105 protein-coding genes (2 of these 105 cut by a window edge) are annotated in these 115,343 nt (G+C 32.4%); 52 read left to right on the top strand and 53 right to left on the bottom strand.

The window, feature by feature from the left end; genetic code table 11:
- The 8 genes from hisG to hisIE all read left to right on the top strand — a co-directional run.
- Positions 1–711, top strand: partial view of an ATP phosphoribosyltransferase gene (hisG, locus tag KCTC32516_RS09880; RefSeq protein WP_301400251.1) — the 3' portion only. Its footprint begins 147 nt before the window's first position; the window shows 711 of its 858 coding nt (coding positions 148–858); its start codon lies beyond the left edge, outside the window; its stop codon occupies positions 709–711.
- Positions 712–802: 91 nt separating this feature from the next.
- Positions 803–2,086, top strand: a complete 1,284-nt coding sequence (gene hisD, locus KCTC32516_RS09885) for a histidinol dehydrogenase (RefSeq protein ID WP_301400252.1) — start codon at positions 803–805, stop codon at positions 2,084–2,086.
- Between the two features lie 127 nt (positions 2,087–2,213).
- Positions 2,214–3,263 carry a histidinol-phosphate transaminase gene (gene hisC, locus KCTC32516_RS09890; RefSeq protein ID WP_301400254.1) on the top strand — a complete coding sequence of 350 codons (1,050 nt, stop codon included), beginning with the start codon at positions 2,214–2,216 and terminating at the stop codon, positions 3,261–3,263.
- Between the two features lie 170 nt (positions 3,264–3,433).
- A complete protein-coding gene (gene hisB, locus KCTC32516_RS09895) occupies positions 3,434–4,543 on the top strand; it encodes a bifunctional histidinol-phosphatase/imidazoleglycerol-phosphate dehydratase HisB (protein ID WP_301400255.1) in 1,110 nt (369 codons plus the stop codon).
- A 74-nt stretch (positions 4,544–4,617) separates the two neighbouring features.
- The gene (gene hisH, locus KCTC32516_RS09900) at positions 4,618–5,199 is read left to right on the top strand and encodes an imidazole glycerol phosphate synthase subunit HisH (protein ID WP_301400256.1); all 582 of its coding nucleotides are present in this window, start codon (positions 4,618–4,620) and stop codon (positions 5,197–5,199) included.
- A 40-nt stretch (positions 5,200–5,239) separates the two neighbouring features.
- Positions 5,240–6,028, top strand: coding sequence for a 1-(5-phosphoribosyl)-5-[(5-phosphoribosylamino)methylideneamino]imidazole-4-carboxamide isomerase (hisA, locus tag KCTC32516_RS09905; protein ID WP_301400257.1), 789 nt, complete (start codon positions 5,240–5,242; stop codon positions 6,026–6,028).
- Positions 6,029–6,099: 71 nt separating this feature from the next.
- Complete coding sequence (gene hisF, locus KCTC32516_RS09910; protein WP_301400259.1) at positions 6,100–6,855, top strand: imidazole glycerol phosphate synthase subunit HisF; 756 nt, start codon at positions 6,100–6,102, stop codon at positions 6,853–6,855.
- 78 nt (positions 6,856–6,933) lie between these two features.
- Positions 6,934–7,533, top strand: a complete 600-nt coding sequence (gene hisIE / locus KCTC32516_RS09915) for a bifunctional phosphoribosyl-AMP cyclohydrolase/phosphoribosyl-ATP diphosphatase HisIE (protein WP_301400260.1) — start codon at positions 6,934–6,936, stop codon at positions 7,531–7,533.
- Positions 7,534–7,616: 83 nt separating this feature from the next.
- On the opposite strand, the gene KCTC32516_RS09920 is transcribed toward hisIE, so the two are convergent.
- The gene (locus KCTC32516_RS09920) at positions 7,617–8,435 is read right to left on the bottom strand and encodes a DUF1853 family protein (protein ID WP_301400261.1); all 819 of its coding nucleotides are present in this window, start codon (positions 8,433–8,435) and stop codon (positions 7,617–7,619) included.
- A 67-nt stretch (positions 8,436–8,502) separates the two neighbouring features.
- Here KCTC32516_RS09920 and KCTC32516_RS09925 point away from each other — a divergent pair, with 67 nt between their 5' ends.
- Positions 8,503–9,174 (top strand): DUF2461 domain-containing protein, encoded by a 672-nt coding sequence (locus KCTC32516_RS09925; RefSeq protein ID WP_301400262.1) that lies wholly within the window; start codon positions 8,503–8,505, stop codon positions 9,172–9,174.
- A gap of 19 nt (positions 9,175–9,193) precedes the next feature.
- On the opposite strand, the gene KCTC32516_RS09930 is transcribed toward KCTC32516_RS09925, so the two are convergent.
- The 10 genes from KCTC32516_RS09930 to KCTC32516_RS09975 all read right to left on the bottom strand — a co-directional run bounded on the left by KCTC32516_RS09930 (position 9,194) and on the right by KCTC32516_RS09975 (position 21,059).
- A complete protein-coding gene (locus tag KCTC32516_RS09930; protein ID WP_301400263.1) occupies positions 9,194–9,613 on the bottom strand; it encodes a type II toxin-antitoxin system VapC family toxin in 420 nt (139 codons plus the stop codon).
- Complete coding sequence (locus tag KCTC32516_RS09935) at positions 9,614–9,862, bottom strand: DUF6364 family protein (protein ID WP_301400264.1); 249 nt, start codon at positions 9,860–9,862, stop codon at positions 9,614–9,616.
- Between the two features lie 286 nt (positions 9,863–10,148).
- A complete protein-coding gene (locus KCTC32516_RS09940; RefSeq protein ID WP_301400265.1) occupies positions 10,149–11,120 on the bottom strand; it encodes a hypothetical protein in 972 nt (323 codons plus the stop codon).
- Positions 11,121–11,132: 12 nt separating this feature from the next.
- Positions 11,133–14,012 (bottom strand): hypothetical protein, encoded by a 2,880-nt coding sequence (locus tag KCTC32516_RS09945; RefSeq protein ID WP_301400266.1) that lies wholly within the window; start codon positions 14,010–14,012, stop codon positions 11,133–11,135.
- A gap of 639 nt (positions 14,013–14,651) precedes the next feature.
- Complete coding sequence (locus KCTC32516_RS09950; protein ID WP_301400267.1) at positions 14,652–16,187, bottom strand: M28 family peptidase; 1,536 nt, start codon at positions 16,185–16,187, stop codon at positions 14,652–14,654.
- A gap of 84 nt (positions 16,188–16,271) precedes the next feature.
- Entirely contained in the window at positions 16,272–18,137 is a 1,866-nt protein-coding gene (locus KCTC32516_RS09955) for an AAA family ATPase (protein WP_301400268.1), read from the bottom strand.
- 165 nt (positions 18,138–18,302) lie between these two features.
- The gene (locus KCTC32516_RS09960) at positions 18,303–18,539 is read right to left on the bottom strand and encodes a 7(1) septoil knot domain-containing protein (RefSeq protein ID WP_301400269.1); all 237 of its coding nucleotides are present in this window, start codon (positions 18,537–18,539) and stop codon (positions 18,303–18,305) included.
- Positions 18,540–18,832: 293 nt separating this feature from the next.
- Complete coding sequence (locus KCTC32516_RS09965; RefSeq protein ID WP_301400270.1) at positions 18,833–19,003, bottom strand: glycine zipper domain-containing protein; 171 nt, start codon at positions 19,001–19,003, stop codon at positions 18,833–18,835.
- Between the two features lie 15 nt (positions 19,004–19,018).
- A complete protein-coding gene (locus tag KCTC32516_RS09970) occupies positions 19,019–20,398 on the bottom strand; it encodes an MATE family efflux transporter (protein WP_301400272.1) in 1,380 nt (459 codons plus the stop codon).
- 58 nt (positions 20,399–20,456) lie between these two features.
- Complete coding sequence (locus tag KCTC32516_RS09975) at positions 20,457–21,059, bottom strand: YkgJ family cysteine cluster protein (protein ID WP_301400273.1); 603 nt, start codon at positions 21,057–21,059, stop codon at positions 20,457–20,459.
- Positions 21,060–21,170: 111 nt separating this feature from the next.
- Between KCTC32516_RS09975 and KCTC32516_RS09980 the strand changes: the two genes are divergently transcribed.
- From KCTC32516_RS09980 to KCTC32516_RS09995, 4 genes are read left to right on the top strand one after another with little or no spacing between them, the layout of a single operon-like run.
- The gene (locus tag KCTC32516_RS09980; protein WP_301400274.1) at positions 21,171–21,569 is read left to right on the top strand and encodes an acyl-CoA thioesterase; all 399 of its coding nucleotides are present in this window, start codon (positions 21,171–21,173) and stop codon (positions 21,567–21,569) included.
- 37 nt (positions 21,570–21,606) lie between these two features.
- Positions 21,607–22,725 carry a DEAD/DEAH box helicase gene (locus KCTC32516_RS09985; RefSeq protein ID WP_301400275.1) on the top strand — a complete coding sequence of 373 codons (1,119 nt, stop codon included), beginning with the start codon at positions 21,607–21,609 and terminating at the stop codon, positions 22,723–22,725.
- 1 nt (position 22,726) lies between these two features.
- Positions 22,727–23,353 carry a trimeric intracellular cation channel family protein gene (locus KCTC32516_RS09990; RefSeq protein WP_301400276.1) on the top strand — a complete coding sequence of 209 codons (627 nt, stop codon included), beginning with the start codon at positions 22,727–22,729 and terminating at the stop codon, positions 23,351–23,353.
- 5 nt (positions 23,354–23,358) lie between these two features.
- A complete protein-coding gene (locus KCTC32516_RS09995; protein WP_301400277.1) occupies positions 23,359–23,820 on the top strand; it encodes a MaoC family dehydratase in 462 nt (153 codons plus the stop codon).
- 50 nt (positions 23,821–23,870) lie between these two features.
- Here the strand turns inward: KCTC32516_RS09995 and KCTC32516_RS10000 are convergent, their stop codons facing one another.
- Positions 23,871–24,290, bottom strand: a complete 420-nt coding sequence (locus tag KCTC32516_RS10000; protein WP_301400278.1) for a hypothetical protein — start codon at positions 24,288–24,290, stop codon at positions 23,871–23,873.
- 171 nt (positions 24,291–24,461) lie between these two features.
- On the opposite strand from KCTC32516_RS10000, the gene KCTC32516_RS10005 reads away from it, so the two are divergent.
- The 4 genes from KCTC32516_RS10005 to KCTC32516_RS10020 are packed head-to-tail and all read left to right on the top strand — an operon-like array spanning position 24,462 to position 30,685.
- Positions 24,462–26,018 (top strand): DEAD/DEAH box helicase, encoded by a 1,557-nt coding sequence (locus KCTC32516_RS10005; RefSeq protein ID WP_301402758.1) that lies wholly within the window; start codon positions 24,462–24,464, stop codon positions 26,016–26,018.
- A gap of 13 nt (positions 26,019–26,031) precedes the next feature.
- A complete protein-coding gene (locus tag KCTC32516_RS10010) occupies positions 26,032–26,946 on the top strand; it encodes an EamA family transporter (protein ID WP_301400279.1) in 915 nt (304 codons plus the stop codon).
- Between the two features lie 39 nt (positions 26,947–26,985).
- The gene (locus KCTC32516_RS10015; RefSeq protein WP_301400280.1) at positions 26,986–27,873 is read left to right on the top strand and encodes a sterol desaturase family protein; all 888 of its coding nucleotides are present in this window, start codon (positions 26,986–26,988) and stop codon (positions 27,871–27,873) included.
- The gene (locus KCTC32516_RS10020; protein ID WP_301400281.1) at positions 27,839–30,685 is read left to right on the top strand and encodes an alpha/beta hydrolase family protein; all 2,847 of its coding nucleotides are present in this window, start codon (positions 27,839–27,841) and stop codon (positions 30,683–30,685) included. The genes KCTC32516_RS10015 and KCTC32516_RS10020 overlap by 35 nt, the downstream gene beginning before the upstream one ends.
- A gap of 69 nt (positions 30,686–30,754) precedes the next feature.
- Here the strand turns inward: KCTC32516_RS10020 and KCTC32516_RS10025 are convergent, their stop codons facing one another.
- On the bottom strand, positions 30,755–32,830 hold the full coding sequence (locus KCTC32516_RS10025; protein ID WP_301400282.1) for a S9 family peptidase: 2,076 nt from the start codon (positions 32,828–32,830) through the stop codon (positions 30,755–30,757).
- A 487-nt stretch (positions 32,831–33,317) separates the two neighbouring features.
- Between KCTC32516_RS10025 and KCTC32516_RS10030 the strand changes: the two genes are divergently transcribed.
- The 9 genes from KCTC32516_RS10030 (at position 33,318) to KCTC32516_RS10070 (ending at position 44,631) form a co-directional block, all read left to right on the top strand.
- A complete protein-coding gene (locus KCTC32516_RS10030) occupies positions 33,318–36,341 on the top strand; it encodes a WD40/YVTN/BNR-like repeat-containing protein (protein ID WP_301400283.1) in 3,024 nt (1,007 codons plus the stop codon).
- Positions 36,342–36,464: 123 nt separating this feature from the next.
- The gene (locus tag KCTC32516_RS10035) at positions 36,465–36,920 is read left to right on the top strand and encodes a cold-shock protein (RefSeq protein ID WP_301400284.1); all 456 of its coding nucleotides are present in this window, start codon (positions 36,465–36,467) and stop codon (positions 36,918–36,920) included.
- Positions 36,921–37,050: 130 nt separating this feature from the next.
- A complete protein-coding gene (locus KCTC32516_RS10040) occupies positions 37,051–39,060 on the top strand; it encodes a M13 family metallopeptidase (RefSeq protein WP_301400285.1) in 2,010 nt (669 codons plus the stop codon).
- 400 nt (positions 39,061–39,460) lie between these two features.
- Positions 39,461–39,895: a c-type cytochrome gene (locus tag KCTC32516_RS10045; RefSeq protein ID WP_301400287.1), complete on the top strand. Its 435-nt coding sequence runs from the start codon at positions 39,461–39,463 to the stop codon at positions 39,893–39,895.
- Positions 39,892–41,079 carry a putative porin gene (locus KCTC32516_RS10050; protein WP_301400288.1) on the top strand — a complete coding sequence of 396 codons (1,188 nt, stop codon included), beginning with the start codon at positions 39,892–39,894 and terminating at the stop codon, positions 41,077–41,079. The genes KCTC32516_RS10045 and KCTC32516_RS10050 overlap by 4 nt, the downstream gene beginning before the upstream one ends.
- A gap of 23 nt (positions 41,080–41,102) precedes the next feature.
- On the top strand, positions 41,103–41,408 hold the full coding sequence (locus KCTC32516_RS10055; protein ID WP_301400289.1) for a c-type cytochrome: 306 nt from the start codon (positions 41,103–41,105) through the stop codon (positions 41,406–41,408).
- A 228-nt stretch (positions 41,409–41,636) separates the two neighbouring features.
- Positions 41,637–41,828, top strand: coding sequence for a cold-shock protein (locus tag KCTC32516_RS10060; protein WP_301400290.1), 192 nt, complete (start codon positions 41,637–41,639; stop codon positions 41,826–41,828).
- 146 nt (positions 41,829–41,974) lie between these two features.
- Positions 41,975–43,315: a DEAD/DEAH box helicase gene (locus KCTC32516_RS10065; protein WP_301400291.1), complete on the top strand. Its 1,341-nt coding sequence runs from the start codon at positions 41,975–41,977 to the stop codon at positions 43,313–43,315.
- Positions 43,316–43,317: 2 nt separating this feature from the next.
- Positions 43,318–44,631, top strand: a complete 1,314-nt coding sequence (locus KCTC32516_RS10070) for a DEAD/DEAH box helicase (RefSeq protein WP_301400292.1) — start codon at positions 43,318–43,320, stop codon at positions 44,629–44,631.
- 103 nt (positions 44,632–44,734) lie between these two features.
- Here KCTC32516_RS10070 and KCTC32516_RS10075 read toward each other — a convergent pair whose 3' ends face one another.
- The 16 genes from KCTC32516_RS10075 to KCTC32516_RS10150 all read right to left on the bottom strand — a co-directional run bounded on the left by KCTC32516_RS10075 (position 44,735) and on the right by KCTC32516_RS10150 (position 61,481).
- Positions 44,735–47,758 (bottom strand): efflux RND transporter permease subunit, encoded by a 3,024-nt coding sequence (locus tag KCTC32516_RS10075; protein ID WP_301400293.1) that lies wholly within the window; start codon positions 47,756–47,758, stop codon positions 44,735–44,737.
- Between the two features lie 2 nt (positions 47,759–47,760).
- Entirely contained in the window at positions 47,761–48,663 is a 903-nt protein-coding gene (locus KCTC32516_RS10080) for an efflux RND transporter periplasmic adaptor subunit (protein WP_301400294.1), read from the bottom strand.
- 12 nt (positions 48,664–48,675) lie between these two features.
- Positions 48,676–49,953: a TolC family protein gene (locus tag KCTC32516_RS10085; RefSeq protein ID WP_301400295.1), complete on the bottom strand. Its 1,278-nt coding sequence runs from the start codon at positions 49,951–49,953 to the stop codon at positions 48,676–48,678.
- A 95-nt stretch (positions 49,954–50,048) separates the two neighbouring features.
- Positions 50,049–50,534 carry a PepSY-like domain-containing protein gene (locus KCTC32516_RS10090; RefSeq protein ID WP_301400296.1) on the bottom strand — a complete coding sequence of 162 codons (486 nt, stop codon included), beginning with the start codon at positions 50,532–50,534 and terminating at the stop codon, positions 50,049–50,051.
- Between the two features lie 75 nt (positions 50,535–50,609).
- The gene (locus KCTC32516_RS10095) at positions 50,610–51,320 is read right to left on the bottom strand and encodes a hypothetical protein (protein ID WP_301400297.1); all 711 of its coding nucleotides are present in this window, start codon (positions 51,318–51,320) and stop codon (positions 50,610–50,612) included.
- 65 nt (positions 51,321–51,385) lie between these two features.
- Entirely contained in the window at positions 51,386–52,126 is a 741-nt protein-coding gene (locus tag KCTC32516_RS10100) for a phosphatase PAP2 family protein (protein ID WP_301400298.1), read from the bottom strand.
- A gap of 8 nt (positions 52,127–52,134) precedes the next feature.
- Entirely contained in the window at positions 52,135–53,406 is a 1,272-nt protein-coding gene (locus KCTC32516_RS10105; RefSeq protein WP_301400299.1) for a sensor histidine kinase, read from the bottom strand.
- Positions 53,399–54,076: a response regulator transcription factor gene (locus KCTC32516_RS10110; RefSeq protein ID WP_301400300.1), complete on the bottom strand. Its 678-nt coding sequence runs from the start codon at positions 54,074–54,076 to the stop codon at positions 53,399–53,401. The genes KCTC32516_RS10105 and KCTC32516_RS10110 overlap by 8 nt, the downstream gene beginning before the upstream one ends.
- A 128-nt stretch (positions 54,077–54,204) precedes the next feature.
- Positions 54,205–55,326: an ABC transporter permease gene (locus KCTC32516_RS10115; RefSeq protein WP_301400301.1), complete on the bottom strand. Its 1,122-nt coding sequence runs from the start codon at positions 55,324–55,326 to the stop codon at positions 54,205–54,207.
- Between the two features lie 35 nt (positions 55,327–55,361).
- Positions 55,362–56,468: an ABC transporter permease gene (locus tag KCTC32516_RS10120; protein WP_301400302.1), complete on the bottom strand. Its 1,107-nt coding sequence runs from the start codon at positions 56,466–56,468 to the stop codon at positions 55,362–55,364.
- A gap of 133 nt (positions 56,469–56,601) precedes the next feature.
- A complete protein-coding gene (locus KCTC32516_RS10125) occupies positions 56,602–57,333 on the bottom strand; it encodes an ABC transporter ATP-binding protein (RefSeq protein ID WP_301400303.1) in 732 nt (243 codons plus the stop codon).
- A 2-nt stretch (positions 57,334–57,335) separates the two neighbouring features.
- The gene (locus tag KCTC32516_RS10130) at positions 57,336–58,238 is read right to left on the bottom strand and encodes an ABC transporter ATP-binding protein (protein ID WP_301400304.1); all 903 of its coding nucleotides are present in this window, start codon (positions 58,236–58,238) and stop codon (positions 57,336–57,338) included.
- 6 nt (positions 58,239–58,244) lie between these two features.
- Positions 58,245–58,703: an OsmC family protein gene (locus KCTC32516_RS10135; RefSeq protein WP_301400305.1), complete on the bottom strand. Its 459-nt coding sequence runs from the start codon at positions 58,701–58,703 to the stop codon at positions 58,245–58,247.
- A 19-nt stretch (positions 58,704–58,722) separates the two neighbouring features.
- Complete coding sequence (locus tag KCTC32516_RS10140) at positions 58,723–59,613, bottom strand: HlyD family secretion protein (RefSeq protein ID WP_301400306.1); 891 nt, start codon at positions 59,611–59,613, stop codon at positions 58,723–58,725.
- A gap of 10 nt (positions 59,614–59,623) precedes the next feature.
- On the bottom strand, positions 59,624–60,868 hold the full coding sequence (locus KCTC32516_RS10145; RefSeq protein WP_301400308.1) for a TolC family protein: 1,245 nt from the start codon (positions 60,866–60,868) through the stop codon (positions 59,624–59,626).
- A 1-nt stretch (position 60,869) separates the two neighbouring features.
- A complete protein-coding gene (locus KCTC32516_RS10150; protein WP_301400309.1) occupies positions 60,870–61,481 on the bottom strand; it encodes a TetR/AcrR family transcriptional regulator in 612 nt (203 codons plus the stop codon).
- Positions 61,482–61,734: 253 nt separating this feature from the next.
- Between KCTC32516_RS10150 and KCTC32516_RS10155 the strand changes: the two genes are divergently transcribed.
- The 7 genes from KCTC32516_RS10155 (at position 61,735) to merA (ending at position 69,270) form a co-directional block, all read left to right on the top strand.
- Positions 61,735–62,205 (top strand): nucleoside deaminase, encoded by a 471-nt coding sequence (locus KCTC32516_RS10155; RefSeq protein ID WP_301400310.1) that lies wholly within the window; start codon positions 61,735–61,737, stop codon positions 62,203–62,205.
- A 71-nt stretch (positions 62,206–62,276) separates the two neighbouring features.
- Complete coding sequence (locus KCTC32516_RS10160) at positions 62,277–63,686, top strand: FAD binding domain-containing protein (protein ID WP_301400311.1); 1,410 nt, start codon at positions 62,277–62,279, stop codon at positions 63,684–63,686.
- Positions 63,679–66,006, top strand: coding sequence for a xanthine dehydrogenase molybdopterin binding subunit (locus KCTC32516_RS10165; protein ID WP_301400312.1), 2,328 nt, complete (start codon positions 63,679–63,681; stop codon positions 66,004–66,006). The genes KCTC32516_RS10160 and KCTC32516_RS10165 overlap by 8 nt, the downstream gene beginning before the upstream one ends.
- A gap of 13 nt (positions 66,007–66,019) precedes the next feature.
- Entirely contained in the window at positions 66,020–66,502 is a 483-nt protein-coding gene (locus tag KCTC32516_RS10170) for a hypothetical protein (RefSeq protein ID WP_301400313.1), read from the top strand.
- Positions 66,503–66,605: 103 nt separating this feature from the next.
- Positions 66,606–66,977 (top strand): ArsR/SmtB family transcription factor, encoded by a 372-nt coding sequence (locus KCTC32516_RS10175; protein ID WP_301400314.1) that lies wholly within the window; start codon positions 66,606–66,608, stop codon positions 66,975–66,977.
- Positions 66,978–66,988: 11 nt separating this feature from the next.
- The gene (merTP, locus tag KCTC32516_RS10180; RefSeq protein WP_301400315.1) at positions 66,989–67,597 is read left to right on the top strand and encodes a mercuric transport protein MerTP; all 609 of its coding nucleotides are present in this window, start codon (positions 66,989–66,991) and stop codon (positions 67,595–67,597) included.
- Positions 67,594–69,270 carry a mercury(II) reductase gene (gene merA, locus KCTC32516_RS10185; RefSeq protein WP_301400316.1) on the top strand — a complete coding sequence of 559 codons (1,677 nt, stop codon included), beginning with the start codon at positions 67,594–67,596 and terminating at the stop codon, positions 69,268–69,270. The genes merTP and merA overlap by 4 nt, the downstream gene beginning before the upstream one ends.
- Before the next feature lie 68 nt (positions 69,271–69,338).
- On the opposite strand, the gene KCTC32516_RS10190 is transcribed toward merA, so the two are convergent.
- The 6 genes from KCTC32516_RS10190 to KCTC32516_RS10215 form a co-directional block, all read right to left on the bottom strand.
- A complete protein-coding gene (locus KCTC32516_RS10190; RefSeq protein WP_301400317.1) occupies positions 69,339–70,019 on the bottom strand; it encodes a type 1 glutamine amidotransferase domain-containing protein in 681 nt (226 codons plus the stop codon).
- A gap of 79 nt (positions 70,020–70,098) precedes the next feature.
- Positions 70,099–71,259, bottom strand: a complete 1,161-nt coding sequence (locus tag KCTC32516_RS10195; protein ID WP_301400318.1) for an iron-containing alcohol dehydrogenase — start codon at positions 71,257–71,259, stop codon at positions 70,099–70,101.
- Between the two features lie 26 nt (positions 71,260–71,285).
- A complete protein-coding gene (locus tag KCTC32516_RS10200; RefSeq protein WP_301402759.1) occupies positions 71,286–72,284 on the bottom strand; it encodes an NADP-dependent oxidoreductase in 999 nt (332 codons plus the stop codon).
- Positions 72,285–72,294: 10 nt separating this feature from the next.
- Positions 72,295–72,927, bottom strand: coding sequence for a nitroreductase family protein (locus KCTC32516_RS10205; protein ID WP_301400319.1), 633 nt, complete (start codon positions 72,925–72,927; stop codon positions 72,295–72,297).
- Positions 72,928–72,975: 48 nt separating this feature from the next.
- On the bottom strand, positions 72,976–73,560 hold the full coding sequence (locus tag KCTC32516_RS10210; RefSeq protein ID WP_301400320.1) for a TetR/AcrR family transcriptional regulator: 585 nt from the start codon (positions 73,558–73,560) through the stop codon (positions 72,976–72,978).
- Positions 73,561–73,670: 110 nt separating this feature from the next.
- Positions 73,671–74,309 (bottom strand): thiamine phosphate synthase, encoded by a 639-nt coding sequence (locus KCTC32516_RS10215; protein ID WP_301400321.1) that lies wholly within the window; start codon positions 74,307–74,309, stop codon positions 73,671–73,673.
- 209 nt (positions 74,310–74,518) lie between these two features.
- Here KCTC32516_RS10215 and KCTC32516_RS10220 point away from each other — a divergent pair, with 209 nt between their 5' ends.
- Positions 74,519–76,081: an SDR family NAD(P)-dependent oxidoreductase gene (locus tag KCTC32516_RS10220; RefSeq protein ID WP_301400322.1), complete on the top strand. Its 1,563-nt coding sequence runs from the start codon at positions 74,519–74,521 to the stop codon at positions 76,079–76,081.
- Between the two features lie 196 nt (positions 76,082–76,277).
- Positions 76,278–76,901, top strand: a complete 624-nt coding sequence (locus KCTC32516_RS10225; RefSeq protein WP_301400323.1) for a MarC family protein — start codon at positions 76,278–76,280, stop codon at positions 76,899–76,901.
- 281 nt (positions 76,902–77,182) lie between these two features.
- Here KCTC32516_RS10225 and KCTC32516_RS10230 read toward each other — a convergent pair whose 3' ends face one another.
- On the bottom strand, positions 77,183–77,818 hold the full coding sequence (locus tag KCTC32516_RS10230) for a class I SAM-dependent methyltransferase (RefSeq protein WP_301400324.1): 636 nt from the start codon (positions 77,816–77,818) through the stop codon (positions 77,183–77,185).
- Positions 77,819–77,869: 51 nt separating this feature from the next.
- Here KCTC32516_RS10230 and KCTC32516_RS10235 point away from each other — a divergent pair, with 51 nt between their 5' ends.
- On the top strand, positions 77,870–79,075 hold the full coding sequence (locus tag KCTC32516_RS10235; RefSeq protein WP_301400325.1) for a multidrug effflux MFS transporter: 1,206 nt from the start codon (positions 77,870–77,872) through the stop codon (positions 79,073–79,075).
- Between the two features lie 8 nt (positions 79,076–79,083).
- Here KCTC32516_RS10235 and KCTC32516_RS10240 read toward each other — a convergent pair whose 3' ends face one another.
- From KCTC32516_RS10240 to KCTC32516_RS10255, 4 genes are all read right to left on the bottom strand, one after another.
- On the bottom strand, positions 79,084–81,072 hold the full coding sequence (locus KCTC32516_RS10240) for an alpha-ketoacid dehydrogenase subunit alpha/beta (protein WP_301400327.1): 1,989 nt from the start codon (positions 81,070–81,072) through the stop codon (positions 79,084–79,086).
- Between the two features lie 75 nt (positions 81,073–81,147).
- Complete coding sequence (locus KCTC32516_RS10245) at positions 81,148–82,293, bottom strand: methionine aminotransferase (RefSeq protein WP_301400328.1); 1,146 nt, start codon at positions 82,291–82,293, stop codon at positions 81,148–81,150.
- An 80-nt stretch (positions 82,294–82,373) separates the two neighbouring features.
- Positions 82,374–82,853, bottom strand: coding sequence for an Lrp/AsnC family transcriptional regulator (locus KCTC32516_RS10250; RefSeq protein ID WP_301400329.1), 480 nt, complete (start codon positions 82,851–82,853; stop codon positions 82,374–82,376).
- Between the two features lie 86 nt (positions 82,854–82,939).
- Positions 82,940–84,028: a M14 family zinc carboxypeptidase gene (locus KCTC32516_RS10255; RefSeq protein ID WP_301400330.1), complete on the bottom strand. Its 1,089-nt coding sequence runs from the start codon at positions 84,026–84,028 to the stop codon at positions 82,940–82,942.
- A gap of 303 nt (positions 84,029–84,331) precedes the next feature.
- Here KCTC32516_RS10255 and KCTC32516_RS10260 point away from each other — a divergent pair, with 303 nt between their 5' ends.
- On the top strand, positions 84,332–84,703 hold the full coding sequence (locus KCTC32516_RS10260; RefSeq protein ID WP_301400331.1) for a helix-turn-helix domain-containing protein: 372 nt from the start codon (positions 84,332–84,334) through the stop codon (positions 84,701–84,703).
- A 50-nt stretch (positions 84,704–84,753) separates the two neighbouring features.
- Here the strand turns inward: KCTC32516_RS10260 and KCTC32516_RS10265 are convergent, their stop codons facing one another.
- The 5 genes from KCTC32516_RS10265 to KCTC32516_RS10285 all read right to left on the bottom strand — a co-directional run bounded on the left by KCTC32516_RS10265 (position 84,754) and on the right by KCTC32516_RS10285 (position 89,394).
- Entirely contained in the window at positions 84,754–87,207 is a 2,454-nt protein-coding gene (locus KCTC32516_RS10265; RefSeq protein ID WP_301400333.1) for a M1 family metallopeptidase, read from the bottom strand.
- 130 nt (positions 87,208–87,337) lie between these two features.
- Positions 87,338–87,868 carry a GFO_1091 family lipoprotein gene (locus tag KCTC32516_RS10270; RefSeq protein WP_301400335.1) on the bottom strand — a complete coding sequence of 177 codons (531 nt, stop codon included), beginning with the start codon at positions 87,866–87,868 and terminating at the stop codon, positions 87,338–87,340.
- A gap of 52 nt (positions 87,869–87,920) precedes the next feature.
- The gene (locus KCTC32516_RS10275) at positions 87,921–88,439 is read right to left on the bottom strand and encodes a GFO_1090 family protein (protein ID WP_301400336.1); all 519 of its coding nucleotides are present in this window, start codon (positions 88,437–88,439) and stop codon (positions 87,921–87,923) included.
- 39 nt (positions 88,440–88,478) lie between these two features.
- Complete coding sequence (locus tag KCTC32516_RS10280; protein ID WP_301400337.1) at positions 88,479–88,898, bottom strand: PG0215 family putative anti-sigma factor; 420 nt, start codon at positions 88,896–88,898, stop codon at positions 88,479–88,481.
- The gene (locus tag KCTC32516_RS10285; protein ID WP_301400338.1) at positions 88,885–89,394 is read right to left on the bottom strand and encodes a GFO_1088 family ECF-type sigma factor; all 510 of its coding nucleotides are present in this window, start codon (positions 89,392–89,394) and stop codon (positions 88,885–88,887) included. Before KCTC32516_RS10285 ends, KCTC32516_RS10280 begins: the two co-directional genes overlap by 14 nt.
- A gap of 155 nt (positions 89,395–89,549) precedes the next feature.
- Here KCTC32516_RS10285 and KCTC32516_RS10290 point away from each other — a divergent pair, with 155 nt between their 5' ends.
- Positions 89,550–91,004, top strand: a complete 1,455-nt coding sequence (locus KCTC32516_RS10290) for a S41 family peptidase (protein WP_301400339.1) — start codon at positions 89,550–89,552, stop codon at positions 91,002–91,004.
- Here the strand turns inward: KCTC32516_RS10290 and KCTC32516_RS10295 are convergent.
- Positions 91,001–91,930: a patatin-like phospholipase family protein gene (locus tag KCTC32516_RS10295; RefSeq protein WP_301400341.1), complete on the bottom strand. Its 930-nt coding sequence runs from the start codon at positions 91,928–91,930 to the stop codon at positions 91,001–91,003. The genes KCTC32516_RS10290 and KCTC32516_RS10295 overlap by 4 nt on opposite strands.
- 93 nt (positions 91,931–92,023) lie before the next feature.
- Between KCTC32516_RS10295 and KCTC32516_RS10300 the strand changes: the two genes are divergently transcribed.
- From KCTC32516_RS10300 to KCTC32516_RS10330, 7 genes are all read left to right on the top strand, one after another.
- Complete coding sequence (locus KCTC32516_RS10300; RefSeq protein ID WP_301400342.1) at positions 92,024–93,064, top strand: WD40/YVTN/BNR-like repeat-containing protein; 1,041 nt, start codon at positions 92,024–92,026, stop codon at positions 93,062–93,064.
- Between the two features lie 16 nt (positions 93,065–93,080).
- The gene (locus tag KCTC32516_RS10305; RefSeq protein ID WP_301400343.1) at positions 93,081–93,632 is read left to right on the top strand and encodes a hypothetical protein; all 552 of its coding nucleotides are present in this window, start codon (positions 93,081–93,083) and stop codon (positions 93,630–93,632) included.
- A 12-nt stretch (positions 93,633–93,644) separates the two neighbouring features.
- Entirely contained in the window at positions 93,645–94,883 is a 1,239-nt protein-coding gene (gene pepT / locus KCTC32516_RS10310) for a peptidase T (RefSeq protein WP_301400344.1), read from the top strand.
- 91 nt (positions 94,884–94,974) lie between these two features.
- Positions 94,975–96,183: a diaminopimelate decarboxylase gene (gene lysA / locus KCTC32516_RS10315; RefSeq protein ID WP_301400345.1), complete on the top strand. Its 1,209-nt coding sequence runs from the start codon at positions 94,975–94,977 to the stop codon at positions 96,181–96,183.
- A gap of 151 nt (positions 96,184–96,334) precedes the next feature.
- Positions 96,335–97,900 carry a M28 family peptidase gene (locus KCTC32516_RS10320; protein WP_301400346.1) on the top strand — a complete coding sequence of 522 codons (1,566 nt, stop codon included), beginning with the start codon at positions 96,335–96,337 and terminating at the stop codon, positions 97,898–97,900.
- Positions 97,901–97,981: 81 nt separating this feature from the next.
- A complete protein-coding gene (locus tag KCTC32516_RS10325) occupies positions 97,982–98,314 on the top strand; it encodes a hypothetical protein (protein WP_301400347.1) in 333 nt (110 codons plus the stop codon).
- Between the two features lie 172 nt (positions 98,315–98,486).
- Positions 98,487–100,823 carry a type IA DNA topoisomerase gene (locus tag KCTC32516_RS10330; RefSeq protein ID WP_301400348.1) on the top strand — a complete coding sequence of 779 codons (2,337 nt, stop codon included), beginning with the start codon at positions 98,487–98,489 and terminating at the stop codon, positions 100,821–100,823.
- 142 nt (positions 100,824–100,965) lie between these two features.
- Here KCTC32516_RS10330 and KCTC32516_RS10335 read toward each other — a convergent pair whose 3' ends face one another.
- Positions 100,966–101,184, bottom strand: a complete 219-nt coding sequence (locus KCTC32516_RS10335) for a VF530 family protein (RefSeq protein WP_301400349.1) — start codon at positions 101,182–101,184, stop codon at positions 100,966–100,968.
- A 1-nt stretch (position 101,185) separates the two neighbouring features.
- Complete coding sequence (locus tag KCTC32516_RS10340; protein WP_301400350.1) at positions 101,186–102,652, bottom strand: aminopeptidase P N-terminal domain-containing protein; 1,467 nt, start codon at positions 102,650–102,652, stop codon at positions 101,186–101,188.
- Positions 102,653–102,845: 193 nt separating this feature from the next.
- Between KCTC32516_RS10340 and gcvT the strand changes: the two genes are divergently transcribed.
- Positions 102,846–103,931, top strand: coding sequence for a glycine cleavage system aminomethyltransferase GcvT (gene gcvT / locus KCTC32516_RS10345; protein WP_301400352.1), 1,086 nt, complete (start codon positions 102,846–102,848; stop codon positions 103,929–103,931).
- Between the two features lie 50 nt (positions 103,932–103,981).
- Here gcvT and KCTC32516_RS10350 read toward each other — a convergent pair whose 3' ends face one another.
- On the bottom strand, positions 103,982–104,515 hold the full coding sequence (locus KCTC32516_RS10350) for a 1-acyl-sn-glycerol-3-phosphate acyltransferase (RefSeq protein WP_301400353.1): 534 nt from the start codon (positions 104,513–104,515) through the stop codon (positions 103,982–103,984).
- 95 nt (positions 104,516–104,610) lie between these two features.
- On the opposite strand from KCTC32516_RS10350, the gene rmuC reads away from it, so the two are divergent.
- Positions 104,611–105,894, top strand: a complete 1,284-nt coding sequence (rmuC, locus tag KCTC32516_RS10355; RefSeq protein ID WP_301400354.1) for a DNA recombination protein RmuC — start codon at positions 104,611–104,613, stop codon at positions 105,892–105,894.
- On the opposite strand, the gene KCTC32516_RS10360 is transcribed toward rmuC, so the two are convergent.
- Complete coding sequence (locus KCTC32516_RS10360; RefSeq protein ID WP_301400355.1) at positions 105,895–107,133, bottom strand: cation:proton antiporter; 1,239 nt, start codon at positions 107,131–107,133, stop codon at positions 105,895–105,897.
- Positions 107,134–107,245: 112 nt separating this feature from the next.
- Positions 107,246–108,520: a serine hydroxymethyltransferase gene (glyA, locus tag KCTC32516_RS10365; protein WP_301400357.1), complete on the bottom strand. Its 1,275-nt coding sequence runs from the start codon at positions 108,518–108,520 to the stop codon at positions 107,246–107,248.
- Between the two features lie 122 nt (positions 108,521–108,642).
- Between glyA and fahA the strand changes: the two genes are divergently transcribed.
- Positions 108,643–109,932, top strand: coding sequence for a fumarylacetoacetase (gene fahA, locus KCTC32516_RS10370; protein WP_301400358.1), 1,290 nt, complete (start codon positions 108,643–108,645; stop codon positions 109,930–109,932).
- A 517-nt stretch (positions 109,933–110,449) separates the two neighbouring features.
- On the opposite strand, the gene ytxJ is transcribed toward fahA, so the two are convergent.
- Positions 110,450–110,833 carry a bacillithiol system redox-active protein YtxJ gene (gene ytxJ / locus KCTC32516_RS10375; RefSeq protein WP_301400359.1) on the bottom strand — a complete coding sequence of 128 codons (384 nt, stop codon included), beginning with the start codon at positions 110,831–110,833 and terminating at the stop codon, positions 110,450–110,452.
- Between the two features lie 161 nt (positions 110,834–110,994).
- Between ytxJ and clpB the strand changes: the two genes are divergently transcribed.
- From clpB to KCTC32516_RS10395, 4 genes are all read left to right on the top strand, one after another.
- A complete protein-coding gene (gene clpB / locus KCTC32516_RS10380) occupies positions 110,995–113,586 on the top strand; it encodes an ATP-dependent chaperone ClpB (RefSeq protein ID WP_301400360.1) in 2,592 nt (863 codons plus the stop codon).
- A gap of 142 nt (positions 113,587–113,728) precedes the next feature.
- Positions 113,729–114,157 (top strand): Hsp20/alpha crystallin family protein, encoded by a 429-nt coding sequence (locus KCTC32516_RS10385; protein ID WP_301400362.1) that lies wholly within the window; start codon positions 113,729–113,731, stop codon positions 114,155–114,157.
- Positions 114,158–114,222: 65 nt separating this feature from the next.
- Positions 114,223–114,678 (top strand): hypothetical protein, encoded by a 456-nt coding sequence (locus tag KCTC32516_RS10390; RefSeq protein WP_301400363.1) that lies wholly within the window; start codon positions 114,223–114,225, stop codon positions 114,676–114,678.
- A 74-nt stretch (positions 114,679–114,752) separates the two neighbouring features.
- Complete coding sequence (locus tag KCTC32516_RS10395) at positions 114,753–115,262, top strand: histidine phosphatase family protein (protein WP_301400364.1); 510 nt, start codon at positions 114,753–114,755, stop codon at positions 115,260–115,262.
- Here KCTC32516_RS10395 and KCTC32516_RS10400 read toward each other — a convergent pair.
- A protein-coding gene (locus KCTC32516_RS10400; RefSeq protein ID WP_301400365.1) for a DUF6503 family protein crosses the window boundary here: on the bottom strand, positions 115,259–115,343 show its 3' end. It continues 662 nt past the right edge of the window; the window shows 85 of its 747 coding nt (coding positions 663–747); its start codon lies off the right edge, out of view; the stop codon is at positions 115,259–115,261. The two genes, KCTC32516_RS10395 and KCTC32516_RS10400, sit on opposite strands and share 4 nt — an antisense overlap.

Below are 115,343 nucleotides of genomic sequence, written 5' to 3' on the forward strand. Positions count from 1 at the left end.
TTGAGAAACGGAGATATTCCACAATACCTAAGAGACGGCGTTGTAGACATTGCCATTATCGGAGAAAATGTGCTGATAGAAAAAGGTGAAGATATTAACATCGCAGAAAAATTAGGGTTTTCTAAATGCAAAGTTTCTTTAGCAATTCCTAAAGGTGAAATCTATAACGGAATCGAGTATTTCAACAACAAAAAAATTGCCACATCTTATCCGAATACAGTAAAAAAATTCTTGCTTGATAAAGGCGTTGATACACAATTACACATCATTAATGGTTCTGTAGAAATTGCTCCGAATATTGGATTGGCAGACGGAATTTGTGACATCGTATCAAGCGGAAGCACCCTTTTTAAAAATAATTTAAAGGAAGTAGAGGTGTTGTTAAAGTCGGAAGCAGTATTGGCAGTTTCTCCTTTAATCTCTGAAGAAAATCAACAAGTACTAAACAAATTACAGTTTCGGATTAAGGCTGTTTTAAAAGGACGAAATTCAAAATATGTCCTGTTAAACGCTCCCAACGAAAAACTGTCAGAAATCATTGCGGTTTTACCTGGAATGAAAAGTCCGACTGTTTTACCGTTGGCAACAAAAGGTTGGAGCTCTGTGCACTCTGTGATTGATAAAAATCAGTTTTGGGAAATTATTGATGTGTTGAAAGAAAAAGGAGCAGAGGGAATTTTAGTGTGTCCAATTGAAAAGATGGTACTTTAAGAGAAACTATAATGTCAGGTCGAGCCTTGCCTGCCGCAGGCAAGGCTCGAACAGACAAAATGTTAAGTGATGAAATAATAAGATTAAAAAAATGAAAGTAATCCAAAACCCGCAACCAAAAGATTGGAATACAATCTTAGAAAGACCTACAAAAACGGTAGACGCTATTGAGAGAACAGTCAATCAGATTTTTGATGCTGTAAAAAGAAATGGAGATAATGCTGTTGCAACCTATACCAAACAATTTGATAACGTCAGTTTAGAAAGCATATTTGTTTCTGATAAAGAAATAGAAAAAGGTATTTCGTTGGTTTCAGATGAATTGAAAAATGCTATTGAAGTTGCTAAAAACAATATTGAAAAATTTCACAGAGCGCAAAAAACGGAGAAAGTAGTGGTAGAAACTACTACCGGAGTTCAATGTTGGCAAGAAAAAAAGCCGATTACAAAAGTTGGTTTGTACATTCCTGGCGGAACAGCGCCTTTATTTTCTACCGTTTTAATGTTGGCAATTCCTGCTCAAATTGCAGGGTGTAAAGAAATTGTATTGTGTTCTCCTCCCGATAAAAACGGAAAAATAAATCCCGCTATTTTATATGCAGCAACTCTTTGTGGAGTAACAAGAATTTTTAAAGTGGGCGGAATTCAAGCCATTGCTGCCATGACATTTGGAACAGAAAGTGTTCCGAAAGTTTCTAAAATATTTGGACCAGGAAATCAGTTTGTAACGGTTGCAAAACAAATTGCCACCAAATATGGTGTTGCCATTGATATGCCAGCGGGACCAAGTGAATTGTTAGTGGTTGCTGATGTTTCTGCAAATGCTTCTTTTGTTGCTTCAGATTTATTGAGTCAAGCAGAACACGGAACCGACAGTCAAGTTGTATTGGTTTCTGATTCCATTGCATTGATTGAATCCGTTGAGAATGAAATCCAAAAACAACTCTTAGCCTTGCCTAGAAAAGAAATTGCAGCAAAAGCATTAGAAAATTCGAAAATGATTTTAATGGAAGATGAAAACGCAGCGTTAAATCTTATCAATGCATATGCTCCGGAACATTTAATTATTGCCACTAGAAACGATAATTATTTTGTAGATAATATTGAGAATGCTGGCTCTGTTTTTATTGGGAATTACACACCAGAAAGTGCGGGAGATTATGCTTCTGGAACCAATCATACCTTACCAACAAACGGATTTTCAAAAGCGTATTCTGGAGTTAATTTAGACAGCTTTTTAAAAAGCATTACCTATCAAAAAATATCAAAAGAAGGATTGCAAAACATTGGGAAATCGATTGAAATTATGGCAGCAGCAGAAGGGTTGCAAGCGCATAAAAATGCGGTTTCGATTCGGTTAAAAAATATAAAATAAATATAAATGTCAGTTCGAGTGATTTCGAGGAACGAGAAATTGTATCGAGAACAAATGATAATAGCATCTCGATACAAATTTATTCCTGACGTCATAAATTCACTCGATGTGACAACGTAAATATAAAATGAAAACAAATTTCAACATCAACAACCTCATTAGAGAAAATATTAAATCTCTAAAGCCCTATTCATCCGCAAGAGATGAATATACAAATGCACCTTCTAAAGAAATGACTTTCTTAGATGCCAATGAAAATCCGTTTGCAAATGGTGTAAATCGCTATCCAGATCCACAACAAAATTCGGTAAAAGAATTGTTGTCAAAAATTAAAAAAATTGATACTAAAAACATCCTTTTAGGAAATGGAAGTGACGAAGTGTTGGATTTGCTTTTTAGAGCTTTTTGTGAACCGAATAGAGACAACATTATTACGTTACCACCAACATACGGAATGTATGCTGTGTTGGCAAACATCAATGCAGTTGAAAACATAAAAGTTGTTTTAACTGAAGATTTTCAACCAAAAGTTGAGCAAATTTTAAGTAAAGTTGATGAAAATACGAAACTCTTGTTTTTGTGCTCACCAAATAATCCAACCGGAAATAGTTTTTCTGTTGCTGCAATTGAAGAATTGTTATTAAAGTTCAACGGTTTGGTAGTGATTGACGAAGCCTATATCGATTTTTCTGAACAAGCAAGTTGGTTAAATAAATTAGAGGAATTCCCGAATTTAGTCATCACACAAACCTTGTCGAAAGCGTATGGAATGGCAGGAATTCGGTTAGGAGTTTGTTATGCATCCAAAGAAATTATTAGCGTATTGAACTCCATAAAACCGCCTTATAACGTAAACGAATTATCACAACAAAAAGCAATCAATAGATTGTTAGATTTTGATGCCGTTCAAAATGAAATTATACAAATTAAAAACGAAAGAGTTCAACTTGAAAAAGAATTGAAATCCATTGATTTTATTGAAAAAGTGCATCAATCAGACTCAAATTTTCTATTGATAAAAGTAGATGATGCTACCAAAAGATACCATCAAATACTTTCAAACGGAATTGTAATTCGAAATAGGACAAAGGAACCTTTGTGTGAAAATTGTTTGCGAATTACTGTTGGGACTGCATCAGAAAATAAAGAATTGATAACCATATTTAAACAGTTATAAAACACCTACAAGGTTTTTGAAACCTTGTAGGAATCCATAAAAACAAGATATAAAAGAAAATAGATTCTCGTTTTAACGGGAATGACAAAACAAAAAGAAAAATAAAAAGTTGATGAGATTTCTCAATCGTTTTACAAACTCATTTCGAAATGACAACAAATAATAAAAAAATGAAAAAAGCACTATTTATAGACAGAGACGGAACCTTAGTTATTGAGCCGCCCATCGATTATCAATTAGACAGTTTAGAAAAATTAGAATTCTATCCAGGTGTTTTTAGATGGCTGAGTCGCATTGCAGAAGAATTGGATTTTGAATTGGTGATGGTCACCAACCAAGATGGTTTGGGAACAACTTCTTTTCCTTCAGCTACTTTTTGGCCTGCACAAAATAAAGTGATTCAGGCGTTTAAAAATGAAGGAATTGTTTTTAATGACATTCTAATCGACAACAGTTTTCCTGAAGAAAATTCGCAAAACAGAAAACCAAGAACAGGTTTGTTAACGAAGTATTTGAAAGGAAATTACGATTTAGAAAACTCATTTGTTATCGGAGATCGTTTAACGGATATTGAATTGGCAGAGAATTTAAACGCAAAAGGAATTCTAATCACTGCTGATGAAACATTGAATTACAAAAACGAAACTCAAGCTTTAAAAACATCGAATTGGAAAACGATTTACGAGTTTTTAAAAGTATCCCAAAGAACAGCTTCTATAGAAAGAAACACCAACGAAACGAAGATTAAAATCGACATCAATTTAGACGGAACTGGAAAAAGTACTATTGCTACCGGAATTGCTTTTTTTGATCATATGTTAGACCAAATTGCACGACACGGACAAATGGATTTAAACATTCAAGTACAAGGTGATTTAGAAGTTGACGAGCATCACACCATTGAAGACACCGCAATTGCTTTAGGAGAAGTATTCAACAAAGCGTTGGCTAACAAATTAGGAATTGAGCGTTACGGATTTTGTTTGCCTATGGACGATTGTTTGGCACAAGTTGCTATCGATTTTGGTGGAAGAAATTGGTTGGTTTGGGATGCGGATTTTAAAAGAGAAATGATTGGTAAAATGCCTACAGAAATGTTTTATCACTTTTTTAAATCGTTTACAGATGGCGCAAAATGCAATTTAAATATCAAAGCAGAAGGAAGGAACGAACACCATAAAATTGAAGCCATTTTTAAAGCTTTTGCAAAAGCAATCAAAGTAGCGGTAAAAAGAGATGTAGATAAAATGTTACTGCCATCTACAAAAGGAATGCTTTAAAAAAGTGTTGAATTGTGAGTTTTAAGTTTTGAGTGATTTAACTAAAAACTCAACATTAAAGATTAAAAGCTATTATGAAAATCATAATTATTGATTACGGAGCAGGAAATATTAAAAGCATTCAGTTTGCCTTTAAACGGTTAGGTGTTGATGCTGTTTTATCAAATAATATCGATGAAATAAGAACTGCTGATAAAGTGATATTTCCTGGAGTTGGAGAAGCAAGTTCAGCCATGAGAATGTTAAAAGAAAGCGGATTAGACGCAATAATTCCGACCTTGAAACAACCTGTTTTAGGAATCTGTTTAGGAATGCAATTGATGTGTATTGCAACAGAAGAAGGAAACACCAAAGGATTGGGAATTTTTAATACGACAGTAAAACGTTTTTCATCAAAAGTAAAAGTTCCGCAAATGGGTTGGAATACCATTTCTGATTTGAAATCGGATCTATTTACAGGAATAAAAGAAAACGAATTTATGTATTTGGTACATAGTTTTTATGCAGAAAATTGCGATGAAACCATTGCAACTACCAATTACGACATCGCATATGCTGCTGCTTTGCAAAAAGATAATTTTTACGGAGTGCAATTTCATCCAGAGAAAAGTGGTGTAATAGGAGAACAAATTTTAAAAAATTTTATAGAATTATAAAAAAGCTGTTAGCCATTTGCTAATAGCCAAAAGCTAAAACATGAGAATCATACCAGCAATAGACATCATCGACGGAAAATGCGTTCGATTGTCAAAAGGAGATTATAAGACCAAAAAAATATACAATGAAAATCCGTTAGAAGTTGCCAAAGAATTTGAGCAAGCAGGCATTGAGTATTTACATTTAGTGGATTTAGACGGCGCAAAAGCAAGCAAAATTATCAATTATAAAGTCTTAGAACTAATTGCATCAGAAACCAATTTAAATATCGATTTTGGTGGCGGTTTAAAATCTGATAAAGATGTAGAAATTGCGTTTAATTCGGGAGCAAACCAAATTACTGGCGGAAGTATTGCTGTAAAAAATCCTGAGTTATTTGAAAAATGGATTGTTCAATACGGAAGCAATACAATTATTTTAGGAGCCGATGCAAATAACGGAAAAATAGCGACTAATGGTTGGTTGGAAAAAAGTGAACAAGAGATCATTCCTTTTATTCAAAACTATCAAAAAAAGGGAATTGAATATGTAATTTCTACTGATATTGCAAAAGACGGAATGCTTTCTGGACCCTCGTTTGAATTGTACTCAGAGATTTTAAAAGAATGCAGAATGTCAGTTCGAGCGCAGTCGAGAACGAATGACCTCTCGACTGCGCTCGAGGAGACAAATAATTCATTAAAATTAATCGCCTCAGGAGGAATCTCAACCTTTGATGAATTGCCGAAGTTAGCAGCAATGGGCTGCGAAGGCGTTATTATTGGAAAAGCGATTTATGAAAATAGAATTTCTTTAAAACAATTGGAACAATTTATAATTAACAACTAAATGTCTGTTCGAGCGCAGTCGAGAACTATTCATAACCTCTCGACTGCGCTCGAGGTGACACTACGACAACTATGTTAACAAAAAGAATCATTCCGTGTTTAGACATCAAAGACGGAAGAACAGTAAAAGGTGTCAATTTTGTGAACTTGCGTGATGCTGGTGATCCCGTTGAATTGGCAAAAATATACGCAGAAAACGGTGCTGATGAATTGGTGTTTTTAGACATTTCTGCCACAGAAGAAAAACGAAAAACACTCATCGAATTGGTGTTAAAAGTAGCAGAACAAATAAACATTCCGTTTACTGTTGGTGGTGGAATATCTAGCGTAGACGATGTTTCTGTGCTATTAAATTCTGGCGCAGATAAAGTTTCTATCAATTCATCCGCAGTAAAAAATCCGAAATTAATCAATGAGTTGGCTAGTAAATTTGGCAGTCAATGTATTACTGTGGCAATTGATGCCAAACGAGTAAACGGAATTTGGCGAGTCCATTTAGTCGGTGGGAAAGTCCCGACAGAACTCAATTTATTCGACTGGGCAAAGGAAGTAGAAAAACGCGGCGCAGGAGAAATTTTATTTACGTCGATGGAAAACGATGGAACAAAAGACGGATTTGCAAACAAAGCTTTGGCGCAATTATCAAGTTTGGTAAACATTCCAATTATAGCTTCTGGTGGCGCAGGAACCATGCAACATTTTACAGATGCATTTATCAAAGGAAAAGCAGATGCAGCGTTGGCAGCAAGTGTTTTTCACTTTAAAGAAATAGAAATTTCAGCATTAAAGCAAGAGTTAAAAAATAATAATATTCCAGTAAGAATATAAATATAAATGTCAGTTCGAGCGCAGTCGAGAACTAATGACCTTTCGACTGCGCTCGAGGAGACAAATAAAATATAAATTATGAATATCAATTTCAATAAAAATAACGACGGATTAGTTCCGGCAATCATTCAAGATGCAACCACCAAAAATGTATTGATGCTGGGATATATGAACCAAGAAGCATTTGCTAAAACACAAGAAACAAAACGGGTAACTTTTTTTAGCAGAACTAAGAATCGCTTGTGGACAAAAGGAGAAGAAAGTGGAAACGTATTACATCTAGTAGACATTAAACTAGATTGTGATAAGGATACATTGCTCATATCAGTAAATCCAATTGGGCCAACGTGTCACAAAGGAACTGATACCTGTTGGAATGAACCCAATGAAGAAAATTTTGGATTTATTTCTAAACTAGAAACAAAAATTGAAAACAGAATTAAGAATGCTGACACGAACAATTCTTATGTTGCTTCGCTGTTTAGTGAAGGCATCAATAAAGTAGCGCAAAAGGTTGGAGAAGAAGCCGTAGAAGTAATTATTGAAGCAAAAGACAACAATGATGATTTGTTTTTAAATGAAAGTGCCGATTTGCTGTTTCACTATTTATTGTTGTTACAAGCAAAAGGGTTTCAATTAAAAGATGTTGTTGACGTTTTAAAGGGAAGAGAGAAATAAATTTTTACTTCTAAATGTCATTCCTTTGAAAAAGGGAATCCAAAGAAAGGCTATTGATAAAAATAAATCAATACTTAAACAAGCTATGCTTGCCACCAAATAAGAAAAAACTTAGAAATTTCTCCGTTTGGATGTTTCATCCAGCAAAGCGGAGAGCTTTCTTTGTCGAGTATTTCTGAAACTTCTTTTTCAAAAGAAATAAAAGGTTGCCAAGCAACTTGCGTATGTGGTTGGAGTAGCCAATTCTTTTTCGTCGGAATGTAAAACTTACACTCTTTAAAAGTTGCTAATTCTTTTTGGTTGATGTAAAACCCAACAATACAATCTTGGTTCAATGTCTTTAACTGAACATCTTGCCTTGCAAAGGGAACAAATAATTGTGCTTTAAAATAGACTTGTTGCTCTATTTCTGAAACGTTTAAATGGAGTTCTTTCAAATACGATTCGCATTCGTTAGAGTAGAGCAGTGGCAATTGTTTGTCTTTAAGCTTTGTTACTTTTTGGAGCAAAGAATCTTTTCTGTTCGGACCAATACAATGTGCTATTTCAGAATTCCCAACTGAAGGATCGTACAGATAAAACTTGTAAATAACTTCTAAATGAATGGGTTTTTGATCCTTTAAAAGCAAACAATCCAATTCGCCCAACGTAATTTTTTCGCGCTGAATTTGAATGTTTTCAGAAATGATTTCAATTCCATTTTCTTGTTGCAATTGAAAAGAAACAAAGCGTTCTATGTATTTTCCTAAACGAAGTTTTGTATCAATTTCTAAATCAAAAGCAATTGCTTTTTGCTCAATTTCAAACTGTTGCAAACCATACACAGCATCATTTTTCCATAAACAAGGTGTTTGCAGAAAACCGGTATACTGTTGCTGTATTTGTTTTGATGATAATTTCATTCAGCATCGAAAATACAAATCTATTTCCGATTTCTTTTGTACATTGAACTTTTAAAATTTCTACTTTATGCAATTCGACAAATCAGCTTTTCAATTTTTATCAGATTTAAAAGAAAACAACAACAGAGAATGGTTTTTCGAACGAAAAGAGGTGTTTAAAGAACATCAAAATCATGCAAAAGAATTCTACGGAACCATTAGAGAAAACCTAGAAAAACACGATGAAATAGATCAGTTTAAATTGTTTCGGATTTATAGAGATGTGCGTTTTTCGAAAGACAAAACACCGTACAAACCACATTTTGCGGGTTCGTTTTCTAGAACAGGAAAAAGTTTACGTGGCGGATATTATTTAAGAATACGACCCGGAGAAAGTTTTTTAGCGGGCGGATTTTGGGAACCCAACAAAGAAGATTTGCAACGCATCAGAAAAGAAATTGAATTGGATGCAACAGAGTTTAGAGACCTTTTGAACGATAAAAAGTATCAGAAATATTTTGGCGGAAAATTTGATGGCGATGAATTAAAATCTGCGCCACGCGGATTCGATAAAAACCATCCAGATATTGATTTATTGCGTAAAAAAGGATTTATCGCAGTGCGTAATTTTACAGATGCAGAAGTATTTACTCCTAACTTTTTAGAAGAAATCGATAACAGTTACAAAGCATTACGTCCGTTTTTTAATTTGTTTTCTGATGTGTTAACCACCAATTTAAACGGAGAAAATATTATTTAATGAAGCAGGCATTCGAATTTTATAAACCAATTACTTTTAAATAAGCTTCAGGTGTTAAAACAGCTAGTTTACTCTTTTTATAGTCTTTTATATTTCTTGTTAGAATAATTTTAATCTGTCCATTTTCTATTGCCGAAAAATTTTGTAGCGCATCTTCAAAATCTTTAAATTCAGAATTCAGTGCATTTATTACAGTGGTTTTATCCATTTTTATGACATCAATAAAAGTAAGAAGTTGTTTTATTTTTTCAACTACAAATGCATGTTTGGCTGTTTTTCTAAGCAAATAGTATATGTTTGAGATAATTACTGGAGTTGTAAATCCTTTTATTTCTTTTTCTGTACAAAGATTTAAAATTTGGGCCGAATATTCTGCAAATGGTTTTCTGTCAAAGAAGAAATCTAGAAGAACGTCTGTATCGATTAGAACTCTATCCATTTATAAATATTTTTTTTCCACTCTCTCCTTAAGCTCTTTTTTATAATCCATGTTTTTTGGCATTTTAAAAGAACCTTTTAATGATTCAACTGCTGGATTCAGTTTTTTGCTTTTAGGATGCTGATCTTTGGTAATCATTTTTAAATAGTTTTCTATAATATCTGACAAACTTCTATTTTGTTCTTTCGCATAGCTTTTTGCTCTTTCAATGATTTCTCCTTGTATCGTTAATGTTAATTTTGTGCTCATAATAATATGTATATAAGATGCCAAACACAAAATTACAAAATAATTTTATAACACGTGTGTTTTATTTTATTTTTACACGTGTAATAGGTTTTTAATTTGTTTTCTGATGTGTTGACGACCAATCTAAACGGAGAATCGTTGATTTAAGAACGGTCTAGTAGTATAAGAATAGAGCGGATTAAAATGCACTTACTTTTTGGTTAAACACAGACCTTTTTAATATTCACTTACTTTGGTTTAGCGATTAAACCGCTATTATTTTTATACATTGTTGTGCGGTCGTGCTTTATTTGATAAGGTTAAATTCAGTGTCATTTAAATAATCATTTTTATTTTTTACCATTTTTTTAATTTCAGAAAGTGTAGCATGATTAATTCTCCCATCCAACCATTGGAGTCTTTGACTAAAATTTTCTATTACTTCATTGTACAATTGAAAGCATTCTCTTTTTCCATTTTCAAAATTTCCGGTATTTATTATATTATCTTTAAATAGAGTAAATTCACTATTATAGTCATAATTTATTTTTTTTGTTTTTATATCTTCTATCGATAGGTTTAAATTTTTTGCTTCTTGAATTTTTGCTTTTTTCTTTATATCCCTGACTAGCTTTTTTTCACTATCTAGTGGGTTTGAAAAAAATCGTTCAAAAACTTCAAACATTTTAAAATAAGATTTTATCCAATTTTCTTTTTGCGTAGACTCGTCCATATTTAACAAACTAAACTCAAGTCTTGCTTTAAATTCAAGTTCAAACGCAGCTAAATGACATTTTGACCAAAAACCAGAACATTCATCTGTTATAACATTATACTTTGTTTTATTTCGTTTTTGGAATTTTAAATGTTTTGACTCATGAATTGAAATTATAGATAGTTTTTCTTCCTCTTTCCAATTAGCCATTCTGTCTTTTGTGTCAAACATTGTTATATCAATTTTAACACCTTGAGTAATGTTGTTCCAACCTCCCTTGTAATATGTTCTGCCATGATCTGTTGTTTTCTTTTGGCTTTCATTCAAATCGTATAGTTGTTCATTACTTAAACTAATTTCAAGCATTGGTTTGTTCTTCCTTTTGTAATTATCCTTACAGCATTTATTAAATTTATCAATTGTTTTTAAACCTATTGGTGTTTTTTTTAACACCATAAGTAGATTATTTGGTATTAAAGTACAAGGTGAATCAATTTCACCTTTAGGATTAACAATTTTATCGCTAAAATTAACTTTTGGAAATGCTTCTATTAAAAAACTCATAATTCTAAATTTTTATTCTTCACATTTAATTGGATAACATGGCAAGCAGCCTCCTTCTTCTCGCAGCCAAGTCAAAGAAGTAGGTACAGTATATTTCCAAGGTGCTCCTATAAATATTGCTCCTGTTGACCATGGCAATTCTCTTTCGTCATATATTTCATCGAACTCTTTTCCATTTCCACCACAGCAACAGTCTATTTCTAAGTCTCTATCCAAAGTGAATTTTACGACATCGTTAGTTGCATCTACTTCATCAATTGAAACAATACGATAGGTAACGCAATTAATATTAATTTCTCTATTTAGGTCAATTTTCGCCTTATCTGGGTCGAAAGAGTATGTGCCTAAAGAATTGCCTGTAATCGGGTCAAAATCTTCAGAGTAATAATCTAAGTTATCAAACAATTTAATTTCATCTTTCCTTAAAGAAGTGTCCCATTTAATATGCCCTTTTCTGTCGGCATTGTAATTGTTTTTACTTTCTTTAATTTCTTGGTGAATTGGTAGGAATCCTATACCTAAAATTGGAGCTTCTTCACCACACCAAAGCTGTTTGGTTTGTAAATAGCAGTTAACCATCTCCTCAAATCCTGGACGAACTGAAATTGTAATACGTGCGAAACCTGCCTGTAAAAATCTAGTAAATAAATAGTTGTCAGCTTCTTCTTTTAATTTATCTTCCCAAGAACATTTTCTTCCCCAAAAATATGGATAAAGCATGTAGTTCATAAATTGCCACTCAAATGCTTGTTCAAAGAAACGAACAAATTCTCCTTCTTTTTTAGTTTCAGGCAAATCCATTTGAGGAAACCCACAATCTTTTACCTTTCCTTTCAAGGCATCGTTATCATCAAAGAACTGGCAAGTAATATATGAAATTGCAGCCTGTTTCAGTTGCATTTTCATCATTTCAGAAAGAATGAAAGGGTTTTTATTAAAGTAATTTTCTTTCTGCTTCTTAAACTCTGCTAATGCTCTGTTATATTCATCAAGTTCTGTTTGGTACTTATCCATAAGTAGTTTATGAACTTCTAATTGCCATGAAAAATTATCTATTGAGTCTGGTTCAAACCATACTCTAACACTAACTTCAAATTTATTTAAGGCTAAACCAATCAAAGTCAATGTAGCCGAACCTCTAGCACTACAAGTATCAGAAGGGTCAAAATAATCATCTTGGTTTTTTATTCCTTCCGACTTTTGTATCATGCCACCAGCAAATGTTATTCTCAACCTATGGTGAGTCGCACCAAACCTTGGAGTGAGTTTTGGAGTGTCCATTTCAATTTTGGTGGCTGTATATCCCTCAGGGATTTGAATATTATCTGTTTCACTCCAATGTTTATCATTGGGGTCTTTTTTATATGTAGGTATATTATGCCAATATCCTTTTGGTTGCTCTTTCGGTTGTTCCAATTCCGAAAAGCCATAACATTGTACATAATCTAACCAATCATCTTTAGTTGTTCCTATTTCATCAATATTTATACAAGGTTTTTTAGGTTGCTTATGTTTGAATTGTTTTTCTACCAGTCTTTTTAAAAGTTCGGAAGGTTCAGGTATATAGAAGTCAAGCATACTTCGCATTCCATGGCTATATACCTGTGCTTTTCTTGTTTGATTTACAAAGTAGAACTGTCTAGAAACATCTTCAGTTGTACCTATTAAAGTTGAAGTATTTGTTATTTCCGTTTCCTTATGGAGGGTCAGTTGTGTGGTTGTTTTTACGTTTTGCTCAAGACGAGAAGTCATTCTTTCTATTATATCTTTTGACTTATCTTGAACAATTTTATTTGTTCGGTCTCGATTTCGCTTAAAATCAAAACTACCTTCAACAAAATACCCAGGACCATCTTTTTTACCACTTGCGTAATTTGCACCAGCATGGACTTTTGTTTCGTCCTTTATAATATCTTCAATCGTTTTACTAATACTTGATTTGTCAGTTACTTCTAAAAATTTTTCTTCAAACTTTTTTGTTTCATCTATAGTTTCTGTATAATTGATTTCTTTTTCTAGATTTCGGTGAACTCTTTCTTGAGTTTCGCCTTTAACAATATTCTTTATGTAAGAAATATCACCTAGCTCATATTTACAAACCTCATCTCTTACCACAAATAATTCTGCTATGTAGGGTTTAATTTTTACACAGCAAGGATTTTGTTCTACACATTCATCATTGCATTTACATTCACAATCCTCATTTTCTTCTTTCTCTTTACATCTGCATTCTTTTTCTTCCTTCTCTTGATTTGGGTTTTCTATTAGAATTGGTAATGGCTTCTTTGTTTGCCTAGAGCAAGGGTCTATTTCGAAAATGCAAGAGTCTATAATAAGCGGTTTATCGAAATGCTTATCAATATTTAAACGGATTTTATCTTTACCTACCAAATAAGTTGTTTCCAAAAGATTAAGAGTTTGAATCGCTCTTGGTAAGTTAAAATCTCTTCTTACTTTAACATCTACTTGCGTACTCGCTAAAAGCTGGTCATTAAGGTTTGTAATTAGATTGAAAAATGGAGATTTCTCATTGTAACATCCATCTTCTTTTATTTCTTTACCAAACTCGTTTGGCATTTTTCTTAAGTCAATTTGTTTGGTAAACTCTTTTATATCAAAACCAGTAAAACCGTTATATTCTGCATACTTGATTATTGGAGTAATGTCTTTTGGCATTTGGCTAAACTTCTTTATAGCTGTTTCGCTATTCAAAAAGTTTTCCATTTCTTTATTTAGTGCTTCGTATTCTTTACGTTCACATAAAGTAAGCCAGCCCCTATATCTTTCAGATAGCAAGTTTTCGGAATGAGTTTTAATTCCTGTTTTGTCAATTTCTTTAGGAGAAAGTTCATCAGGAGAGCGAAGTGCAGTAAAGCTAATTAGTTCAGGCATAATTTTATGTTTTTAATGTTTGGTAAAGTTCAGTTTTTATTATTTTATATTTTCAAGGTATTTAACCCTTTTCACTTAGTTATTTCCCCTTTTTTATTCAAATGTAGTATTCCAATACACACTAGAGAAGTGTCACTTGATTACTTGTAGAGTTCAATTGATTATCACTTCACAAATTGACTACAATTCTTATAACTACATTCTAATTTTAGCTAATTACCTAAAATAGAATCACATAGCGTTTCGGAAAACCGAAATTCTAATTGTAGTTTTCCGCAACAGTTACTTTAATAGATGAAAAATAGGTGTAAATCTCTTGTAAAAAAAGCTTGTTAATTCTGAGGAATAGAGATTTTATATGTAAAATAGGAGTAAAGCAACAAGTAGGAATTACTTGCTATAAAGAAATTTTTTTACCACCAATTTAAACGGAGAATCGTTGATTTAATCTAAGTTGTTAAATCTGTAGAAAATTGTCAGTTCGAGTGTCATGCTTTTGGGCGTGATGTATCGAGAACAAAATTTTCGTTTTAAAAACCTGTTCTCGATACAACTTTCTTTATTCTCGACTCCGCCTGCCTGCCGCAGGCAAGGCTCGAATTGACAGAAAATAACTCGAACTGACATTTAGGTATATTATTATTTTTCCTTTCTAGGAACTTTTTCTGCCATGTTATCCAACGCATAAATAGTCCATGCTAAAATTACCGCATTTTTCATAATATCATCTTCGTGTACATATTCTAAAAAGTCAAGGTTGGTGTGGTGCGTTACTTTGTCATAGGCCAATCCATCTTGTATAAATTGAAAAGACGGAATGTTATAATAATCAAAGGTTTCGTGATCTGTAGAAAGCGTGTTTTCTATAGTGATTGCTCCAGAAGTGATGTTGGCAATTGGTGCAAAAACCTTTTCAAAAACAGGTCTCGCAAATTCATTGTTCTGTAAAAAGATTCCTCTGATGGCTCCACCGCCATTGTCTAAATTCAAATAGGCAGATACTTTTTTAGAATTGGCATTTGGTTTTTCGTCTAAAGCGCCAAAGTGTTTTTTTGCAAACGCAGCAGAACCTAAAAAAGCTTGTTCTTCGCCACCCCAAAGTCCGATTTTAATAGTTCTTTTTGGTTGATATCCAATCTTCTTCAAAATGCGCATCGCTTCTACCAACACAACACAATTAACTCCGTTATCGGTTGCGCCAGTTGCAGCATGCCAAGAATCAAAATGTGCACCTAAAAGGATGCTTTCATGTTTTAATTTCGAATCGTTTCCTGGAATTTCTCCAATAATATTTACATTGTTTTGTGGTTCTTCGTAAAATTCAGTTTCTAAATTCAGACGAATGGTTGGTGTAGTATTTAATTTGAGCATTCTGTACAATCTACCAAAATGTTCTGGCATAATTGTAAAATTAGGCAACGTTTTAATATCGCTATTTCTAAAATAATACGTTCCGCCAGGATGCAAAACACCTAAATACATAGAACGTGTTGTTAACAGCGCCAAAGCGCCTTCTGCATCTAAAAATTTTAAGAAAGCTTCGTCGCTTTTGTCTGTGGTTTTCCAACCTTCAAACAATTCTGGTAACGGAGTCACTTTTACTTTAGCAGCTACTTTTTTGTCCATTTGCTTTAGTTGCTTCTCAGAATATCTTTCTTCTATCTTATCTGTAAGCGATTTTCTTTTCGGCTCTTTTCCTAACAGCACTATTTTTCCTTTTAGTTTTCCAGAAAATTGGCTGCGTACTTTGTTCATATCAGCAAAACTTTCAATGCTGATGATTTCGCCAGAAACGTTGCCGTTGGTACTTTTAGACATGGTTAACGGATAGGCAGAAATTTTCATATAGTTTGGCGCTACCATTTCTACATTAAAGGTGTTGACGTCCCAACCACGACATTCTAAACAATAATTTTCGAAACGTACATTTTGCAAGCCAATTTCTTTCATTTCGTTAGAAATCCATTTGGCTGCTTTGTAGTAATTTCTTGATCCTGTAAGGCGTTGCCCGTAAACATCTGTAAACTCACTTAGGCTTTGCATCACTTTAGAATTGTTAAAACCTTCATTTCTAATTTCTGACAAGATGCTTTCTGCAGTAGTTACTTGTGCGTAATTGTTGATAGTAATTCCAAGAAAAAGGAAAAGTGCAATACTGGTTTTTATGTTGTTCATGATTGGGATTGTTTTGTTTGTAATGTGTAAAATTAATGAAGAAAAGAGTTGCTTTTTAGCTCAGTTCTTTGTTATCTCTAGTTTTTAATCATTTGCCTTTTTTATATCTTTAACTAGTGCTATTATTTTTTTATTAAGTTCATCATTTTCCATTTCAAATCCAGTATTTACTATTTTTTCTGCAACTTTAATCTTATCTATAGTATTTATGGTTTGTTTTGTATTGTTAAGTGATTTTTCTATTTCCTTTCTAAGTTCAGGTGCCATAATTCCTTTTAGACTTCCATTTTTATTTTTTTGAATTTTACTAAATAACTCATTACTCAACTTAATTGACGGCTTGTAAGTTGGTTTAGAATTCAAGTCGATGTATTTGCACCTATCACCAAATTGTGAGCTATCCAATTGAATATTTTTCACCTTATGGATTGTTTTTACAGATTCTTTGAAAACTTCAATAGGAATATAGTTTTCAATTTCTCTTAATTTAGTTAACCAACAATAAGATTTATTCTTCTTAAATAGGTTGACTATTTCTTTCTTCTTTGGATTGTACCTTTCTCCAGATTTACTCCGATCACTATCCATTATCAATGCATAATTCTGATTTAGAGATTCAATGAAATCAAGATTTAAATCTCCCTTATTCATTAAAAAATGTTTGTAAGAACTACCACCATAAAACATTATGCTATAGTCTTCTCCTTCAATTAAAGTATTATCAACCTTTTGAATTAAATAGTTTAGATAAATTTTGTCACTTTGCCCTTCAACCCACAATAAAAAGTTAGTCTGATATAAGTCATTTGGCTTATAACCCAGTTCCTTAAGAATCTGTACTTTCTCAGTTTTAACATCTGAATAATGTAGATTTATTTTTTTATTCTTTTTAGAAACAATGAAAATGGAATTACTTGGTGAATTAATGAAAACTGAAGAATGTGTTGAAATAAAATAAGTATGATTTTCAATATTACACATAGCTCTGTACAAGAGCCTTTGCCATTTTGGATGAAGATGTGTTTCTGGTTCTTCAATAAAGACTAAATGACTTTTAGATCTATTAATAAATATTGGGAACAAGATTATTATTAAAGTTTGGAGACCATCTCCTAATTTATGTACAGGGAATTGAGTCTCATTACCAATTTTGATATGTAGAACATCATCATCGTATTTAGGAATTAAAGTAATTTTTTTCTTAAACAAATTAGATTCAAGAAAAATTTCAAATTCTTTAATTTCGTTTCTCTCGCTTTCATCACCTAATAAAAGTCTTTTGACTCGCTCATAAATTGACAACCCAGTAAAAATTAACCCATTAGGAATTTCAGCCTGAAAGTAGTCATGCTTTGTACGATTGAGATATATATCGTCAGTTGAAAAAGAATCTTCAGATTGGGCAATTGGACGTAAACCTCTTAGAATTGGAATATAGATTTTTTCAATTTTATTATTGTCTTTTCCTAGTTTATTTATGAGATTTCCCAGATTAGTCACATAAGATTTTGTTTGTGAAATTGTTCCTCGTAGATGATTTTCATATTGATTTTGTGTCAATTCAAATTCATGAACGTCTAAGGTGCTTAAATACCAATAAATATCCAATATATTGTTAAGCACATCAACTTCATTTTTTTCTATTGTTTCTGAGAGTGAATTTAATGAATTCCAATATTTATATTTAATCCCATAAGCCTTTAAACTATCAATTATTCTAATTATTTCTTTTGTTTGGTTTAGAATATTTAAAATAGTTTCCTCATCAATTTCATATATAAATTTAGTGCCTTTTGATTGCGAAAACAATGTTCTTAAGAAACGACTTTTACCAGAATTATTTACTCCTACAAAAGTATTTATTTTTCGTATATTACTTAGTATTCCGAAGTATCTACTTCCGCTAAACTCCTCCTCTAATGAACTATTTAGTTTTATACCTTGTAACATTTATGATTGTATTTTTTTTAATAGAGATAACGTGTTTGTGTATGATTTTGTTGCAGTTAAAAGTGCTATCCACTTTCCGCCGTAGCGGAAAGATAATTAATTTGCGTGAATTCCGATTAAGGAATTCACGCAAATTAATTATAAACAGTGTTTGAAATAGTTTACTTATCCAGGAAAATTCTCAACATACTTTATTTTGAAATCAGGGAAGTTTTCTACAATTTTAATTTTGAAGTCAGGAAAATTCTCAACTATTTTCCATTTCCCAGCCGAATTTGGGAAATTTTCAACTATTTTAACCTTTAAATCAGGGAAGTTATCAACTACTTTTACTTTAAAGTCGGGAAAATTTTCAACTATTTTAATTTTTCCATAAATCTTTTTAACATTAACTTTTTTCATATTATTTATATTTAATTTCCAGATGAAAGAACTTCTGCCTATATGTATGTTTATTTACCCCACCAATTTACTAAAAGAGAACCACAAAACAGTGCGGAAAACCACAACTGTTTATAAGTATTATGAAAAACACGTATAACTACCTAGTACAAAAATGGTGTTAACTCCCGGCAAAAGGAGAACCAAAAATACCAACTGCCAGTTCTAAATAGATAAGAAGTAGAAGAAGTAGGAGTACAGCAATAAGGAGGCGTTTTTTGTTTTTTAAAAGTTTCATGTGCTGCTACTTTTTGTTACTCTTCTTTTTTGTTATTTTCTTGTTGTTGCATTCTATTTCCAATTCCTGCTCCAATTGCTACACCTAGAGCAATCCAAAGGCCTAAATTATTTGTAGCAACACCAATGGCAACTCCAACTGCAATTCCGATTGCCATTCCTTGTCCTAATTTTTTTTTATTCTTCATGTTTTATCAATGTATTTAATTCCTATTCGTTTTTTCTGTGTTATTGCTAGTTTTTAATTGCTTGGTGGTTTTATCAATTTCTCGCTTTAAGAAATAGCCTGTTACAATGGTTGCTAATGTATCGGCAATCGGGAAAGAAATCCACACGCCCAATTCGCCATAATAGGTTGGCAAGATTAATATCAACGGAATAAAGAAAAACCCTTGTCGAGTTAAAGTCAATAACAAAGCGGGCGTTGCTTTTCCGATTGCTTGAAAATAAGCAGCTCCAATTAATTGAATCGCAATAATAGGCGTTGCAGCAAAAACCCAGCGCATATCTTGTGGCGTTTGCTGTAAAATATCGGCATCAGAAGTAAATAATTGTGTGATATTATCTGGAAAAATCATCAAGACAATAAAAATCAGCGTTGCCAATAAAGCGGCATATTTAATGGCTGTATAAATGGTTTCTTTGACTCTGTGATAGTTTTTTGCGCCGTAATTATATCCAGCAATGGGTAAAAATCCTTGCGTAATTCCGAATACAGGAAACAAGGCAAACATCAGCATTCTTCCTACAATTCCGTAAGAAGTTACCGAATTAACGCCGCCCAAATCGAATAAAATATTGTTCATCAATAAATACGTAACACTAACCGCTGCTTGTCTTGCCAAGGTTACAAAACCCAAAGAGCTAATTTCTGAAACAATACTTTTTGAGAGTTTTAAATGATGCAAGCCAATGTTTAATTCAGATCTTTTTGTGATAAAAAACCAAGCGATAAAAAAAAAGCACAACATATAAGAAGCTGTTGTTGCCCAAGCAGCACCTTGCATTCCGTAATCTAACACATTGATAAAAACATAATCTAAAATTAAGTTTCCCACAGAAGGAATTAACATCGCGTACATGGCAAACTTCGGTTTTCCTTCGGCTCTAATTACGGTGTTTCCCATCATACAAAGTGCTAAAAACGGCACTCCGTATAAAACAATGGTATAATAGATTTTTGCAGGTTCAAAGATGTCTCCTTTTCCGCCGAAAGTCGGAATTAAACTGTTGGCGTAAAACAATCCTAAAACAGTCATGGTAAGTGTTACCAATAAAGTCAATGTAATTTGATTGCCAAAAGCAAAAAGTGCTTTTTCTTTATTGTTAGCACCTAAAGCTCTAGAAATTATGGAAGAACCACCAATTCCAATGCTCATTCCTAAGGCAGAAATAAAAAACGAAATGGGCAATACTACATTAATCGCCGCAATGGCAATAGGTCCAATCCAGTTTCCAACAAAAATGGTGTCAATTAAAATATTTAAAGACATTACTAAAATACCTATAGATGCTGGTGTAGCTTGCTTAATAAGTAGTTTGCTAATGCTTTCGGTTCCTAAACTATTGGATACATTTTTCATAAAAGACACAAATATCTAAAATCTTTAGATGAACATTGATACGAATTTAAAAAAAGATTTAACCACAATTTTTTTCAACATCAGGCGATGGTCTATACGCATAATATTGCAACACTTCTTCTATCGCCATTTTAAGTGCTTTGTTGATGGGCAACATGTTGTTGCCTAAGAAAAAATCGATTTGATTTAATTGCATATAATATTCTGTAAATACGGGCACATGCAATCCTTTTGTAATGGCTTCGGCAGTAGAAGTATAGTTTTCAGCCTGACCTTCTTTGATGATTTTACAGGTTGCCAAACGTAATTTTCCGTATTTATCTGTGTTGGCAGCAAAACCAAAAAGACGACAAATTAATCCTCTGTATTTGTAATTGCTACAACTTCCTTTTCCGATTCCGGTTAAAGGCGTATAAATCATACAAGTTGATGAAGTATTTTTATTGAGTAATTGCAAGGTGTTTTCTGCTTCGTCATTTAAAAACAAATGAAAAGCCCAAGGTAAAAATTCTAAAGGCGAAGCTTCTACGGTTGGATAGGTACAACATCTTCCGCAACCCGCCACACAACCCAATCCTGACACTTCTTTAAACGAAGTAGTTTCTTGTTCTAATTGATGAAAAAGTTTTTCTACCAACTGCACTTTTCGTTCTATCGACATTGTTTTTTTTATAAGGTAGGCTTAATAAAACCAACGAAGCTTGTTTATTTTTTAATTCGATGATTTCTTTTTCAAAAGGGTTCTTGTACCTTTGTGTATAAACTAAAAACAATGTCGCAGTCATCAAATATATTTACCTATCATCATATTGTTACCGAAGATGAAATTGATACCCTAAATCACGTAAATAATGTGGTGTATGTACAATGGATTCAAGACATTTCTACCAAACATTGGAACGATTTAACCAAAAACAGTCCAGATTTGAAATTTGTTTGGGTGGTAACCAGACACGAAATCGATTATAAAGGACAGGCGTTGTTGGGTGATCACATCACTTTTAAAACCTGGGTTGGCGAAACCAAAGGAGTTACTTCTGTGCGTCATGTAGAAATTTTAAAAGGCAACAAATTATTGGTAAAAGCACAAACCGTTTGGTGCATGTTACATGCAGAAACACTAAAGCCAGCGAGAATTACAGAAAGTGTTTTAAAAGTATTACAAACATAGAAATATCCGTACATTTGCACTTTCAAAACAGCAGGTTATGTCCACATTTAAAGATTTAGGAGTTCGTAAAGATTTTATCGAATCGTTAAAGGAATTGAAGATTACAGTTCCTACAGATATTCAAGAAAAAACCATTCCAATTTTATTAAATTCTGAGGTGGATTTTGTTGGGTTGGCACAAACCGGAACAGGAAAAACGGCTGCTTTTGGATTGCCAATTTTACATAAAATTGATCCGAAAAATGATGCTGTACAAGCGTTGATTTTATCACCAACAAGAGAATTGGTGCAACAAATAAAAAAGCATCTTTTTAAATACACAAAATATTGCGACGATAAGATTTTTATTGAAGCGGTGTATGGTGGCGAAAAAATTGACAGACAAATAAACAACCTAAAAAGAACAACACACGTTATTGTTGCAACTCCAGGAAGATTGATCGATTTGATTGAGCGTGGAGATGTAAACCTTAAAAATGTAAAAAATGTTGTTTTAGATGAAGCCGATGAAATGCTAAGCATGGGTTTTAAACAAGATTTAAATAGAATTTTAAAATATACTAGCGGAACAGGAAATGTGTGGTTGTTTTCTGCAACGATGCCAGATGAAATTCAAAAAATCATCAAAAAATACATGAGTCCAGATGCGGTGCGTGTTTCTGTTAATCCAAATAGTTTGGTCAATGAAAACATTACGCATCAGTACATCAAAACAACCATCAAAGAAAAAACGGAATTGATTGTTGCTTTTTTAGAGAAAAGACCCAACGATAGAGGAATTATTTTTTGTAGAACAAAAGCAGGAACACAAAATTTAACTGCTCAGTTAAAAGAAGAAGGTTTTGCGGTGGAAGCACTAGAAGGAAACATGCAACAAAAAGAGCGTGATAGAGCAATGCGTATCTTTAAAAAAGGAGATTGTCAGTGTTTAATTTCTACGGATGTTTCAGCACGTGGAATTGATGTAAATAACCTAGCATTTGTGATTCATCATCAATTACCAGAACAATTAGAATATTATACACATAGAAGTGGAAGAACTGCTAGAGCTGGTAAAACCGGATTTTCTTTAGCTTTTATTTTACCCTACGAATTGGAAGAAATTCATAGAATTCAGAAAGATTTAGGGATCAAATTCACAGAGATTTCATTTTAAAATGGATTTAATTTACGTTTTAGATATCATCGGTACATTTGCCTTTGCAATTTCTGGAGCTCTGGTTGCTTCTGATAAAAAATTCGATTTATTTGGCGTGATTATCATTGCATTTGTAACTGCTGTTGGTGGCGGAATGACACGTGATGTATTAATCAATGCGCATCCAATTAACTGGATTGGCGATTTAAATTATATCTGGACAATTATGGCGGCAGTCGTTTTTACCTTTTTATTTAAAAGTAAAATTGCCCATTTAAGCAAAACGATGTTTTTGTTTGATACCATCGGAATTGGTGTTTTTACAATGTTGGGCGTTCAAAAAGGATTGTCTTTTGATTTACATCCTTTTATTGCGGTTGTTATGGGAATGGTTTCTGCTGTAATTGGTGGAGTTATTAGAGATGTCTTAACAAACGAAGTTCCGTTGATCTTTAAAAAAGAAATATATGCATCTGCTTGTTTGGTAGGTGGAACAGTTTTTTTGTTGACAAATCATTTTAACGCACCAGAAAGCATTCAGTTTTTTGCAACCATCTTAACGGTGATTCTCATTCGTTTATTAGCGGTAAAATTCAACTTACAATTGCCAAAAATAAAAGACGATTTGTTTGGTAAAACCTCATAAAAGACATGAAAAATTTCATTTTTAAAAACGTATCAGAATTTAAAAAGATGATTGGTAGAGAATTACCAACCTCTGACTGGATTACAGTTTCTCAAGAAATGATCAACGATTTTGCAAATGCTACTTTAGACAAACAATGGGTTCATGTTGATGTGGAGCGAGCTAAAAGAGAATCGCCTTTTAAAAGTACCATTGCGCACGGATTTATGTCCGTGGCTTTATTATCAAAATTCTTAGAAGATTTAATACACATTGATAGCATTAAGTTGGGGTTGAATTATGGATTGAATTCCGTTCGGTTTGCAAACGCTGTTCCTGTAAACAGTAAGCTGCGTTTAAAAAGTACGGTAAAAAACATCGAGGATCATAAAAATGGAATTAAAGTCACTTTTTCTTGTTTTGTAGAAATTGAAAATCAAGAAAAACCCGCTTGTGTCGCAGAGTTTTTAACCTTGTTATTTGAATAAAAAAACGCTTAATTTCTTAAGCGCTTTTTATAAAAATGTGTTGTAATTTTTTAGGATAGAATTCCTTTTTTAGTAGCATCTTTAGCATACCAAACTAAAAATAAACACACAACAATAATTAGAATTGGCATTGCTAAACTTGGCATTTCAACATTTCTAAATAAATAAATCTGCTGAACAATTGCAGCAAGTGCTGAAATTAAAAATAATTTTGCGGCAAATTTTTTCTTTAATAAAAGAAATAGTGCCCCTAAAGCTCCACCAAAAACGGCCAAAGCAAATGCAGCAGTAACCCAGGCAGGTTGTTCAGTTAAAAATTCTGCTTGCTGTTCTGGTGGTAAAGCAGCAATCATTTCTTCGGTAATAAATGCTCTCGTTAAATAAGCAAAAACACCCATTAAATTCCAAATGAATGCAACTACTGCAATAATCCAAAATGCTGTAGTTGGTTTGTTCGTTGAATCTGACATACGTTAAATTTTAATAATTATTAGTGTTACAAGATAGTTAATATCTTGGTAATTAGAAAATTATAAAATATTTAATAAAAATTAACAGATTTTTTTTTGTGAATTTATTCGTTAAAAACCTTAAAAACAACGTACTTTTGCAACTTTCACTAAACAATACAAATGTCAGAAATGTCAGAAATTATTGAAACTACAGAAATAGAAGAACGTAAAACTGGTAAAGATTTATATAGTTATCAAAAAGGCGCCATTAATAAAATTTTCAAACTTTTTGAAAATGCTCCAGACGATTATCACTTATTATATCAATTGCCAACTGGAGGAGGGAAGACGGTGATTTTTTCTGAAATGGTGAGACAATATTTAAAACATCATCAAAAGAAAGTGTTGGTAATGACGCATAGAATTGAGTTGTGTAAGCAAACATCTTCTATGTTAACAGAGTTTGGTGTAGATAATAAAGTAATTGATAGCACCGCAAAATTAGATGATCAATCTAATTATTCTTGTTTTGTTGCCATGGTAGAAACGCTAAACAATCGTTTAAATGATGACAAACTTGATATTTCTGATATCGGTTTGGTTATTATTGATGAAGCGCATTACAATTCGTTTACCAAATTGTTTAAGTTTTTTGATAAATCGTTTCTTCTTGGAGTTACAGCAACGCCTTTAAGTTCGAATATTAAATTGCCAATGAAAGACAATTACAATGAGTTAATTGTTGGCGAAACCATAGAATCTTTAATAGAAAACGAGTTTTTAGCTCAAGCAAAAACCTATTCTTATAATGTTGGATTAACTTCTTTAGTTGTTGGTTCTAATGGCGATTATACGGTGAAATCATCAGAAGATTTGTATTCTAACACAATGATGTTAGGCAAGTTATTGCAATCGTATGAAGAACGATCTAAAGGTAAAAAAACATTGATATTTAATAACGGAATTAACACTTCAATTCACGTTTACGAAACATTTAAAGCAGCTGGTTATCCGATTGCGCATTTAGACAATACAGCAACAAAAAAAGAAAGAGCCTTTATTTTAAGATGGTTTAAGAAAACGCCTAACGCCATTTTAACTTCTGTAAGTATTTTAACCACTGGTTTTGATGAGCCAACGGTAGAATCTATCATTTTAAACAGAGCAACAAAATCGTTGACCTTATACTATCAAATGATTGGTAGAGGATCTAGAATTTTGAAAAATAAATCGCATTTTAATATCATTGATTTAGGAAACAACTTTCACAGGTTTGGCCCTTGGGGAGCAGATTTAGATTGGCAGCAAATTTTTAGATCTCCTAATTTCTATCTAGAGAAATTATTGAATGATGAAGAATTAGAAGAGACGTTTGCTTATGATATGCCAGAAGCTTTAAGAGCTGAATTTGCAAACTCTAAAGACATCACATTTGATGTAAAACAAACCTATTTAGATTCTTTAAAAAACAGAGAATCTACAAAAGTTGTGTTAGAAAAATCGTTAGTACATCATGCAAAAATATGCATAGAAAATAGCGAAGATGTGTATGATGCCTTAGATTTAGCAAAGAAATTAGGCGATGATATCGATTTTAGATTGCAACGTTATACCAAATGCATTAGCAAAAGCACCAATAATTTTATGGATTGGCTTAAAAATGATTACAGAATAAAACTGAGATTGTTTTTAAGAGCTAATTTTGATGAAATGTTTGAAGAAATTCACGGAAGACCTGCTGAATAAGCAACATTGCTTTATGAAATTAACTAAAGAAACAATCTTAATACTTTTAGCGTTTTTTGCGATTTATGTTATTTGGGGATCTACGTATTTGCTAAATAAAATTGCAGTTCAAGAAATTCCTCCTTTATTTTTATCTTCTACAAGATTCACTTTTGCTGGATTCTTAATCTTACTCATTGCTAAAATTTTAAAACTTCCTTTAAAAATCACAAAAAAGCAATTGTTTAATAATACACTTGCTGGGTTTTTATTTTTAGTGTACGGAAACGGTGTTTTTGTGTGGGCTTTAAAATATGTTGATAGTAGTTTTGCTGCATTAGAAGCATCATCATTACCATTGGTTGTCATTATTTTAATGCGGATTTTATATGGAAAAAAAATTCATAAAATGTCTGTATTAGGCGTTTTCTTTGGAATTATTGGAATCTATTTATTGGTAAGTCAACAAGATATTACAAGCGGAGAACATAGTCTGTTGGGTGTTTTTATGATTGCTACTTGTATTTTTAGTTGGGCTTCGGCAAGTATTTTTGTTTCTAAAGCCGATTTGCATACAAACTATTTTGTAAATTCTGGGTATCAAATGTTTACTGCCGGAATTTTATTATCAGGGTTTAGTTTGTTGCTAGGAGAAGAATGGAAATCTCCTTTATTCTGGAATAATGCCACAATGAATTCAATGATATTACTCGTAATCTTTGGAAGCATAGTAGCTTTTACGTCATTTAATTTTTTATTAAAAAAAGTATCTCCAGAAAAAGTAGCAACTTCTTCGTACGTAAACCCTCTAATCGCTTTACTTTTAGGCTGGTATGTCTTAGATGAAAACATCACTATTCAATCAATTATTGCAGCAGTAATCTTATTATTGGGTGTTTATTTTATAAATTCTAGTAAGAATGTTAAGATTCATAAGAAAATTACATAGAGTTTAATATCTTTAAAGTCTATTTTATTTACTTTATTGATGGAAAAATATTTATCTGCGTTTAAAGACGCATTTTTTGGCTCTTTAGATTGGACGTGGAAATCTGTATTATTTGAAGTTCCTTGGTACACAAATTATTTTTGGGGATTAATTGTTATTTCTCTTGTTGTTTGGTCTTTAGAAATTGCATTTCCTTGGCGTAAAAATCAAGCGATTATTAGAAAAGATTTTTGGCTAGATGGATTTTATATGTTCTTTAATTTTTTCGTTTTTTCTATTGTTATTGCAGGGTTTTATACCGTTTTTGAATTGATATTTAACCAATTCGGAATCACATTAAAAAGTTTGGCTCTTCTTGATTTACAGCGTTTTCCTATATGGGCAGAATTGCTTATTTTCTTTGTTCTGTTAGATTTTGTACAATGGTTTACACATGTTTTATTACATAAGTTTGAATTTTTATGGCGATTTCACAAAGTGCATCATTCGGTAAAAGAAATGGGGTTTGCTGCGCATTTGCGTTATCATTGGATGGAAAATATTTTCTACAAACCCTTAAAAACAATTGGCGTAATGTTGCTTGGCGGTTTTGAGCCAGAACAAGCGTTTATTGTGCATTTCTTTGCCATTTCTATCGGACATTTCAATCATTCAAATATTAAAATCACGTGGGGATTTTTAAAATATATTTTTAACAATCCAGTAATGCATCTATACCATCATGTAAAAGTGTTGCCAGAAAATAAACCCAACGGAATTAATTTCGGAATTAGCTTAAGTATTTGGGATTACCTCTTTAAAACCAATTATGTTCCTGAAGATAGCGGAACCATAGAATTAGGCTTTCCTGGTGATGAAAACTTTCCAAAAGGATTTTTAAATCAACTATTTTATGGCTTTAAAAACGATAAAAAACAACAACTATAACTTAAACATCAACCAAATGAAAACGACATTTTACAGCATGCTTTTTTTACTTACAATTTCTGTAAGTGCACAGAAAAAAATTTTAGATCATCCAGATTTTGATATCTGGAATACCATAAAAAATCAATCTATTTCTAACAACGGAAAGTTTATAATGTATTCTTTAGAAAGAGGAGAAAAAGATCGTTTTTTAAAAATTAAAGACGAAAAAGCAAGAGCAATTTTTAGTTATGATAGAGTTGAAGGGGGGCAATTTACAAACGATTCTAAAAATGCACTTTTCACGATTACTGCTTGGAAAGACAGCATCACCGAAATGCAAAGAAGAAAAGTAAAAAAGGATAAAATGCCCAAAGATACGTTGGCAATTTACACTCTTAAAAGCAAAAAATTCACTAAAATCGCGAATGTAAAATCATATAAAGTTCCGCAAAAATGGACTGGTTTTGTTGCATATTTATTGGAAGACATTAAAAAACTTGCATCAAAAGACAACACTAAAAAAACGGAGAAAGCAGATAAAAAAGAGAAACCAAAAAAGGGAAAGAAAGTAAGTGCTGAAAATGGATATCATTTAGTGATTAGAAATTTAGCGACTCAAAAAGAAGACACCATTAAATATGTAACATCTTATATTTTTGCTAAAGAAGGTAAAAACTTGGCCTATGTAACTACTGGAGATTTAGATGCTGAAAAAGGTGGAGTTTTTGTTTTAAATTTAGAGAATAACCAAACAACAGAAGTATTTACTGCGAATAATAAATCCAAGTATTATCAATTAACATTGAATGATGCAGGGAATAAATTAGCATTTGTTGTAGATGTTGATACTACGAAAGTTTTGGTAAGACCAAATCAATTGTATGTTTGGAATGGCGCTGCAAAAGCAACTGAAATTACAGATCAGAATTCAACTTCTAAAGGATATCGAATTTCATCAAACGGAAAAATTAGCTTTTCTAAAGACAATTCTAAAATGTATTTTGGATTGGCAACGCAACCCATTGTAAAAGATACAACCTTAGTAAAAGACGAAATTGTAAATGTAGAAGTTTGGGCCTACGATTCACCTAGATTGTATACTGTTCAAGAAATGCAAGTAAATAACGATAGAAAGAAATCGTACACCGCAGCATTGCATTTAAATTCTAATAAAGTGGTGCAATTGGCAACAACAGAATATCCGAATGCAACGATTGGAAACGAAGGAAATTCTGAAAACGTGTTGATTTCAAATCCAACTCCATATTTATTAGAAAGTCAATGGACAGGAATGAGAGCAAGCGATTATTCCATTGTGAATTCTACTTCTGGGAAAACAACTACAATACTAACGGATATTTCTGGCGGAGTTCGTTTAAGTCCGCAAGGGAAATTTGCGTATGGTTACAATCCGGTTGATAGCAGCTGGTTTGCTTATGATATTGCAAAAAACACAAAGTTAGATTTAACCAAAGGAAAAGTATTTTACAACGAATTAAATGACACTCCAAATCATCCAAGATCATACGGTTTGGCTGGTTGGACCAAAGATGATGAAGCCATTTTGATTTATGACAGATACGATATTTTTAAATTCAACCCAACAACTGGTCAGCATACAAAATTAACAAATGGTAGAGCAACAAAAACCGTGTATCGTTATGCTAGATTAGACAGCGAAGAACGTTTTATGGATGCTTCTAAAAAATGGTTGTTAACCACTTTTAATGAGACAACTAAAAATAGCGGATATTACGAGTTCAACGCGAAAAGAAATCGCGGAAAGCAATTGGTAGACGGACCATATCGATATTCAAATCCTGTAAAAGCAACAGACAATAAAAGCGTGTTATTTACACGTCAATCTTTTATTGATTTTCCGAACTTACGGGTTTCAGATTTGAGCTTTAAAAAGCAAATTGTTATTAGTGATGCAAATCCGCAGCAAAAAGATTACAATTGGGGAACCATAGAATTGACTCATTGGACTTCTTTAGATGGAAAAAAATTAAGTGGTTTATTAATCAAACCAGAAAACTTTGATCCGAATAAAAAATACCCAATGTTGGTAAATTTCTATGAACGCAGTTCAGACGGATTACATAATCACAGAGCGCCATCACCAGGAAGATCAAGTATTAATTACAGTTTTTATACAAGTAGAGGATATGTAATTTTTAATCCAGATATTGTGTATAAAGATGGGTATCCAGGAGAATCTGCTTACAATGCGGTAATTCCAGGCGTTACTGCTTTAATTGATAAAGGTTTTATCAAAAAAGATAAAATTGGTGCACAAGGACATAGTTGGGGCGGATATCAATTAGCATATTTAGTAACAAGAACAGATATTTTTGCTGCAGTAGAATCTGGCGCACCAGTTGCAAATATGATTAGTGCTTATGGAGGAATACGATGGTGGACAGGTTTAAGCAGACAATTTCAATACGAGCATACACAAAGTAGAATAGGAGGAACGCCTTGGGAATATCCGATGCGTTATATAGAAAACTCACCAATTTTTGGAATTGATAAAATTAATACGCCGTTATTAATTATGCACAATGATGCTGATGGGCATGTGCCGTGGTATCAAGGAATTGAGTTTTTTACAGCGTTAAGACGTTTGGGAAAACCTTCTTGGTTGTTAAATTATAACGGAGAACCGCATTGGCCATTAAAAATGCAAAACAGAAAAGATTTTAACATTAGAATGGCACAGTTTTTTGATTATTATTTAAAAGACACCAACCAACCAACTTGGATGCATCGTGGGGTTCCTGCAATAGAAAAAGGAATCAAACAAGGCTATGAGTTGATGAAAAATTAAAAGAATAAAAAACAAGAAAAAAGCTCCAGAATTTTCTGGAGCTTTTATATTTTAATTAACTATTTTGGTTTAATCTAACACTAAATGCTGAATAAAGAATTCCATCATTCTGTCTCTACTAACAGCAGTATGGCCTCTATCTGGACCAACTTGTACTTCAAAACTTTTACCCGATTTTTGTAAAGCTTGTATCAATTGTAAAGAGTTTGCAGGATGCACATTGTTATCACTTGTCCCAAAGTAAATCATTAATTCACCTTTTAAATCTTTGGCATACGTCATGATACTAGAAGCGTCATATCCTTTTTTATTGTTGGTAATTAAGTTCATATAACGTTCTGTATACACATTATCATAATTTCTCCAATCTGTTACCGCAGAATTTGCAACTGCAGCATGATATACTTCTGGATGTCTTAATAAACTTGTTGCTGCTGTTGTTCCTCCGTAAGAAGTTCCGTAAACACCAACGTTATTTTTATCGATATAAGAACGATTGTACAACGATTTAACGCCTTCTGCAAAATCATCCATTTCTACAATTCCTAAATTCCCGTACAATTTATCTAACAAACGTTTTCCTCTACCACGAACATTTCTTCCATCAATATTTAAAACAATAAACCCATATTCTGTTAACAAACTAGGGTAGGTAAAAGATTCTCTAAAAGCGTTGGTTGCTGGTCCACCATAATTATCTAAAATTACAGGGTATTTTTTAGCAGGATCAAAATTAGAAGGAAAATGAATCATTCCGTGTAGTTTTGTTACTCCGTCAGCAGAAGTAAATGTAAACACTTCAACAGTTTTAAAGCCTAATTTATTAAATTCAGTCATATCACTTTTAGTAATTTCAGCTATTTTTCTCCCTTTTGTATTCATTAAATTTACAAAAGGAGGCGTGTTATGTGTTTGAGCAACATCTACAAAATACTTTCCGTTTGGAGCAATAATTGCACTGTGATTAAATTTTGGATCCGTTAAACGAACATCTTTTGTTCCGTTAATATTTACACGATGCAATTGCATTTTCATGTGATTTTCTCCACTGCGAGCATAATAATACACTTGTTTCTTTTTCTCATCAACTTTTACAATTCTTGCAACTTCAAAATTATGGTTGGTTAATGTATTTACAAAGGTTCCGTCATAATTATATACGTAATAGTTGTTAAATCCATTTCTTTCTGACGCCCAAATAAAATGCTTTCCATCTGCTAATTCATACATTTCTGGAGTGTTTTTTGTAAAACTCGGCAACCATTCTTCTCTAACAATGGTTCTGGTTTCTCCAGTAGTTGGATTCCCTGCACTCAATTCCATAATGTCTTGCTTACGGTTTGTAGAATGAAATAACAATTCTTTTTCGTCTGGCGACCATTTTATTCCGTATAAATACGTTCCTAGAGCTCCGTCATCATAAGGTTTTCCTTTTCTAACATCTAAGGTTACTGTTTTTTTAGTATCTAAATCATACACCAATAAATCTACAGGTAAATTTTTAGCTCCAACTTTAGGATAGGCTTCAATTTCTACAGAATCTTGTACTTTTATTTGATCGTACAACACATAATATTTCTTCGCATGTTTTTCTTCAAATCGATAAAAAGCTACTTTTTTAGAATCTGGAGACCACCACATTGCTGTTGTTTGCCCCAATTCCTCTCCATAAACCCAAGTTGCAATTCCGAATTTGATTTGATTTTCATCATTTCCTTTGGTAGTAATTGCATGTACATTAGAACCATCTGGATTGCTGATGTACATATTTCTATCTTTTGTAAATGCTTTTAATTTTTTATCAGGAGAAAGGGCAGAAGGATATTGTCTTCCACGAGCAGGTCTATTTCCTCTTCTAAAACGTTGTGGGATTTTTGCTTTTTCTGATGCAATAATTTTTTTCTTTCTTACGTCATAGGTAAGTTGCATTCCGTTTTCTACATACGTAAATGTTTTCCCCTCTTTTGCCCAAACAACAGAAGTTGGAGCTCTTTTTATTGAGCTATATAGTTTTGGTGCCATTTTTTGATACTGTGCATACCCTGGCATCTTTTTTAATTTGTCTTGAGCTGCACTATTTAGTGAAAAGACAAACAGTAGCAACAAAGAAAATAAGGTTGCTTTTTTAGAGTGATTGAAATTCATTTTGTGTTAGTTTTAATTTTATTCGAGTAAAGTTAAATGAAAAAATGGTCTAAGTAAAAAAAGATTGAAATTTTAACGAAAGCTTATACTATTTATTTTAAAATGAATAATATCCTTAACTTTTACGAACAAATTATAATTTAAAACACATGAATTTATCCTAAGAAAGTATACTTAAGTGGTGAAATTATAGCTTCAGAATCTGCTAAAACATCAATATCTGATAGCGTTTTTTTTTATTTGGTGATGGTGTTATGTATAAATTACAAGAAGAACGGCTACAAGAACCCATTCTTCTCTGAAAAATAGTTTACCAACAGTTATGATGTATGCCAGTCCGAAAAAAACTACAACAAGCTTATTTTAAGTTGAAATAAAATAGCTTTTTCTTAGCTATAAAATACTAGCTCAAAACGGGCATGCATTAATTTTAATAAAATTTATTTTAGAACCCTTATAATTTTCTCTAAATTTGAGAAACTAAACATTGAATTCCAAACTTATGAAACGCTTGTCATTATTAATACAATTCCTTTTATTCTTATCAATTTCAAGTTCATTACTTGCACAAGACTTTAGTGCTTTAAAATATAGAACTGTTGGGCCAGAAAGAGGAGGAAGAGTTACAACAGTAACTGGAACACCAATGTTACCTGGAACTTTTTATTTAGGAGCAACTGGTGGTGGAGTTTGGAAGTCTGATGATTATGGAGTTTCTTGGAATAATGTTTCTGACGGATATTTTGCAACGCCATCAATTGGAGCAATTGAAGTAGCTGTAAACGATCCTAATATTGTATATGTTGGTACTGGTTCTGATGGTTTACGTAGTAATGTTATTTCTGGGAAAGGGGTATATAAATCGATAAACGCCGGTAAAACTTGGGAACATATTGGCTTAAGGGAAACTGGTCAGGTAGGAGCTCTAGAAATTGACCCAACAAATCATAATATTGTTTGGGTTGCTGCAATAGGAAATGCTTTTAAATCGAATTCTGAACGTGGAATTTACAAAACAATTGATGGAGGAAAAAATTGGAAAAAAATATTCTTTATTTCTGATGAAGTAGGTTTTTCTGATTTAGAATTATTACCTAGTAATCCTAACATTGTATATGCAGCAGCCTGGAAAGCTAGAAGAAAACCTTGGACAATTATTTCTGGAGGAAATAAGAAAGAAGGTGGTATTTACAAATCTATCAATGGAGGAAAAGACTGGGTGAAATTAGAAAAAGGATTGCCAAAAAACGGAATTGGTAAAATTGATTTGGCAGTTTCTCCTGTAGATTCAAGTATTTTATATGCTGTTATTGAAGCACCAGGTAAAGAAGGAGGTTTGTATAAATCGATAGATCAAGGAGCTTCATTTATACAAGTTTCTAATAATAAAGGCTTGGTAAATAGACCTTTCTACTATACAAATATTGAGTTAGATCCCACAAATTCAGAGATTATTTATTCCAACGCAAATCCATTATTAAAATCAATTGATGGTGGTAAAAGCTGGAAAAGAATGTCTGTTCCTCATGGAGATAATCATGATATTTGGATCAATCCAAACAATCCAAATTTATTAATTCAAGCAAATGATGGTGGCGCAAATGTTACCCATAATGGAGGAAAAACATGGTCATCACAATTCAATCAACCCACGGCAGAATTATATCAAGTAGAAGTAGATGATCAATACCCATATTGGTTATACGCTGGCCAACAAGACAATTCTACCGTTGCAATACCGAGTTTACAACCGTTTGCAAGACCAATTTCTGGAAAAGGTTGGGGAATAAGTGTAGGTGGATGTGAAACAGGACCAGCTGTACCAAAACCAGGAAATCATAATATAGTATATTCAAATTGTAAAGGAAATTTTGGGGTTTATAATAAGTTAACCGGAATAGAAAAAAAATATACTGTTGGTGCTTCATTTATTTATGGATACAACCCTAAAGATTTGAAATATCGTTTTCAGCGTGTTGCACCCATTCATGTTTCTCCACACAATCCAAATGTAGTATATCATGGTTCGCAGTATATTCATAAAACAATGACAGATGGAAAAATTTGGGAAACAATTTCTCCCGATTTAACAGCTTTTGAAAAAGACAAACAGGTTGTTTCTGGAAGCCCAATTACGAGAGATATTACAGGAGAAGAATATTATAGTACATTGTATTCAATTAGAGAATCTAAATTAAAAGAGGGATTAATTTGGACAGGTTCTAATGATGGTGTTATTTCCGTAACCAAAAATGGAGGGAAATCTTGGAAAAATGTTACACCAAAAAAATTACCAAAAGGAGGTAGAGTAGAATCTGTAGAGCCATCACAATTTGATCCAGCAAAAGCTTATATTGCTGTTGATAGACATTTATTGGGAGATGATAAACCTTATTTTTATAAAACCACAAACTATGGAAGAACATGGGAATTAATTTCTACAAGTTCAAACGGAATTCCAAATGATTTTACAAGCAAAGTTTTACGAGAAGATCCAGTAAGAACAGGTTTATTATATGCTGGTACAGAATTCGGAATGTTTGTTTCTTTTGACGATGGGAAATCGTGGAAAAAATTTCAACAAAATCTACCAGTAACCCCAATTACGGATATTAAAATCTTTAGAGGAGATTTAATTTTAAGTACGATGGGAAGAGGTTTTTGGATTTTAGATAATATTACTACCTTAAGAGATGAAAAAATTAATAGTTTAAAATCTTCTCCATGGTTATTCAAACCAGACACAACAATTCGCTATCGTTCTCGAGGTTATAGAACTGATGGTATTGTCCAATATCCAGGAACAAATGTCATTATAGATTATTTTATCCCGAATAAAAATACCTCACCAATTCAATTAGAGATTTTAGATTCAAATAGAAAAACTGTTGCCTCAATTGTTAGTAATAATAGTTTGATTAATAAAACGACTGTTGTAGAAAACATGAATTTGAGTCAGGTTTTTAAATATGTAGATACAAGATTAGAAACAAAATCGGGCATCAATCGTTTTAACTGGAATTTACAGCAGAAAGGAGCTTGGTCATCAAACAAAAATAGAAGTTTTAAAAACGGCCCGATGGTTGCTCCAGGAGTTTATACTGCAAAATTAACAGTAAACGGAAAATCGTTTGAGCAATCGTTTGAAATTACAATGGATCCAAGAGTTAAAGACGAAGGAATTACAAAAGCTGATATTGTAAATCAAATTGCAATGCAACAAAGAGTAATGGATTTACTTTCTGAAGCTAGACAATTTCAAGATACATTAGAAAAAGAAGCAAAAACTTTAAAAGGAAAAAAATCAGCTAGACTAAATACAATTAACGCAATTTTAAAACAATTAAAAAACAATTCTGTTGTGTATCCACAACAAATGCTAGTTTCTCAAATCTCATTCTTACTAAACATGTTTAGTAGTGCAGATCAAATTCCGGGTCAAGATTCAAAAAATAGATTTAAAGAATTAACAAATCAGTTTCATACATTAAAAAATGAATTTAGGAATTAGTTTTATTTGAAAGAGAGATTAGTATAACAAATAAATTGCTTATTTAATTTTCCTATTATTAACTGTAAAATAGATATATTTGCAAAATAATTTTAAAATAGACTTTAATAATTTACAATACGAATGGCTAAATCGCAACAGACATACAATAAGAGTGAAAAAGAAAAAAAACGTTTAAAAAAGCGTGAAGACAAAAGAAAGAAGATGGAGGCTCGTAAAGCTGATGCAAAGGAAAATGGAACTTCTGGAATTGAATTTGCTTATGTAGATCATAATGGTAATTTAACCGATACTCCGCCAGATCCAACATTAAAGGTTGAAGTTGAGTTAGAAGATATCATTTTAGGAATTCCTAAAAAAGAAGAAGGTGAAGCAGAAGATCCGATTAGAAACGGAAAAGTTTCATTTTTTGATTCTTCTAAAGGATATGGTTTTATTTTAGATACTGATAATCAAGAAAAATACTTCACACACGTTAGTGGTTTGATTGATGAAATTGCAGAAAACGACAAAGTTACTTTTGAACTTGAAAGAGGTTTAAAAGGAATGAACGCTGTAAAAGTGAAACAAAAAAAATAATTTTAGTATATATACTTACTACTATTAAGGTAAAAGCAACTTTTTTAAAGTTGCTTTTTTTTTATGCCTTAAAACTTCTGTTTGAGTGATTATTTATTTTCATATATTTGTGTAAACTACACTCAACCTTATGAAAAAAGCACTTTATGTTTCGTTATTTTTATTGGTATTCGCTTCTTGTAATACCGAAAACAGAGCAATCAAAAATAAAATTGATTTTGATGGAATCACAGAATCCATCAAACCAGGAGACAATTTCTTTAAACGTGTAAATAAAAAATGGCTAGACACTGCTGTGATTGCAGAAGATCAAGTTGGAGTTGGATCGTATAGTTTCTTAAACATTCCGCAAAAAAAATTATTAGAAAACATTTTAACAGAAGTTGCATCAACAGATCAAAAGGAGGGAAGCATCGAACAAAAAGTAGGCGATTTTTATAGTTCTGGAATGGATACAGAAACCATTAATAAACTTGGTTTTCAGCCAATTCAACCTATTTTAAATAGCATTGATAATATTAAAAATGTTTCTTCATTAATGACTTTTGTTGCAGAAGAAATTACGTCTGGAAATTATTCTATTATTGGCATGAATGTTTCTCCAGATAATGAAAATAGTAAATTGAACATCTTGCATTTTGGTCAAGCCGGAATAGGATTGCCAGATCGTGATTATTATTTTAAAACAGATGCAGCTTCAGTTGTCATTCAGGATGCATATAAAAAATATTTGACTACACTATTTACCTTATCAGAAACAAAAAATGTGGAGAAAAAAGCAGAAACAGTTTACAATATTGAAAAGAAATTGGCAGCATCACACAAAACAAGAATTGAACGCAGAAATGTAAAGGCCAACTACAATAAAATGGCTGTTTCTAAAATCAATAAAAAACAACCAAATATTGGCTGGACAAAATTATTGAAAAAGCTAAATCTAAAAGCCGATGAAGTTGATATCAAACAGCCAGCATATTATGATGAGCTAAATAAGTTGTTAGTTTCTATTCCGATTTCAGAATGGAAAACCTATTTAAAAGCGGGTACTTTAGCTACTTATGCGGATGTTTTAAGCAAACCTTTTGAAGATGCAAATTTTGAGTATGCAAAGGTTTTGTACGGACAATCTACTCAGAAAACTCGTGCTCAATTAATGGTTCAGAAAGTAGACAGACAATTAGGTTTTGCACTTGGACAATTATATGTAAAGCGATATTTTAATGAAGAAGCTAAAAAACGTGTGTTAGATTTGGTAAACAATTTACAAAAAGCTTTTGAAAATAGAATCAATCAATTAGATTGGATGAGCAATGTTACAAAAGAACAAGCAAAGGAAAAATTATATGCAATTACTAAAAAAATTGGATATCCAGATGTGTGGAGAACATACGATGTGAAAATTGAAAAAGGAAAATATTTTGAAAATGTACTGGCTTTAAAAAAGAATCAATATCAATACCAGGCAAATCAATTAAACAAAGCACCAAACAGAGATCGTTGGGGAACAACGCCTTCTACAGTAACTGCGTATTACAATCCGCCTTTAAATGAAATTGTTTTTCCGGCAGGAATATTACAATTTCCGTATTTTGATGTCACTGCAGATGATGCTGTAAATTATGGCGGAATCGGAATGGTCATTGGGCACGAATTAACGCATGCTTTTGATGATCAAGGAGCGCAGTTTGATAAAGATGGAAATGTAAAAAATTGGTGGACTACAGAAGACTACACAAAATTTAAAGCAAAAACCCAACAAGTGATAGATCGTTATAGTTCTTTTACGGTTTTAGACAGTGTTCATATTAAAGGTGCATTAACAGTTGGAGAAAATACGGCGGATAATGGCGGAATTTCAATTGCCTATGATGCATTTAAACTTACCGAACAAGGAAAAGGAACAACTAAAGTTCAAGGTTTTACTCCAGATGAGCGCTTCTTTATGTCGATTGCTAGAATTTGGCGCGTAAAAACACGCCATGCTTATTTGCGTAATTACATCAAAACAAATCCACATTCTCCACCAATTTGGCGCGTAAATGGTCCATTAATGAATTTTACACCATTCTATAACACTTTTGATGTAAAACCTGGTGATAAAAATTATAAAGCTCCAGAAGAAAGGATTAAGATTTGGTAATCTTCTTTTTAATATACAACATTAGTCATAGTAGTTTCATTTTTTTAACTAAAATGGTTAATCAATGATAAATTAAAAATTAAAAAAATCAGAAATACATTTTTTTAATTAATAACAGGATAGTCTTTTATTTATAAGTGAATAATAGACTATTGAGTTTTCTCGTTTTCTACTTTTCTACCTTGTTTACTATTTCTATAAATATTTTTCTATAATATTAAAACCGTTTTTTATGAACTTCTTCATAAGAAAGTAAGACGTAGATGCAATTCATCTAATAGCTCTTTTTATACTTTCAATAATCTAATTATTTATAATGCATATAGGTTAAAACATGATAGATGTCATATTTTTTAGCACAAATGACTCGTAATTTTACATCTCATAAAATGAAAAGAATATGAAAACAAAAAAAATTATTTACAGTTTATCACTCACAGGTATCTTTTATGTTGTACTAGTGAGTTTTATTTCTACAAATGAAAATGTCAATTATATTGGCATTAAGCAAAAGAAATGGGTAGCTCCAGAAAGCGCAAACAAAATAGTAAATCCTTTAAAAGGAGATGAGAAATCATTATCCATAGGAAAAAAACTTTTTAAAATGCAGTGTTCTGTCTGTCATGGATTTAAAGGCAAAGGAGATGGTATGGCAGGAGCTGGACTAAACCCAAAACCAGCTAATCTAACTAGTGAAGCAGTTCAGTCTCAAACTGATGGGGCAATCTTTTGGAAGATTCAACGAGGTCGTGGACCAATGCCTAGCTATAAATCTTCACTTAAAGAAGAATATCGATGGTCAATCATTAACTATATAAGAATTTTAAAAAAATGAAAAAACTATTTATAACAATGTTTGTTATTGGTGTTGCACATATTTCTTATGGACAAACATACAATCGCTTTGAGGTTGATAGTATAATCTCTAAACAATACAAACCAAGTAAAACCCAATTTATGGTCAGAGGTTATGGTCATACAGGCTTTAACTCTATGGATACTCAAGGAAATAAAAAATCTTCATACGTTGGTTCTGCTTTTTCGCCTATTTTCTTATTCAAACATTCAGACAGGCTTATGTTTGAAGCTGAACTTGAGTTTGAGCTTGGAGGTAACAACCTAGAAGTCGGCCTAGAATATGCAGATGTAATGTATGTTTTGAATAAGAATATGACAGTTCGTGCAGGGAAATTTTTGCTTCCTTTTGGAACCTTTATGGAACGATTACATCCCGCTTGGGTTAATAGACTGCCAACAAAACCATTGGGATTTGGTCATGATGGTATTGCGCCTGCATCAGGTATAGGTGTAGAAGTTCGAGGAGCTTTTAATATTGGAAGTTCTACTTTAAACTATGCTATATACTCAACCAACGGAGCAAGATTAAAAGATGGCAGTGTAGAACCTAAAGAAGCAGGAAGGCTATTATTCAAAAACTATACAGACAATAATACCAGCAAAGCTTTTGGTGGTCGTATAGGGGTATTACCTTTTGCTGATTCTTCTACAGAAATAGGTTTTTCAACATATTCTACGAATGGACTTGGTTCTTCAGGCTCTATATATGAAAATGTTGGAGCCTTTTTATATGCAATCGACTTTGCTTTTGTAAAACAAATACCTGCTATTAGTGGGTTTGTTGATCTTAAAGGGCAATATAATAATTCTGATATTACTGACGCTACTTATACAGAACTTGATCAAAATAATGTTCCACAACCGTATACTTTCAATAATATAAGTAACTCCTTTTATACTCAATTAAGCTATCGTCCAACTATGGCTAGTAGTGATTTTCTTAAAAAAATAGAACTAGTTGGTAGGTATTCAGATATCAATACACCAGAAGGAGCAGAGTGGGAAGAACAATCTGTTCAATATGCTTTTGGTATAAATTATTGGTTAACCTGGAGGTCAGTTGTAAAAATCGCTTATCAAACTACCGATACTGTTGGTGGTCATGATGGAGGTAGTGGAACAACAAATGGCTTCTATGTGCATTGGGCTATTGGATTCTAAAAAATAAATTAAATATAAAGATTATGAAAACAATACATAAAATAGTTATAACAGCTTTGCTGCTTTTTATTACTGGAGGAATATTAGTTAGTTGTGCTTCTTCAAAGGAGGTGTATTCTAAAGTAACAAAAATTGAAGACGAATTTAAAATTGAAAAATCGGGAGCTCAATTATGGGGAGAAGCTTGTAATAGATGCCATTTGGCACCTTCACCTGCTGATTACAATGATATCGATTGGAGCACAATAAGCTTACACATGAGAATACGTGCTAATTTAACAGAAAAAGACATCACAAAAATAGCAGACTTCTTAAAATCCTCAAATTAATTAGGGATTTACAAAACCCAAATTATACTTGATAAGCTAAGAGTTTTTTTGGTTTTGAAATTTTTAGAATAATAGACATTTTGATAAATCGAAACAAGTGTTGAAGTAAACTCTTAACAATTAGAATTATAATAAATTGAAAATAAGTGAATTAATGTATTGTCAGTCTAAAAAATGTAACCACCTTTGCAACTTATTAATAAGTATTATAAATTTAATTACATTACAATGAGTAAAGGAACAGTAAAATTTTTCAATGAGTCTAAAGGATTTGGATTTATCACAGAAGAAGGAGTAGACAAAGATCATTTTGTACACATCTCAGGATTAATCGATGAAATTCGTGAAGGCGATAGCGTTGAATTTGATTTACAAGAAGGAAACAAAGGATTAAATGCAGTTAACGTAAAAGTTATCTAAAACATATACTTTAAGTTTTATAAAAGTCCATCAGCAATGATGGACTTTTTTTATGCTAAAATTCAACGCTAAAATAAGGGACATTAATATATTTATTTGTCTTATTCACGAGAACGGTATTGTTATCTTTGCAAAAAATATTATTTATGTCAAAACGTTTTTCCGATTTAGGAATTCATGATCAGTTAGTACAAGGCTTGGCTGATTTACAGATTTCTATTCCAACAGATATTCAAGAAAAAACAATTCCGGTTATTTTACATCAACAAGAAGATGTAGTAGCTTTGGCAAAAACAGGAACAGGAAAAACTGCGGCATTTGGTTTGCCTTTATTGCAATTGATAGATGTTGATAAAACTAATATTCAGGCAGTAATCTTAGCACCAACAAGAGAATTAGGGCAACAGATTTATACAAATTTAGTGTCTTTTTCTACACATTTACCAGCAATTTCTATTGCTACAATCTGTGGTGGAATTCCAATTAAACCTCAAATAGAACGTTTAAAAAGCACTACACATATTGTTGTGGCAACTCCAGGGCGTTTGGCAGATTTAATAGAACGTAAAGCAATCGACATTAAAAACATTTCTTATTTTATCTTAGATGAAGCAGATGAAATGGTAAGCGCCTTAAAAGTTGGATTGGATGCAATTATCAAAGAAATCCCGAAATCGAGAAGAACGTTATTGTTTACGGCAACAATGCTAGGAGCCATTAAACAATTGGTTCAGAATTACATGTCAAAACACGTTATTCAGATAGAAGCTGATATGACTACTGTTGGACATCAAGGAATTGACCATCAATATGTGGTCGTAGCACCGATAGAAAAGCTAGAAGTGCTGTTGCATTTCTTAAATTCTAAAGAAGGAAAGCGAGGCATCATTTTTTGTAAAACAAAAGCTGCCGTAAATAAATTAGCGAAAAACTTAGCCATCAATAAATTTTCATCTGGTGCCATTCATGGGAGTTTAAGTCAAGGAATTCGAGATCGAATTATGGGGCAATTTAGAGAAGGTTTTATCGATATTTTAGTGGCAACGGATTTGGCAGCAAGAGGAATTGATGTCAAAGATGTTTCTTATGTAATCAATTATCATTTACCAGACACCTATGATGCGTATGTGCATAGAAGTGGACGAACAGCGAGAGCAGGAGCAACCGGACTTTCTTTAACTATTTTACAGCAAGAAGAAGTTGCTGACATTGCTGATTTTGAAAAAGAATTAGGCATTGTTTTTAAAGAATTTAAAAAAGCAGATGCTAAAAGTATTGAAGAAAACAACGGATTGTTGTGGGCAAAGAAAATATTTAAGACCAAACCAAATCGCACTATTTCTGAAGAGTTTAGAAAAGAAGTGAGAACAATTTTTCATCATTTAACAAAAGAAGAATTGATAGAAAAAGTATTGGCAAATTATATAGCACAAACCAATTCAGGAGCTTCAAAATCAGAAGAGCCTAAAAAGAAAAAGAAGAAATAGACATGGCAAATAACATAAAAGAGCAACAAGATATTCTTGATAAATTAAAGATTTATAGTTTAAATCCGATGCAGGAAGAAGCGTTGGAAACAATCAATAACAATGCAAACACCATTTTGTTATCTCCAACAGGAACTGGAAAAACATTGGCTTTTTTATTGCCTTTATTAGCGCAGTTAGATCCAGAATGTGAAGAAGTACAAGCTTTAATTATTGTACCTTCTAGAGAATTGGCGATACAAATAGAGCACGTCATTCGAAATATGGGATCTGGCTACAAAGCAAATGCTATTTATGGTGGAAGAACGATTGCAAAAGATAAAATAGAACTAAAACATACACCAGCTATTTTAATTGGCACACCAGGAAGATTGTCAGATCATTTTGAACAAGCTCGTTTTACTACAGAAAACATCAAAACATTAATTATTGATGAGTTTGATATTTCTTTTGAAGTTGGCGCAGGTGGAGATATGAGAAACATCATCAGTCATTTACCAAATATTACAAAACGCATATTGACTTCTGCGACAAAAGGAACTTCTATCCCTAGTTATTTTAGAATGGATAGTCCTAAAACATTAGATTATCTAAAAGAAAAGGCGGCATCAAAACTGATGATTAAAACCATCCTTTCTCCTTCTAAAAACAAACACAACACGCTAGTCGATTTATTAAATCATTTAGGAAATGATCCTGGAATTGTGTTTTGTAATAAGAAAGATAGCATTGAAGATATTAGTGCTTTTTTGGATAAAAAGAAGATTGCACATACGTGTTTTCATGCTGGTATGGAACAAATAGACAGAGAACGTGCTTTGATAAAATTAAAAAATGGAAGTGTTTCTATTTTAGTGGCAAGTGATTTGGCTTCAAGAGGAATTGATATCCCTGAAATGAAATTCATCATTCATTATGAAACTCCAGATGCTTACGAAGAATACACACATAGAAATGGAAGAACTGCTAGAGTAGATGCAAAAGGAACAGCTTATTTGATAAAAGGAGATAGAGAAGTTTTTCCTGAGTTTATTGAAAATGCTAAAGTTGAAAAATTATCTACAACCGGTAAAAGAAAACCTCAATTTTGGGCAACCTTATTTATTTCTGGAGGAAGAAAAGATAAAATTTCTAAAGGAGATATTGCAGGACTTTTCTTTAAACAAGGCGAAATTAATAAAGACCAATTAGGAACTATTGACTTGAAACAAGATTGTGCTTTTGTAGCGGTGCCTTTAACCATTGCTGATGCTTTGGTAGAGAAACTAAACAATACTCGTTTAAAAAAGAAAAAAGTAAGAGTGAGCGTTATCTAAACTCTCTAGTTCATCAAAATCTTTATAAAAACCACAAATCATCAATCGAAAGATTGATGATTTGTGGTTTTATGCTTTATCGTTGAAGAGTTCTTTTTAAATTTTAGGCTTTTTCTTCTATCTTAAAACTTGCCAATTTATATACCAATGTTGGTAAAACAATTAATAAAAGAGGCAACGCAATAATAAATCCACCAACAACCGCAATTGCCAAAGGTTGATGCATTTGTGCGCCAGTTCCGATTCCTAAAGCTAAAGGCATTAATGCAACAATGGCACTAATGGCCGTCATTAATTTTGGTCGTAATCTTGCAGAAATGGAATAAATAATCGCTTCTTTTTGCCCTCTTTTTTTAATCTCGGCTAAAAATAAGTAGATGGTAAAAATGGAAGCTTCTCCTAAAATACCAATAATCATAATAATACCTGTGTAACTTCCTACATTTAACGGAGTATTTGTGAAATACAAAGCCAAAACACTTCCAGAAATTCCTAAAACACTTACAAAAATCACGATGAATGAAAGCATTAAATTGCGAAACATAAATAAGATTACCGTAAATACCAACAAACCACCAAATATTAAAATGAGTAACAATTCGTTAAATGATTTTTGCTGTTCAGCATAAGATCCTCCGTATACTATTTGGTAAGCTGGTGGTAATTGTAGTTGTGCCAGTTCTTTTTTAATATCGTGTATTACGCTTCCTAAATCTCTGTTATTAAGACGGGCTGTTACTACGCCCATAGATTGTAAATTTTCTCTTTCGATTTCAGAAACACCTTGTTTCATAGAAAAATCAGCAAAAATAGCTAGTGGTAAATAAGTACCTGAATTAGTGGCTATTTTGGCTTCTTTAAGTTGTTCAATGGGTATAGTAGCATTATCAGGATGCAATACTCTAATATTTGTTAACTGTTCTTTTTCTAAAATTGCCCCTGCAATGGTACCATTTAAATAGGTCTGAATTTGTAGTTGTAAATCACTTGACGACAAACCATATTGTTTTAAAATGCTTTCTTTAGGATGAATGCTTAACATTGGACCCGCAATTATAATTCCATTAAAAACATCTGCGGTACCCTTTACATTTTCTACTTTTTTCGCAACTATTTTCGATAATTCTTGTAGTTTTTTATGATCTGTACCAAAAATTTTAATTTCAATAGGTTGCACACTACTCATCAAATCTCCTAACATATCTGTAATTACTTGACCAAAATCAACCGTTAATGCTGGAATTGAGCCTTCTACTCGTTTACGAATAATGTCTGTAACTTCAAAAGTGGTTTTTTTTCTGTTTTTTTTCAATTCTATCAAGTAATCACCTCTGTTTGGCTCTGTAATAAAAAAGCCCATTTGTGTTCCTGTTCTACGTGAATACGCTTTTACTTCAGGAATCTGATCTAAAATAGCATCTACTTCAGAAAGCATTCTGTCGGTTTCATTTAGTGAAGTTCCTGATGGACTGTTGTAATCTAAAATGATAGAACCTTCATCCATTTCTGGCAAAAAGCCTGTTTTTAATTTAGGTAGTACAAAAACAATACTCAAAATTGTTACGAGAATAAAAGCATAAGAAAATAGTGGTCTTTCAATAAAATAACGCACCCATTTTCGCTCTTTCAAAGGATGTACTTTAATTTCCTTTGGATTTTTTTTAGAAAATAATAAATACACAACTGGCAGGCCAATCCAAGTAACAACAAAGGAAACGGCCAAAGTAATAATCATTGTTTCGGTTAAAATTTTAAAATATGCTCCTGCAACACCTGTCATTAGTGCAAAAGGAAAGAAAATTACTATGGTGCTTAAAGAAGAACTTACCATTGCTGGAAATAAAAATTGAATGGCTTTTCCAACCAAAGCTGTTGCTGGTTCTTTTGGGTTTTCTTCGTGAGTTCTATGGATTTGTTCAACAATAATTACTGCATCATCTATAATTAACCCAATAGCTGCAGCAATAGCTCCAATAGTCATAATATTTAAATCATAACCCAATGCTTTCATCACTAAAAATGTTAAGCCTAAGGTAATTGGAATGGTTACCAATAAAACACTACTTGCTTTAAAAGAACGTAAAAAAATCATCACCACAATAATGGCTAAAACTAAGCCTATCCAAAGAACATCAATAATACTTTTTAAACTAGTACTTACAAAATCTGCTTGGTTGTAATATTTCACCAATTGTACTCCTTTGGGAAGAATCTTATTTAACTCTTCAATACTTTTTGTTACTTTATCTGCAACATCAATTAAATTGCTATTGGGTTGCTTTAAAACAGCAATTAATGGTACGTTTTTACCATCTGCATTGATTTTTATGTATTCTGTTTTTTCAGAAATTTGAATCGTCGCAATATCTTTTAAGCTGATTTTACTTTTTGCATTGTCAAAAATTACTAAATTTTCTAATTGCTTTTTATTATTAATAGTTGCATCGGTAACCGTTAAATACAAACGCTTATAATCAACAGTGTACCCATTCGCTTGGATAAATCCTGTTTGCTGAATGGCATTAATAATCTCTTGAGGTTTTATTTTTAAAGTACTTAATTTTTTCTGATCTAAAATGACTTGAAATTCTTTGGTTTTTCCGCCAATTACTTCAATTGCAGCCACGCCTTCAATTCTTGATAAATACGGTTTTACAATGTACTCGCCAATCATTTTTAATTCTACTTGATTCTTTACATCAGATTGAAGCGAATATCCCATTATTGATAAAATGGAAGGATTCATTTTTTCTACAACAATTTGTGTATTTGGAGGTAAACTGTTTTTTATTTGGGCAATTCTAGATTCTAACCGCTGCTTATCAATATTGATATCTGAACCCCAATCCATAAAAGCAGAAATCTCACAAGATCCCATGCTGGTAATACTGCGAATCAATTTTAAATTTTCTACTCTTTTTATAGCATTTTCTAATGGTTTGGTAACGGTAACCATCATTTTATCAACAGGTTGTTGTCCGTTATCTGCAATGATTTTTATTTTAGGAAAAGTAACATTCGGAAATAGAGAAGTGCTTAAATTCTTATAAGAATACGCGCCGCCAATCAATATCAATAATAAAATTACGGTAATAGGACTTTTATATTTTACAAATATTTTATCCATAATTAATTGATTTTTACTTGTGTGCTATCAGACAATCCATAAGCTCCTTTCACAATAATTTTGTCTTTTAGGTATAGTTTAGGTGATAAAATTTCAACGTCTTTATTGTTTTCTAATCCTTTTTTGATGTTGATTTTTAATGCTACATTATTTTCAGTCACTTTCATTATCCAAAATTCATCTTGTGTTTCGTTTGATAAAACGGCTTCTTTGTTGATTAATATCGTCTGATTTCTTTCTAGAATTGGAATCTTAATCAATACATTCAAATTTTCTGGTAAAGGAGTAAACTTTTTCAGTTTAAAAAGAATTTGTTGTGTTTGCGAAACAGCATCAACAGTGGGAATTGTTTTATAGAAATAGGCTGTTTTTTGTTCTTTATTAGGCAATTCTATAGCAATGCTTTTTTGGGTTTGAATTAAAGCACTTAAAGAAAAAGGCGCATTTACTTGAATAGCTAAATCCGTGTTTTTTATAATCGTAATCATGTTATTTCCTTCGTTTACAAAAACACCAGAATCGGGAATGCTTTGCGCATTTACATATCCTGTTACTGAGGCATACACAGCAACAATTCCAAAGTTTGAATTTGGTGAAACTTTCGCTTTTTGCAACGCAATGCTTTCTTTAGTCTGAATTTTGTACAACAATTCTCCCTTGGTTATTTTATCACCAATTTTAGCATTTACCAAGGTTACATACCCTGTTATTGGAGAAGAAATAGTTGTTTTATTTAAAAAAATAATTTGCCCATTTATTTCTTCGAATTCTTTGATGTCTCCAAGCACAGGATGTGTTATGGTAACTTGTGGAAGTAGTACATTTTTAGTTTCTACGCTAGTTGTTTTTTGTTTACATGATTGTAAAACGAAGATGAAGATAAAAAGATAAATAAGTTGTTTCATTTTTAATAATTTCTAGTTACTCCAATAGTTATAAACATTAATTAATATTTGTTTTGCTAATTGGATCGTTGTTTTTTTTTGTTTTTTTAGAGCAATTTCTTTAATAATTATTTTTAAATCTAGTACAGAAACCAAGCTTTCTTTTATCTCTACTTGATACAAATGCAATAATTTTTGATATTCCTTTAATTGTTGATTTAAAAGAATGATTTGTTTGTCTACGCTTTGTATTTGTTTGATTAAATTATCTTTCCGAATGGTATTTTGATTGATAAAATACGCTTTGTCGAATTTTAAATTTTCTAATTTAATTTGATTTTGTTGATGCTTTAATTTTTGTTGATGCCCATCAAACAAGTTCCAAGTAACAGCCATTCCAACACTAAAACCTAATCGGTTAGGTTTTGGTAAATAAGTAGCATTTAAACCCGCATCACCAAAAGCTTTTACTTGTGGTATATATTTTAAATCTGTTATTTTTTGATCAGATTGTATCGCAAAACTATCAATTTGAAATTGTTTCGCGAAAATTGATTTTTCTGAAAAGCGATTAGATATTTGTAATTCGATGTCTTCTAAATCAGCAATAGTAGTTGTTTGTATTCCACAAAGTAAATTTAATGCATTTACGTTGTTTTGATAATTGGCGGTAAAACGTTCTTGGTCTATTTGACTATTTTTTAACGCTAATTCTATCCATTTTAAATCAATATATTTTAAAATTCCTGCAGCAACCAAAGGTTTCATTTCTTTGATTTGATTTTCAAGAATCTGACTGTTTTCTTTTGCATTTTCTATGCTTTTTTTAGACTGAATGCACAAGATGTATTGGTGAGTAACTGTTTGTTTTAATTCTAGCTTTGTTAAGGTAATTTGATTGGCATATTTTTGCTTTAAAATGGTTGCCTGATTTTTATACGCTTCTATATATCTCTTTGTAAATAGTGGTTGGTTTATTGAAACTAAAGTTTGGTATTGACCTCCATTACTGATTCCTAAATCATACCCATAATAATTAGTAGCGCCATTTGAAACAACTTCTAACTTCGTAGTTCCGTTATCATTAGAAATAATTGGTGCAAATAATACATTTGCATTCAAATTTACAGTAGGCGATTTATAGATTGCTTTAAATTGTTTTAAATCTAGGTCTATTATTTCATGTGTATTCTTTTCTTTTTGCAACAAAGGGCTATTTTCTAGTGCTTTATTCACATAAAAATGTACTGTTTTTTGAGAATATATTTTTAGAGAAAAAAGGGTTATTACAATTAAGAATAGTTGTTTCATATTAAATATAATAATTAAGTGAACAAATATAGGATATATATGCTAAAAAGACAGGCTTAAAAAGTCTGTCTTTATTAATGGAAAACAAAAATTAATTAATTTTCATTATCATTCTCGTTGTCTTTTTCACCGTCTTTATCTTCGTTGTCTTTTTTAACTTCTTTTTTAACAACAGTTCCGTTAGGTGCAATTGCAACTTCTAAATCAGTATCGTCTTTCTCTAAAGCAAACTCATATACTTTTCCTTTCGCAGTTATAGATACTTCAGCTTCTTCAATATCATATCCTTTAAATTGTGTGTCTAATGTTCTTTTTACGGCTGCAGGAATTTCTCTTTTCTTAATTGCATATTCAGTTTCTTTCCATGTTCCATTTGTTAAGAAATTAGCCGAATAGTCTTTTCCATTCATTTTAAATTCTACCTCCCATTCAGTGTCATTTTCTTTATCCCAACTTGCTTTTTTAGCTTTAGGGAATTTTTTAGCAAAAGCTGCTTTTACGTTAGAAGGAGCTGAAAATTGTGCACAAGCTTGTGTCAATGTCATTATTGCAACAAGCATTAATAAACTTAATTTTTTCATTTTTATTCTATTTTATGATTAATATTAAACAAATGTAAATCTCGATTTTGAAGAAATTTTGAATTTTGCTTTACTTTAAAATGTATTTTCTAATACATCAACTAAATCCAAGACCATGTTCGCAAAAATAGCTGCCATTTTTTTGTTTTTTTCTTTTACACTTAAATGTATTCCATCAAACAATAAATTAAAAGAAGCTTTTAAATTAGAGTCTTTTACTTCTGTACTTAAACTTTTCCATACTTGTTCTACATTTTTAGTTGTATGCTCAATGTTTTTCCAGTCTATCTTTTTTTGATCGATTAGTGCTAGTATTTTAAAACCTAAATAATCTAAGTGTTCAATTTTTATTTGGTTTTCAATTTTAGAAGCGTCTTTAAAATTACTTACATTATAATTAAATATTTCTGTAGAAGTAAGTGCTGTTTTTGCGTAATCTCTTTTCTTAAAATACTTTTTAAGTGCTGCTATTTTTTCATTTAAAACCATGATGCTTTCTGGTTTTAAATGATCTGTAAACACATTGTTTTTTGCAGTGTTATCTATTTTAGATAATGATTTTTGAATTCCTTTGTCATTTTTTGCAAGTGCAAATTCTGTTAAATCTTCAAAAGGAGAAAGAGCTTGATCTAAGTTTTCGAATATCACATCAGATTCGGTAATTTTAGCACTCTCCTTTTTTTCTGAAATAGTTTCTTTTACGATTTCCTTTTTAGATACTTTTTCTGTACAAGCTTGTGATAAAGCCATCACAAAGACAAGCATTACTATACTAACTTTTTTCATTTTATAATTAATTTATAATTTATTAGACAAAAGTAGCAGCCGATTTTGAATTAATTTAGAACTTTTTAAAAACTATAAGAAAAATACACCCCATAATTATCATCATTAATTTCAGGGATTAACGTTATATTTTTTGTCTTCTTAAAAGGGTTAAAGTTTTTAAATGGTTCAAAATGATATACTAATTTTGTTACTAAAATTCCGATACCAGCACCCACCAAAACATCCGAAAACCAATGTTTATTATTGATCATTCTAAACGCTCCTGTTGTAGTTGCAAAAGCATAACCGCTATAAGCTAATACAGGTGAAGTTTCTTTAAATTCTTGATACAATACGGTTGCGTTTGTAAAACCAAAAGTGGTGTGTCCTGAAGGGAATGATCGATATCCTCTTCCGTTTGGCCTCATCTTTCCTGTAAGTTTTTTTAAGAAAAAAGTAATTGTAGAAGATGCTATATTAGATATGAATAGATTTTTGGTTTGATCAAACCAATGATTTTTTGCTTTCACTCCTAAAATATCTGCTCCATATAATTCGAAAATAGGAGCAAACTGTAAATAATCATCTATTTTAAATTCATAATTATTTCCAACTTTATTTCGAATATCTGTTTGCAAGCTTTTCTCAAAACTACTTTTATTAACAATTATGCCAATACTAATAAGACTAAGAGGGACAATACTTTTTTTTAGTAAACTATTTTTCTTAATACTATCATTAATATTAAAAGGAGTTTGTGCATGCAATTTTCCTAAATGACTAAAACAAAAAATTAGAATAAGTAATTTAAAAATGTTTTTCATTATCGATTTTAATTTATAAAATGAATAGCAAAAATATGATTAGCACCCTGAAAATAATACGTAATTTTCCAGTTTTGAGAATCTATTATTTTTTTAACAATAGCAAGCCCTAATCCATTTCCGGATTGTGAATCTGAAGATTTAGAAAAACGGACAAAAAGTTTTTCGCTAAAGAGTTTTGTATTTGAGCTGGTATTAGAAATGATTAATTTGTCCTTTCTTAGTTCAATATGTACTTCACCATCTTGATGATTATGGCGTATCGCATTTAATAGTAAATTTCTTATCAGTACTTCTGTAAGTGTTAAATTAGCGGTTAAACTGCAATTATCAATAGCGCTAATAGCAATCTTAATATTTTTAGATTTGGCTTGCTCTCTAAAAAACGGAAGTTGTTTTTCTACGATTTCATTTATAGAAATCATTTCTTGTTTGTTTGGCTGATTGCCATCTATTTTAGACAGTAAAAGGAGGTTTTTATTGAGTTTATTGAGACGAGAAACAGTATCGCTGATGTCATTTAATAAGAGGTATTGTTTTTTGCTAATATCTTTATCTTGAATTAGCATGTCTAACTTCGCTTTAAAAATAGCAATTGGAGTTTGTAATTCGTGAGCAGCATTTTCTACAAATTCTCGTTGATTGTTGTAAATACTGATGTTTCTTTTTATCAAATTGTCAATAGACTCATTTAATCGATTAAACTCTTCAATAGTGCATGTATCTAAGGAGTATTTTTTTGGATGATCAAGTTCAAAGGCTTCTATTTCTTCTAAAGTTTTGTAAAAAGGTTTCCAAAGGTTTATAGAGATTTTTCTTGTTAAAAAAATCAAGCCAATCAATAAAATAACAAACAACACTAAAAATAATAAGAGAATGCTGGTAAGTAAATCACCAGATTCAAATAAGCTTATTTTGGTTGAAAAGATAAAGGGCTTTTTATTGATGTAAACAACCGAATTTAATTCTCTGTATGGTTCGTTTTCTAATTCTAATTTGCTAAAATATTCACTATAAAATAACGTGTCTTTTTTTAAAGGATAATACTCTTTTATTTTAGATGTTAGGTTAAAACGATTCCATGTTTTTATTGTTTCTTCGGATAAGTTTGGTGCTATTTTTTCTAAAAAATCTGCTTTATATCCTAATAAAGTTTCATCAATGTTTTTTAAATACATTTTTTCTGAGACTAAATAAAAAATAGGGGCAACGATGATAAAGGTTACAATAGCAAATATTAAATAAATGCGTTGTGTTTTATGTAATAACTTCTTACTCATCTTGCCATTTATATCCTAAACCATATACCGATTTAATGTAGTTTTTACTTTTTGCGTAGGTTAATTTCTTTTTTAAATTTTTGATATGTGCATACACAAAATCATGATTGTCTAACATGTCAGCCATATCTCCAGAAAGATGCTCTGCAATTGCGCCTTTAGACAAAACTTTGTTCTTGTTTCCAATTAAGTACAACAACAAATCTATTTCTTTTTTAGTGATATCAACTTTTTGATCATTAATTTTTACAACTTTAGAGAGTACGTCAATTTCTATCTCATTAAAGCTAATAGTATTACTTCCATTGAATTGTTTACGTCTAATTATTGCCTGAATTCTTACTAATAATTCTGATAAATGAAAAGGTTTGGTTAAATAATCATCTGCACCAAGATTGAACCCTTCAATTCTAGTTTCTATGGTTTCTTTTGCAGAAATAATAATAACACCATCTGTTTTATGTTGTTTTTTAAGCTCAATTAATATATCAAACCCATCACCATCAGGTAGTGTTAAATCCAATAAAATACAATCGTAATCAAATAGTGCTATTTTTTCTATAGCAGAAGAAAAATCATTTGCCCATTCGCATAAAAATCCACTAGCATTTAAGTACTCTTGAATACTTTTTGCCAATTTCACTTCATCTTCTATAAGTAATAATTTCATTTTACAATAGTACTATACAAATTTGAATTAATTTAGATTTTCACTCTAATATATCAAATTTGAATGAATAGAATTTTTAAACGCATTTTTTTTACTTACAAAACTAGCAGGTTTACGCAAGAAAAAGATTAGGAGGTTTTTTTATAACTCCAAACAGCCAATCCATTCATTATAAAAGCATATAAAAGTGTTTTTAATAATTGAGGTAGAATATCCCTAAACGTAGAACCTTTAAGCATTACCATTCGCATGACTTCTACAAAGTATTTTATAGGATTAAATTCTGCAATCGTTTGTGCCCATTTTGGCATACTTTCTATCGGCGTAAATAAACCACTCATTAAAATAAAAATGACCATAAAAAACCAAGAAATAAACATAGCTTGTTGCTGTGTTTCTGTAAAGTTTGAGATAAATAATCCAATTCCTAATACCACTAAAATATAAACAGAAGTATATAAATACATTGTTGATAAACTACCAACTATGGGGATATCAAAAATAAGTTTTGCTATAAATAAGCCAAAAGTTAATAATCCTAAACCCAATATCCAAAACGGAAAAAGTTTTCCAATAATAAATTGAATCTTCTTTATTGGTGTTACATTAATTTGTTCTAAAGTTCCAATTTCTTTTTCACGCACAATATTCATTCCAGATAAAAAGAGCGTGATCATTGTTACCAAAAGCACTAAAATCCCTGGTACCATAAAGGTTTTATAATTTAGTGTTTTGTTATACCAAAATAATGGGATGGTTTCAATGGCAACTGGCTGTGTTTGTTTGTCTGAAAGTTGTTGGAAATCTGATTTTATATGTTGATTAAAGCGTTGCAGAATTTGTGATATATAGACATTTTCAACTCCAGCCGCTGCACCATCAATAGCATTAATGGTAACTCCCATGTTTACCTGTTTGTCTTTTTGTAAATCACGTTCAAAATGAGTTGGAATTTCTAAAACAACATCAATCTTTCCTTTTAACATTGTTGAACTTGCCATTTCTTGAGAAGTAAAATCAGTTAATACATTAAAATAGGTAGAAGCATTAAATTTTTCGATCAAAGCTCTTGATGTAGAAGAACGATCATTATCGATATACCCAAATTTGATGTTTTTCACTTCAAAAGTAGCTGCATTAGATAAAATAACCAATTGAATGATTGGCATTATAAAAATGATAGGCAGCATTCCTTTATTTCTAAAGATTTGCTTAAACTCTTTCTGTATGATGTATAAAATTGTTTTCATCTTTTTTCTAACATCTATTTTCTATGGTCATTTTTTTATTCTAATCTAATTTTATATTTCTTTACACTTAAAGCGATAAAAGACACGGTCATTCCAAATAAAATTAAGGTTTCTTTCCAAATAAATTGAATTCCAACTCCTTTTAGCATAATCCCTTTTATAATAATGATAAACCATTTGGCAGGAATTATATTACTAATAACTTGTAAAGCTAAAGGCATGCTCGAAATCGGAAAAATAAAACCAGAAAGTATAATTACAGGTAACATTAAGCCCATTAACGAAATCATCATTGCCGTTTGCTGTGTTGCTGAAATAGTTGAGATTAAAATTCCTAAAGACAAGGCGCTAATGATAAAAAGAATGCTTTCTAAAGCTAATAAAAACAAACTTCCTTGTACAGGCATGTTAAAAACAAATATACTTAACAAAACGATTACTGTAGCGTTGATGATTGATAAAAATATATATGGAAATACTTTTCCGATAATCACCTGAATTGGCTTTAGAGGAGATACTAATAGAATTTCCATGGTTCCTAATTCTTTTTCTCTTGTGATAGAAATAGAAGTCATCATGGCAGAAACCAACATTAAAATAATAGTCATTACACCAGGAACAAACATGTATACACTTTTTAATTCTGGGTTATACACCATGTGCGTTTCTGGAACAATTTGATAGGCAATTGTAATTTCTTTGTTTAATTTTTTTTGATATTGCTGCAATATTGCATTTACATAATTACTGATGGTATTTGCCGTATTTGGATCTGTGGCGTCTGCAATAATTTGTACAGTTGCTTTGTGGTCTTTAATCAGGTTTTTACCAACGTTTTTTTCAAAAATTAAAACAGCTTTTACACGACCTTTTTTAAAAACAGAAGCAATTTCTTTTTCATGAGTAATCATTTGTTTGATGCTAAAGTATTTTGATGAAGCTATTTTATTAATAATTTCGGTAGTTGTTGCATCTTTTGAATGATCTAAAACAGCAATATCCACATTATTTATTTCGTTGGTAATAGCAAAGCCAAAGAGTAAAATTTGCACAATTGGCATTCCAAATAGTATAAATAAGGAGCGTCTATCTCTAAAAATATGATAGAACTCTTTTTTTATAAAGCCTTTAAATCTTTTCATTTTTAATTATTTACCGCAAATTTTTTAATCAATATAACTCTTTACTACTTTTAACCACATAGTCACATAGAGATATAAACTCTTTTTCTTAACGGGTGAATTCAATGACTGTAAACTGTTACAGAATACTTTTCTATTGTCCACGTGCTAATTTTAAAAACACATCATTCATTGTTGTTGCATTAAACTGTTCTTTTAATCTTTTAGGTGTACCTAATGCTTCTATTTTTCCGTTGACCATAATCGATACTCGATCGCAATATTCAGCTTCATCCATATAATGTGTCGTTACAAAAACGGTAGTTCCACGATTTGCTGCTTTGTAAATCATTTCCCAAAATTGACGTCTGGTTATTGGATCAACACCTCCAGTAGGTTCATCTAAAAAAACAATCTTTGGATTGTGTAATAGGGCAACAGAAAAAGACAACTTCTGTTTCCATCCTAATGGGAGTGAACCCACAAGTTGGTCTGCTACTTTTTCTAAACCCAATTCCTGCACCAACTCTTTCGATTTTTCTTTGATTACTTTTCTTGATAACCCGTAAATTCCGCCAAAAAAAGTAATGTTTTCTTTGACTGTTAAATCGTCGTACAAAGCAAATTTTTGACTCATATATCCAATGTTCTTTTTGATGTCTTCAGCATGTGTAAACACATCAAAACCAGCAACAGTTGCGTCTCCTGAAGTTGGATTCGAAATTCCGATGAGCATTTTCATTGCGGTGGTTTTTCCAGCGCCATTTGCTCCTAAGAAACCAAAGATTTCTCCTTTCTTTACATCAAAAGTAATGGCATTTACAGCCGTAAAATCTCCAAATGTTTTGGTGAGTTCTTTTACTTGTATAACGTTGTTGTTTATCATGTTTATTTTGCCAATTCCATAAAAGTATCTTCTATGGTGGGTTTTGTTTTATGTATTGTGATGTCTGTAAGGTTTTTTGATACTAAATACTGCACAAGCTCTTTTGGGTTAAAATCTATTCTACTATCGGTATAATGCACAAATTCACCAAAAGGATATACACTATGATTATGTGGATACTCTTTTAACCTATTGATTAAGTGATACATATTATTTGCACTTACATTATAAATTGGTTTAGGATACTGTTTTACAATGGCTTCAGGCGTGTCAATTTCTAAAATTTTCCCGTCCTGAATCAATGCAATTCTATCGCACAATGCTGCTTCATCCATATACGGAGTAGAAACCAAAATGGTAATCCCTTTTTGTTGTAAACGCTTTAACATTTCCCAAAATTCTTTTCTAGAAACAGGATCAACTCCGGTTGTTGGTTCGTCTAAAAACAATACTTTGGGTTTGTGAATCAATGCACAACACAAAGCCAATTTTTGTTTCATTCCCCCTGATAATTTTCCTGCTCTACGATTTTTAAACGGAGCTATTTGCACATAAATTTCTTTAATTAAATCGTAGTTTTCTGCAATCGTTGTTCCAAAAATAGTGGCAAAAAAAGTTAAGTTTTCTTCAACCGTTAAATCTTGATATAAGGAGAATTTTCCAGGCATATAACCAACGTGATTTCGAATCTGTTTATAGTCTAAAATCACATCAAAACCAGCTACTTTAGCTGAACCAACATCAGCAATTAGCAAGGTTGTTAAAACCCTAAAAAGGGTTGTTTTTCCAGCTCCATCTGGACCAATCAATCCAAATAATTCGCCAGGTTTTACATCAAAAGAAATGTCTTGCAATGCTTGTGCCTTTTTATAGGATTTACTAATATGTTGAACAGAAATACTCATAGTTTACTACGCTTGTACAAAAACTTTTGGTTCCATAAATACGTTCGATTTGATAGAATTAGAAATGATACAAGCTTTTGCTGATTTTTCTAAAACACGAATTGCTTTCTCTTTGTGCTTTTCATCAACTATAAGAACTTCAGGAAAAAGATGCACTTCACTTACTGTGAATTTGCCTTCAATTTTTTCTAAAACCCCTTTAGAGTTACAGTTAAAACTTACAAATTCTAATTTTGAATATTCAGAAATCGCTAAAAAGGTAGTCATAAAACAGCTACTTACAGCTGCGGTTAGCAGGTGTTCTGGCGACCAGATATGTGGCACACCACCAGGGAATTGTGGTGGAGTAGCAATTTCTATACAATTTTTATTGTGGGTTTCAGGATGGTATAATTCTGGAGAACACACCATTCCTTTTCGATCTGTCATCCATTTTATAGAAATAGTATAATGCTGTTTGTCCATGATTCATTTTTTTTAAGGGTTATTTTTGAAGCCACATTTCTGCAGGCATTCCAATTTTTAATCCACCATCATTTTCTACATCAATTTTAACGGCGTATACTAATGCAATTCGTTCTTCTTTAGTCTGGATTATTTTGGGTGTAAACTCCGCTTCTGATGCAACCCAACTAACAGTTCCTGTATACGATTTCATTCCATTTGCGTCGTCAATTTTAACCGTTACTTTTTGTCCAATTTGTACACTTGATAATTGTGTTTCACTAACATATACACGCAATTGCATGGTGTTTAAATCTGCGATTTTATAAAGTGGTTTTCCAAATGCAGTAATTTCGTTTTGCTCAGCATATTTGGTCAATACAGTTCCGTTTACAGGATTGATAATCTTGCTTTTTAGAATTTGATCATTGAGTTGTTGTAGCTGAATATCAATATTTTTATACTCGTTGATAATAGGGGTATTTTGAAACTCAACACTGCTAATTTGTTGTTTTATAATATTGATTTCTCCACTGACATCATCCAACTGCTTTTGTGTTGCTGCATTGTCTTTTAGCAAGTTTTCAATCCTATTTTTTGTAATTATTGCGGATTCTAATTTGGCATTTAAAACAGCTACTTGAGACAATACACTTTTAGATTTTGAAGCAATAATTGATTTAGAAATCACTAATTGTTCCCGTTTTAAAGAAAGTGGAATGGTATCAATATATCCAATAAACGTATTTTTTTTTAACACACTTCCTTCATCAAGATTAAATTGCATGATTTTTCCGTTATTCTCTGCAGAAATCACTATTTCTGTAGCTTCAAAATTTCCGTAACCATCGGCTTTTTCATTGCCGTTTGTACACGAAGAAAGAGCAACGAGTACAGTGCTTAAAATGACTATCTTTTTTAGGTGTTTCATTGTATGAATTTTAATTTCCTTTTGTAATTGTATAATTTGCTTTTACCAATTGTAATTGTATTTGATGCGCTATCAATGCATTTTTATCAACAAATAAATTGGTCAGTTCTGTAATGTATTCCGAAACCGTAATGGTTCCGTTTTTAAGTTGCGAATCTGCTGTTTCTAAAACGTCTTTTCTCAGCTTGATGATTTCTTGATCAGAAAGAATAAAGCCTTCTATTTTTTCAATTTCTTTTTCTTGTTGATGCAAGGCTATATTAGTGTTTAGTAAGAAAATAGCTTGCTCATTATTAATGATTTCTTTGTTGAGTGATAGCGATTTTCGTTCTTTTTTATTCGAATTCCAATCAAAAACAGTCCAATGCAATTTTACTCCAACGATATAGTATGATTGAAAAGAATTGTCTAACATGTTCAAACCAGGATTTCCAAACCCACCTGTTGCAAAACTCATGATTGTGGGTGCATTTTTTTTAGCAACAAGGTTTTCAGTGCTTTCAATCTCTTCTTTTTTTAATTGAAACAAGTCCAATTCTGGTCTTTTAATTTCATCATTCAAAGCAATTTCTATAATTGGTTTTTTAAAAATAGCATCGTCGTTAATTGTCACAGCAATCAATTTAGAGAGTGTTGCAATCAAAACTTTTTTATTGTTGTTGATTTCTTCTAATTTCTGTTTGTTTTTTAGCAATTCTACTTTTAAAATTTTATCCGAAGAAGCCACCAAAACACCATTCTTAATTCCAGAAGTTACTTCTTTTAATTTCGATTGTATGAGCTTGTTTTTTGCTTCTACCAATAAAATGGCTTCTTGAGCTAATAACACAGAAAAATATAATTGATTTACTTGTTTTTTTAACTGATATACTTGTACGGCAAGTTGTTGCTGTTTTGTCTTTAATTGCCCTGATTTCAATTGTTTGTTTGCGTCAATCAATCCGCCATTAAAAATTAGCTGATTTACAGACAAGGTCGTTTTGTATTGATCTTTGTTTAAAGAATTGCTACCTGGAATCGGAACGTTAATCACATCCGATTGATAGGTGAGTTGTCCGTCTAAACTAAACTGAGGCAACTTTCCGATGTTTAAAATTTCTGTGTCAAACTCATGTTGTTTGATAAAGGTTTTAGATTGTTTTAATAGCGGATAATTTTCACTAATAAATCGCTGACAATCTTCAAGTGTAATGGTTTGCTGACCAAAAGCTGATCCACTTATAACCAGCAGTAAAAAGAGGTTAATTTTTTTCATTTTATGATGTTTTTATTGCGTCAATGATAAAATCGGCAATTTCAGTTTTTCTTGCGTTCATAAGTACTTTAAATTCCGAGTCATTTATATCAACAAACGCCTTCAGTAGCGGAGTAGCTACAAAGGGAAAAATGCATAAAGAAATAATATTGATAAATAATTGCTCGCCATTTATTGGCTTTAAGATTCCGTTTGCAACTTCTTTTTTTACTTGATTTTTAAATTTTACTAGATTTGGAAAACTGGAGTTTTCTTTTAGTTTTAAAATAAAATCAGGATTTTTATTCAACTCCATAATGATAAAACTAGGCAAATATGGATGTTTGCTAATAAATGAAATATAACTATTAGCAAAATTCCGGATCTTAATTTCTATGGATGAATCGTCGTTTAAAACTGCATTCAATTGTGGTGCTAATAAACCGAACGCTTTTTTAAAAACGGCTCCAAATAAGAGTTGTTTACTTTTATAATAATAATGCAACATGGCCTTGTTAATGCCAGCTTCATCTGCAATTTCTTGCATTCGTGCGCCATCCATTCCTTTTCGTTGAAATATCGATTCTGCTGCGTCTAGTATTGAACTCTCTGTGTTTGTATCTTTCAATTTCATTTACTAACTGTTTAGTTTAACCAATTGGTTAACAAATGTAGTACAAATTATTTTTGAAATCAAAAAAACAACATTTAATTTTTCAATTAATTGGATATCAATAGTTAAGAATATATAGAAAATGCACTTGGATATTCTGGTCACAATCAACACAAGCTAAAAAACCCGGTGAATAATTATGTTTATAACTAAACCGTTATTTTAACCGGAATACTTCAAATGATTTGTATTTTTCACAAAAATATTTATTAGAATGTGCAAAGAAAAATTTATGCAAGAAGCTGTAGATGCAGCTTTAAAAGGAATGAACAATAATGAAGGTGGCCCTTTTGGTTGTGTGGTAGTTAAAGACGGAAAAATAGTAGGAAGAGGAAACAATAAAGTAACGTCAACCAACGATCCAACAGCACATGCAGAAGTTACAGCCATTAGAGATGCGTGTAAAAATCTAGATTCTTTTCAATTAGATGGGTGCGAGATTTATACGTCGTGCGAACCTTGTCCGATGTGTTTAGGTGCTATTTATTGGGCGCGTCCAGATAAAGTGTATTACGGATGTAATCAAGTTGATGCTGCAAATATTGGCTTTGATGATGAATTTATTTACAAAGAAATTCCGTTGCCATATGCTGAACGAAGCATTCCGTTTGAACAATTAGCGCACGAAATTGCTTTGAAACCATTTCAAGAATGGACGAAAAAAGAAGATAAAACAGCATATTAAATTAGATATAATGTCAATTCGAGTGTCACGCTTTTGGGTGTGATGTATCGAGAACTTTTGAAACCTATTACATGATAACTTTCATCTTAAACAATAAAACCATTACAACTTCAGACAATGCTGGAATGACCTTGTTAGATTTTGTTCGATATCAACAACGACTTACAGGAACCAAAATTGGTTGTCGAGAAGGCGATTGTGGTGCTTGTACTGTTTTAGTTGGAACGTTAAAAAATGATGCAATGGAATACCAAAGCATCACCTCGTGTATTTCTCCTTTAGGAAATGCACATGGAAAACACATTGTAACGGTTGAAGGTACAAATCTGCAAAACAAATTAACCACAGCTCAAGAAGCCATGAAAGGAAATTTTGCAACGCAATGCGGATTTTGTACACCAGGTTTTGTAGTAGCGTTAACGGGTTTTGCCTTGTCAAATTCTGATAAAAATCACAACAATGCTTTAAATGCAATTAGCGGAAATATCTGTAGATGTACTGGATATAAAGCAATTGAAAAAGCAGTGCATCAAGTAGTTGAAAAATTTCAAAGCACACATAAAACGTCTGTAAATTGGTTGATAGAGAACGAATTTGTTCCTGCCTATTTCGCAACGATTCCAAAACGTTTAAAAGAGATTGCTACTAAAAAATTAAACCAATCTAAAGGAAAAGTGGTTTCTGGAGGAACGGATTTATATGTGCAACAAGCTGATAATTTAACGGATAACGATGTTCTTCTTATTGCCAAAAACGAATCTTTAAAAGGCATTTCTATTGAAAATGGAACCTGTACTATCGGAACAAACGCAACGGTTTCAGATGTATGGAACCATTCTGAATTAAACAAGTTGTTTCCAAACTTAAGAAAACACTTAAAACTGGTTTCTTCAGAACAAATTAGAAACATGGCTTCTTTGGGTGGAAACTTTGTAAATGCATCGCCAATTGGAGACATGACAATCTTCTTTTTAGCGTTGAATAGTGATATTACAATCGTAAATTCTAATGAAGATGAACGCACAATTGCGCTTAAAGACTTTCATCAAGGATATAAAAAATTCGATTTACAAGAAGGCGAATTGTTGAAAGAAATTCGTTTCAAATCACCAACAAAACAATCGTTTTTTAATTTCGAAAAAGTCTCCAAACGCACACATTTAGACATTGCAAGCGTCAATGCTGCAATACATATTTCTGTAGATAATGATACCATTGTAGAAGCACACGTTGCTATTGGTGGCGTTGCTGCAATTCCGAAATACCTTCACGAAACTTCTGCATTTTTAAAAGGAAAACAATTATCTATAAAAACTATTATTGATGCCAATGAAATCCTTCAAAAGGAAATCGCACCAATTAGCGATATTCGTGGTACAAGCGATTACAAACGTTTGTTAGCGCGACAATTATTCTTTGCGCATTTTACGGAGTTATTTCCACTACAATTCACTTTAAACGATGTCGTTCAGCATGCATAAAAACAACTCAAATACCGATTTAGATTCAAAGTTAGATGCTGTTGCTGCTGGGTTAAAACAAAGCATCAAAAACTTAGATTCTTATACACATGTTCGTGGAGAATCTTTATATGTTGATGACATCAACGTTAGAGAAGGAACCTTTCACGGAGTAGTTTTTGATTCACCAAAAGCTCACGGAAAAATAAAAAGTGTCGATTATTCTAAAGCTGAAGCTTTGGAAGGAGTGGAGCGTATTTTTACGTATAAAGATGTTCCTGGTGAAAATCAGATTGGCGGAATTATTCCTGATGAACCTTTATTTGCAGAAGATGAAGTTCATTTTTGGGGAATGCCAATTGCGTTAATTGTTGCTACATCCGAATTTATTGCAAGAAAAGCAAGAGCTTTAATCGAAATTGAAATCGAAGAACTTCCGGTAATCACAACAGCAAAAGAAGCGAAAGCAAAAGAAAGTTTTATCAATGCACCAAGATCTTTTAAATTAGGAGATACCGAAAAAGCATTTGCAGAGTGCGACTATGTTTTTGAAGGCGAAACGTTTTCAAACGGACAAGAGCATTTATATATTGAAGCACAAGGCGCCTATGCAGAACCTTTAGAAAACGGAAATATAAAAATCACCTCTTCTACACAAGGTCCAACCTCTGTACAAGCAATTACAGCAAGAGTTTTAGGTGTTGCCATGCACAAAATTGAAGTGGATGTAACACGACTTGGTGGCGGATTTGGCGGTAAAGAAGATCAAGCGACACCTTGGGCCGTAATGGCTGCTTTGGCAACGTCTCATCTAAACCAGTCTGTCAAATTAATTCTAAATCGCCATGATGATTTACGCATGACAGGGAAACGCCACCCGTATGAAAGTACCTATAAAATCGGCTTAACTAAAGATTTAAAAATACATGCATATCAAACAGAATTTCTACAAAATTCTGGTGCAGCAGCAGATTTATCTCCTGCAATTGCAGAAAGAACCTTGTTTCATGCAACCAATAGTTATTACGTTCCTAATGTAACCACAAAAGTGATTAGTTGTAAAACCAACTTGCCTCCAAATACAGCATTTCGTGGTTTTGGTGGTCCGCAAGGAATGTTTGTTATAGAATCTGCCATTGCAAAAGCTGCTCATGAAATCGGTGTGAGTGCAAAACAAATTCAGGAAGCCAATTTATTGGAGGAAAACGATACGTTTTCCTACGGACAAATCGCTAAGAAAGTAGAGGCAAAGAACACATGGAATTCTGCAAAAAAACTATTTAATAGCGAAGCTTTAGAGCAAGAAGTAGAAGATTTCAACAAAAAAAACAAAGCATTCAAAAAAGGAATCGCTTTTATGCCAATTACTTTTGGAATTTCATTTACGAACACACCAATGAATCACGCGCGTGCCTTGGTACATATTTATTTAGATGGAAGTATAGGTATTAGTACTGCTGCCGTAGAAATGGGGCAGGGTGTCAATACCAAAATGATGCAAATTGCTGCTGATGTATTTTCCATTCCCATTGATAAAATTAAAATAGAAACTACCAATACAACTCGAGTTGCAAATACATCACCATCTGCGGCAAGTTCTACAGCAGATTTAAACGGAAAAGCAACCTTAATGGCGTGTAATTCACTTTTAGAACGCTTAAAAACTGTAGCTTCGGCAACATTAAATGTTTCTGAAAAAGACATCACATTAAAAGGTGAATTTGTTTATATAAAAGGAAAGAAATCAACAGTAACATGGACAGAGCTCATCAGTAAAACCATGTTAAAACGAGTAGCTTTAACGGAGAATGCACATTATGCAACTCCAGAAATTCATTTTGATAAAACCAAAGAAAAAGGGCATCCTTTTGCGTATCATGTATACGGAACGGCAATTATTACTACAACAGTAGATTGTATGCGTGGTACGTACGAATTTGATTCGGTTAAAATTGTACACGATTACGGAACAAGTATGAGTGAAGGAATTGATTTAGGTCAGGTTGAAGGTGGATTAATTCAAGGAATTGGTTGGATGACTATGGAAGAAATTGGCTATAATGCTGAAGGGAAACTACTTTCAAATGCGCTATCAACCTATAAAGTACCAGATATTTTTTCTGTTCCTAAAAATGTGGAAGTAGTTCCTGTTGAAACAGAAGGGAATGACATGGCAATATTAAAATCGAAAGCAGTTGGAGAGCCGCCTTTAATGTATGGAATTGGAGCTTATTTTGCGCTTCAAAACGCCATCAAAGCTTTTAATCCAAATTATGATTTAAAGTTCCATTCACCAATGACTCCAGAAAAAGTGTTAATGAGTTTATTTTCTAAAAACTAACCGCCTTATCGAATTGCATTATAAAAAATCAAACATTCTTAAAGGCGCACTTATTTATAGTGCTGGAGATTCCGTTGCTGCTCTATTACTAGATGAATTTACGGTATCTCGTTTGTTAGGAATGATGTTTATTGGCGCTACTTTTTACGCTTTTGAAATTCCGAATTATTTTGATTGGATTGTAAAAAAAACACAGTCACTAAAAGGAATTAAAGCTACTTTAACAAAAACATTGTTGGCAATCGCTTATTTTAATCCGTTGTGGATTGCGAGACATTTGTTGTTTATTAAATTGTTTTCTGGACAGTTAGATGCTATTGGTTTCAATCTTTTAGAAATTGCATTTTGGTCGTTTTTAGTAAATATTCCTATTTCTTTTGTCGCCAATTACATCATTCAAAACCGATTTAAACTACAGTGGCGTTTTTTAGGATCTGCAATTTTCTCTGCTATCATGGCTATTTACTACGCACTTAGCGAAACTATATTTAGTTAATTTTTTGTATATATCTAACAAAATTATAATTATTTGTTAATTGTATTTAAGTAATTGCTTAAATACGTAAATAATTATATATTTGTATTCTAAAATAGATCATATGAAATTAGAAGTAAGCTGTACACGAGTAGAAGCCAACCATAAACAGTTGCAAAACTGTATGGAAACATTAGACAACATGGAAGAAAGTTTTGAAAAAACAACAAAATTACTTTCTATTTCTGGGAATGATGTCAGATTAAAAATTCTTTATCTATTAAATATGGAGAAAGAACTTTGCCCTTGTGATTTAGCCGATATATTAAGAATGAGTGTTCCTGCAATATCACAACACATTCGGAAAATAAAAGATGCTGGGATGATAACAGCTAGGAGAGAAGGACAAACACTCTACTATTCATTAAATAATGATGAAACAGCGATTTTAAACACCATTTTTAACTCCATTAAATTAAATAGAAAAATAGCCTAAAATTTAAAATTATGAACACTAAAAAAACATCAAAAAAAGCAGCATATACAGGGGTATTTGCTGCCGTAGCAGCATCATCATGTTGCATACCACCAGTTATTGCATTAATCGCCGGAATAGGAGGTAGCGCATCAGCATTGTCTTGGATGGAACCTTTTAGACCTTATTTAATTGGTATCGCTATTATCGCAATTGGCTATGCATGGTATACCTATTTAAAACCTAAAAAAGCAGAGGATTGTTGTGAAGCAGATAAAAAACCAACATGGTATCAAACCAAAGGATTTTTAATTGGAATAACGCTCTTTGCAGCAATATCAATAGCCTTTCCTTATTATGCATCTATTTTTTATCCAAACAATAAAAAAGAAATAACTATTGTTAAACAATCAAACATAGAGACGCTCAATTTTGATATCAAAGGAATGACTTGTGCTTCTTGTGAACTACACGTTGTACATGCGGTAAATGAATTAGGAGGTATTGTTGATGTAGTAGCGTCGTTTGAAAAAGCAAATGCCACGGTAGCGTTTGACAATTCAAAAACTTCGAAGAAGGACATTGAAAAAGCAATAAATTCAACAGGGTATAAAGTAATTCATCAAAATAAAGAAAAATGATTCCAAACATAAAAACGGTTAATCTAAAAATTAAAGGAATGAGCTGTGATGGTTGTTCATCTCATATAGAAAAGGATGTCAATTCAAAAGACGGAATTGTAAGCAGCACTGTAAATCACCAAACTGGAGAAGGCAAGTTTGTTTTTGACGCAAATAAGATCAGCAATCAAGATATTGTGAATGCAGTGAATACTATCGGCAATTATTCAGTTGATGAAACTGTTGAAAAAGAAGATTGCTGTGTTGTAAATTCTGATAAAAAAAAGCAATTCGATTTAATTGTGATTGGAGGTGGTTCTGCGGCATTTTCGGCAGCTATCAAAGCGGAAGATTTAGGACTTACCACTTTAATGGTCAATGCTGGATTAGATTTTGGCGGCACCTGTGTCAATGTAGGTTGTGTGCCTTCTAAAAACTTAATTAGAGCAGCTGAAACAGTATATCATGCTACACATTCTAATTTTAAAGGCATCAAAACCAAAGGAGTAGAAATTGATTTCACTCAAATTATCAAAGACAAGAAAGCATTAGTTGCCACATTACAGCAACATAAATATATGGATGTGGTAAGTGATTTCAAAAACTTAACCATGCTTAAAGGATGGGCTACATTTGTTGATACAAATACAATCCTTGTTGATGGTAAAACTACATACACCGCAACTAACATCATTATAGCAACAGGAGCGACCACCAACATTCCAAATATTGAAGGATTAAAAGAGGTGGGCTACCTAACCAATGTTTCTTTGTTCGATTTAGAAGAAAAACCTAAAAGTTTAACCATCATGGGTGCTGGTTATATTGGATTGGAAATAGCCATGGCATACAATCGTTTGGGCGTAAAAGTGCGTATTATAGAGTTTACGGATAGACCTTTACGCAGTCAAACCAAAGACATTACCGATATTTTAGAAACGCAAATGAACAGTGAAGGAATTGAAATCCTTCCCAATTTTAGAGCCATTAAATTTGAAAAAGAGGGCGATAACACTATTATTCATTGCAAATGTCCAGATGGTTCTATTACTCAAATCATTGAAGAAGGACATCTTCTTGTTGCTACAGGAACAACATCAAATACATCAAATTTAGGTCTTGAAAATGTTGATTTAAAATTATCAAAAAATGGACATATTATGGTCAATGAGAAAATGGAAACCAATGTTGCTAATATCTATGCAGCTGGTGATGTTGCTAATACTCCTCCTTTTGTATACACTGCTGCAAAAGAGGGAAGTACAGCGGTACATAACGCCTTTACTTTAGCAAAAAACAGTGTCGATTATACTTCGTTACCTTGGGTGGTTTTTACGGATCCTCAAATAGCCGGAGCGGGTATGGATGAAGTAGCAGCCGAAAAAACAGGCATTCCTTTTGAAGTATCTAAATTAGATTTAATTCACGTTCCTAGAGCATTAGCGGCACAAGATACCAGAGGGTTTATAAAGTTAATTAGAAATACAGAAACCGATAAATTAATTGGCGCAAGAGTCATAGCTCCAGAAGGAGGTGAGCTCATCCAACAATTAAGTATGGCTATTAAGTTTGGCATAACAGTAAAAGATTTAGCAGAGAGCTTTTATCCGTATTTAACATTGGGAGAAAGCATCAAGTTAGCAGCAATTACTTTTGGAAAAGATGTTTCTAAACTGAGTTGTTGTGCTTCTTAAAAGTTACTTCTAAATAAAACAAAAAAGGTTGTCTATAACAGACAACCTTTTTTTATGAATGGATGATTTTATGATTTCAAACTTTCTAACAACTTCTCAGCAACTAATTCTGATGAAGCTGGATTTTGACCAGTAATTAAATTCCCGTCTTGAATAGCATAGGCGTGCCAATCTTCTTTTTTAGAGTAGATTCCTTCATTTTTATTCATCATGTCTTCCACTAAAAATGGTACGATGTCTGTAAGTCCAACAGCTGCTTCTTCAGTATTTGTAAAACCGGTTACTTTTTTTCCTTTTACCAAAGGTGTACCATCTGCGTTTTTCACATCTTTTAAAGCTGCTGGTGCATGACATACAAAAGCAATTGGTTTCTTTTGACTGTTAAATTTCTCAATCAAAGCAATTGAATTTTCGTCATTTGCTAAATCCCATAAAGGACCATGACCACCTGGATAAAATACAGCATCAAAATCATCTGCATTCATGTCTGCCAATACTTTTGTGTTTGCAATTTTTGCTTTTGCATCTGCATCCTTATTAAAACGCTCTGTGTCTTTAGTTGCTGCATCTGGTGTATCACTACTTGGATCTATTGGGGCAGCGCCACCTTTTGGAGTTGCAATCGTAATGTTGGCTCCTTTGTCTAATAATGTATAATATGGATTTGCAAATTCTTCAACCCAAAACCCTGTTTTTTTTCCTGTATCTCCTAATTTATCGTGAGATGTTACTACAAATAAAATGTTCATTTTTTTTCTATTTAAATTTATGTTATTCTTTCTGAAACTTTTTCAAAAAGTTTTTTCGTTACAATTTATTACTAATTAATTAGTATGCCATTTTTACAATCTTTTCCACCTTATCTGGTGATAATGATTGATGTTCTCCCAAACCTAACCAACCACGATCTGTAAAGCGTTTGGCTATTTCTTCTGCGGTTCCTTCATATTCTTTTGTATAATCAGACAATTTTGTGTCGATGCCTAATTCGTGGAAAAAAGCAACTGTTTTTTCAATTGCAGCATAGGCTTTATCATCAATACTTCCTTCGGTGATATTCCATACACGTTCGCCATATTGTGCTAATTTTTCTTTTTTCGCTTCAAAATTATATTTGTAATGACTTGGAGCAATAATCGCTAACGTACGTGCGTGATCTATACCAAATAAGGCAGTCAACTCATGTCCCATAGCGTGAACAGCCCAGTCTGTTGGCACTCCTTTTTGTATCAATCCGTTTAAAGCCATAGTACAACTCCACATAAAATTTGATGCAGCTTTATAATCTGAAGGATCTTTTAAAACTTTTGGAGCCACTTCAATAATGGTTTGTAAAATACTTTCCGCAAAATGATCTTGTAACAATGCACCAACTGGATAGGTCATGTATTGCTCTAAAACGTGTGTAAAAGAATCGGTTAAACCATTTGCTAATTGACGCTTAGGGATTGATGTAATCACTTGAGGATCTAAAATAGAGAACTCAGGAAACAACCCTGGTCCGCCCATTCCTAATTTTTCTTTGGTTTCTCTTCTCGTAATGACAGCTCCAGAATTCATTTCAGAACCGGTTGCTGGTAACGTTAAAACCGTACCAAAAGGCATTCCTTTTTCGGTCCTAATATGTTTGCTTAAAATATCCCAAGGAGTATCGCCTTCAAATAAAGCGGCAGCTGATAAAAACTTCGTTCCGTCAATAACAGATCCACCACCAACGGCTAATAGATAGGTAATGTTTTCGTCTTTAATCACTTTTAAAGCATCTAATAACACTTCATATTCTGGGTTTGCAGGAATGCCTCCAAACTCCACAATAGTTGTTTTTGCTAAAGCGGTTTTAACTTGGTCATAAATGCCATTTTTTTTGATACTTCCGCCACCATACAGTAGTAATACTTTAGCATCTTTCGGTATTTCTTTTTCTAAATTCTTTATGGTTTCCTTTCCAAAAATAATTTTAGTCGGATTTTGAAATTCAAAATTGTTCATGTTTTTTCTTTTTTTAGGTGTTCAAATTAAATTTTAACAATCATTTTACCTTTGTTTTTACCTTCAAATAAATCGATAAAAGCATTCGGAATAGTATCAAAACCATCAACGATAGTTTCTGTGTAGGTTAATTTACCTTCCGCTAACCAACCAGATAAATGCTTCATCGCTTCTGGAAATTTTTCTGCATAATTAGAAATAATAAAGCCTTGCATTAAAGCGCTATTTCTAACCAAAAAGGGTTGTACACTAATACTTTTCGGAATTTCTGTATTGTTATATACAGAAATGGCTCCACAAATAACCATCCTTGCAAACTTATTAATGTTAAATAATACTGCGTCAGAGATCGGTCCGCCAACATTATCAAAATAAATGTCTACACCATTTGGTGCGGCTTTTTTAATGTCTGCACTTATGTCTTTACTCGTATTATAATTGATTCCAGCATCAAAGCCAAATTTGTTTTTTAGCATCTCTATTTTTTCATCTGTACCTGCAATCCCAATGACGTTCAGTCCGAGTATTTTTCCTATTTGACCTACAATACTCCCAACGGCACCAGCAGCTCCAGAAACTACTAATGTTTCACCAGCTTTAGGTTTTCCAATTTGGTTTAGACCTAAATAAGCGGTTAACCCCGTCATTCCTAAAATTCCTAAATAAGCACTTAAGGGTACTTTAGATCCATCCACTTTTAATAGTCCTTCACCTGTAGAGACCTGTTGTGTTTTCCAATCTAACATTCCAGAAACAAAATCACCTTCAGTAAAATTGTTGTTTTTAGAGGCGATTACTTTTGCAATAACTCCAGATTGTATTGGTTTATTTAATTGAAAAGAAGGAACATACGATTTTGCGTCGCTCATTCTTCCTCTTAAATAAGGGTCTACAGAAACGTAGATTGTTTCTAATATTATTTCGCCTTGGTTGATTTTTAAATCAGCTTCTTCTGTTACAAATTCAAAATCTGAAATAGAAGGTTTCCCTTCGGGTCTATTTTTTAATAAAATTGTCTTTGTCATCATTTTTGATTTATTCAATAACGGTTACTAAATCTTTCATTGGTTTTCTAACTTTCGTTAATTTCACCAACCAATCTTCTTCTTCTTTTCTATATCCTATCGGTAATAAAACCGCGCTGCGCAATCCTTTTTCTCGCAATCCTAAAATTTCATCTACCGCAGCTGGATCAAATCCTTCTAACGGAGTGGCATCTACACCTTCATAAGCCGCTGCAATAATAGCCGCTGAAAATGCGATGTACGCTTGCTTTGCCGCATGATTAAAGTTTTCTTCTGCATCTTTTTGAGGATAAGAACCTAATAACATCTGACGGTAATTTTCCCATCCTTCATTTTTAAACCCACGGATGTCGTTTGTCAAATCAAACATATAATTAATTCTATCGGCTGTATAGGTATCCCAAGCAGCAAATACAAGTAGGTGAGAACAGTCTGTAATTACAGATTGGTTCCACGCAACTGGTTTAATTTTTTCTTTAACCTCTTGATTTTTAATCACGATAATCTCAAAAGGTTGTAAACCACTTGAGGTTGGAGCTAAGCGAGCCGCTTCTAAAATACGTTCTATTTTATCGTCCGCTACGGTTGTTCCATTCATTGCTTTTGCAGCATATCTCCAGTTCAATTTATCTAATAATTCCATGTATTTAATTTTTACTTTTATTGTTTATGTATTTTTTAATATTCTAACCTATTCACAAAGTTTAATACTACTCCAAGCAGCTTGATACGCTTTTTCTAAATGCGTGCTGTCTAATTTAAAAGCACCTCTTTTTTCAGACATCATTAAAAAGGATAGCGGGTTTATCGCATAAGCATACAATAAGTAATCTGATATGGGTTTTATAATTCCTTCTTTTTTACCACGAGCCCAAAGATCGAGTAGGGGTTGTAAATGTTTAATTCCTTCTTGTCTACTGTGTTCATCAATCATTGGAGTATTATCACATTGTGCTAAAAACATAGCATTTTCGCACTCTTTTAATTTAAAATCGGCAATCCGTTTCCATATCATTTCAAAGCCTTCTGTTACAGACATATTTTCTGTATAGGTAGCAAATGCATAATCTGTATAGGCTGCTTTTACATCTATATAAGTTTTGTTTACCAAGTCTTGTTTGTTTTCAAAGTACAAATAAATAGTTGCAGGAGAAACGTTCGCCATTTTTGCAATTTTACTCATCGGTGTTGCATGAAAACCATTATTGTTTACCAATTCAATCGTTGCTTTTATAAGCGCATTCCGTTTATCGATACTTTTTTGAAGTTGTGCCATGTTGTTTTAATTTCTAGCACAAAGATATATAAAAAATGAATGTTCATTCTTTTTTTAACTAAAGTTTATATATGAAAGCATAAATAAAATTGATAACTGTCAACTGTCAATTAAAACGCATGCCGTTGCTCCTCAGTAGAAGAAGCCTTTAACAATTGATTGAACTCTTTAATACGATCAAAATCTTGAGTAATAGCATCCGCTACAGCAATTCCAGAAACACCAGTTGCTAAAATAGCTGTAACATCAGTTGTGGTAATCTCACCAAAACCAATAATAGGCGTTTCTGTTTGTAAAGCTTCTGTAATTAAAGTAAATCCGTTTATAGCTAAAACTGTAATTGTATCGTCTTTTTCTGTTTGTCTAAATGGACTTAACGTAATATAATCTACTTCTTTTTCTAGTAAAGTTTCGCAATCTTGCAAGGTGTTTGCTGTTGCTCCAATAAGTTGCCAAGTAAATACATGTTTTCTTGCAACACTTGGGCATACGTCGGTTTTTTCGAGATGCACACCATCTGCTTTTACTGTTTTTGCTATTTTATAATTTCCGCGAAGTAGCAATCTAGTTTGAAAATGTGCTGTAATTTCTCTTGCTGTTGTAGCTACTTCTAAAAGTTTTTTATCCGACACCTTTTGTAAATCCAGTAGCACCATTTCTGCACCAGAAGTACAGGCTTTTTGAATGTTTTCTAAATGTTCTTTTGGTGAGTTTCCTTGAGAGATGTATTGTAATTTCGGAATAATCATAACGTGTGTAGCTTCTTAATATTAAACGAGTCACAAAAGTACAAATGTTTACCGACTCCACTCATGTATTGCTAATTGTTTACTGATAACTATAACTGTTAATTGTCAACAAAACATTATTACTATTTTTACACGAATTCTAGAGAACCATATCAGTATCTTTGCCAATTATTTTTTATACCAAATAGTTACAGCGTTAACGTTTAAATATGCTTAAAGATCAACATAAATCAGACACAACTCCAATTGTCTTATCAGAAGAAATAGATGCGTGTATTACTGTATTACAACAATTAACTACAGATACAAACCAATTATTTGAACTTCCCGAAGCACAAAGAACAGCCTTGTTAAAAGTTGCAGGATTGCTCTCTCGTCCAAATCGAGATGAGTTTCAGCGTAGAAGAAAAGATGCTAAAAAAGCGGCAAAACGGAAGATGATTGCCAAAGACACACACGCAAGAAAATCAACAGGAATAAGATCTGCGCGTGAAGCTGCCTTATTTATTGCTCCAAAATTACTTGCTCCGACTGAAATTCAGGAAGAAACTTTAGAATTAGAATCTCCAAGAAACTGCTATGTTTGTAAAGCCGTATTTACAAAATTGCATCATTTTTATGATACGATGTGTACAAGCTGTGGCGATTTAAATTATGCAAAACGTTTTCAAACGACAGATTTAAAAGATCAAGTGGCTGTGATTACAGGTTCTCGATTAAAAATAGGATATCATATTACCTTAATGTTATTGCGTTCTGGAGCTACAGTAATTGCAACAACTCGTTTTCCTGCTGATTCTGCCATTCGTTTTTCTAAAGAAGACGATTACAGACAATGGTCAGATCGTTTGCACATTCACGGATTGGATTTACGACACATTCCGAGTGTAGAGATTTTCTGTAATTACATCGAACAAAAATACAACCGATTAGATATTTTAATCAATAATGCTGCACAAACCGTACGAAGACCTTCTGGTTTTTATGCACATTTGATGGAGAATGAAAAAAAGCCACTTCAAGAACTTCCAACATTAGCTCAATCCTTATTAAAAGAGCATCACAACTGTTTGCAAGAACTAGCAGCTATCAGTATCGGCACTTCAAAAACAAGTAAAAACAATGTATTACCAGTAACTTGGCACGGACCAGAACCTGGAATCGGATTGCGAAATTCAGCTGCATTGTCTCAAATTCCATATAGTTTCGACAATTCTTTACAAACATCAGAAGTATTTCCTGAAGGAAAATTAGATGCCGATTTACAACAAGTAGATTTGCGTAAAACTAATAGTTGGCGATTAAAATTAGGCGAAATTGAAACCACAGAAATGGTAGAAGTACAGTTGGTAAATGCTGTAGCGCCTTTTGTGTTGTGCAATCGATTGTCAAATTTAATGATGAAAGAAAACACAGGTAAAAAGCACATCATCAATGTATCTGCAATGGAAGGGAAGTTTCATCGCTTTAAAAAAGCGGACAGACATCCACATACAAATATGGCAAAAGCCGCTTTAAATATGTTAACACATACATCTGCAGCAACTTTTGCAAAATCAGGTATTTATATGAATGCGGTAGATACAGGTTGGGTTACCGATGAAGATCCGGCAGAATTGTCTAAGAAAAAAGTAGAAATTCACGATTTTCAACCTCCATTAGATATTGTAGACGGAGCCGCAAGAGTGATGGATCCGTTAATAGACGGAATCAACACCGGAAAGCATTGGTCTGGTAAATTCTTAAAAGATTATTTTCCTATAGATTGGTAAGAAATTTCATAAAGTAATATGCTGTAGGCTATAAGCCATAAGCAAAACTGCCAACTGTTCACTGATAACTGTTCACTGATAATTGATAACTGTCATTTCGACGAAAGGAGAAATCTCAAGAAATAAAACACAAACTTTACAAATAATCACTTAATTTTACACACTTAAAAATACCAGATTCATAACTCATTAATAAATGGATAATTTAGTTACATTTTCTATTACCGTATTTACTGCATTCTTTGCAATCACAAACCCCATTTCTAACATGACGGTTTTTGTGTCCTTAACACAAGGTATCGATAAAAAAACAAAGAGAACCATCAATAAAAGAGCCAATTTAACCGCTTTTATCATAGTTGCTTTTTTTGTTCTTTTAGGGAAATATATTTTCGAGTTGTTTAATATTAGCATTCCAGCCTTTAAAATTACGGGTGGAATTTTAATCTTTTTTATTGGTTTTGAAATGTTACAATCAAAAAAATCCAATGTAAAAAATATTAAAGATGTACACATCAATGAAGATATTGCGATTTCGCCATTGGCAATTCCAATTTTAGCAGGTCCAGGAACCATTGTTACAGCTATGAACTTCGTATCTAATGCTGTACCACTACAAATATTCTTAGTAATTGCTATTTTTGGCTCCATGAGTTTGTTAACGTATTTTACCTTTAGACTAAGCGATCTTATTGTAAAAATAGTAGGGCATAATGTCATTTCTGTAATTGGTAAAATTATGGGGTTAATCATTGCAATTATTGGTACAGGGATGATTATACAAGGAATTAAAATTTCTTTTGATTTAATTGCTCAATAAACTAAAGTGTCGAAAAAAAACTTTTTTATGAGTTTGTGATTTTGGCGTTGGCAAGCGATGGATATCTTTTCTGTATTTCCATCAAATAAACCTTGAAGTTAAGAATCCGTAATTTAGTTCACGCCTTCTTATTGTTTTTTAATTGAGTTCATGAATACTTCGTATTTCTTTTAACATAATATCTATCGATATAAAGCGAATGCTGTTATATCTGATATTATGATTAAATAGCCGCTTTACGGCTATACAGGAATTACTGTATGTTTGTTCTATAATTTACATTATGTTAAATAGTAAATTACACAATGCACTCTATTACAATTGTTTGGTAAAATAATTGTCGCCATACAACGTTGGTTAGCAACGTTCACATATTTCTTCGGTTCTAATAATTGTATAGGATATGTAGCAATCAGTTTATCCAACAAAGCATCTGTTAATAAAAACCGATTGGTAGTATCTGGCAATACATAAACACCATCAGCAATTGGTTGTACAAAGGCTTCAATACTTTCTTTAGATGTCATGCGTATAAATAAACTCCCACCAGGTTTCAACACACGCACCAATTCAGAAAATAGATTCATAAAATGTTGTGTATGCTGTGCAAAATGCAATACAGCACTACAAATAACATGATCAAACGTATTATCCTCAAAATCCAACACATCTAAGTTTTGTACAGATAATTGGTCAGAAATCCTTGGATACTTCTCTTTTGCAGCTTTAATACTATTGGTATTGGTATCAACTCCATACAATGTATATGCATGCTTGTAAAACCATTTTAAATTACGCCCTGTGCCGCAACCGGCATCGAGTATCACAGCGTTTTCTGGATAACGTCCTTTTACAATTTGATCTAACAAATAGATGTCAATTCCGCCAATATCATTTACCAATCTCTCTATAGACATATTTTATTTTTAAACTACCAAAATACAAATTCTTAGCGGTAAATTTGCCGAATGCAAAAAAATCAAAGTTCCAAAATAGAATTCATTGCTTTAATGGCTTCGTTAATGTCTATTGTAGCACTTTCTATAGATGCTTTATTGCCAGCTTTAGAACACATTGGCGCTTCTATCGGAATCCACAATGCTACTGACAATCAACTATTGGTCACTATGATTTTCTTAGGATTGGGCTTTGGGCAACTAATATTTGGACCTATTTCTGATAGTTTAGGCCGTAAACCTGTTATTTATATGGGTTTTACGCTCTTTGTAATTGCTAGTTTTATCTGTGTATCTGCCACCAATTTAGAAACCATGGTGGTGGGTAGAATTTTACAAGGAATTGGACTCGCTGCGCCTAGAACCATCAGTATTGCTATGATTAGAGATAGTTTTAGCGGGAATTATATGGCTAAAATCATGTCGTTTGTAGTGGTTATTTTTATTCTAGTTCCCGTAGTTGCTCCAGCAATTGGTAAACTTATTTTAGATGCATATGGTTGGAAAGCTATTTTTATGAGTCAATTAATTATTGGCGTTGCCATTATGATTTGGTTATGGAAACGGCAACCAGAAACATTGCCCATAGAAAAGAGAACAAAGTTTAGATTTCGCCTCTTTGTGGATGGCGCAAAAGAGTTTGTAAAGCACAAACAAGCTGTCACTTTTACCTTAGTATCTGGCTTTATAACGGGCTCTTTTATGGTGTACTTATCAGCATCACAACATATTTTTCAAGAACAGTATCATTTTAAAGAAGAGTTTCCGTACATTTTTGCTGGATTGGCAATTGCTGTAGGATTTGCAACCTTCTTAAACGGAACATTAGTTATGCGTTTTGGCATGTACAATTTAGTAAAAGTATTTGCCATTTTGTTTACACTAATACCACTACTCTATGCTAGCATCTATTTTAATAGCGATGTCAACCCTAGTATCACCATCTTTTTAGTGTTCTGTGGTTTACAGTTCTTCTCTTTAGGATTTTTATTCGGAAACCTTAGGGCTTTAGCCATGCAACCGGTCGGACATATTGCCGGAGTTGGTTCTGCAATAAACGGATTTGTATCTACCATTATGGCGGTACCAATTGCGACGTTTATAGGTAGTTATGTGATAGAAACTGCTCTACCTTTATTTATTGGATTCTTTATTTGTGGATTGTGTTCTTTACTGTTGATACAGTTTTTACCCAAACAATCAATTGCAACAAATTAAGCGATCTATTAATAGGCTAACAGTTCTTTTACTGTGGATTCAAAGCGGTTTTTAGCCAAGTATTGCTTTTCTAGTTCCTTCTCAAACGGAATCGGAGTTTCTAAACTTCCAACACGTTTCACAGGTGCATCTAAACTGTCAAAACAGTTTTCGGTAATCAGTGCAGACAAATCACTGGCTATTCCCCCAAACAACGAATCTTCTTGCAATACAATTGCTTTCCCTGTTTTTCTAACGGATGCATAAATAGTTTCAACATCTAGCGGTTGCAAGGTTCTTAAGTCGATTAGATCCGCAGAAATAGTTGGGTTCTTCTCTAAGGTTTCTAAAGCCCAATGCACTCCTGCTCCGTAACTTATAATAGTAATGTCGTTTCCTTCTTTTAACGTAGCCGCTTTTCCAATTGGTAACGTATAATAATTCTCTGGTACTTCTTGATACACTGAACGATACAGGGCTTTGTGTTCAAAGAACAATACCGGATTTGGATCGTTAATGGCAGCAATCAACAAGCCTTTTGCATCCGCAGGAAATGCTGGATAGATAACTTTTAATCCTGGTGTTTTGGTAAACCACGCTTCGTTGGTTTGACTATGAAAAGGTCCTGCTCCAACACCAGCGCCACAAGGCATTCTTACTACAACGTCTGCAATTTGATTCCAACGATACTGTGATTTTGCTAATAAATTCACAATCGGATTAAAGCCAGTAGACACAAAATCTGCAAATTGCATTTCCATCACAGATTTGGTTCCGTTTACAGACAAACCATACGCTGCGGCAACAATTGCCGATTCACAAATAGGTGTATTGCGTACTCTGTCTTTTCCGAATTGGGCTAAAAACCCGTCTGTTATTTTAAAAGCACCTCCATATTCTGCAATGTCTTGCCCCATAATCACCAAATCATCGTGTTGTTCCATAGATTGTCTCAATCCGTCAGAAATGGCATCTATTAAACGAATCTTCTTAGTTTCTGTTGATGGATTGATGGTTTCTGGTTGATGTGCTTTAAAAACATCCTTTAACTCTGTTTCTAAATCAGCGATTATTGAAGGTTCATCATTAGCTAGTTGTAAATGCTCATTAATCTCATTTATAATATCTTCTTTAAATTGAGCATCTTCTTTTTCTGTAAGTATTTTTTCTGCTTTTAAATAGGCTTTAAAATTTTCTAAAGGATCTTTTACAGCCCAAGTATCCATCAACTCTTGCGGAACGTATTTTGTACCACTCGCCTCTTCATGACCACGCATTCTAAAGGTTTTAAACTCCAATAAAATGGGTCTTGGATTTGCACGAACACTCGCTGCAAATTCAGAAACTTTGGTATAGACTTCTACAATATTATTTCCGTCAATAATATGACTTTCCATTCCGTAACCAATTCCTTTATCAGCAATGTTTTCACAATTAAACTGTTCAGAAGTTGGTGTAGAAAGTCCGTAACCATTGTTTTCTACACAAAACAACACAGGCAAACTCCAAACTGAAGCAACATTTAACGCTTCATGAAAGTCGCCTTCACTTGTTCCTCCTTCACCAGTAAACACAGCACAGACCTTTTGTTCTTTTCTAATTTTATGTGCCAATGCAATTCCGTCTGCAATTCCCAATTGTGGCCCTAAATGAGAAATCATTCCAACAATATTGTATTCTTGTGTTCCAAAATGAAAACTTCTGTCTCGTCCTTTTGTAAATCCGTTTGCTTTTCCTTGCCATTGCGAAAATAAGCGGTACAACGGAATTTCTCTAGTTGTAAAAACGCCTAAATTTCTGTGCATTGGTAAGATGTATTCATCTTTTAATAAAGCAGCTGTAACTCCAACAGAAATAGCTTCTTGTCCAATCCCAGAAAACCATTTAGATATTTTACCTTGACGCAATAAGATCAGCATCTTCTCCTCTATCAATCTTGGTTTTAACATTGATTTGTATAAATCGATAAGTTGAGTTGTTTCTAAAGAAGCATTTGAATAGTTCATTGGAGAAATCATGTCATTTTTTAGTTAAATGTAGCTGCGAATTTAAAAATAAAAAGTGACTTATAGTGCATTTAATTAGTAGTTATATTATTCTAATTTATTTAAAATTTCTGCGGATTTTTGTAAGGTTTCGTCTTTTTTAGCAAAACAGAAACGCACTACTTTTTCATCTAGATTATTGGTGTTAAAAACCGAAATAGGAATGGATGCAACACCAAACTCTACCGTTAGTTTCTTGGCAAAATCTATATCATTTATCTGAGTGATACCACTATAGTTTAATACTTGAAAATAGGTTGCTTTAGACGGAATAAACGTAAATTTTGAATCTTTAATGGCCTCTAAAAAGGTGTTTCTTTTATCTTCATAAAACAAGTTTAATTGCTCATAATTATTAGGCTCGTTAATATATTCAGCTAAAGCAATTTGCGTAGGATGATTTACACAAAACACATTAAATTGATGCACTTTTAGAAACTCTTTCATTAATTCTTTTGGACCACAACAATACCCTATTTTCCAGCCCGTATTATGAAATGTTTTTCCGAAAGAAGCTGTTATAAATGTTCGTTCTTTTAACTGCGGAAACAAACAAGCACTTTGATGTTTTAATCCATCAAAAACCATGTGTTCATACACTTCATCACTTAAAACAATAATATTTGTATTGTTGGTAATTAACTCTAACTGTTGCATATCTTCTTTAGAAAAAACAGTTCCACAAGGATTTTGTGGCGTGTTGATCACAATCATTTTGGTATTTGCTGTAATGGCATTCTTTACCTTATTCCAATCTACTTCATAACCTGGATAAGTTAATTGAATAGGAATAACTTTACCGCCATTTAATTTGATTGCAGGTTCATAACAATCATAGGCGGGTTTAAACAAAATAACTTCGTCTAAAGGATGTATAAATGTGGTAATTATTGTAAAAATTGCCTGTGTTGCTCCAACAGTAATTACGATCTCGTTTTCTGGATTGTACGTAGATTGATACAAGCCCTCAAATTTTTGTGCAATGGCATCTCTTAATGCTAATACACCATGCATTGGAGCGTATTGATTATAGCCAGAATTCATTGCTTTTGTTACCAAATCGTTTAATTTCTGATCGCTATTAAAATTGGGAAAACCCTGAGCTAAGTTAATAGCATTGTGCTTTTTAGCTAAATTACCCATTATTGTAAAGATGTTCGTTTCTAAATTTGGTAGCTTTGAAATAGGAGTCATAAAATGGATTTAATAATTTCGTTAAAATAAAAAATCCTTATCAAATTTTGATAAGGATTTAAATATATTCTACACGTTGCTTACAATTCTTTGAAAATTGCATGCATCATTCTTTTTTTATCGTTGATGCTTTCTTCTAAAGAAATCATGGTTTCTGTTCTGTTTACACCTTCTATATCATCAATCTTATAAATAATGTCTTTGGCATCGTTTGTATCTTTGGCTCTTACTTTACAAAAAATATTGTATTTCCCAGCAGTTACGTAAGCTACAGTAACATTTGGAATGGTTCCAAGGGACTTAATGACGTTTTGTGTCATGGAAGTTTTTTCTAAGAAAATCCCTACATGGGCAATAAAAGAATAGCCCATTTTTTCGTAATTAAGTGTCAATGTAGAACCTTGGATAATTCCTTCGTCTTCCATTTTTTTTACGCGAACATGAATTGTTCCCGCAGAAACTAATAACTTTTTTGCAATGTCAGTAAACGGAGTTCTGGCATTTTCTATTAATACATCTAGTATTTGATGATCGATTTCATCTAAAACAAACTTTTTCATTTTTTTTAAGCATTATTCAATTAATAGGCCAAAAATATGAATTATATTTAAAGTAATAACAATAATACTAGAAAAAATACATAAAATTAAGATTTTACTGCATGTCCTAAATAATTACTTAGGTCGCCTTCCTTTTCTAATACAATCTCCGTAAAAAGAGCATTGTCTATAATTTTATCCACAAATAAATAGCCTTTTCCTTCTGTTGAGTTGGCTTTTTTCTCTATGATATCAAAAAAGTTTTCTTGATTATTTGGAATCTCAAAGTACGGTAAATACTCTTTATAATCAGCTGCTGTAGCGATATGATATATTCCTTGAACAAGTGCATAAAAGTTGAATTTACGTGTTTCTTCTCTCTCGTAATCATCAGGGAAATGTCCTGCTTCTATCAAGATGGTATTGAATCCTAATTTCTGAAAGTTATCTCCTGTTGCCGTTGGATAAAAGGTATCAGTGTATCTACCAACGTGATTCGGAATTACTTTTTGTAATAACGCATTCATTGCCACAATTACGTTCATAGTACGTTTTCTACCTTCTGTTAGCTTTCTGGTTGCTTCTTCGGATGGCGCTAAAAAAGAAATAGTTGCTGGGTTTTTAGTGCCTTCTACTCCAAAAATGGTTCTTTGATCGTGTAGGTTGAAACAATAATCTGGTTGAAAACTTTCTAAAACACCTCGCAATAACTTGCTTTCTATGGCTTTTTGATCTACTGCATCTCTATTTAAATCTATATTTTTTGCATTTTCACGTGTGTAGTTTAACGATCCGTCTGGATTTAACATTGGAATACACAAAATAGTACATTCCTTTAAAATCTCTTTAAAAATAGGATTTGTAGAACTTGTGGTGCAATTAAATAAATCGAACACTACTTTTGTTCCAGTACTTTCATTTCCGTGCATTTGTGTCCAAATAAGTATCTTTTTTGCTCCAGAACCAAATTGTACACTTTGAATAGGGATGTTATTTTCTGAAGATCCAATTGTTGCTACTGTATGTTTCTCTGATAATTTTGATAACAACGGAGAAATATGTGCATCATGAATCCATTTTCCAAAAAGAGTCGTTTCTTTTTTAGAACTATAAATTGTTTCTAAAATATGTGGATTTAAAATTTCCATGATAAAAGTATCTGACAAAAATACAAATTCGAATTGAGCTTCTTCCATATTTATTTACAAAAGTAAACTGACTGAATGTTACAATTGTAATCTAAGTATTTCGTTTTTATTGATACAATTGTAATTTACATTCAAACAAAAGCTACTTGTTGTTTTACATAATTGAATCGCAGTATTATCAATATAAATATATTCTATAATTAACACTCAATTAACTTAAATACAGTTAATTAAATATATTTATATAAACTTATACTTCACATATAAAATACAAGCTTAGAAATATTACAAATGAATTGAAGGTTATTCAATTCATTTGTTTTACATTTGTAATATGATTTTTAATTTACAATGGTAAACACAAGTGATTTTACAACTAGACTACAAAAAGTGATGGAATATCATCATTTAACAGCTTCGTTATTCGCAGATAAAATAGAAGTGCAGCGCTCTAGCATCTCTCATATTATTTCTGGGAGAAACAAACCAAGCTTAGATTTTATCTTAAAAGTGACCACTACTTTTAAAGATGTAGATATTTATTGGCTACTAAATGGTAAAGGAACTTTTCCTAAAGAAATAGAAATAGCTGAAAAACAAAGTAGCCACGTTCCTACTCTTCCTTTTGAGGAAAAAAAAATAATCAATTCTGATACCGAAAAGAAAATACAACGAATTGTTCTTTTTTATACTGATGGAACTTTTGAAGAATACAAAAAATAAAGCCTTTAGATATTCTAAAGGCTTTTTATATGAATTGTGAAGAATACTTCTTAGTTTACTAACTTCGCCAAGCCAGTTCTAATAATGAGTATGTGCTTGTTTCTGTTAGAAACACCACTGTTTTTTTGAGTTTCAACCATTTGTTGTAATAAATTTATGGCAGTTTTATCAAAATTAAATTGCTTAAACTGAATTCCTTTAGCAACAATATCATCAACTAAATTCTGAATTGCCTTTGTACTATTGCTTTTCGAAATTTTATCGTAGGCTCTTTTATACAGCCCCTGAACTCGGTTATCATTATTTAAAAACATGCCAGATAAAACATTTTGTGCAATAAATTCTAGTTCTGTTTCATCATTTTCTTCAATAAATATTCTTGTTAAAGGCGTTGCTATAATTTTCCGAACATCATTAGGCAATTCTTTTGACAGCTTAATTGCTGCCGCTTTATCAATATAATAAATAGCAACCAAGGTTTTTCCTAAAACACTGTACGATTTGCTTTTTAATGCTTCTTCAAAAAGCGGTAAATTTCCTGGTTCAGTTAATTTCCCCAATGTTTCTATTGCTGCTGCTCTTACCAATGTTTTTTCATCCTGTAAAGCAATTTTTTTAATTTTATCAATGACAGCTCTTTTAGAAGACTTATCAAACAAATCGATGTTCTCTATTGCCAAAATTCTGATCTTGTAAAAGGGATCGTCTAAGGCGCTTGCTATTGCTTCAAAAACTTTTTTATCACTTTGCAACTTTACAATTGCCAAAATAGCTTCCTTTTTATGTCCGTAATCTGTGGTGTATTTCAACTGACTTATATATTGACTCGTTGTTTTTGCTTCTGTAAAATCTGCTAATAAAACGCCATCTGCATTGACAAGAATGTTTTCGGGTGTTTTAGAATATGAAAAAACAAACGAGGCATCTTTACCATCAACAAAAACATTTTTTCGAGTTACTTTACCATTTTCTACAATATCGATTGCCAACGGGAATTTAAAATCTCCTTCTGTTTGAAGAATATTAACAGCAACTCTTTTCTCTAATGTGTTATAATCGTACGAAACTTGAATTTTTGGATGTCCATTAGAAAAATACCATTGATTAAAAAACCAATTTAAATCTTTTCCTGTAACTTTTTCGAATGCCAAACGCAATTGAGCGACCTCTGCTGATTTGTATTTGTTTTCTGTTAAATAGAGTTTTAAACTGGCAAAGAAAGCGTCATCACCAACATAATTCTTTAACATGTGTAATATGGCTCCACCTTTATTATAGCTTACAGTATCAAATAGATCTTCTTTGTCTTTATAAAAATAACGCACCAAGTCTTTGTCGAAATTTTTCCCTTGTTTGTATGCTTCTACATCTTCTAATAAATGTGCATTTGCATCGTCTTTTCCGTATTTATGTTCTCTCCACAAATATTCGCTATAATTTGCAAACGATTCGTTTAACGTTATATTACTCCAACTTTCTGCGGTAACCAAATCGCCAAACCAATGATGAAATAATTCGTGTGCAATGGTGTTTTCTTGTACGTTTTCATCAATCAATTGCCCTGGCATTTGATATGCTTTTTCTCCATGAACCACAGCAGTTGTATTTTCCATGGCACCACTTACATAATCTCGTCCAACAATCTGACTAAATTTACTCCAAGGATATTCTACGCCTGTAATTTTTGAGAAAAAAGCCATCATTTCTGGAGTTAAACCAAAAATATCTTTTGCATACGGAGCGTATTTTTTTTCTACATAATATTCAACAGGAATCATTTTATAAGAATCTTTAATAATTTCATATTCGCCAACTCCTAAAAAGAATAAATACGGTGCATGTTTTCGTTTAAAATTCCAATAATCTGTTCTTGTTCCGTTGGCGTTGTTAGTTTGTTTTTCTAAGGTTCCGTTTGATAAGGTTTTAAATTTATTAGGAACTGTAATTGTTAATTCTTGCGAAGTTTTTTGATTTGGACTATCAATCGTTGGAAACCAACAACTACTTGCCTCAGTTTCTCCTTGTGTCCAAACCTGTGTTGGTTTTGATGTATCCAATCCATCAGCATTGATAAAATACAATCCTTTTGCTTCTGTGATTGCTGCACTTCCTTTTTGCTGTACTTTTTCTGGTCTTGCTGTGTATTTTATGTCTAAGATAAAGCTTTCGTCTTTGGTGTATGCTCGAGGCAGTTCTACAATAATTTTTTCTCCATCGTAATTGTAACCAACATCTTTATTCTTTAATTGGATGCTATGAATAAGCATCGCTTTTGCATCTAACGTAACTTTATTTGTTGCGTAGAAATAAGGTTTTAATGTGAGCCAAGCTTCACCATTTAATTCTTTCTTCTTAAAATCTAAAGAAACAACAAGTTTTGTGTGTTGCAATTCATGTACTTTATCTTTTTCTTTTCTGTAAATAGATTGCGGAGCTATAGTTTGCGCAGAAACCACAGCAATAAAAAAGATACAAATTATAAAAGTGAGTTTTTGAAACTTCATAAATAATGATTCTTATTAAGTTCTCAAAAGTAAGAAATTTAAGGCGCATCCTTGTTAATGGCTCGTTAAAAAGAAAAGCCCAAAATCTAAAGGTAGATTCTGGGCTTTTCCATAAAATTTTTCGATTTTCTTATTTAAACAACATTTTAAACTGATCTAAGTTGATTCCGTCTGCATCAAACTTTACATCATTCATCATTTTCATTATTTTAGAAGGATCCATATTGTCTCCTAAAATTCTTGCAACTCCAACTCCTTGTTTTGCACCGTATCCAAAAGCAATTAACTCGTCAATTGCGTCTGCTTCACCGGTATAATACAAACTCACTTTAATATTCTTTTCAGTAAAACGCATGATACTTTTATACTCTTTCCCTTTAAAAATCTTATCTAATTGTGCTCTTTCTGCTTCAACTTCTGTCGCATTGTCTTTAAACGGAACAGCAACTACATTAATTTTTTTAATGCTTTTTAAAGTTGCTTTTGTTTCTTCAGAAACATTATCAGACTTTATTTGTAAAATACTTGCTGGTACATCAAAAGTGATAAATCCAGATTTTTCTTGACTTTTAACTAAATAGCTTTGCAAAGATTCATCATTACAAGATGTAAATGAGAATGCTAAAATAAAAGCTACGACTACTGTTGTTATTTTTTTCATTGGTTTTGTTTTTAGTGATTTTTTATAGCAATTTTTTTGTACACCTAAATGATTAGGATTTCTTTCCATCATGAGCAAATTTATCTGCTAAGCTTGATAATTTATTAATGTCTATCATTCCTGTTAAAGAAACAATTACAGACTCTGCATTACCCTCAGTAACTCTACTAACTCCGTTTACATACATTAATACTTCACTAACATAATCTTTTTTACCATTTGTTTTTACATAAATTTTAACTCTAGCGTCTTTGTCTTTCATTCTCATCAACTCTGTTAAGTTCGATTTTTTAACTGCAGAAGTTACCATAGTTTCCATTGTTTTTGCAACATTCGCATTGCTTGTTTTAAAAACTTTTAACTCTTTTAAGTTTTGGATCATTTTAAACACTTCTACAGCTTCATTATCTCCAGACATGTCTGGATTGAATTTTTGTAGTAATTGGAATGCATCTTTATTGATGATAAAAGAAGATACTTCATCCATATTTTCTAATTTATCAAACATAGATTGCCCAAAAGTTACTGCTGGTGCTATTACTAATGCTATTAATACGATTATTTTTTTCATGATTTCTTGTGTTTACTTGGTTTACTAATTATTTTAATTTTACTTGGCTTTTAATATTTTATTTACGGTGTCTTCGTAGGTATACAAACTTGCTACAGCTTCATTTCCTTTGTTTAAATTTGATGATAGCATTTCTAAGACATCCTTAACTTGCGCATATTGTACTTTCGCTTTTTGTTCTTTATGAATTTCATTACCCATATACACACTGAATAATAAAACTACTGATGCAGCTACTGACAACCATTTCCAATTCGTTTTTTTAGTTTTTAATTGGATTGGTTTTGTAGATGTTTCTGCTTTATTGATGGCAAAATAACTAAACATTGATTCATATTCTTGCAAATGTGAAGCTACATTACCTGATAAAAAATAGTTTTTTAAGGTTGCTTCTTCTTGCAAAGTAGTTTCTGCATTTAGATATTTTTCTAACAACTGTTCTATTTTAGATAATTCCATAATTGTGTTGTTTTATTAGTTCTTCTCTTATTGTTTTTCTTGCTCTTGATAACGCTACTCTAACGGCTGTTGGTTTTAACTCTAACATTTTCCCGATCTCTTCAAAATCGTACTCTTCAACGTCTCTTAATTGAATCACTAACTTTTGCTGTTCTGGCAACTTCTCAATAAGCCTATGTACTTGGCTAACACTATCTCGATACTCCATTTTTTTATCTAAAGAAGTATCTTTTTCTTTATAATTACTATGAACCAATGTTAAGTTTGATGCTTGTTTAGATTTTAATCTATCAAAACAATAATTTTTAGTCATTGTCATTGCAAAGGCTTCAATATTTTTATATTCAGCTATTTTGGTTCTATTCTTCCATAATTTAAAATACAATTCTTGCGTTGCATCTTCTGCTTCTTCAGTAGATACCAATAGCCTTTTGGCCAAACGAAAGACTTTGTCTTTAAAGGGTAAAACAGATTTTAAAAAGTCTGATTGATTCATTAATTTGTTATAATTGTTCTGTAAAAACGGTTCTTTTAATTACTTCTACACCTTTATGACGATGCATAATTAATTTTGTTACATCTATTTTTTAAATGTACTATAATTCTCTAAATCGCATTACATAAACAATCACTTTTATAAATGCTGGATTAATGAAAAACCTCTATAAAGTTCTACTCTTAGTAGGTGTCTCTCTTGCTTTATACAATTGTACCAAAGAGGATACAATTCCTGCGGATGTAGAAATCAATGATTTTGTTTGGAAAGCTATGAATGCCTATTATTTATATCAAGATCAAATTCCGGATTTAGCAGACAGACGATTCAACAATCAGCCAGTATTAAATAGTTATTTAAGAGGATTTGCCTCGCCAAATGAATTATTTTTAAATGTAGTATACGACAGACCAAACACAGATAACAAATCCGTTTTACTTAACGATTACAATTTAATTCAGCAACCAAATAGAAGAACTTCATTTACTCATGGAGTTGAATATGGAATTGTTGCCGAGCCAGGAAATACAGATAATGTGATTGGTTTTGTGCAATATATTTTACCAAACTCAAACGCATCAACCTTGTCTATTAAAAGAAGTGATTTTTTCTACGCAGTAGATAATGTGCAATTAACAAGAGACAATTTTAACTCTTTATTAGAAGCAGCAGCAACTTCTTATGAATTAAGCATGGCAACTTTTGATGGAACAACGGTTACGCCAAACGGAACAAAAATTTCATTGACAAAAACCGCTTACACACATAACCCTGTTTTTATATCAAAAAATATTGCAAGTGGAGGAAACAAAATTGGGTATTTACTGTACAACAACGATTTTTCTAGCAATTACATCAACGACTTAAATACTACCTTTTTACAATTTAAAAATCAAGGAGTTAATGAGTTGATTTTAGATCTTCGTTACAATGTTGGCGGCGGAAGTTTTGTTCAAAACATCAATCAAATTGCGAGTATGATTACCGGGCAATTTACAGATCAACCTTTTGCAAAAAATCGTTGGAATAGCAAAGCACAAGCTTGGTTTGAGTTGAATCAACCAGATTCTTTAATAACAAAATTTACAAATAAAATAAACAATACAACTCCAATTAACAGTTTAGAATTAACAGATATCTATATTATTTTAAACGGAAGTTCTTCTTCTGTAGAATTATTAATCAATAGTTTAAAAAGTTATATCAATGTGCATATTATAAACAGCAATACAACAGCCGGGAATAATACTGGATCAATTACTTTATATAATTCTATAGATTATAATTCTATTGGTAAAAGCGTAAATCATACGGTAGCTGTGCAACCAATTGTGTTAGAATTTTTAAACAATGATAAGGTAACTTATGCTGATGGATTTACCCCAGACTTAAGAATTTGTGATGAAGAAAATACTTTAAATCTAGGTGCTTTAGGAGAAACTTCTGATCCAATTTTAAATGAAGTTCTACAATTTATAAATGGATCTCCTCCAAATCCTCCTGGAATATGCAACCCAAATAATTTAGCTCTTTTATACAATTCTGTTCGCAATCAGCGAATTATTGATGCGGGCATTTTTATTAAACAAAATTTACCGAATACGAATTAAGTTTTTAAATCTGGTCTAAATTCATTCATTAAATTTTCATCTTTTAATTTCGCATAGTTAAAACCAGATTGCCACCACTTTCGCATTAATTTTTTATCAAATATTAAAGAATTTGTTGTTAATACTGAAGGTGTATAATATAAATTTAGTTTTACATTGTTTTGTTTTGCGGTTAATTTACCAATCGTAATATTATGTCGCTCTACATGTTCTAACATAAAATCGAAAGTATCAAACAATAAAGAAAAAGGATTTTTAGATTTCATTCTATTGATTTGAGTTACTTCTGTTTCTAAAATAATGGCATCTACTTCTGTTGCTCCACGTATAATTGCTTCTCTAATTGGCACCAAACAACCAAATCCGCCATCGGCATATTGACAACCATTTTTTTCTAACAAACTCATAAACGGAATGTAGTTGCACGAAGCCCAAACCCAATCACAAAAATCATTATACGTACATTCTCTTAGTGTTTTATATTCTACTTCGTTTGTAGATAAATTAGACACCGTAACCACAACTTCTTTTTCGTTTTCAATAATTTTTAGAAACACTTCTTCGGTAATATTGTTTTTGATGAGTTTTCTAAGATTTTTACTTTCTCCAAATGTTTTTCTACCGTTAATGATATTCCAAAGTGTATTTAAATGATTGATGGCGATCACATTTTCTCCATATTTCTTTTTTATAATAAAAGGATTGTTGCTAAAAATGGTTTGCTGATTTACATTCGTATAAAGAGTTTTTAATTCATCTATTTTGCCTAATGCCAGATGAGAAACCATTAAGCTACCCGTAGAAGTACCTATAAAAATATCGTAAATACGCTTTTCTTCTTCCATTAAATATTGCGCAACACCACCAGCAAATGCTCCTTTGCTACCACCACCAGAAATTACTAAAGCTTTTTTATTAGTACTCATTAAAAATCAATATTAATAGTTCGCAAAAAATTTGTTGTCAATTTACAATTAAACAAAGCAATATTGTAATTTAGTCGTTTAAAAAATGAAAAAATGAAAAAAATTTCCCTTTTATTTTGTTTGGCAGTCATTGGCCTTTCTTGCAAACAAGAACATGTACCAAGAAATTTTGAGACTGTTTCAATCCAAAAATTTGATATTGACAGCACAAGCATTAGAGCAATTATTGCTGTAAATGCAAATGAAGTATTGTTTGCTGGTTCTCGTGGAGATATTGGTTTAACTGATGATGGCGGTAAAACCTGGAATATTGAACACTTAAAATATCAAGATTCTATTGTGCCACATTTTAGAAGTTTGGCAAAAACATCTTCTGCCGTATTTGCATTGTCGGTAGAAAATCCTGCGTTGTTATTTAAAATTCAATCTGGAGAAAAAAAAGTAGTGTATAAAGAAGAACACGAAAAAGTATTTTACGATGCCATGACTTTTTTAGATGATAAAACCGGCATTGCGATTGGAGATCCAATTGATGGTTGTACATCTATTATTATGACAAATGATGGCGGCAAAACTTGGAGAAAAATTGATTGTGCTAATTTGCCAGAAGTAAATGAAGGCGAAGCTTCTTTTGCAGCAAGCAATACCAACATCGCTTTTTATAAAAAAAATATTTGGGTAGTTACTGGCGGAACAAAAGCTAGAGTTTTAAAATCTACTGATAAAGGTAAAACTTGGGAAGTTATAGAAACTCCGATGATTCAAGGTAACGGGCCACAAGGAATTTATTCTGTAGATTTTTATGATAAAAATAACGGAATAATTGTAGGTGGAGATTTCTCTAAACCAAATGAAAACAAAGCAAACAAAGCAATTACAACCGACGGCGGAAAAACATGGACTTTAGTAGCAGACGGACAAGCACCAAATTATAAAAGTTGTGTAAAATACATTCCTGGCACAAAAGGAAAAGAAGTTATTGCTGTTGGAAAAACGGGTGTTTCTTTTTCTAATGATGGAGGAATAACTTGGAAAGACATTAGTAAAGATGGTTATTACGCAATTGATTTTGTTGATAAAAATACCGCTTGGTTGTCTGGTCATCAGAAAATTGGAAAATTGGTTTTAAAATAACTTCGCCATTAGTATAATGAAATCTCTTTTTACACTTTTATTATGCTGTTTGATTTTTTCTTCTTGTAATAAATCTAATTTAGCAAAAGAATTTTCTTGTTCAAACACTAAATTTAGTGGTGATTTTGAGCAAAATACAGATATTAAAAAAACATTTAGTGTTCAAATTCCAACACATTGGAAAACCAATTTCTTTTACAACGATTTGCAATCATCCATCTATTTTGCAGACACCACCAAACAATTAACAGAAACTGTTTTAATTGATATCACACACATTAAAAGCGCATATACATTTGATGTAGCATTTGAAAAAATAATTTCACAAAACGATTCAATACAACAGCTTATCAATACGAAAAAAAAGAAATTTCTATTTTTAAAAAACAATGCTTTCTATGCTGTTTCTAAAGGTGAAAAACAAAATTTTTCGTATCAAATAGTAAATATTTTTATCCATAAAAATGCCATAAATTCTTACCACATCAAAACAGAAATTTATGGAGATACACACATCAACAATCGACTTTGTAAAGCCATACACTTGATAAACACCCTAGAATTATAACAATATAAGAAGATGAACAGAGAGAAAATTATCAACAGATTTATAAGTTATGTAAAAATAGATACCGAATCTGACCCAAAGAATCCTGCTTTTCCAAGCACAGAAAAACAATGGGATTTAGCAAAACTGCTTGTTGAAGAATTGCAAGAAATTGGATTGTCTGATATTATGCTGGATGACAATTGTTATATTATGGCAACTTTACCAAGTAATATTGATTATACCGTTCCTACCATTGGATTTGTTGCGCATATTGATACAAGTCCAGATTTTACAGGGAAAAATGTACATCCACAGATTCATGAAAATTACAACGGAAAAGACATCGTTTTAAACGAAAAGGAAAACATCGTGCTTTCTCCAGAGTATTTCGAAGATTTATTACAATATAAAGGTCAGACGATTATTACAACAGACGGAACAACATTACTTGGTGCAGATGATAAAGCGGGTGTTACAGAGATTGTTTCTGCAATGGAATATCTCATCAATCATCCAGAAATAAAACATGGAAACATCAGAATTTGTTTTACGCCAGATGAAGAAGTTGGTAAAGGTGCGCATTTATTTGATGTCGAAAAATTTGGTGCAGAATGGGCATATACCATGGACGGAAGTCAAGTTGGGGAATTAGAATACGAAAATTTTAATGCTGCTGGAGCTGTGGTAACTATTGAAGGAAAAATTGTTCATCCAGGTTATGCAAAAGGAAAAATGATCAATTCTATGCTCATTGCTAATGAGTTTATTGCAGCTTTACCAAAAAATGAAATTCCGCAAGAAACTACTGGTTACGAAGGGTTTTTCCATTTACACGATATGCACGGGAATGTAGAAAAAACCATCTTAGAATATATTATTAGAGATCATGACTTGGAATTGTTTTTAAAACGAAAATCAGATTTTGAAAACATCGCAAATACAATCAATAAAAAACTAGGAAAAGAGTTGATTTCCGTTCAGATAAAAGATCAATATTATAATATGAAGGAAAAGGTGATTCCAGTAATGCATATTGTAGATATTGCTGAAGAAGCTATGATTGACTTAGGAATTAAAGCATTAATTAAAGCAATTCGTGGCGGAACAGATGGTTCTCAATTATCCTTTAAAGGCTTGCCTTGTCCAAATATTTTTGCTGGCGGACATAATTTTCATGGACGTTACGAATACGTTCCGGTAGAATCTATTTTAAAAGCAACACAAGTAATTGTTAAAATTGCAGAGAAAGTTGCTGTTCGATTTAAATAACAGAATAAAGGAAGTTGTTAGATTTTATGTATCATGGATAGTTGTTTGTAATTATTTTTTACATTTACCAACTTAATTTTAGAAAACAGAAATGAATAGTAAAACCTTATTGCAATTAGCAAAGAAATATGGAAGTCCATTATATGTATATGATACAGACAAAATAACTTCTCAATACAATAGAATTACCAATGCATTTTCTGATGTTAAAAATGTAAAGATTAATTATGCAGTAAAAGCACTTTCTAATATTAGTATTTTAAAAGTATTTAATCAATTAGGTGCTGGTTTAGATACCGTTTCTGCTCAAGAAGTACAATTAGGCTTGGCAGCTGGTGTATTGCCAGAAAACATCATCTTTACTCCTAACGGCGTTTCTTTAGAAGAAATTGAAGAAGTTGCTGCTTTAGGTGTTCAAATTAATATTGACAACCTTTCTATTTTAGAACTGTTTGGACAAAAACACCCAAACATTCCAGTTTGTGTACGCATCAATCCACATATTATGGCTGGTGGAAATAGTAAAATTTCTGTTGGTCATATCGATTCTAAATTCGGGATTTCAGTCTATCAAGTACCTTTAATTAAACGTGTTGTAAAAAACACAGGAATGCATATCAACGGAATTCATATGCACACAGGTTCTGATATTTTAGATATTGATACTTTTTTACGCGCAACAGAAATTTTGTTTGATGTTACAGCACAATTTAAAAATTTAGATTTTATTGATTTCGGAAGTGGATTTAAAGTACCTTATAAAGAAGGAGATATCTCTACAGATATTGAACAATTGGGAAGACAACTTACAAAAAGGTTCAATGGCTTTTGTAAAGAATACGGAAAAGACTTGACCTTAATGTTTGAGCCAGGGAAATTTCTGGTAAGTGAAGCTGGTTTCTTTTTAGCAAAAGTAAACGTTATCAAACAAACAACTTCTACTGTTTTTGCTGGAGTTGATAGTGGTTTTAATCATTTGGTAAGACCAATGATGTACGAATCATATCATCATATTACAAATATTTCGAATCTAAAAGGAAGAGAACGCTACTACTCTGTTGTCGGTTATATTTGCGAAACAGATACTTTTGGAAACAACAGAAGAATTAACGAAATTACAGAAGAAGATATTTTGTGTTTCCACAATGCTGGGGCATATTGTTTTTCGATGGCTTCTAATTACAACTCTCGTTATAAACCTGCAGAAGTAATGGTTTATAAAGGGAAAGATTATTTGATAAGAAAAAGAGAAGTTTTTGACGACATCCTTAGAAATCAAGAGATTGTAACACTTTCCTAATTCAATTTGTTTTACAAAACTTGGTGACTCTTGCAATTAAATACAACTATTATGTTAAAAAATGTTAAAAATCAAGCTTTTAAAGCATCCTCATCGTTCTTTTTTGTAATATCGCAAATCACTAACTTATAACAATCAAAAATCAGATAAAATGAAAAAAACACTATTACTATTAAGCGTAATGTTTATAGTATTTTCTTGTAAAAAAGAAGCAAGCCAAGAGGATATTATCTCTTACGGGAGTACGATTACTCAAGATGAGTTAAAAGAACATTTGTACACGTATGCTTCAGATGAATTCGAAGGTCGTGAAACTGGAGAACCAGGACAGAAGAAAGCTGTTGAGTATCTTAAAAAATACTATGAAACTTTAGGAATTAAACCTGTGATTGAAGGAAATTATTTTCAAAATGTTCCTTTAAGTATTGTAAAAACTCCAGAAGTAAGCATCTCTGTAAACGGAAAATCATTTAAGTATTTTGATGATTTTATTTCTCAATCAGCGGCAGCTACAGGAACAATTTCTACTTCTGAAGTAGTGTATGCAGGTTATGGAATAGATGATGAAAAATATTCTGACTATAAAGATCTTGATGTAAAAGGAAAAATCGTAGTTATAAAAGGCGGTGAGCCAAAAGACAAAGCAGGAAACAATATCCTTACCGGAGATAAAAAAGCTTCAAAATGGTCAAATGGGCGTCAAGCAATTTCTTCTAAAAGAAATGCTGCTAAAGACCATGGGGCTAAAGCTTTGTTTTTTATGGATGTTGAATTATTTAATCGCTATTCAAAATTCTATAAACAACGTGAAGAAAAAGGAGGAAGTAAAAGTTTATCATTACCAGCAAAAAAAGATGGTAAAACTGAAATGTACTTTTTCTTAATCAACGAAAAAATGGGTAAAGCTTTGGCTAGTAAGATTAACAAATCTACTAAAACTGCTACGGCTGCAACTAAACTAGAAATGAACTACAAAAGTATTTCTGTTCCTCATCCTTCTGAAAATGTTGCAGCAATGATTAAAGGTTCTGAAAAACCAGACGAATACATTATCATTTCTTCGCATTTAGATCATATAGGAATCAGTGCAGATGGCGAAATTAATAATGGAGCAGACGATGATGGTTCTGGAACAGTAGCTTTATTAGAAATTGCTGAAGCATTTAAAAAAGCAGCTGATAAAGGTCATGGACCAAAGCGTTCTATTATTTTCTTACATGTAACTGGTGAGGAAAAAGGTTTATTAGGTTCTAGATATTATACAGATTATGATCCTTTAGTTCCTTTAGCAAATACAGTTGCTGACTTAAATATTGATATGGTTGGTCGTATTGATCCAAAAAGAAAAGGAGACAGAAATTATGTGTATTTAATTGGTAGTGATAAATTAAGTACAGAATTGCACAATATTTCTGAGCAAGTAAATAAAACCTACACAAATATCGAATTAGATTACACGTATAATGACGAGAACGATCCAAATCGTTTTTATTACCGTTCAGATCATTATAACTTTGCGAAAAATAACATTCCAATCATTTTTTATTTTAATGGAACACATGCTGATTATCACAGAATATCAGATACTCCAGATAAAATTAACTATGACTTGTTAGAAAACAGAGCGCGTCTTGTTTTCTATACAGCTTGGGAAATAGCAAATAGACCAGAACGTATTGTAGTAGATAAAGCTACAGATGAAGATGATGATGAATAAATAATATTCTGAGTAAAATATTAAGAAGCCTTCCTTTTGGGAGGCTTTTTTATTTAACTTCGTTAAACAAAAATAACACGAATGAAGAATTTAAATCAAACTCAGTCGAAAATATTCACATTATTAGGTTTAATATCTTTGCTTATACCCTTTTCAATATATGGTTTGTGGATTTATGTTATTGATTTAGGTACAACACAAAAAGAACGAGTTGCTATTTTTAAAGATTATTTTCCTGATTTTCTTAATGGCAGATGGAGTACAACATTACTTAGTATATTTTTTTGTGCATTGTCAATTACTTTTAGTTTTATGAGCATAAAATCATCTGAAAAATTATGGAAGATATTAAATAATATAATTCTTATTTCAAGCAGCTTACTGCTACTATTAAATTTATTATCAATGATGTAAACATGATAGATTATATACTTCATTTATCTTATACTTCATATCGTAAATTCCTTGAATTTTTTCTCACAACAAAAATAGTTGATAAGTAGCGAAACTCCTTTTGCATATCATTAAAAACAATCATTTATATCTCCAATAATTTTATTACTTTTCAGTTTCAAAATCTAACCAAATGAAAGTATGTATTGCAGAGAAACCAAGTGTAGCAAGAGAAATTGCTAACATCCTAGGTGCCAATACAAAACGAGATGGATATTTTGAAGGAAATGGCTATGCAGTAACGTACACTTTTGGTCATTTATGTACATTGTTAGAACCAAAAGATTACAAACCGCATTGGAAAAGTTGGGATTTGAACAATTTACCTATGTTGCCCGAAAAGTTTGAAACCAAAGTGACAAGCAATGACGGAATTCAAAAACAGTTTAAAATTGTAAAATCCTTATTTGATAAAGCAACAGTAATCATAAATTGTGGGGATGCGGGCCAAGAAGGAGAATTGATTCAGCGTTGGGTCATCAATCAATGTAATTACAAAGGAAAAGTACAACGCCTTTGGATTTCTTCTCTTACAGAAGAAGCAATCAAAGAAGGATTTAACAATTTACAGTCTTCAGAAAAATATGATAATTTATATTACGCTGGTTTTTCTAGAGCCATCGGAGATTGGTTATTAGGATTAAATGCAACGCGCTTATACACCGTTAAATTTGGCGGTTACAAACAAGTACTATCTGTTGGTAGAGTGCAAACTCCAACGTTAGCAATGTTGGTCAATCGTTTTAAAGAAATTGAGAATTTTAAGCCGCAGCCTTATTGGGAATTACAAACTACGTACAGAAATACCCTTTTTAATTATGAAGACGGGCGTTTTCTAAAACAAGAAGACGGAGCAATTTTAGCAAATAAAGTAAAGGAATCTGAATTTGAAATTGTTTCCGTTACCAAAAAGAAAGGAAAAGAATACGCACCAAAACTCTTTGATTTAACAGGGTTGCAAGTGTATTGTAATAATAAGTTTGGCTTTTCTGCAGATGAAACCTTAAAAATGGTACAGAAGTTATACGAAATGAAAGTAGTTACCTATCCAAGAGTAGATACTACTTTTTTACCAAATGATGTCTATCCAAAAGTTGCAGGAATATTAACTAAACTTACTAATTATAATCAACTAACTCAACCACTTTTAGGAAAGAAAATAAAGAAATCGAAACGTGTTTTTGATGACAAAAAAGTAACCGATCACCATGCTATTATTCCAACCGGAATACAAACCAACTTGCAATACAATCAACAGCAAGTGTATGATATTATCACCAGAAGGTTTATTGCCGTTTTTTATCCAGATTCTGATGTATCTAACACTTCTGTAATCGGAAAAGCTGCGGATGTTCCTTTTAAAACTACAGGAAAAGAAATCATTTCTAAAGGTTGGCGAATAGTATTTGAGACCGAACCTCTCGACTCCGCTCGAGATGACAAAACAAGTACAAATAGTTCTGTACTTCCATCATTTGTAAAAGGAGAAAAAGGAGCTCACGAACCATCTTTTTTAGAAAAAGAAACCAAACCACCACGGAATTTTACAGAAGCTTCACTCCTACGCGCAATGGAAACTGCAGGTAAACAAGTGGATGATGATGAAATGCGTGAGCTCATGAAAGAAAACGGAATTGGACGGCCATCAACAAGAGCAAGTATTATAGAAACGTTATTTCGAAGAAAATATATTGAACGTAAAAAAAAGCTGGTAATTCCTACGCAAACCGGAATTCAACTCATCGATTTAATAGACAATGAACTCTTAAAGTCGGCTGAGTTAACTGGGCGCTGGGAAAAGCGTTTAAAAGAAATTGAGCGTGGAGAATTCAATGCAGGAACATTCATCAACAACATGAAAAAAATGGTGGATGAATTGGTCTATGAAGTGCGTTCTAACACTTCTAAAATTAGAATCTCACACGAATCCGCTGTCACTTCGAGCGCAGTCGAGAAGTCTCCCAAAAAGAAACCAAAAAGCAAGAAAGAAGTAACAGGAAAAACCTGTCCAAAGTGTAATAACGGAACGTTGTTAAAAGGATCAACAGCATTTGGTTGTTCTGAATATAATAAAACGTGCGATTTCTTGATACCTTTTGAATTCTTAGGAAAAAAGATTTCAGAAAATCAACTCATTCGTTTGCTAGACAAAAAATTTACCACCAATTTAAAAGGATTTAAATCAGAAAATGGTACTATTGAAGGTTTGATTCGTTTTGATGAAAATTTCAAATTCAAGCTAGAACCAAAACAAACTGTCCCTTCGAGCGGAGTCGAGAAGTCTTCTCTGTCGGAAAAAATTACATGCCCAAAATGTAAAAAAGGAACTATTTTAAAAGGGAAAACTGCTTATGGTTGTTCTGAATATAAAACAGGGTGTGATTTTGTTTTTACGTTTGAAAACATCAAAAAAATAGCCAATGGTAAACCATTGACGAAAGAATTGGTTTTGGAAATTATTTCTAAATAATATTTATTATAATTCTGTCATTCCTGCCTTCGCAGGAATGACAAACAAAATATCAAAGCCAGTAAAACGAAGTAACCTGTTTATAAACATAAGGTTTTAGTCAAAAAAAAGCTTCACATTTCTGTAAAGCCTTCTTTATCAATTACTTTATTGATCGCAAATACAATTTCTCCACTTTATCTCTAGCCCAAGGCGTTCTTCTTAAAAACTTTAAACTCGATTTCATTGTTGGATTGTTTCGAAAACAATTTACATTAATCATTTCTCCCATTTCCTCCCAACCATATTTGGCATGTAAATGTTCTAAAATATCGGCAAGTTTTATTCCGTGTAACGGATTATTGGGTTGAGGTTCAATCATCTTATTTTTTATCTAAATCTGGTAACGTATAGGTTTCAAAAATACTTTTTTGTTGCATCATTTTTTCAATTTCATCCGATTTTCTTGGCGCATCAGCAGATAAGATAATTGGGCCATTTTTGGTAATTAAAATATCATCTTCTATACGAACTCCAATTCCCCACCACTTTTTATCACATTTACTTCCTTCTGGAATGTAAATTCCTGGCTCCATCGTTAACACCATGTCTTCTGCAAAAGTAGTATAATTACCAGGATCATGTACATCTAAACCAATATGATGCGAGGTTCCGTGTGGAAAATATGGGTGTTTTTCATCTACAGATTTTATAATCCCTAATTTGTACAATCCTTCGTTAATAATTTTACGTGCCGTTAGTCCTGGCGTACTAATCTTACCTTCTATTATATATTGTGCAATTCCAGCTTCTTGCGCTTCATACACCAAGTCATAAATTAATTTTTGCTCTTTAGAGAATTTTCCGTTAGCAGGAATTGTACGAGTAACATCCGCTGTATAACCACGATATTCTGCGCCTAAGTCCATTAAAACTAAATCATTCTTTAAGCTCATTTTATTATTCTCTTGATAATGTAAAATACAACCATTATTACCCGCTCCTACGATTGATGGATACCCTTCATATTCTGCGCCATATTTTTTATACACAAATTCGTGAATTCCTTGCACTTCTGTTTCAGACATTTTAGGATGCATCGCTTTCATAATTTCTACTTGTCCCATAGCAGATATACGAACAGCTTTTTTAAGCAACACCAATTCTTCTTTGGTTTTTACTTCACGTAACGTAGCCATTAACCCCTTTACAGCTGTTACATCAATGTTTGTAGCTAGTTTGATGTTTTTATCAGAAGCCGGAATTTTATCTGATGATGTTTGATATGATATTTTTGTTTTAAATGTCAGGATTAAATCATACAAGTCAGCATCAGTTCGTTTGTCATCTCTAACATCATTTTTAAAATCTTCAAAAATTACTTTATCAAATTTTGAGAAATCTACCGAAATAGTTGCAAAATCTTTTCCATAAAAAACATTTTTAAAACCTAATAGTTTTTGAGCGCCATCAATTCCTATACCAGGGCCGCTAACTACTTCTGCTCTTGCTGTTTTTTTTTCTACATAAAACAATTCGTTATACAATCCTTTTGCAGATTGTTGCTTTTCTGAAAAAATCAACAATACAGCATTTGGTTCTCTAGAACCTGTTAAATAATAAAAATTAGGATCTTGATGGTAAAGGTAATCAACATCATTAGCCCTGTTTCTACTGGGGTTTGCAAAGAAAACTGCTACAGAATTATTTGGCATTTTTGAACGCAAAAGAGCTCTTCTTTCTTTATGAAATTTACTAGGAAGAAAATCTTTTGGTAAATCTTTTCCTTGAGAAAAGCTAAACATTGTTGTAAATAGCAAAAGTGCAATTAGAATTTTTTTGGTGTCCATTTTTAAAAAGTTTTAGAAAGTTGATCTCTCAAATGTACTGTTATTTCAAATAAAAAATTCTTGTTTATAAGCAATATTAACAAAATATTAGTGAATATCACAAAAACTAATTCCAGTTACATAGAACTATAATTCTACATTTTTAATACATTAGCGAAAAATTTCATCAAACAAAAAAACAGACTAATTTAGAATGAAAAACACTGCACTAACTCACGTACACGAAGCTTTAAATGCTAAAATTGTTCCTTTTGCTGGTTACAATATGCCGGTTTCTTATGAAGGAATTAACATTGAACACGAAACCGTTAGAAAAGGTGTTGGAGTTTTTGATGTGAGTCATATGGGTGAGTTTTTAGTTGAAGGAGAAAACGCCTTGGCTTTAATACAAAGAGTTACGTCTAATGATGCTTCCAAATTAGCCATTGGTGATGCACAATACAGTTGTTTTCCGAATGAAGATGGCGGAATTGTAGATGATTTAATTTGTTATAGAATAAAAGAAAATCAATATTTATTAGTAGTAAATGCCTCTAATATTGATAAAGATTGGAATTGGATTTCTACTTACAATGCAGCATTTGGAGCGGATTTAAAGAATGTTTCTGACAATTATTCTTTATTGGCAATTCAAGGTCCAAAAGCGATTGAAGCAATGCAATCGTTAACTTCTATTGATTTGGCTGAAATTCCTTTTTACAAATTTAAAATTGGTGATTTCGCAGGTGTAGAACACGCAATTATTTCTGCTACGGGTTATACCGGTTCTGGCGGATTTGAAATCTATGTAAAGAATGAAGCTGCTGAAAGTGTTTGGAACAAGGTTTTTGAAGCTGGAGCAGATTTCGGAATCAAACCAATTGGATTGGCTGCTAGAGATACCTTACGTTTAGAAATGGGCTATTGTTTATACGGAAATGACATCAACGATACGACGTCTCCTATTGAAGCTGGTTTGAGTTGGATTACAAAATTTACAAAAGATTTTGTAAACTCAGAAAACTTAAAAGCACAAAAAGAAAACGGAATTACAAATAAATTGGTTGCATTCGAATTACTAGAACGCGGAATTCCAAGACACGATTACGAAATTGTTGATGCAGAAGGAACTGCAATCGGAATTGTAACTTCAGGAACCATGAGTCCATCTTTAGGAAAAGGAATCGGAATGGGGTATGTAACTAAAGAAAATTCAAAATTAGATACAGAAATCTTTATTCAAGTTCGTAAAAAAGCAATTCCTGCTAAAGTGGTGAAATTGCCTTTTTACAAAGGATAAAAAACAGACAAGCATAAAAAAAGCCTACTTAATTAAGTAGGCTTTTTTAGTTAATACTGTGTAGGTTTCTTTGCCATTTCTGGGGTAAAAAAAGACTTGAAATGCTTAAAATCTTTTTCTTTATCATCAGTAGTATAATAGGGTTCAGAGATTTTTACCTGCTTGTTCTTAAAATCTAAAGTTGCCATTACAATAGGCACCTTTGCTCCTTTTGCTATATAATAAAACCCTGTTTTCCACTTTGCTATTTTTTGTCTTGTACCTTCTGGAGATAACGCCAATCTAAATTCGTCTTTTGTATGAAACACATGTACAATGGCATCTACCAAGTTATTACTTTGAGAGCGATCAACAGGTGCGCCCCCCAAACCTCTAAAAATAAAACCAAACGGAGCTTTAAATAAAGAATCTTTGCCAATAAAATTAATCTTTATACCTGAAGTATTTCTTGCTAAAATTCCGATTGGAAAATCTTGCCAACTTGTGTGAGGTGCAGCAATTACTACATATTTTTTAATGTCTTTTGGGAAATTGTTTACTAGTTTCCACCCTAGAATGGTATTAAAAATAAATTTTGATATCATGAAGCATTAATAAGTTTACAAATAAAAGACATATTATTATGTACACAAATATAAAACTCTTAATTTTAAATCTTTAAAAGATTCTATCAAAAGTTATGGAAATTACCTTACAAATACTGATGCTGATTGGTTTAGCTGCAACCCTATTTTACCTCTACAAAACAACCAATGGCAATGCTACTAAAAAACCTGATGACGAAGCCTTCAAAATGCAACAACAGTTAAATGAACAATTGCGAGTTGAATTGCAAAATCTGAGAGATGAAAAGGACTCTTTAACTATTGAGAACACAAAAAATCAAGCCGATAACGCTAATCTTAAAGAAAAACTAGAGGTCAACAAACAAGAAGTAGAAAAGCTACAAGAAAGGTTTACCAAAGAGTTTGAAAACTTAGCAAACAAAATATTGAACGATAATTCAAAAACCTTTAAAGAACAAAATAAAGAAAGTATTGAGGGAATTCTAAATCCGTTAAAAGAAAGAATTGACGGCTTTGAAAAGAAAGTAGCCGAGTCTCAAAAAGAAAGTATCGGTATGCATTCTGCACTAAAAGAACAACTACGTGGATTAAAAGACTTAAATCTACAAATGAGTAAGGAAGCCATCAACCTAACAAAAGCATTAAAAGGCGATTCTAAAGTACAAGGTGATTGGGGAGAAACACAATTAGAAATGTTGTTAGAAAAGGCAAATTTAACCAAAGGAATTCATTTTGAAACACAAGGCGGATTTAGAGATGATGAAGGAAAACTTAAAAAACCGGATTTCATTATCAATTTACCAGATGATAGACATTTAATTATCGACTCAAAAGTATCGTTAACGGCGTATGAATCGTACACAAGTTCGGATGAAGATGCAGATAAAGAGATTAGTTTAAAGAAACATTTAGAAAGTCTTAGAAAGCATATCAAAGACTTAAGTAGTAAAAAATACGACAGCTTGTACGAGATTAACACACCTGATTATGTACTCATGTTTGTGCCTATTGAACCAGCATTAATGATTGCTTTAAACAATAGTAACGACTTGTATTTAGAAGCTTTAGATAAAAATGTGGTATTGGTCTCTACCTCTACACTGTTGGCAACCTTAAGCACTGTTTCTTCGATGTGGCGACAAGAGAATCAGAAGAAAAATGTGTTGGCAATTGCAGAACAAGCAGGAAAGTTATACGACCAATTTGTAAACCTTACGGATGATTTAATCAAAGTAGGAAATCAATTAAAAACAGTACAAGGAAGTTATGATACTTCTATGAAAAAACTTACCGGAAAAGGAAACTTAATCACAAAAGTAGAGCGTATAAAAGTACTTGGTGCAAAAACAAGCAAAAACTTAAACAAGAATTTATTAGATAGAGCTACTGAAGAGTAATTAACCTTTCAACTTCTTTACCAATTTTCCAACGGTTAATCCTTGTATGATGATAGAAAATATCACAACAATATAGGTAATTACTAAAAACAAGTCTCTGTGCATTTCATTGGTCAACCCTAATGCCAAAGCGATTGAGATTCCGCCACGCAAACCACCCCAAGTCATAATTAAATTGGTTTTAGGCACAAAATCTAATTTCTTTTTAAAGATGTTAATCGGAATTAATAAGGACAAATATCTACATGCTAAAATCAACGGAATGGCAATTAAACCAGCAATAATATATTCGCCTTTCACTACTAAAACCAACATTTCCATCCCTATCATTACAAACAAAATAGCATTCAGTAAAATATCGAGTAATTCCCAAAACTTATCTACATAATGCTCGGTAGTTTCTGACATGGCAGAATTCCGAACCGTATCATTACCTACAATTAAACCCGCAGTTACCATCGCTAAAGGCGCAGATACGTGCAATTGCTGCGCAATTACGGTTCCGCCCATTACTGCAGCAACCGTAATAATAACTTCAATATCATAATCATCTATAGATTTTAGCAAGCGATAGGTAATCCAACCTAAAACAGCTCCTAATAAAATGCCTCCAACTACTTCCTTTCCAAATAACTGAAATACATCTACCACTTCTATCTTATCTACTCCAAAAGAAGCTATTTCAAAAATAGTTAAGAACACTACTACTCCAACGCCATCATTAAATAAAGATTCGCCCACAATTTTTGCTTCTAGTTTTTTAGGAACATTTGCTTTCTTTAAGATACCAAGCACAGCAATTGGGTCAGTCGGAGAAATCAACGCTCCAAAAAGCAAACAATATATAAAACCGATTTGCATTCCAACAAAATGTAAAATATAATACATACTTATTCCTACTAAAAAAGTAGAGACCAATACTCCTAATGTAGAAAAGAGGAAAATAGGCCAACGTTGTATTTTAAGTTGATTAAAATTGGTGTGTAAAGCACCTGCAAATAATAAGAAACTCAACATTTCATCCAACAACAATTCTCTAAAGTCTATTTTAGAAATCATTTCTTTTTCAAAATTCAATAATGTTGGATCAAAGTAACTATAGGCAATTACACCCAAAGTAAATACAATGGTAATCATCATTAAACCAATGGTGTTTGGTAGTTTTAAGAACCGAACATTGATATACCCAAATAGTGCAGCTAAAAAAATAAGTATGGTGGCAATTAAATAAGTATCCATTGTTAGGTTATTTTTAAAAGTATAAATATATAACTAAACTATTGTTCTTTATGATAAAATCAAAAAAGCAGCCAATTGGCTGCTTTTTTATATCTAATGGTAACTGCGTTACCTACATCACAAACAAACGCCTTCCAGACATCATCTCTTCTACGCGTTCGCCTATTGAAGCCAAAGCAGCATCGTTATCGTGGTTCTGAATGGCTTCATCAATAAAGTCAACTACTTGTTGCATGTCTGTTTCTTTTAGACCTCTTGTGGTTACTGCCGGAGTTCCAATTCTGATTCCAGAAGTTACAAACGGACTTTTATCATCAAAAGGAACCATGTTTTTGTTTACGGTAATGTCGGCTTTCCCTAAAGCAATTTCTGCATCTTTCCCAGAAATGTCTTTGTTTCTTAAGTCGATCAACATCATGTGGTTGTCTGTTCCTCCAGAAATAATATGATATTCTTTGGCTACAAATGCTGCTGCCATTGCTGCTGCATTTTCTTTTACTTGCAATTGATATTCTAAAAATTCATCGGTCAATGCTTCTCCAAAAGCAATTGCTTTGGCTGCAATAACGTGTTCTAATGGTCCGCCTTGGTTACCTGGAAAAACTGCCGAGTTAATTAATGTAGACATCTTCTTTGGATTCCCATTTTTTAAGGTTTCTCCAAACGGATTGTCAAAATCTTTACCAATTAGAATCATTCCTCCTCTTGGGCCACGCAATGTTTTGTGAGTTGTAGTAGTAACAATATGACAATGTGGTAACGGATCGTTTAAAATTCCTTTGGCTATCAATCCCGCAGGATGTGAAATATCGGCCATCAAAATAGCGCCTACACTATCAGCAATTTTTCTAAAACGCTCAAAGTCCATGTCTCTAGAATAAGCAGAAGCTCCTGCAATAATTAACTTTGGTTGGTGCTTTTTTGCTTGTGCTTCTATATGATTGTAATCTATCCTTCCGGTTTCTTTATCAACTCCATAAAAAACAGGATTGTACAATTTACCAGAAAAGTTTACTGGAGAGCCGTGTGTTAAATGCCCACCATGCGATAAATCAAATCCTAAAATAGTGTCGCCTGGTTGTAAACAAGCAGCAAATACTGCTGTGTTAGCTTGACTGCCAGAATGTGGTTGTACGTTTACATACTCTGCACCAAACAATTCTTTGGCTCTGTCTATAGCAATTTGTTCTACAATATCTACAATCTCGCATCCGCCGTAATAGCGTTTACCAGGATATCCTTCGGCATATTTGTTGGTTAACACAGAACCTTGCGCCTGCATTACTTGGTCGCTTACAAAGTTTTCTGAAGCGATTAGTTCTAAGCCATTTTGTTGTCTTTCTTTTTCTTCTTGAATCAGGTCAAATATTTGATTATCTAGTTGCATTGTTGTTTGTTTATTAAAAGATTCCCAAAAATAGTAAAAATCATTTTGCAACTATCAACTTTCTACTATATTTGATAAAATTTTAATAACATTAGTTTAAAACTAATACTAGATATATTCAAATGAAATTAACTGCTAATAATCCCAATAGAAAATCGTGGCTTGATGTTTCTAAAGATTCCGATTTCCCAATTCAAAACATACCGTTTGGTGTGTTTATTACCAAAGATGATATCATTACCATCGGAACAAGGATCGGAGATTACGCCATCGACTTGGGTGCCTTGCATCAATTAGGATACTTTGAAGGGATTCCGCTTACAGACGATATCTTTTTGCAAGATTCGTTAAATGATTTTATTGCCGACGGCCGTAAAACATGGCGTTTAGTGCGTAACAGAATTGCAGAGCTTTTTGATGTTACTAAAAGTGGTTTGCGAGATCATAAAGAACACAAAGCTGAGATTATTTTTAGAATGAAAGAAGTAGAAATGTTATTGCCAGTTTCTGTAGGCGATTACACAGACTTTTATGCTAGTAAAGAACACGCTACCAATGTAGGTACTTTATTCCGTGATCCAGAAAACGCGTTGATGCCTAACTGGTTGCACGTACCTATTGGCTATCACGGTAGAAGCTCTTCTATCATTCCGTCTGGCACACCGGTTAGAAGACCTTATGGACAATCGAAACCTGCAGAAGGTACCAATACGCCAGGCTTTGGCCCGTCTAAATTGTTAGACTTTGAACTAGAAATGGCATTTATCACTACAGATTCTAATACGTTGGGAGACCGAATTGCTATTGAAGAAGCAGAAGAATACATCTTTGGAATGGTATTGTTTAACGACTGGTCGGCAAGAGATATACAAGCGTGGGAATACCAACCTTTGGGCCCTTTCTTAGGGAAAAACTTTGCCTCTACCATTTCTCCTTGGATTGTAACCTTAGATGCTTTAGAGCCTTTTAGAACGGACAATCCGAAGCAAGTACATGAGCCTTTGCCGTATTTAAAAGTAGATGGACAAAAAAGTTACGACATTAAATTGCAAGTAGGCATACAACCAGAAGGAAAAGAAGAAACGGTGGTTGCCAACTCTAACTTTAAATATATGTATTGGACCATGGTGCAACAATTAGCGCATCATACCGTAAATGGTTGTCCGGTAGAAGCTGGAGACATGATGGGATCTGGTACTATTTCTGGCCCAACAAAAGACAGTTATGGTTCTATGCTAGAATTGTCTTGGCGTGGACAAAACCCTATCAAATTAAACGATGGTTCTGAACGTAAGTTTATCAATGATAATGACACGGTTATTATGCGTGCGTATTGTGAAAACGACGAACGTAGAATTGGTTTTGGTGAGTGTACTGGTAAAGTATTGCCTGCGATTCCTTTTAAGAAATAGTGTATTCAACACTTTCAAATATTAAAAAAGGACGCTCTTGGAGTGTCCTTTTTTTTGTGTTCTTTCTTATTATATCGTAGTGTCATTACTGCGTCCGCGTGCCGCTCGAAGCTTTAACGGAGGAGCAAGGCAGGAATCCATATCAATTAAAATAATAAAACTTATTTTAACTCTTGTTCTTTTCCATTGATGACCTTTCGACTCCGCTCAGGATGGAAACAAAATAGGTCAGGTTAGATTGTAACTTGTTTTTGTGAGATTCCCTGCCCGAGGCAGGCGGGCTCGTCGTTCATGCTTCTCTCTGTCGGAATGACATTGAGTTTTGAGAGGTTGATGTTACTTGGTTTGATGAGATTGCTTCTTGTCTCTTTTTAACCTAAAGCTTACAGCCTTTTAAAATTAGTATTGATTTTAGTTTTTAGTTTTGAATCTTGAGCAACAACTATCTTGTCTCTTGCTTCTTAGCTTTGCAACTATGCGTCTTTGTAACTTTGCTCCTTTACCCTTTACCTTACACCTAATAATCAAGTTCGAGAATATCATAATGCGATGCATGCCCAACTAAAACTCCGTCTTTGATAACAAGCATTTGCGGAGATTGATGCAGCACCTGAAACGCATAACCAACTTCATCAGAAAGTGCTCTATAATTTAGCAAATCCAAATAATACAAAGGCATTTTTTTACCTGATGTAGCAAACTTCTTTTCAAATTGTTTAATTACCATTCTGCTAATTCCACAGCGTGTTGAGTGCTTAAAAATTAAAACTGTTTCAGTTTTAGATTGATTTTTGATTTCTGCTAATTGATCTAATGAAGTTAGTGGAATCCAATTTACATTAGATTGTTCCTTTTTATCCTCATCTGAAGTGCTTTTAAAGATGTTTTTAAATAAACTCATGTATGATTTTTGGTTTAAGTCGTAAATTATCAGGTTCCTTTCAGCAGTCAAAAAGTCAGTAAAAATAATAGCTTAACAGACAAACTGACTTGTTTAGTAACTGTTTTTTAATTGGTACTAAATTTGCCACAAAGTAACTGAAAAAGTAAACCATATAGACCATGAATTTTAATAATTATACCATAAAATCACAAGAAACCATACAACAAGCGCAACAGCTTGCGCAAAGTTATGGACACAATCAAATAGAAAACGAGCACCTCTTTAAAGCCCTTTTAGAAGTGGATGAAAACGTGTTGCCTTTTTTATTAAAGAAACTCAATTGTAATGTAGATATTCTTAAACAATTGTTAGAAAAACAATTAGAAAGCTTTTCTAAAGTTACAGGTGCAGAAATTACACTTTCTAGAGAGGCATCAAAAACCTTAACAGAAGCTGCTATTATTGCAAAAAACATGAAGGATGAGTACGTGTCTATAGAACACATCATCTTGGCAATCTTTGGCTCTAAAAGCACCATTGCACAAATTTTAAAAGACCAAGGACTTACAGAAAAAGGCCTAAAAGAAGCCATTAACGAACTCCGTAAAGGCGATCGAGTAACGTCTCAAAGTGCAGAAGAAAACTACAATGCGTTAAATAAATATGCGAAGAACTTAAATCAGTTAGCACGCGATGGCAAGTTAGACCCAGTAATTGGTAGAGATGAAGAAATACGTCGTTTGTTACAAATCTTATCGCGTAGAACCAAGAACAATCCGATATTAGTTGGAGAACCAGGAACTGGAAAAACCGCGATTGCAGAAGGATTGGCACACCGTATTATAGATGGTGATATCCCTGAAAACCTAAAAGACAAGCAAATTTTTGCGTTGGATATGGGTGCTTTAATTGCAGGAGCAAAATACAAAGGAGAGTTTGAAGAACGCCTAAAAGCAGTGATTAAAGAAGTAACAGACGCAGACGGAGATATTGTATTGTTTATTGATGAGATACACACGTTAGTTGGAGCTGGTGGCGGACAAGGCGCTATGGATGCAGCAAATATTTTAAAACCTGCTTTGGCGCGTGGTGAATTGCGTGCTATTGGTGCCACTACTCTAGATGAGTATCAGAAATACTTTGAAAAGGACAAAGCATTAGAGCGTCGTTTTCAAAAAGTAATTGTAAACGAACCCGATACAGAAAGTGCCATTTCTATTTTAAGAGGAATTAAAGAAAAGTATGAAACTCACCACAAAGTACGCATTAAAGATGATGCCATTATAGGTGCGGTAGAATTGTCGCAACGCTACATTACCAATCGTTTTTTACCAGATAAGGCAATCGATTTAATGGATGAAGCTGCGGCTAAAATGCGCATGGAAATCAACTCGAAGCCAGAAGAGCTAGATGTGCTAGACAGAAAAGTAATGCAACTAGAGATAGAGATTGAAGCCATCAAACGAGAAAATGACAAGGCAAAGTTAAAGTCTCTAAATGCAGACTTGGCAAATCTAAAAGAAGAGCGCAACGAAATCAATGCAAAATGGCAAAGCGAAAAGAGTATTGTTGACGGGATCCAAACCATTAAAACCGATATCGAAAATGCCAAGTTAGAAGCTGATAAAGCAGAACGTAATGGTGATTATGGTAAAGTAGCAGAAATAAGATACGGAACCATTAAAGACTTGCAAGAACAATTAGAAGCGCAACAAATATTGCTTGATGAGAAGGGAGACAACACCTTAATTAAAGAAGAAGTAACCTATGAAGATATTGCAGAAGTAGTTGCAAAATGGACAGGAATACCTGTGACCAAAATGCTACAATCTGATCGCGAAAAGTTGTTGCGTTTAGAAACGGAGTTGCACAAACGTGTGGTTGGACAAGAAGAAGCCATTGAAGCGGTTTCTGATGCAGTGAGACGCTCTAGAGCAGGATTGCAAAATCCGAATAAACCCATAGGATCGTTCTTGTTTTTAGGAACTACCGGAGTTGGAAAAACAGAATTGGCAAAAACATTGGCAAGTTATTTATTTGATGATGAAAACGCCATGACCAGAATTGATATGAGTGAGTACCAAGAACGTCATTCGGTAAGTAGATTGATTGGAGCACCTCCTGGATATGTGGGGTATGATGAAGGCGGACAATTGACAGAAGCAGTGCGTAGAAAACCGTATTCTGTGGTGTTGTTGGATGAGATTGAAAAAGCGCATCCAGATACGTTTAACATCTTATTGCAAGTGCTGGATGAAGGACATTTGACTGATAATAAAGGTCGGATTGCAGATTTTAAGAACACGATTATCATCATGACCTCTAATATGGGAAGTCAGATTATTATGGATAAATTTAGTGATCCGAAAGCAGATATTGAGTCGGTTACAGAATTGGCAAAGATTGAAGTGTTAGGCTTGTTAAAGCAAACAGTACGACCAGAGTTTATCAACAGAATAGATGATATTGTGATGTTTACTCCGTTAACGAAGAAAGACATTATTTCGATTGTAAAACTACAATTGGACATGGTAAAGAAAACGATTGCAAAGCAAGAAATTACCTTAGATGCAACCGATGAAGCGATTGAATATTTAGCAAATAAAGGTTATCAACCAGAATTTGGAGCAAGACCTGTAAAGCGTGTAATCCAAAAAGAAGTACTAAATCAGTTGTCTAAAGATATTTTGGCAGGTAAAGTAACCACAGACAGCATGATACTATTAGATGCTTTTGATGAGCAATTGGTTTTTAGAAACCAAGGGGCTTAAAAAAATATTAAACACTAAGGATCAGCAGATAAACTGACAATTTTTCAATATTAATTGAAAATTTGTCAGTTTTTTTTGGTTGGTATTTTATTTGCAATAGGTATATATATTAAAAATAATGTTTAATTTAAATTGTAAAGTTATGTTAGCAAAAAGAACCGATGCACCCTTTGTACCAACTCTTTTTAATGATTTATTTAGAGATTGGTCTACCACCAATTTTTCTGAGACAAATACTACATTGCCTGCAGTAAACATTAAAGAAACCCAAGATGAGTTTATTGTAGATGTAGCAGTGCCAGGAATGGAGAAAAAAGATTTTAAAATTGATTTAGACAATGATGTTTTAACCATTTCTTCAGAGAAAACAGTAACCAACGAGGAGTCTAAAGAAAACTATACGAGAAAAGAATATAGTTATAGATCTTTTAAAAGAAGCTTTACGCTACCACAAGGAATTGTAAACAGAGATAAAATTGAAGCTGTTTATAAAAGCGGAGAACTTAAAATTACCATTCCTAAATTAGAGGAGGCAAAACCTAAGCCTATTCAATTAATTGAAGTTAAATAAAATAATAATTAGTAATTATAGGCTGTTTAAAAAGACAGCCTATTTTTTTTAAAACAATTAAAGTCATGAAAAAAATATTCATCTATATGTTGACTTTCACTTTTTTTAGCTGTCAAAGTCAAAATTCCACAAAAAATGAACTTCGTATTAAAAAGGACACCATTAAACCTAAAACCAATATAGAAGTTCATAAACAGTTTGATAAGTATGGAAATCTAATTCGTGTAGACTCTACTTACACTTCTTTTTATTCTAGTATTAAAAATGATTCTACCTTAGAGAAAAACATTTTTAGTACATTTCATAAAAATTTTAAATCACAGTTTAATCAACCATTAGACTCGCTATTTTTTAAAGATTTTTTTAATGAATCTCCTTTTAAAATGGAAGATTTTTATACTAATGATTTTTTTAGTAACAATTTTATACAGCATCAAAAAGAAATAGAAAAAATCTTTAAAAAAATGGATTCTGTAAAAAACAAGTACTATAAAAAGCAGAAAAAATCAAAAGAAATTTAAAAATAAAAAAACTGAACTTCTTAAAAGAGTTCAGTTTTTTTTTTGTGTATATTCGTATTATAAAATATGATAACATGAAAAAATACGTATTCCTTATTATTTTTGCGATGGGTACCTTCGCAAGTTTTGCTCAAGAAAAAGACGACGTCATTACTACCTATTACTTAATTCATCATGCAGAAAAAAACAGAGCTGTTGAAGGCGATAAAGATCCTTTTTTAACGATAAAAGGAACTGCACGTGCTAAACATTGGGCAGATGTACTTTCTACAGCAAACATAGATATGGTATATACCACTAACTATAACAGAACCAAAGAAACCGCACAACCAACTGCAACACAAAACGGATTAAGATTGTATATGTATGATCCGAAAAACATGTATGATGAAGGTTTTAAATTTAACACCAAAGGGAAAAATGTATTGATTGTTGGTCATAGCAATACTACCAATGCTTTTGCCAATAAGATATTAGGTAAAAAAAAATACGATGAGATTGCAGATGATAACAATAGCAATTTATATATTGTTACCGTTACTAAAAGTGGTGCTACTAGCGTATTGTTAAAGGTTGATAACTAGTTTAAGATTTTAACCTTTAGGTTTTCTAGATTGATTTCTGAAAGCTTTACCAACTCATTATCTTGAAATGCTTTGTCTAAA

The sequence above is a fragment of the Polaribacter huanghezhanensis genome, assembly GCF_030444335.1.
Lineage (GTDB): Bacteria > Bacteroidota > Bacteroidia > Flavobacteriales > Flavobacteriaceae > Polaribacter > Polaribacter huanghezhanensis.

Coding starts and splice junctions, on each gene's coding strand:
- KCTC32516_RS10075 (WP_301400293.1), bottom strand. CDS start 47,758: ATGGATAAAATATTTGTAAAATATAAAAGTCCTATTACCGTAATTTTA.
- ytxJ (WP_301400359.1), bottom strand. CDS start 110,833: ATGAGTTTATTTAAAAACATCTTTAAAAGCACTTCAGATGAGGATAAA.
- KCTC32516_RS09920 (WP_301400261.1), bottom strand. CDS start 8,435: ATGAAATTATCATCAAAACAAATACAGCAACAGTATACCGGTTTTCTG.
- KCTC32516_RS10140 (WP_301400306.1), bottom strand. CDS start 59,613: ATGAAACACCTAAAAAAGATAGTCATTTTAAGCACTGTACTCGTTGCT.
- KCTC32516_RS10225 (WP_301400323.1), top strand. CDS start 76,278: ATGGATAATTTAGTTACATTTTCTATTACCGTATTTACTGCATTCTTT.
- KCTC32516_RS09945 (WP_301400266.1), bottom strand. CDS start 14,012: ATGCCTGAACTAATTAGCTTTACTGCACTTCGCTCTCCTGATGAACTT.
- KCTC32516_RS10350 (WP_301400353.1), bottom strand. CDS start 104,515: ATGATATCAAAATTTATTTTTAATACCATTCTAGGGTGGAAACTAGTA.
- KCTC32516_RS10255 (WP_301400330.1), bottom strand. CDS start 84,028: ATGGAAGAAGCTCAATTCGAATTTGTATTTTTGTCAGATACTTTTATC.
- KCTC32516_RS09950 (WP_301400267.1), bottom strand. CDS start 16,187: ATGAACAACATAAAAACCAGTATTGCACTTTTCCTTTTTCTTGGAATT.
- KCTC32516_RS09965 (WP_301400270.1), bottom strand. CDS start 19,003: ATGAAGAATAAAAAAAAATTAGGACAAGGAATGGCAATCGGAATTGCA.
- KCTC32516_RS10260 (WP_301400331.1), top strand. CDS start 84,332: ATGGTAAACACAAGTGATTTTACAACTAGACTACAAAAAGTGATGGAA.
- KCTC32516_RS10210 (WP_301400320.1), bottom strand. CDS start 73,560: ATGGCACAACTTCAAAAAAGTATCGATAAACGGAATGCGCTTATAAAA.
- KCTC32516_RS10290 (WP_301400339.1), top strand. CDS start 89,550: ATGAAAAACCTCTATAAAGTTCTACTCTTAGTAGGTGTCTCTCTTGCT.
- KCTC32516_RS10205 (WP_301400319.1), bottom strand. CDS start 72,927: ATGGAATTATTAGATAAATTGAACTGGAGATATGCTGCAAAAGCAATG.
- KCTC32516_RS10015 (WP_301400280.1), top strand. CDS start 26,986: ATGGAAAAATATTTATCTGCGTTTAAAGACGCATTTTTTGGCTCTTTA.
- KCTC32516_RS10035 (WP_301400284.1), top strand. CDS start 36,465: ATGGCTAAATCGCAACAGACATACAATAAGAGTGAAAAAGAAAAAAAA.
- KCTC32516_RS10390 (WP_301400363.1), top strand. CDS start 114,223: ATGAAAAAAATATTCATCTATATGTTGACTTTCACTTTTTTTAGCTGT.
- KCTC32516_RS10305 (WP_301400343.1), top strand. CDS start 93,081: ATGAAATCTCTTTTTACACTTTTATTATGCTGTTTGATTTTTTCTTCT.
- KCTC32516_RS10145 (WP_301400308.1), bottom strand. CDS start 60,868: ATGAAAAAAATTAACCTCTTTTTACTGCTGGTTATAAGTGGATCAGCT.
- KCTC32516_RS10160 (WP_301400311.1), top strand. CDS start 62,277: ATGATAACTTTCATCTTAAACAATAAAACCATTACAACTTCAGACAAT.
- KCTC32516_RS10285 (WP_301400338.1), bottom strand. CDS start 89,394: ATGAATCAATCAGACTTTTTAAAATCTGTTTTACCCTTTAAAGACAAA.
- KCTC32516_RS10165 (WP_301400312.1), top strand. CDS start 63,679: ATGCATAAAAACAACTCAAATACCGATTTAGATTCAAAGTTAGATGCT.
- KCTC32516_RS10230 (WP_301400324.1), bottom strand. CDS start 77,818: ATGTCTATAGAGAGATTGGTAAATGATATTGGCGGAATTGACATCTAT.
- KCTC32516_RS10240 (WP_301400327.1), bottom strand. CDS start 81,072: ATGATTTCTCCAATGAACTATTCAAATGCTTCTTTAGAAACAACTCAA.
- gcvT (WP_301400352.1), top strand. CDS start 102,846: ATGAAAAACACTGCACTAACTCACGTACACGAAGCTTTAAATGCTAAA.
- lysA (WP_301400345.1), top strand. CDS start 94,975: ATGAATAGTAAAACCTTATTGCAATTAGCAAAGAAATATGGAAGTCCA.
- KCTC32516_RS09930 (WP_301400263.1), bottom strand. CDS start 9,613: ATGGATAGAGTTCTAATCGATACAGACGTTCTTCTAGATTTCTTCTTT.
- hisIE (WP_301400260.1), top strand. CDS start 6,934: ATGAATATCAATTTCAATAAAAATAACGACGGATTAGTTCCGGCAATC.
- KCTC32516_RS10010 (WP_301400279.1), top strand. CDS start 26,032: ATGAAATTAACTAAAGAAACAATCTTAATACTTTTAGCGTTTTTTGCG.
- KCTC32516_RS10090 (WP_301400296.1), bottom strand. CDS start 50,534: ATGAAAAAATTAAGTTTATTAATGCTTGTTGCAATAATGACATTGACA.
- hisB (WP_301400255.1), top strand. CDS start 3,434: ATGAAAAAAGCACTATTTATAGACAGAGACGGAACCTTAGTTATTGAG.
- KCTC32516_RS10200 (WP_301402759.1), bottom strand. CDS start 72,284: ATGACAAAGACAATTTTATTAAAAAATAGACCCGAAGGGAAACCTTCT.
- fahA (WP_301400358.1), top strand. CDS start 108,643: ATGAAATTAACTGCTAATAATCCCAATAGAAAATCGTGGCTTGATGTT.
- merA (WP_301400316.1), top strand. CDS start 67,594: ATGATTCCAAACATAAAAACGGTTAATCTAAAAATTAAAGGAATGAGC.
- KCTC32516_RS10000 (WP_301400278.1), bottom strand. CDS start 24,290: ATGTCAGATTCAACGAACAAACCAACTACAGCATTTTGGATTATTGCA.
- KCTC32516_RS10045 (WP_301400287.1), top strand. CDS start 39,461: ATGAAAACAAAAAAAATTATTTACAGTTTATCACTCACAGGTATCTTT.
- KCTC32516_RS10150 (WP_301400309.1), bottom strand. CDS start 61,481: ATGAAATTGAAAGATACAAACACAGAGAGTTCAATACTAGACGCAGCA.
- KCTC32516_RS09935 (WP_301400264.1), bottom strand. CDS start 9,862: ATGAGCACAAAATTAACATTAACGATACAAGGAGAAATCATTGAAAGA.
- KCTC32516_RS10065 (WP_301400291.1), top strand. CDS start 41,975: ATGTCAAAACGTTTTTCCGATTTAGGAATTCATGATCAGTTAGTACAA.
- KCTC32516_RS09970 (WP_301400272.1), bottom strand. CDS start 20,398: ATGAAAAATGTATCCAATAGTTTAGGAACCGAAAGCATTAGCAAACTA.
- KCTC32516_RS10295 (WP_301400341.1), bottom strand. CDS start 91,930: ATGAGTACTAATAAAAAAGCTTTAGTAATTTCTGGTGGTGGTAGCAAA.
- KCTC32516_RS10385 (WP_301400362.1), top strand. CDS start 113,729: ATGTTAGCAAAAAGAACCGATGCACCCTTTGTACCAACTCTTTTTAAT.
- KCTC32516_RS10195 (WP_301400318.1), bottom strand. CDS start 71,259: ATGAACAATTTTGAATTTCAAAATCCGACTAAAATTATTTTTGGAAAG.
- KCTC32516_RS10320 (WP_301400346.1), top strand. CDS start 96,335: ATGAAAAAAACACTATTACTATTAAGCGTAATGTTTATAGTATTTTCT.
- KCTC32516_RS10245 (WP_301400328.1), bottom strand. CDS start 82,293: ATGACTCCTATTTCAAAGCTACCAAATTTAGAAACGAACATCTTTACA.
- KCTC32516_RS09955 (WP_301400268.1), bottom strand. CDS start 18,137: ATGTTACAAGGTATAAAACTAAATAGTTCATTAGAGGAGGAGTTTAGC.
- KCTC32516_RS10250 (WP_301400329.1), bottom strand. CDS start 82,853: ATGAAAAAGTTTGTTTTAGATGAAATCGATCATCAAATACTAGATGTA.
- hisA (WP_301400257.1), top strand. CDS start 5,240: ATGAGAATCATACCAGCAATAGACATCATCGACGGAAAATGCGTTCGA.
- KCTC32516_RS10155 (WP_301400310.1), top strand. CDS start 61,735: ATGTGCAAAGAAAAATTTATGCAAGAAGCTGTAGATGCAGCTTTAAAA.
- hisF (WP_301400259.1), top strand. CDS start 6,100: ATGTTAACAAAAAGAATCATTCCGTGTTTAGACATCAAAGACGGAAGA.
- KCTC32516_RS10105 (WP_301400299.1), bottom strand. CDS start 53,406: ATGAGTAAGAAGTTATTACATAAAACACAACGCATTTATTTAATATTT.
- KCTC32516_RS09940 (WP_301400265.1), bottom strand. CDS start 11,120: ATGAGTTTTTTAATAGAAGCATTTCCAAAAGTTAATTTTAGCGATAAA.
- clpB (WP_301400360.1), top strand. CDS start 110,995: ATGAATTTTAATAATTATACCATAAAATCACAAGAAACCATACAACAA.
- KCTC32516_RS10100 (WP_301400298.1), bottom strand. CDS start 52,126: ATGAAAAACATTTTTAAATTACTTATTCTAATTTTTTGTTTTAGTCAT.
- KCTC32516_RS09985 (WP_301400275.1), top strand. CDS start 21,607: ATGTCCACATTTAAAGATTTAGGAGTTCGTAAAGATTTTATCGAATCG.
- hisD (WP_301400252.1), top strand. CDS start 803: ATGAAAGTAATCCAAAACCCGCAACCAAAAGATTGGAATACAATCTTA.
- KCTC32516_RS10055 (WP_301400289.1), top strand. CDS start 41,103: ATGAAAACAATACATAAAATAGTTATAACAGCTTTGCTGCTTTTTATT.
- hisC (WP_301400254.1), top strand. CDS start 2,214: ATGAAAACAAATTTCAACATCAACAACCTCATTAGAGAAAATATTAAA.
- KCTC32516_RS10325 (WP_301400347.1), top strand. CDS start 97,982: ATGAAGAATTTAAATCAAACTCAGTCGAAAATATTCACATTATTAGGT.
- KCTC32516_RS10125 (WP_301400303.1), bottom strand. CDS start 57,333: ATGATAAACAACAACGTTATACAAGTAAAAGAACTCACCAAAACATTT.
- KCTC32516_RS10190 (WP_301400317.1), bottom strand. CDS start 70,019: ATGAACATTTTATTTGTAGTAACATCTCACGATAAATTAGGAGATACA.
- KCTC32516_RS10070 (WP_301400292.1), top strand. CDS start 43,318: ATGGCAAATAACATAAAAGAGCAACAAGATATTCTTGATAAATTAAAG.
- KCTC32516_RS10220 (WP_301400322.1), top strand. CDS start 74,519: ATGCTTAAAGATCAACATAAATCAGACACAACTCCAATTGTCTTATCA.
- KCTC32516_RS10025 (WP_301400282.1), bottom strand. CDS start 32,830: ATGAATTTCAATCACTCTAAAAAAGCAACCTTATTTTCTTTGTTGCTA.
- KCTC32516_RS09995 (WP_301400277.1), top strand. CDS start 23,359: ATGAAAAATTTCATTTTTAAAAACGTATCAGAATTTAAAAAGATGATT.
- KCTC32516_RS09980 (WP_301400274.1), top strand. CDS start 21,171: ATGTCGCAGTCATCAAATATATTTACCTATCATCATATTGTTACCGAA.
- rmuC (WP_301400354.1), top strand. CDS start 104,611: ATGGAAATTACCTTACAAATACTGATGCTGATTGGTTTAGCTGCAACC.
- KCTC32516_RS09925 (WP_301400262.1), top strand. CDS start 8,503: ATGCAATTCGACAAATCAGCTTTTCAATTTTTATCAGATTTAAAAGAA.
- KCTC32516_RS10080 (WP_301400294.1), bottom strand. CDS start 48,663: ATGAAACAACTTATTTATCTTTTTATCTTCATCTTCGTTTTACAATCA.
- KCTC32516_RS10275 (WP_301400336.1), bottom strand. CDS start 88,439: ATGAAAAAAATAATCGTATTAATAGCATTAGTAATAGCACCAGCAGTA.
- KCTC32516_RS10340 (WP_301400350.1), bottom strand. CDS start 102,652: ATGGACACCAAAAAAATTCTAATTGCACTTTTGCTATTTACAACAATG.
- KCTC32516_RS10330 (WP_301400348.1), top strand. CDS start 98,487: ATGAAAGTATGTATTGCAGAGAAACCAAGTGTAGCAAGAGAAATTGCT.
- KCTC32516_RS10395 (WP_301400364.1), top strand. CDS start 114,753: ATGAAAAAATACGTATTCCTTATTATTTTTGCGATGGGTACCTTCGCA.
- KCTC32516_RS09975 (WP_301400273.1), bottom strand. CDS start 21,059: ATGTCGATAGAACGAAAAGTGCAGTTGGTAGAAAAACTTTTTCATCAA.
- KCTC32516_RS10095 (WP_301400297.1), bottom strand. CDS start 51,320: ATGAAAAAAGTTAGTATAGTAATGCTTGTCTTTGTGATGGCTTTATCA.
- KCTC32516_RS10020 (WP_301400281.1), top strand. CDS start 27,839: ATGGCTTTAAAAACGATAAAAAACAACAACTATAACTTAAACATCAAC.
- hisH (WP_301400256.1), top strand. CDS start 4,618: ATGAAAATCATAATTATTGATTACGGAGCAGGAAATATTAAAAGCATT.
- KCTC32516_RS10005 (WP_301402758.1), top strand. CDS start 24,462: ATGTCAGAAATTATTGAAACTACAGAAATAGAAGAACGTAAAACTGGT.
- KCTC32516_RS10235 (WP_301400325.1), top strand. CDS start 77,870: ATGCAAAAAAATCAAAGTTCCAAAATAGAATTCATTGCTTTAATGGCT.
- KCTC32516_RS10215 (WP_301400321.1), bottom strand. CDS start 74,309: ATGATTATTCCGAAATTACAATACATCTCTCAAGGAAACTCACCAAAA.
- KCTC32516_RS10050 (WP_301400288.1), top strand. CDS start 39,892: ATGAAAAAACTATTTATAACAATGTTTGTTATTGGTGTTGCACATATT.
- KCTC32516_RS10135 (WP_301400305.1), bottom strand. CDS start 58,703: ATGGACAAACAGCATTATACTATTTCTATAAAATGGATGACAGATCGA.
- merTP (WP_301400315.1), top strand. CDS start 66,989: ATGAACACTAAAAAAACATCAAAAAAAGCAGCATATACAGGGGTATTT.
- KCTC32516_RS10270 (WP_301400335.1), bottom strand. CDS start 87,868: ATGAAAAAAATAACAACAGTAGTCGTAGCTTTTATTTTAGCATTCTCA.
- KCTC32516_RS10040 (WP_301400285.1), top strand. CDS start 37,051: ATGAAAAAAGCACTTTATGTTTCGTTATTTTTATTGGTATTCGCTTCT.
- KCTC32516_RS10280 (WP_301400337.1), bottom strand. CDS start 88,898: ATGGAATTATCTAAAATAGAACAGTTGTTAGAAAAATATCTAAATGCA.
- KCTC32516_RS10115 (WP_301400301.1), bottom strand. CDS start 55,326: ATGAAAACAATTTTATACATCATACAGAAAGAGTTTAAGCAAATCTTT.
- KCTC32516_RS10085 (WP_301400295.1), bottom strand. CDS start 49,953: ATGAAACAACTATTCTTAATTGTAATAACCCTTTTTTCTCTAAAAATA.
- pepT (WP_301400344.1), top strand. CDS start 93,645: ATGAACAGAGAGAAAATTATCAACAGATTTATAAGTTATGTAAAAATA.
- KCTC32516_RS10175 (WP_301400314.1), top strand. CDS start 66,606: ATGAAATTAGAAGTAAGCTGTACACGAGTAGAAGCCAACCATAAACAG.
- KCTC32516_RS10300 (WP_301400342.1), top strand. CDS start 92,024: ATGAAAAAAATTTCCCTTTTATTTTGTTTGGCAGTCATTGGCCTTTCT.
- KCTC32516_RS09960 (WP_301400269.1), bottom strand. CDS start 18,539: ATGAAAAAAGTTAATGTTAAAAAGATTTATGGAAAAATTAAAATAGTT.
- KCTC32516_RS10110 (WP_301400300.1), bottom strand. CDS start 54,076: ATGAAATTATTACTTATAGAAGATGAAGTGAAATTGGCAAAAAGTATT.
- KCTC32516_RS10060 (WP_301400290.1), top strand. CDS start 41,637: ATGAGTAAAGGAACAGTAAAATTTTTCAATGAGTCTAAAGGATTTGGA.
- KCTC32516_RS10265 (WP_301400333.1), bottom strand. CDS start 87,207: ATGAAGTTTCAAAAACTCACTTTTATAATTTGTATCTTTTTTATTGCT.
- KCTC32516_RS10335 (WP_301400349.1), bottom strand. CDS start 101,184: ATGATTGAACCTCAACCCAATAATCCGTTACACGGAATAAAACTTGCC.
- KCTC32516_RS09990 (WP_301400276.1), top strand. CDS start 22,727: ATGGATTTAATTTACGTTTTAGATATCATCGGTACATTTGCCTTTGCA.
- KCTC32516_RS10130 (WP_301400304.1), bottom strand. CDS start 58,238: ATGAGTATTTCTGTTCAACATATTAGTAAATCCTATAAAAAGGCACAA.
- glyA (WP_301400357.1), bottom strand. CDS start 108,520: ATGCAACTAGATAATCAAATATTTGACCTGATTCAAGAAGAAAAAGAA.
- KCTC32516_RS10120 (WP_301400302.1), bottom strand. CDS start 56,468: ATGAAAAGATTTAAAGGCTTTATAAAAAAAGAGTTCTATCATATTTTT.
- KCTC32516_RS10360 (WP_301400355.1), bottom strand. CDS start 107,133: ATGGATACTTATTTAATTGCCACCATACTTATTTTTTTAGCTGCACTA.